The sequence below is a fragment of the Mesorhizobium sp. WSM4848 genome, from assembly GCF_055811375.1.
The window spans coordinates 1-113,046 of record NZ_JBVVPX010000017.1 but is presented as its reverse complement, the minus strand read 5'-3'; the positions used below and the strand labels follow the sequence as shown (position 1 = coordinate 113,046).

Genomic DNA, 113,046 nt, shown 5'->3' with positions numbered 1-113,046 from the left:
AGCAAGGTCTAGCAGTGCGCAACGCGCGTTGAAAGCCAAAGCGGCTCAAATTGAATTCTGCGGGCCAATACGGGAAATTGTTAAAGGATTTGAGTGCAGATCGCCTCCCAAGCGCAGAAGGAAGCATTCTTCTTCGATCTTACCCCCGATCGACATGGATTTTGTAGACATATTTTATCTCAATGATTCTTCCAGCGGATTCGTCCTTTTTGAGTTTGGCTCGAAGGTGTTTTGGTAACCTGCTAGCTCGCCTTGTCGCCCGCCACACCTCGGGGATTTTGCGCTGTCTTGGCCGCCTCTCACGTCAAGGGCTCGCTCCCACTATATTTCTTCGCCACGAGACGGGAGATCGCTTGTGAAGGTTGGATACACCGAGTTCTCATACGGATACGCGTTCACCGAGAACCTGATCAGATCCTCGGCGAGCGCGCCGACCGGCGCACCAGTGTTTCCAAACTTGGTCCAGGAAGCGCAACTAGGATACGACGTGAACATCGCCTTGCCGGGAAAGCCGCTGTTTTTCCAGTTCAAGCTACCCGAACACATGCGCAGAGGGACTGCGTTCGAGCTCACGAAGTACCACTGCCCCGGCATCGCTGTCCCGTTCTTCCGCGTTGCACTGATCCGGCGGGACCTATCGGATCAGCACAAGTGCCTTCTGGTACTTGAGAAGAAGCATCCGCGCGCAGTGTTTTACGTTGCCCCCTTTATCGAAAGTACCGATCAATTCAACCGATCCTATAACAACGCGAAGGTGCATGAGAATTCGGTATATCTGTCCCCGCGGAGCATCGGAAAACTCCCCGACGACCTTGTGCACACGATCGCATACAAGAGCGGCTTGAACACAGCCTATTTCTGCTCCGACCCCAAGCCGATCAAAGCTCTCACCTTCGAAGACGTCCAGAAGTTGACCATAGCCCGACTGGACTCGAAGGTGAGCATCTCTGAGACGGCCAGGCAGGTCAGAGAGGATGTGCTGTCGTTCGCCACACCGGCCATGCGAGATGCAGTGGGCACCGTCGATCAACGCGCCCGAGCGAGGCAGGAAGCAGCAGTCGGCGTTGCAGCTAGCAGTCCGGAGCGGCTCCAGACCGTCGCCGATATATTAGTCGCCCGAGAAGTCGCTCGAATTAGTCTGGGCCTCGACCTCATCTTCGCGCAGCCCGACTGAGCCGCCTAGCCGATAGAGCCAAGGGATATAGCCCGGCATGCATCCCGTTCGGCGACGTTCGCTGTACCACCAGGGTTCCTATCCGACGTTCGGGCGTGGACGTGAGTCAAGGCCTGCGAGGACTGCGGCCAGTGGCGGATCGCCTACAACTCCTGCCGCAACCGGCATTGCCCCAAGTGCCAGGGCGCCGCCGCGCGGACATGGCTGGCCGAGCGCGAGGCCGACCTGCTGCCGGTCGGCTACTTCCATGTCGTGTTCACGTTGCCCGCGGAAGTCGCCTATATCGCCTTCCACAACAAGGCGCTGGTCTACGACCTGCTGTTCAAGGCGGCATCGGAGACGATGCTGACCATCGCGACTGATCAAAAGCATCTCGGCGCGCGCATAGGCATCACCGCCGTGCTCCACACCTGGGCTCGGCGATGACGCATCATCCCCACTGCACATGATCGTGCCCGGCGGCGGCATCGCGCCGGACGAAAGCCGATGGATATCGTCGCGACCGGCCTTCCTGCTCCCAGTGCGCGTTCTCGGCAAGCTGTTCCGCCGGCTGTTCCTAGCCCGGCTGCTCGCGCTGCACGACGCTGGTCAGCTCGCCTTCTTCGGGTCGATGACGCACCTCACCAAGCGACACGCCTTCCTGCGCCACCTTGCTGCCGTCCGGAAGAAGCACTGGGTAGTCTATGCCAAGCGCCGTTCGCGGGACCGGAGGCGGTGCTTGCCTACCTGTCGCGCTACACGCACCGAGTGGCGATCTCGAACCGCCGCCTGATCGCCTTCGACGAGAGCCGCGTCATCTTCCGCTACAAAGACTATCGCCGCGACGGCGCGGACCGGCAGCAGGTCATGACGCTCGCGGCTGACGAGTTCATCCGCCGCTTCCTGCTCCATGTCCTGCCACGCGGCTTCCATCAACATCCGGCATTACGGCCTGCTCGCCGGCTCCGCCCGCAAGGCCAGCCTCGCGCTCGCCCGCGAACTCCCGGACGTCGCCGCGCCAGCGGGTGACGAAAAACCAGGAGAACCGGAGGACTTCCGGCCGCCATGCCCCTGCTGTGGCGGACGCATGATCGTCATCGAGGTGTTCGAACGCTGGAGGCAGCCGCGCGGACCGCCGGATGCGAGAGCGACGAACCGCGAGAAGTGTCCATGACCCGGCATGGCAAGATATGGCGCTCAGCCGCAGGCGCCCCGCCTCCGGCAACGGACCCACGCGCGCCCATGGTGATCATCGATGTCGACAGGGTCGCAACCAGCCGCGTGCCGGGCCGGCAACATCGCGCCGAGGCGCAACGAAGCGGCCTGTCCACATCCATCCCCGCCCTTCCCAGCGGCGGTCGCGCCATCGCCGACATCAGCCGAAAATCGAAATATCCATAGACATCCGCCTGTGGCCCGCGGGTTCCTTCCTCGGGGACTTTCGTACGCCTGCCGGCGCCCGAAACTCTTCACGACAGCAGACTGACCACTTTCAGCGTTCCCATCGAGAAAGCGGACGTTCAGGGCAGCCAGGCCAGCGTCTTGAGCTGGCTCTTAGCGGACCTTGGTTGCCCGAACACAACTTCATATTCGCTTCAAGAGCAGGGGGGCGACCTCCGACGTGGTGCGGTCAAGCCGACCCTTTTTCAGCTTCGCATTCTCGCTAGGTGCGACTTACCAGAGTCTATAAAAGAGAAACGTCGCGCATTAGGAAGCGATAATAAGGCCAATTGGATGAAAAATTTGTTTCGTAATACGTAACACATATTGTGCGAAGCCACAGGCCTGTGCTATCGGGGGTTGTCGCTCTACGCGACTCAACAGGCCAACCCAGGAGGTTCTGATGGCCAAGACCACGTTAAACGTTACGGTCGTCTATCCGGCTGCTGGGCGGCCGTTTCATGACCACGATGCCAGTGCAACCGAGACGCTCTTGTCGCTCTGGAACCGCGTGCTCGCTGCATTCGGGCTCAAGGAAGGCGAGGAGAACGGCAACCAGGTCACTTACCCGCTGTTTAAGGGTAAGGACCGCCTTACGGACATGTCGGTCACACTCGGCGCAATCGCCGGCAACGCTGGCGCCCTGTCGCTGCAGCTCAGCCAGCAGATCGTCCAGGGCTAGTGACCGAGCTCGCAAAACTCGCGCTCGACGAAGACTTCGAGGAATCCGTCAAGGCGGCAGACTCGAACCGGTGGAGCCTTATTAGGAAGGGTGACCTGGAAGTTTGGGTCACCCTTTTGCCAGAGGGCCATCCGACCGAGACATTCACGGCGCGACTGCTCTGGCTGAACTATCCCGGCGACCTTCCGCCGTCGGTGCAGTTTGTGGAGATCGAGACCGGCCGATTGGGTGTGCCGGCGGCATGGCCGACTGGTTCAGGGTTTCGCCCACCCAACGATATCTGCGCTAACTGGTCCAGCGAGGGCTACGACACGCATCCTGAATGGCGCACCGACAGCGCGATCCGCTTGAAGATTCGGGGTAACGCGCTGCTGATGATCGTGCGCCTCCTGAAGCAGGAACTTGATGTCAATTTCACCGGGAGGCATCGCCCATGATGACGGCACCTATTATTTGGCGGCTACCCAAGGCCGCCATGACCGCGTCAATCAGCGAGATGGCGCCGGACGGGGTCCGTGGTTGCGAGGGAGTTGCGCTGTGGCTGGGCCGCCGGTTTGCCGGCATCGTGACCGTCACACATGTCGTAGTGTTGCGCGGGCCGGGCATCACCAAACGCCCTGATCACCTGTCCATATCACCCGAGTTGCTGAACGAGGTCACGATGCTCGCCATACGCGCCGACGTCTATCTGGTCGGGCAGATTCACTCACACCCCAGCACTTGGGTGGACTTGTCGGAGGCGGACAAGCGCTACGGAATTCGCATGCCTGGCTACCTCTCGGTGGTTGCTCCTGACTTTGCTCGTCGGCCGAACACCGCGCTTGCGGAGTGCGGCGTGCATATTTTCGACCGCGGCGCCTGGCGCCGCCTCGGTGCCATCGAACGGATGTGTCGTGTGGTTGCCGGAGCTGGAGACGTTTCCGTCGAGCAGGTAGGAGACATGCGATGATTGGTGACCTTCATCGCAGCCGGATCAATGCCACTGTCCGCGGTCTTTCGGGGGTTGCGGCGCCGCCCCATAGGTTCACTGATCAGCGCGTTCTTCTGACCGGTACGCGTGAAGTCCTTGCCTCTCGCAACGGTGCCGAGATGATGCGGTCGGCCCTGCTGCTTCTGATGCGCATGACCACCGACCTGACGGTGGCCATCCCTGGCGGCTTCAACGAACTCGCGGAAGGTCTGGCCCAGGTCGCGCGGGACCATGCGTGGGAGCGCGCGCCGGCATTCGCAACCGTGCCAGTGGCCGAAGAGGGCTACGCAGCAATCCTGTCAGTCGGAGGCGAAGCGTCAGCTGCGTTGCCGTTGACGGTCATCACAAGCAATGGGTGGCTCGCTCGAGTCGGTTCGGGCTCAATGGGCATCTCGCAGCTTTGCAACCAGTGGAATCCAGTGGGCGCGCTTGCGGCCGCCTCGCTTGGAGCGGGCGAGGTCTTCAAGCGGCTGCTGCGCCTCAAGCCCGAACACGGACAGCTTCTCGATGGTATCAGCTTCTCGCTTTGGGATTACGGATTGACCAACGATCCCGGCCCTCACCTGCCGACCGAGATGGAGACGGACGTTCTCGTCGCCGGCGCTGGCGCCATTGGCAACGGTGTGATTCACCTGCTCTCGCAGTTGCAGTTGAAGGGACGGCGACGGGTCCTGGACGTGCAAACGTACGGAGATGAGAACTGGGGCACCTGCCTGCGGCTGACGCCGACCGCTGCGGCGGCCCGCGACCCGAAGGCCACCTACCTGTCGACGACCTGGGGCCAGGGGGTGGAGCCGGTTGTCGGGAGGATCGAAGACGCCGAGGCGGACGCGGACTGGCGGGCGCCAAAGGTCGTCCTCAGCGGGTTTGACAACGTCGAGGCCCGGTACGCGGTCCAGGATCTGTGGCCGGACCTCGTGATCGATGGCGCCATTGGGCCTAGGCTCGAGTGCCAGGCCAGCGCGCATCCGTGGAGCGGTGAGATCGCCTGCCTTCGCTGCATTTTCGAATTGGAGCATGGGGATCGGGCAGAGAATGTGCAACGGAGGCTCACCGGCCTCTCGGTCGCGGCACTTCGGCAAGCGAGCCGGGCTCTGTCCCGACAGGACGTCGCAGACGCTGAGCCCGAAAAGCGGGATTGGCTGCTCGGCCAGATCGGCAAGCCGATCTGCTCGGTGTTCGAGGCAGCGCGGCAGTTTGCGGGTGGCGAGATATCGGCTGGCTTTCGACCATCGGTGCCCTTCGTGGCGACCATGAGCGCATGCATGATGGTCACCGAGCTGGTTCGCTACCTCACGACAGGCGATGTTGGTGTCCAGCCGCGCTTCTTCTTCAGTGTTCTGTGGGGGCCGCAACAAGGCGCCCATTACCCTGAGGACCGTCACGACGAATGCCAATGCAGCACGCGCGCCCACCTCATTCAGCGGGTCAGGGCAGGAAGGCGGTACTAAGCCGGCGGCAGACTTGTAGTTTGCCGCTGGCGAGTGTTTCCTGACAGAAAACGATTCGACGCGGTTTTGGGCGGCAACTGTGGAGATTTCATTCTCTGATGCTCGATTGTGCACCATCTTCAACAGCATCGATCGCCTTAGCGAGCGGTACGGGAAGAACGTTGCTCAGTCGATTGCGGTTCGAATGGCGGTGCTGGCCGGCGCCCCTGCGCTGTCGCATATCCCGCGAAAGCCGCCCATCGGCCTCAAGTGGAACGGACAATCTTTCACGGTCGATCTGCGCGACAACCGCCGTCTTCGTTTTGAGCCAGCTACTCCAAGAATCCGACAAACGCCCGAAGCAGAGGACGTCACTCGCATCACAATCCTGGGAGTTGAACCTTGAAGCACCTGTCCTCGTTGCGTCGCCATGCCTGACACGAGGTATGGCTACCAGCCCGACTACGCAGTCCCGCCAGGGTCACTGATTGAAGAGCAACTGAGCGGCCTCGATATATCGGCTCGAGAACTTGCCCGTCGTTGTGGCCGTTCGCCGAAGCTCATCGCGGAGATCATCTCCGGGAAGGCTCCGATCGAACCCGAAACCGCGCTTCAACTCGAACGTGTGCTGGAAACATCGGCCGCGATCTGGCTGGGGATGGAGGCCAACTATCGCCTATTCCTCGCTCGGTCGAAGGAAGAAGCCGGTCTGGCGAAGCACATCAATTGGGCCAAGCAGTTCCCGCTGGCCGAACTCTCGAAGCGAGGCCTGCTCTCGCTCGAGAAACAACCTGCCGCTCAGGTGCGTGAGCTGCTGCGGTTCTTCGGTTGCGGAAGCGTGGAGGCGTGCCAGGAACGCTTCGACGAACTCAGCGCCGTGGCCTACCGGCACTCCCCTTCCTTCGAAAGCGCAGAGGCCTCGCTGCTGGCGTGGCTTCGTATCGGTGACCTGAGAGCCGAACAGATTGAAGCGGCGGACTTTGACAGGACTGCCTTTCTCGCAGCGCTGAAGGAGATCCGAGGATTCACAACCGAATCGATCGAAGTCTTTCTTCCGGACGTGAAGCGACTCTGTGCATCGGCCGGCGTAGTATTCGTTCTTGAGCGCTCGTTGTCAAAGGTAGCCTTGAGCGGCGTCTCGCGTTGGTTGTCCCCGCGCCGTGCGTTGATTCAACAGACGGCTCGCCATCTCTCGAATGATCATTTCTGGTTCACGTTCTTTCATGAGTGCGCTCATTTGCTCCTCCATAGTCGGAAGTCGATCTTTCTCGACGGGAAGGGACTATCGAATGTTGCCGCGGAGCTGGAAGCGCAGGCAGACGACTGGGCATCTGAGTTCCTCGTTCCCGCTCAAGCGCTAACGCGATTTATCACAAGGTTCACCTACGACGAGGACGAAGTAGTGGAGTTTGCTGCTCGTCAGGGCATCGATCCAGGGATCGTTGTCGGACAACTGCAATACCGCAAGGTCCTGAGCTTCTCTCAAATGAACCACTTGAAGCAAAGGTACGAGTGGACGAACTAGGTTTTCTGAGGGCAACGAGTTGGCGTAAACGAACTGTGTCCTCTTTGGCGCAAAGGGTACCACCTCCGCCAGTTGCTCGCATATCCGCTTCTGGGTGGCGGCAGTGTTAAGTTCAACGACCGAGATGCTGCGCATTGCTGCCGTTAGGTAGCAACCGCTAAGAGGATGGGAAGGACAAGCAGTGCGCTGGAAAGGCGTCAGGCTCTGTTCACTTGCTATGCCTAGGAATGTGCATATATTGTGCGTATGAGAGAGGTCGGAGATTTGTCATGGCCCACGCACAGCTCGCACAATCGAAAGTGGTCTCAGGTTTTGTCGACAGCCTGCAGGAGCCGCGCACACCCTATATCTCGCCGAAGCGTCTGTCGCAGGCGCTGGGCGTGAAGGTGGCCAACCTGGCGCAGTTGACCGGCGTCCACCGCAACACGCTCCGTAATCCGTCATCGGAGCGACTGCAGGGCCGGATGCGCGAGATGGTCAAGGTGATCTCTGCCGCGATGGAGCTCACCGGCGACGTCGACAAAGCGATCTACTGGTATCGCAACGAACCGATCGCCGACTATGACCATCGCACGGCGGCCGAGCTCGTCGCCGACGGCCAGGTCGAAGCAGTCCTGGCCTTCATCCGGGATCTCGAGAATGGAGCGCGCGGGTGAAAGTTACCCGCGTCGGGCCGGACGAAATCTTCCGTCGCTATCTGACACCCAAATGGGCCTTCCTGCCCACCAGTGGTGCCGGCGCGGCGGTCGACGGCGGTCGTTTCAACAGGCCAGGTGTCGAAGCGCTCTATCTTTGGACTTAGTCGTCTCGGGCACTTGGACGCGGGGCTACCGCGCGGCCGATCGCGGCGCGGCGCCATCATCGATTTCGATCGGCTGATCGAGCGGTCTTCAATATGGAGGCATATTGGTTTCGGCCCATAACAATGCTGTGGCGGCGGTGTTCGCCGGCCCTCGATAACGGCTCAAGTTTCCACGCTAAAGGAGGCGGCGAATGCGGGGCGAGTAATGCATTGCGGAGCCGTCGGCCGATAGCCTCCTGCCGTGATCCACCCGTTCACACGTTACCGCCAGTTTACGCCGAACGAACTTAGTCATGCCGCTTCCGCCTAAGGCCCTTTCCTTCTAAGTCGGCACGACCACTCGCTAGGAACGGCAAGGAGGATGCGGCTTTGTGCTTCGACACCAATACGCCAGGCACCTCAGAGGCGAGACAGCGCCCATGAAGAGTGATGCAATCTCATATCCCCCACGAGGTCTAACTCGTGAGGAAGCAGCTCGCTACATCGGTGTCGGAACAACGCTTTTTGATGAAATGGTTGCCGATGGGCGTATGCCGAAGCCCAAGCGCATCAACAGCCGCGCTGTTTGGGATCGTATGGCCCTCGACATAGCTTTCACCTCGTTGCCGGATAAAGGTAGCGGTCTTCAAGAACTACTGGAAAGAAGCAAACGGGACAGAGAAAGAAGAAAATAAATACGCTCGTTGCGTATATGCCGCAGGCGTAGTATGGAGATTGCCTGCGAAAGGCATGACATGGACGAGAATGAGAAACTGGCACAAGAAGTCAAAGCCTGGCGGGCCAAGGAAGGGCTCACTGCTGAAGCCGCGGCCAAGGTGCTGGGAATACCGAAGCGCACCTTTGAAGGCATCGAGCAAGGCAGAGGGTTCCCTTACCCGGTGCTCCTGCGCGTTGCCATGGAAAGCAAGGCCGTTTCGCATGATCCGATTCATGAGAAGGTGCATGGTGGTGGGCAACTCCAGCAGAAGCCTCGAAAGAGCGCTTGATGGCTAAACATCCTGACTACCCTGGGGCTTCTTCTCGCGTCGTCAACGGCAAGGAGTACTGGCGCTTTCGTGCAAATCGCCATGCTCGGCAGATCGCCTTGCCCGGACAGCCGGGCGACGAAGCGTTTGAAGCCTGCTACCGACGTGCCGTCGAAGGTTGCATAGGCAAGTCGGAAATCATTGACATGCCGGGACGTGTCCTGCCGCGTTCGTTTGGGCACGCAGCACGGCGACTCGAAACCACGATGGAGTGGGCTGACTTCGATCCGGCTACCCAAGCCAAGAACAGCAACTTGATAGAGCGCTTCCTGAATATGCCTGTCGACCCCGAACATGTGCTGACATGGCGCGATGTGCCGGTTGAATACATGGATGCCGACAGGCTTCGCACGATCATCGAAGGTATCTTTAAGACAAACCGCACCGTCGCCAAACACATGCTGGTAGCCGTCAAAAAGCTCCTCTGGGTGGCTATCGAAGTCGAGAAATGGATAAAGCCGCAGGATGATCCATCGTTGTCGATCCGTGTGCGCATACCAAAATCGACCAAGAACCCGGCTTGGCCAATTGCGATCCGAGATAGGTATGAAGAGAGACATCCGATCGGTACACCCGCTCGGACCTGCTATGCGCTGGGTTTCTGGCTCGGCAACCGACGAGGGGACATCGCTGATCTTGAATGGGATGATCTGGTGACTGAAGAGATCGAACTGTTCGATGGTTCCTTGGCATTGATCGAGGCGTTTGCCTTCCGACAGAAGAAGAATCGTAACCGCCATGGCGGGAGGGAGATGTTCATTCCCGTGGTGGACAAGCTGGCGGCAGCGCTTGACCCACTTGACCGCTCGAAGGGTGGAACCGTCTTGAAGAACGGCTATGGCAACCCGTTTTCAGAGAAGAGCCTGACAGGCATGATGCAGCATTGGGCCCGGCAGGCTGACATTCCTGACGGCTATACGCTTCATGGCCTGCGCCGCACCTTCGGCACCTACCTCGCCGAATGCAACATCCAGGCACGCGCTATAATGGAAGCGATGGGACATTCTTCCATGACGGTCACGGACGATTACGTGCGCGAGGCTAACAAAAAAAGAATTGCAGTCGACATTGCGATGGCGATCAACCAGCGTGAGGAAAAGCGCGATCAGATGAAGCGGCGGGCGACTTTGCGGGTCGTGCGGTGAGCCAGAACCTCGAAGCGATTTATGAAAGCGGCTTTCGTCGCTTCTTCCTCGCCGTGCGTGCCGTGGGCAAAGCGTGGGCAAAGCGTGGGCAAAAGCCGATTTTTTGCAATAAAGACAATGGTCATGGTGGGCCCGGAGGGACTCGAACCCCCAACCAAGCGGTTATGAGCCGCCGGCTCTAACCATTGAGCTACAGGCCCCACACGCGGCTGGATTAATGTTTTTCCCCGAATCGCACAAGGCTTTCCGGATGGGCTGGCCGAAATCGTCCAAATCAGCCCATATTCAAGCATTAGAGCGACGTGCGTCCACTTAGACGCGCAAAAATACGCTCTAACGCTTTGAATCTACGCATCGTGCTTCCCGAAATCGATTCCGATTCTTGGGCCAATGCGGTAGTCGACAGGCGCGACTGGATCGCAGACCGAGGAGTTTTTTTATGACCAGACATCTTTTGCCCTTGGCGCTCGCCGCCGCAATCGCTTTTCCGGCGATCGCCGGCGCGGCCGATTCGCCGCCGCCGCCCCGCATCGTCGTCACTGGCGAAGGCGAAGCGACCGCGGCCCCCGATCTGGCGCTGCTGACGCTCAGCGTCATGCGCGAGGCCAAGACCGCGCGTGCCGCGCTCGATGCCAACAACGACGCCATGGCTTCGGTGATCGCCGCAATGAAGTCGGCCGGCATCAAGGAGCGCGACCTGCAGACAGCCGGCATCCAGATCAGCCCGCGCTACAATTATACCAACAAGCCGGACGGCAGCCAGGAGGCCGAACTCATCGCCTACCAGGTGACCAACACGCTTTCGGTGCGCATCCGCGACATCGACAAGACAGGCGAGATTCTCGACAGGGCGGTATCGCTCGGCGTCAACCAGGGCGGCGGCATCTCGTTCTCCAACGAGGATCCAACGGCAACTGTCACCGAAGCCCGCAAGAAGGCGGTCGCCGACGCCATGGCCAAGGCCAAGACGCTGGCTGAAGCTGCCGGGGTCAGCATCGGGCGGGTGCTGGAAATCACCGACCAGAACGTCGCGCCGCCGCCGATACCGATGAACGCCAAGGCCTTTGATGCGGCCCGCGAATCGGGTCCGGTGCAGGCTGGCGAGAATTCCTACACGGTGCAGGTCACCGTCACTTTCGAGTTGAAGTGACCGCCACCGGAACCGGTTCGGCCTTGTTGCGGCAACATTGAAAAAACCCCGGAGGACTGGTCCTCCGGGGTTTTTTCGAGCCGCACCCTTCTTCCCAGCGGAAAGGGGCTCTACTACACCGGACTGACCTTCGCAGAAGGTCATGTCCCAGGCCGACCTTCGCAGAAGATCATACTACCAAGCGGGCCGTTGCCGATAGACAACGTGCGAACGCTTACCGGTAGAGGACCGGGCAGCCGCGCTCATTGGCGAACACGACCAGGACGCGGTCGCCATACTGGCGGCCCGCTACTTTCACGGTGCGGCGGCTGACGTCGACGATACGGGCGCGGCGCAGACCCATGCGCTCTGCCTTGCCGAGGGCACGGTAAGGCGAGCAGGACCGGCGCCAGTCGCGTTCGCGGCGGCGTTCGCGGTAGTAACTATCGTCATCGCCGCTATAGACGCCGACGCGCGGATCGTCGTTGTTGCCGAAGCCGAGATAGATGCTGTCTGCATGGGCTGTGGCGGGGATGGCGGCAAGCGTGCCGAGGCCGATAAGCGCCGAAAGGGCCGCCGTCTTGATCGTGTTGAACATGTCTTCTCTCCTTGTTCAGGGCTTCCGCCCGCCTTTGATCGAACCAATCATGTCTTGGTCGAACCGATGGCGAGGAGAATGCGCTTGCGTATCTGAACTTTTTACGAACCGGCCGTTCATTTCGGGTTCATGTTGCAGCAACAAGCAATTGCGCAGTCTTCTCGGCTTCCCGGTTCTGAACAATCCGGTCGGTTCTGAACCATTCGGGTGGAAAAACGCGCTGTCGGGCAGCCGGTTCCTGGTCCCGAAGGCCCGTCGCTAGGGCTCGTCGTCCAGCATGTGCTCGAAATACTCGTCCGGCTCGGCAAGATCGGTCTCGCTGGCGCTGACCCGGCCCCGCATGGAGATGCCGGCGTCATGCACCGTCTCGGCACTGCCTGACACCAGCCTGTGCCACCAGTAGAGATCGTGACCCTCGGCGACCAGCCGATAGGCGCAGGTTTTGGGCAGCCAACTGATGGTGCGCACATTCTGCGGCGTCAGACCGACGCAGTCCGGGACGCGCGCCAGCCGGTTGGCATAATCGGAGCAGCGACAAGTTTCGGCGTCGAACAGCCGGCAGCCGACGCTCGTCCAGTAAATCGCGCCGGTGTCTTCGTCCTCGAGCTTCGACAGGCAGCATTTGCCGCAGCCGTCGCAAAGCGATTCCCACTCGGCCGGGGTCATCGCCTCGAGCGTCTTGGTTTTCCAGAACGGCGTTTCCATCGACGGGATGTGGCCCCCGCCGGCGTCAAGGTCAAGCACCGCGGCGACGCAAACCCGGCCGGCACCATAAGCCGGCACCATAGGAATGACACGAAGTCGCCTTCAAAACGCCGGCCAATCGCCGTTCGTGGCCGTTAATGCCTGCTAACCGGAACCAATCCGGTTGATGAGCAGTTTGGGCCGGGATGGGACGCCAAAAGGAGGATTTCTAATGAAACGCCAACCACGGATTCTGGCAGGCACGGCACTTGGCCTGCTGATGGCGTCCGCGCCGTTGGGCGCATTCCCGCTGCAGGGCGGCGCCGCGTTCGGCCCACTGCAGCGTACCGCAACGCCCTTGATCCTGGCGCAATCGAATTGCCCCGAAGGCGAGTCGGCGGAAGGCTGCGCAGAGCAGGCGGAACCGGAGCAGAAGCCTCGCAAGAAGCGCGAGCGGCAGGCTGAATCGGCTCCCACGGAGCAGGCCGCGCCTTCCGGGGACGAGCAGGGCAATCAACGCAGGAAGAAGCGCGAGCAGCAACAGCAGACCGAATCAGCCCCTGCCGAACAGGCCGCCCCGGCCGAAGAGCAAAAACCGCGCAGAAAAAAGCGCGACCAACAGCAGACCGAATCAGCCCCGGCCGAACAGGCCGCCCCGGCCGAAGAGCAAAAACCGCGCAGGAAGAAGCGCGACCAACAGCAGATCGAAGCAGCGCCAACCGAACAGGCCGCGCCCGCCGAAGAGCAAAAACCGCGCAGGAAGAAGCGCGACCAGCAACAGCAGATCGAAACGGCACCTTCCGAAGAGCCTGCCGGACAGGCGGCGCAAGGCGAGAAGACCGCACCTGCAAATGACAACGAGCAGGTCAAGCCGCGCAAGAAGCGGAACCAGGATCAGCAGATCGAGGCTGCGCCAGCCGAACAGGACACGCCCGCCGGCGAGCAGGCCGAGCCGCTTCCGACCGACCAGCAAACGGCTCCCGCTGAGGGCGAAAAGCCCCGGGAGCAGGCTAAGGACCGTCGCAAGAAGCCTATCGGCGAACAGCCGGTGACGGGAGAGCAGCCGACAACCGGCGAGCAGCCCGCCGAGGACCAACAGGCCGCGCCCGCCGCAGGGGAAGGTCCGGCCCAGGGCGAGGCTCCCGTGTTCGACAGCCAGAAGGATGCCAGGCGCAAGCGCAAGGGCGGCAGGGACAACGCGCAAGAGACGGGCGGCCAGGACGCGGGTGGTCAGCCCACCCAGCAGGACGGCGAGCAGGCGGAAGCCCCGAAGCCGGCTCCGGTCGACCAGGGACCGCCGCCCACCGACGACAGGACGGCCCAGCAGGCGATCAAGCTTGAGAAGATGGTTCCGGTGACGGAGGAAAAGGGCAAACGCGTTGAGCGTGTGCCTGACGTCGAGGACATTCGCCGCCGTCCGCGTCCGCAAGGGGTCGACGTCGTCAGGGAACTCGGCGACCGCGTTATCCTCCAGTTCAACAACCAGACGATCGTGGAAAGCGACGATACGCCGCGCATGCGCCGTGGCGCGCGGAACGTCTACTATGAGGAGCTGTCGGGCGATCGCACCCGGGAAATCGTCGAGCGTGACAACGGAATCCAGATCGTCACCATCCGCAACCGCTACGGCGACGTCATCCAGCGTTCGCGCATCGCGCCCGACGGACGCGAATATGTGCTGAGCTATGTCGACGAGCGGTACTATGAGGACGATGGCTACTGGCGCGATCCAGGTGACGCCCTGCCGCCGATTCGGATCGACATTCCGCGCGAGGAGTACATTCTGGATTCCGAAGAGGTCGAGGATCCGGACGACTACTATGCCTTCCTCGAACAGCCGCCGGTGGAGAGGGTGCAGCGCCTTTACTCGATCGACGAGGTCAAGCGCTCGGCCCGTGTGCGCGACATCGCCCGCCGCATCGACCTCGACACGCTGAACTTCGAATTCGGTTCAGCCTCGATCCCCGACACCGAGGTGCAGAAACTGGAAGGCGTCGCCAGCGCCATGGAGAAGCTGCTGGAGAAGAATCCGGCGGAAACCTTCCTGATCGAAGGCCATACCGATGCCGTCGGCAAGCCGGAGGCGAACCTCGCTCTGTCCGACCGTCGCGCAGAAGCTGTCGCCGAAGCCCTGACCAATGCCTTCAGCATCCCTCCGGAAAACCTGACGACACAGGGCTATGGCGAGGAGTATCTCAAGGTCGATACGTCGGAGCCTGAGCGCGAGAACCGTCGCGTCGCCATCCGCCGCATTACCTCGCTGGTGGCGCCGGTCGCCAGCGCGAATTAACTAGCAGTTCCAGAAACCTGAACTGGTTTCTGGAATCTATGCGGGAAGACGTAGCCCACCCCGGTTTCACCGGGATGGGCAATTTCCGGCAATGAGCCGAGGTTGAAGGAGAATATAAGTCGCGATTTTAGCCAGGCATTGAATCGCGAGGTCGTCCACCCCAGATTCTGGCTAGGGCTTCCCTGCCCTGTCCCGACTCCAGCGGGACACATGAGCCCCGCCGGTACCCCCTCGCCGGCGGGGTTTTTGTTTCCGGCTTCGGTTGGGAAACGAGGCCTATGCCGGTGCCAGTCAGTAGATATTTCTCACGTTGGTTTTCGAATTCGCAAACACCTCGTCGGGCACGAAGAAGTCACCGGCGAGCGGGCCTGTCGCATCAGGCGCATAGATCGAGAAATCGCTGACGCCCTCGGCGCGCAGCACCTCCTCGTCGATGTAGAAATTGCCGGTCGCTTCGCGCGACGGCCTGAGCAGGATCGCATGCGCGGCATCGGCCATGATATCGGGCGAACGGCTCATCGCCGCCACTGTCGCCCCGCCCAGAAGATTGCGCACCGCTGCCGTATCGATCGTCGAGATCGGCCACAGCGAGTTGACGGCGATGCCGTCCCTGGCGAACTCCGCGCTCATGCCCAGCGTGCACATCGACATGCCGAATTTGGCCATCGTATAGGCGACATGGTTCTTGAACCATTTGGCCTTCATGTCGAGCGGCGGCGCCAGATTCAAGATGTGAGGATTGTCAGCCAACTTCAGGTGCGGAATGCACATTTTGGAAACCAGGAACGTGCCGCGGGTGTTGATCTGGTGCATCAGGTCGTAGCGCTTCATGTCGGTTTCCAGCGTGCCGGTGAGTTGGATGGCGCTGGCATTGTTGATGCAGATGTCGATGCCGCCGAATTTTTCGACGGTCCTGGCGACCGCCTCGGCCACCTGCTCCTCCTCGCGTATGTCGCACAGCATCGGCAATGCCTTGCCGCCGGCCTGCTCGATCTCCTCAGCCGCCGTGTAGATCGTGCCCGGCAGCTTCGGGTGCGGCTCGGCGGTCTTGGCCGCGATCGTCACATTGGCGCCGTCGCGCGCGGCGCGCAGCGCGATCGCCAGCCCGATGCCGCGCGACCCGCCGGAGATGAACAGCGTCTTTCCCTTGAGCGACATGTCTTGCGCCTCCGTTGCAAATCTGTTGGTCGCGATCCTTGCCCGCGCCGTCGCAGGATACAAGAGCGCGAGCATCGAGAGATGGTGACGCTGCGGCGCCACCACGAATCCATGGACTCAACGGCGCAGTAGTATATATTCTATAAAAAGAGGTGGAATATAGAATGGCGCTGTCGATCAAGAACACGGAAGTCGAGCAATTGGCGCGGGAACTTGCCCGCCGCCGTCGCGTGTCGGTGACGGAAGCGATCCGTCAAAGCCTCGAGCGCGAAGTTGCGCGCGAGCGGCTTGTGCCGCGCGACGGGGCCGACGACCTTTTTGAGCGCCTGATGGCAATCGCCGAAAGAGCCGCGCAGGTACCGAAACGCCAAGATGCGATGACCGAAGATGAGATCCTCGGCTATGACGAACTTGGAATCCCGACGCGATGATCATCGACTCCTCTGTCCTTGTCGCTATTTTGCGTACGGAACCAGGCTATGATCGTTTCGTGCTGGCGATTGCTCAGGCTGAGAGACGGCTGCTCGCGGCTCCGACCCTGCTTGAGACGACGACGGTGCTGGTCGGCCGCTGGCAGGACCAGATCGTCGACCGCTTCGAAGCCTTTTTGCGCACCGCTTCGATCGAGACGATTCCTTTTACGGCCGACCACGCCGCTGTGGCCCGTCAGGCCTTCCTGCGCTATGGCAAGGGCCGGCATCCGGCCGCTCTCAACTTCGGCGACTGCATCTCCTATGCCACGGCCCGTCTCGAAGCCATGCCACTGCTGTTCAAGGGCGACGATTTCCGGCTGACCGATATCGAACCGGCTGTGTAGTCCACCGTCAGACCAGCACCAGGCCTTGCCGCATGGCGATGGCGATCGCGTCGGTTCGGTTGGCCGCACCTAGCTTGATCAGGATGGCCGCGACGTGGAACTTCGCCGTGTGCACGGAAATGTTCAAGCGCCGGGCGATCACCTTGTTGGGCGCGCCTTCGGCCAAGAGCGCCAGCACTTCGCTCTCGCGCGGCGAAAGCGCCGGCCGGCCGGCGCTGTCGTCGACCGGCTCCTCGTCGGAGAGGTCGTCGTCATGGAAGGCGAAATCGTCATGCCGATCGGACAAGGGGCGGGCCTGGCCCGAGATCCGATAGCCAGCCGCCGCCAGTCGCGCGGCGGCGGCGATCAGCAGATCGTCCGCTGCCGCCGGCAGCACGGCAAACACGGTATCGGCCGGCCGCCGCCGGCTCGCTCGTTGTGACAGGAGCACCCGAGGTATCGCGGGATCGTTGGCCCCGCCTGCCAGGCCCCCACTTTCCAGGAAAACGTCATCGACGATCGCGACATCCGCTCTGTCGGCGCTATTGCTGCTGCCGGCCACAATCGGCAGCAGATCGCCGGTCCCGGCAAGGGCGGCGGACAGGTGCTCGGCGCGCACGACGTCATCGAGCGCGATCAGCACCGTCAGCCGCCGCCCCGTGATCCCGTGACTTGCCATCGATCTTCTCAGTTCAGCGGCTTTTCGCCGATGGTCAGCACGACGTCGCGCCGTTCGCCGCCGCGCACCACGCCGAGCGTCACCGACGCGCCGGCGCTGTCCGGCCCGAGCCTGCGGATCAGCTCGCGCGGGCCATGCACGGCCTCGCCGTTCCAAGACGTGATGATGTCGCCAAGATGCAGGCCGGCCGCCTTCGCCGGGCCATTGTCGTCGAGGCTCATCACCATCGCGCCCTGCGTATCGCCGTTGCGGATTGGATGCAGGCCGGCGCCGAGATAGCCGCGCGCGACATGGCCCTTCTCGCGCAGCGTCGCCACCGCCCGTTCGATCGTCTCGTAAGGTATGACCAGCGCCCGCTGGCGCGGCCCGAACAGCAGCATGCCGATCAGCGCGCCCTTGGCGTCGAGCACCGGGCCGCCCTCGAAACGGCCGCCGGCAGTGATGGCCAGATTGATGCGCCGGTCGATCATGCCGCCGCGCATCGAGCGCCACGCCGGACCGACCTCACCAACCGTTCCAAATGCAGCGAGCGACGCACCGTCGCTATTGCCGACGGCAATGGCCAGATGGCCCGGCCGCACCGTGCCTGCCTTGGCCAGCGGCGGCACGTCAGGCGCGCCGGCCGGCTTCAGAAGGGCGATTCCGGTGGATGGATCGCGGCCGACCAGCTCAGCCCCCACCTTGTCGCCTGAAGAAAGCGTCAGCTCGATCGCCTCGCCGGCCTCCACCGCCTCCTCGGCAGCGACAAAATAGCCGTCGCGCCAATGGAAGGCGGTCGCGGTGCGATGCTGATGCGTGGCGAAGCTCGCCGCAGCCGGCGCCACTGCGGCGGCGATATCGGCGATGGCGTCGGAAAATGCGCTCAGATTGAAGTCGCTCATGTCGGTCTCCTGGGTCTTTTTCGCATCGGCCCGAAAATCGGAATCGATTTTCGCAAAGCACGATGCGAGAACTCAAAGTCTTAGAGCGTACTTCGAGCGTCCATTGGATGCTCGTCGCTCTACCCCAGATATCGCTCGGCACCGCGTTGGCGGGTACTCGCCTGACGGCTAGTTGGGCGCTGGACTGGCCATCTGGTCAGGTCGCGGCCGATCCGGCCGCTCCGCACATATAGGCATCCCTTTTCTTGCTCTAAAGACACGGAGCCTGCCATGTCCCTCCCCGCCCAGCAATTGCAGTTCGACGATGCGCTGCTCGACGATTATTCGGCAACGGTCGCTGATGCCGTGGACCGCATCGGTCCTGCCGTCTGCCGCATCGAGCGCATCGGTGGCGCCGGCGGCCAAGGCTCCGGCTTCGTCCTCACGCCGGACGGCCTGGTCGTCACCAACTTCCACGTCGTCGGCGATGCCCGAACCGTCCGTGTTACGATGCCCGACGGCGTCTCCAGAGAAGGCCGTGTTCTCGGCCGCGACCCCGACACCGACATCGCGCTGGTGCGTGCCGACGGCAGCTTTGCCGATATTGCACCGCTCGGCGATTCCAAGCGCCTGCGGCGCGGCCAGATCGCCATTGCCATCGGCAACCCGCTCGGCTTCGAATGGACCGTCACATCAGGTGTCGTCTCGGCGCTCGGCCGCTCGATGCGTGCCTCCACCGGCCGGCTGATCGACGATGTCATCCAGACCGATGCAGCGCTCAACCCCGGCAATTCCGGTGGACCGCTGGTGTCGTCGGCGGGCGAGGTCATCGGCGTCAACACCGCGATGATCCATGGCGCGCAAGGCATCGCCTTCGCTGTTGCCTCCAACACCGCCAATTTCGTCATTTCCGAGATCATCCGCTTCGGCCGGGTGCGGCGCGCCTTCATCGGCGTCTCGGCCGATACGACAAACCTGCCGCGCCGCGCCGCCCTTCTGTCGCAAGTGTCGAGCAGCACGGCGGTGCGCCTGCGCAGCGTCGAGGCGAACAGCCCGGCGGCCAAGGCCGGGCTCAGGGAAGGCGACGTCATCGCCGCCATCGACGGGTGCCCGATCACCGGCGTCGACGATCTGGTGCGCCTGCTCGATGCCGAGCGCATCGGTCGCGAAACACTGTGCACGGTGGTGCGCCGCTCCGGCATTACTCAGGTCACGGTGATGCCGAAGGCGCGGGCCTGACAACTAACGCGGCGCAAACATCTGGCCAAGCAGCGAAACCAGCAGCACTGCCAGCTCGCCGGTCGGATCGAGGTCCGGATCGAAAATCGTCATGTCCATTCCAGTGCCGCGTGGATCCGCCACCAGCGCCGCGAGGATGGCGACGAGATCGTCGGGATCGATGCCGGGACTGCCTGGTGAATCCACCGCCGGCATCACGGTCTGATCGAGCGCATCGACGTCGAAATGCACCCAATGGGGCCAGCCGGTTCGCGCCAGCGTGGTCCAGGTCTTTTCCAGGACCTTTGCCACGCCAAGCTCCCGCACGGCAAAGACATCGATCAGCGTCATCGCGGTCAAATTGATGTCGGGCCAGGCGAAGTCGGGGCCGCGGTTCTCGCGTTCGCCGATCTGAATCACCTGTTCGTCCGCAACAAGCGGGCTCGCGATCTCAGGCCAGTCGGTCAGCAACGGCTCACCACGTCCGGTGGCGAGCGCAAGGTCCATGCCGGCGGCCGAGCCGAGTGAAGCATCGACGTCGTAATTGCCCGGATGGCGGAAATCGCTGTGGCCATCGACATGGACCAGTGCCAGCGGACCAGATCGCCGTGCGCCAGCCAGCGCGCCAAGCAGGACCGCGCAGTCGCCGCCGACGACCAGCGGGAACTCGCCTCGTCTCAGCGCGCCGGCAACCACTTCGGCGAGTCCGAGATTGAAGCTGCGTATTGCATTTCCGTTGCGCAGCCGGGTGCCCGGCTGTGGCTCTGTGCTATAGGCGGGCCGATCAAGATCAACCACTTTGAGGGGCGCAAGTGTCTCGATCAGGCCGGCTTCGGTCAACGCCTGCGGCGCACGCCACGTCCCCGGTAGATGACCCGGCCTCAGCGGGCGGAGGCCAAGGTTTGAGGGTGCGCGGACAAGGCAGATTTCACGCATGGAATGGGCTCAGGCTGATGAGCTCAGCTTAGACCGCAAAGACGTGGTCGGCCACGCGGCTGGAGGCTTCAGGTGATATCTACAGACAATTCCTGCCAGCCGCTATCCCGCTCAGCCCGCCGCGCCTTCTACAAACTGCTCCAGAAGCTCCGCGCTCGGCGGGATCGGCTTGATCACGTCGATCAGCACGCCATTGGGGTCTTTTGTGATGAAATGACGCTGGCCGAAGGGTTCGTCGCGCAAGGAACGCAGGATCGGCAGGCCGGCGGCCAGGATCCGTTCGTAGACCGCGTCCGGATCCTTGACCTCGAAATTGATCAACAGCCCCGACGTTCGGCCACGCCCCTCCTCAGGTATCGTCTCGTGGTCGCCTTGGACGATGCCGAGATTGACCCGGCGATCCTCGGTCGACTGCAGATGCACATACCAGTCGCTCGCAAACAGCGGCTTGAAACGGAAGTGCTTGATATAGAAGGCCTTCGTGCCGGCAACGTCGCCCGTCATAAGCACCGGGTAATAGCTTGTCGTCTTCATCTTTCCTTCTCCCATCAAATAACATACAGTCTGCATGTAAATATGTACTAACATACAGGCTGCATGTATGCAACAGGAATCCGCGCGCCGCTCCAACCGCGATCGCACCGAAGCGACGCGCGCCGACCTGATCGCCGCGGCGCGAAAACTGTTCACCGAGAAATCCTATGCGGAGACCGGCACGCCCGAGATCGTGGCTGCGGCTGGCGTGACGCGCGGCGCGCTGTATCATCACTTTGCCGACAAGCAGGCGCTGTTTGCCGCAGTGGTCGAGCAGGAGGCGGCTTCTGTGGCGGAAGAGATCGAGCGCGCCTCGCCGCCCTCGCTGTTTGCCCGCGACGCACTGATCGCCGGCTCGGATGCCTATCTTGCCGCCATGCGCGCACCTGGCCGCACCCGGCTGCTGCTGCTCGACGGACCGGCCGTGCTCGGCCGCGCCGCCATGGACGAAATCGACAACCGCCACGGCAACCGCTCGCTGCGCGAGGGTCTCGTCGCCGCGATGCGCTCGCAGTCCATGATGAGATTGCCGGTGGAGGCGCTGACCGCGCTTCTTGCCGCAGCCTTCGACCGCGCGGCGCTCGCTATCGAGGCCGGCGATTCGACCGAGGACTACCGCGCCGTTCTCATGGCGCTGTTTGATGGGCTGTCGCCTCAGGCACCTGGTTCGGTTCGAACTCGTTGAAACAGCCAAGCTGGCGCTTGAACTGGTCGATCAGCCAGGCCGCAGCCGGCTTCGGGCTGCGGTCGGGGCGGTGCATGGCATAAAGCGGCGAGCGGACTTCGCGATACGGCTCCAGATCGAGTTCCACCAGCCGGCCGTTGGCCACGTCGTCAGCAATCAACCATCGCGGCAGTCCGCCCCAGCCCAACCCTTCGCGCATCAGCGCATGCTTGGTTCGCATATCCGTAAGTCGCCAGGTGCGGTAGGCATAGACGCCGTAGTCGCGCCCTTTGGTGCGCTCGGACTGGTCGCTGACGACAAGTTGGATGTGTTCGCGCACCTCCTCCAGCGGCACCGGCTTGGGAAGCAGCGCCAGCGGATGGCTTGGCGCGGCCGCCGGCACCATCGACATGAAGCCAATGCGCACAAGATGCACGTCGACCTCGCCCAGCAGGCCGCCAATACCGAGATCGGCATGTCCATTGACGACATGATCCGGGATCAGCCCGAGGGTGCCGATATGCAGGCGCAGCATCACGGTTGGAAATTGCGCCTCGAAGGCCTTCAACACGCGCACCAGCACGGTGGAAGGCAGCGTCGCATCGACCGACAGCGCGACTTCAGCCTCCAGGCCCTGTTTGTGGCTGTCGACGCGAGAGCGGATGCGCTGCAATACGCCGACCATGCGCCGCGCATCTTCCAGCGTCGCCCGGCCGACATCGGTCAGATGCGGCTCTCGCGTGCCCTCGCGCTCGAACAGTTTCAGCCCAAGCTGAGCCTCGAGATTGGCGATAGCGTAGCTGATGACCGACTGCGCTCGGTTGAGCTTGCGGCCGGCGGCGGAGAAGCTGCCGGTGTCGGCGACGATGACAAGGATCTGAAGCTGATCGAGCGTCGGGTTTGGCTGCATCGTTCTATCCACTATTTAGATGGAACATACATAAAATATACCGGTTTTTCAAATAGGTCAGCATGTCCATATAGGTCGGAACAGTTCAGTCCAACCCTGGAGACCCGCCATGTCTATCCTTCTCGTCACATCCAGCCCGCGCGGCAATGCCTCGCACTCGACCCGTATCGCCACTGAGCTCGCCGAGAAGCTGGTTGCCGCCGATCCTTCGGCCAAGCTTGTCGTACGCGATCTCGTGGCAAACCCGCTGCCGCACATCGATCCCGATTATTCGACCGGCATCTACACACCGGTCGAGGCCCGCACCCAGCGCCAGGCCGAAGTCGTCGGTGTTTCCGACGCCGTGCTGGACGAGCTGTTTGCGGCTGACACCATCATCCTGGCCACCGGCTTCATCAATTTCGGCATTTCGTCGACGCTGAAATCCTGGGTCGACCACGTCTCCCGCTCCGGCAAGACCTTCGCTTATGGCGAGAACGGCCCAAAAGGCCTCGTCACCGGCAAGAAGGTCTACATCGTCCTGGCCTCGGGCGGCATCTATTCGGAAGGCGCTGCCGTGCAGATGGATCACGCCATCCCTTACCTGCGCAGCGTGCTTGGCTTCATCGGCATGACGGACGTCGAAGTCATCCGCATCGAAGGCGTCGGCATGGGGCCGGATGCGGTCACTGCCGCTCTGGCCAAGGCATCAGCCAGCGTGGATGCTTTGGTGACATCGACCGTAAGCGTACAGGCTGCTGCGGCGGCGTAGGCCACCAGCCGTCGGTAACTTGAAATTAAAAGGCAGGCGCCTGACAGGGCGCTTGCCTTGTTCGTTAAAAATGCGCCGGAGACCGAACGGGTGTCACCCGAACATCTTCTCGCCCTGCTCGTCGACCAACTGGATGCCCTTTTTGATCGAGATGTCGACAGCGTCGTCGAGCCCGGCAAAACGATCGGCGCGGATGAATTTGTGCTCCTTCATCACGCCGTCGATCTCCTTGGAAACCACGCCGCAGGTCTGGTATTGGCCTTCCGCCTTGTACGGCGTGGCGCTGATCAAAAATCCCTTGTGCTCGATCTGCTTTGCCGGTGCAGCACTCTTTGGCTCGCCCGCGTCACCGCCGCCGCCGAAAAGACGTTTCAGAAAAGACATGGGCGCGCCCTCCAACGGCAATCATCCTATATCACATAGCGTGGTGCAGGATGATTTCACTAGCGGTCCTTAGGCAAACGGGCAAGGCCCGCATCCGGGGCAGCCCGGGGCCTTTGACGAACAGGATGTCTGTGCCGCTTACCAGCGGCCCTTGCGCCGGTTCCAGGCATAGAGAAGATCGGCGAAGCGATCATAGGCATAGCGCGCCAGCGGCAGCACGGCGCGGTTGCCGAACAGCGTTGCAAGCCAGCCCTCGCCCGGCGTTCTCAGCCAGACGGCAATTGCGACATCGGCGCCAACCAGCAGTTTACCGTCCGCATCGGTTGCGTGCAGCCGGCGGCGGATGTCGTCCAGCGACACGCCGTATCCGGCCAGCGCCACCGGTTCGGCATTGATGTCGCGAAACGCGATCCGCCCGGCCTTGATCGCTTCGACCAGCCGCCGCTTCTGCCTGACGATGCCGGCATCGCAAACCGGACAACGGGTATTGTACCAGATGGTCAGCAGGGGCTTGGGCATGTGTCTCGAGACGCGAGCTGAAGTGCTGCGCTGACTATCCGGGAAATACCTTCGCCCCGCAACATTTCGGGCCAGCCACTTTCGGACCAGACACATTCCGCACGAGGCTGACCGGGCGCCGTCGAGCGGCGCCTGACCGTCCGATGTCCGGCAGCTTGCGCGAGCCGCGCACGCCTCAGCCGAGCGAGGCGATGATCTCGCGATAGGCCAATTCCGGGAAAGCCTTGAGCGTCCGCGTCCTCACGTTACCGCCTGTCGCCAGCATCAGCGAGAAACGAGCGAGCACCGCATCGTCGGGCGCTTCGACGACCGCCACCATATCGCATTCGCCCATGGTGAGATAAAAAGCCTTGAACGAGCCGCCCATGTCTCCAAGCAGCTTCTTGGCGGCATCGAGCCGCTTCGGCGACTCGCGTACATTTTTGGCGCCCTGCTCCGTCCAGTTGATCAGCACGATATAGGTTGTCATGCACACCTCCCTCCGGGGCCTCGGAGCACGGCGTCACCGCCGGGGCGGGCATCCGGTTTTGTCGCCCAGAAAATGCATCCGACAGCAGATTATCCTCCCACGGCAGGTGTGCTGCAAGAACAACCGCACCGTCTGGCGAGACATCCCTGTGCGACGATCGAAAAAGGGCGCCGCAGCGCCCTTTAAATTGCTTATTCGTCACCCGGCATCAGCTGTCGAGGAAACTCCGCAGCTTGCGCGAGCGGCTCGGGTGCTTGAGCTTGCGCAGCGCCTTGGCTTCGATCTGGCGGATGCGCTCGCGGGTGACCGAGAACTGCTGGCCGACTTCCTCCAGCGTGTGGTCGGTGTTCATGCCGATGCCGAAGCGCATTCTGAGCACGCGCTCTTCACGCGGGGTGAGCGAAGCAAGCACCCGCGTCGTCGTCTCGCGCAGATTGGCCTGGATCGCCGCGTCGATCGGCAGGATCGCCATCTTGTCCTCGATGAAGTCGCCGAGATGCGAATCCTCCTCGTCGCCGACCGGCGTTTCGAGCGAGATCGGCTCCTTGGCGATCTTCAGCACCTTGCGCACTTTTTCCAGCGGCATGGCGAGCTTTTCCGCCAGTTCCTCCGGCGTCGGCTCGCGGCCGATCTCGTGCAGCATCTGGCGCGAGGTGCGCACGATCTTGTTGATCGTCTCGATCATATGCACCGGAATGCGGATGGTGCGCGCCTGGTCGGCGATCGAGCGGGTAATCGCTTGCCGGATCCACCACGTCGCGTAGGTCGAGAACTTGTAGCCGCGGCGGTATTCGAATTTGTCGACCGCCTTCATCAGGCCGATATTGCCTTCCTGGATCAGGTCGAGGAACTGCAGGCCGCGATTGGTATATTTCTTGGCGATGGAAATGACGAGGCGCAGATTGGCCTCGACCATTTCCTTTTTGGCGATCGCGGCTTCGCGCTCGCCCTTCTGCACCTGGTTGACGATCTTGCGGAATTCCAGGATCGAGATCGCCGTCTCGGTGGCGAGGTTCTGGATCTCGGCACGCAGGTCGCGGATCGCATCCTTTTCGTTCTTGGTGAATTCCTTCCAGCCGCGCGACGTCAGATTGCCGATCGAGCGCACCCAGTTCGGATCGAGCTCCGAGCCCTGGTACTCCTTCAGGAATTCCTCGCGGCGCACGCCATAGCTTTCGGCCAGCCGCAACAGCTTGCCTTCGTTCTGCACCAGGCGCTTGTTGATGTCGTAGAGTTGCTCGACCAATGCCTCGATGCGCGCCGTGTTCAGGGAGAGCGACTTCACCGCCTTGATCAGCTGGTCCTTCAACTCCTTCAGCCGGCGGTCCTGGCTGGGCGACAGCGTGCCGGCGGCAGCCAGCCGGTTCTCGACCTGCTGGTCCTGCAGCTTGCGCAACTTCTTGTAGGTGTCGGCGATGACGTCGAGCGTCTCCATCACCTGCGGACGCAGCTCCGCTTCCATCGCCGCCAGCGACAGGCTGGCTTCGTCCTCGTCTTCCTCGTCGTCGTCAGTCAGACCGCGTGTGTCGCCGCCGACATTGGTGATGTCGTCCTCGTCCTCGCGCGAACGGCGCGGCTTTTCGTCGGTCTTGGCTTCCTCGATCCGCTCGACCACCGGCGCCTGCTTGGCCTCCGGCCCGGCATAGGTCGCTTCGAGGTCGATGATCTCGCGCAAGAGGATCTTCGATTCGTTGAGCTCGTCACGCCAGATGATGATGGCCTGGAAGGTCAGCGGGCTTTCGCACAGGCCCGCGATCATCGTCTCGCGGCCGGCCTCGATGCGCTTGGCAATCGCGATTTCACCCTCGCGCGACAGAAGCTCGACCGAGCCCATCTCGCGCAGATACATGCGAACTGGATCGTCGGTACGATCGGTCGGCTCTTTCTTGGTGGTCGTCGCAGCAACGGCGGTGCCGGTCTGCTCGGCCAGTTCGTTGGCGTCTTCCTCGGCGTCGGCAGCCGCATCGGCGGCTTCGGGCTCCTCGCCCTGCTCGTCGTCCTCGACCACGTTGATGCCCATGTCGGAGAGCATGGCCATCGTGTCCTCGATCTGCTCGGAGGTCACTTCCTCTGAGGGCAGCACCGAATTCAGTTCGTCCATGGTGACATAGCCGCGCTTCTTGGCGGCCTTGATCATCTTCTTGACAGCATCGTCGGAAAGGTCGAGCAGAGGGCCATCGGTGGCGCCTTCACGTTCGGTCTCGACCTCTTCCTTTTCTTTTGTCGCCATTCTTTATTTTCTCCAAGCGGCCAAGTATCTAGCCGCATAAGTATCAAAGCCGCGTAAGCTGCCGTACCGGTTAAATCAGATGCGCTCGCGCTAGAACGCGTTTCCCCGGGCCAGTAACTGCATCTCTCGTTAAGTCCAGATTAACCCTGATATCTGTGGCAGGCTGACTGCCTGTCCAGTGACCGGTACCTCACATCGCTGCATTTCCGTCGACGCCGGCGCGGGTTAACGTTTCGAATCGTCCTGATTCCGTTATTCTGCCAGAAGGTCAAGCGCCTCTCGCATGATTCGCATGAAAAAAGCGAATCAATTACCCGACTTAAAGCGCCGCGGCTGATTCGGCGCGCAAGCACGGTTCTGCACTTTCACTCTTTCGTAAGCTTCGACCTACACCCGCCCGGCCCTGCCCGAAGACACGCCGAACCCTTCAATCAGCGCTTCCGTTGCTTGCACATCACGAAATTGCGCCTGGATCTCGACGAGATGCCGGTAATTTTCGTCTGTGGGATCGCTGGCGAGCGCCGCTTCTGCCTGTTTCAGCTCCTTATGTAAGGTGCGCGCGCTGCGCTGCAAGTGGAGCGCTTGATAGGATCGCTATGCAGCCAAAAATTGATGCCTGCCAGCCAATGCTTGATATTCCTGATCTAATTCGAGTTCGGATTCGGCTCTCGCAGCTTCAATCGCATCGAGTTGGCGTTGTATCGATTCGAAACCTGCCTGGTCAAGTTCATGAGCTACCGAAAGACAATGATCGCGGAACTGTCGAACTTCGATTTCCAAAAACAGGTGCTCCAATGTCTGCTTGATGGTTTCATATGGTGGTTCGAAACGCAGCATTGGAAAAAGGGTGCGTAGCTTGTGGCCACGAGTCACCTGATATTCGTAAAAGGTACCGTGGCGATTTTCACGAGTTTTAATGATCTTTTCAGAGCCATGAATAGCCTCAAGAACGAACACAAATCGCTTGTCGATTCGCTCATACACAGCTGCCACAGTTAAATCGCTGTACTCGACGTAGAGCCTATGCAGCTCTTTAGCAAAGAGTTGAAATTCAGAGTTCGAGAATTCAAGTGCAGTGAGCTGCTCGACATAGTCCGTAAGCAACCCAGGAAACTCAACACACAATCCGAGCAGGATGCGTTGAAGCCTGTTAATCCCAAGCTTATCAAGCGAAAGCCGCGCTCTGGCGTTCACGTCAGCTGGGGGCCGATGCGTGCGGCCAAACATCTCATAGAGACGGAGCCGCAAATGCGAACGATAGTACCGCTTAACTGTCGGGTCGCCAATTTTGTCTACATCGGCGTACAAATCCATTTCGGCTTTCGCCATTTGCTCGGGGGAAATGTCGGACCCCATTTGTCTACGACGGAGAATAAAGAACTCATGTAGAGGAATGGCGGAACCAAGGTGCTTGTAAAATGCGTCTCGCCCGTCTGATTTGATGAGATCATCAGGGTCTTTTCCATCCGGCAAAGCAGCGAATTTAAGGCTATAACCAGATTTAAGTTTGGGGAAACATACGTCAATCGCACGGAGAGCAGCCCTACTGCCAGCAGCATCCCCATCAAAACACATAATTGGCTCAGGGCTTATTTTCCAAAGAAGCTCCAACTGATTTTCGGTTAAGGCGGTACCAAGAGGGGCAACCGCATTGTCGACGCCAGCCTGCGCCAAAGAAATTACATCCATATAACCTTCAACAACCACGACGGCACCACCGTTGTTGGCGGAATTTCTTGCTTTCGCAAAATTGTAAAGAAGGTTTCCCTTGTGAAAGAGTTCCGTCTCTGGTGAGTTTAGATACTTCGCCGACACCTCAGATGAAAGCGCGCGCCCTCCGAAGGCAACCACCCGCCCCCTTGTATCCTCAATTGGAAAAATGATGCGGTCGCGGAAGCGATCATAAGACACGGGAATATCGTCACCAAAAACGACCAAACCGCAGGCTTCCAGTTGAGATTTTTCGACACCTTTTCCGGCCAAATATTCCTTTAACGCGTTTCTATTGCCCGGTGCATAGCCGAGACGAAATTTTTGGATCGTAACGGACGTCAGACCGCGATCCCGCAGATAGGCACGAGCCTTGGCCCCGGAAGCGGCCTGTAGTTGCTCTTGAAAAAATCTCGTTGCCAGTTCCATCACGTCGTGGAGTGTCGCACGTTGTTTTTCGCGTTTCTCCGATTCCGGGTCGCGCGCCGGTATAGGCACGCCAGCCATGTCGGCGATCTTTTCGACCGCTTCGGGAAAGCTTATGCCGTCGAGCTCGGTCAGGAACTTAAAATGATCGCCCGAAACTGAGCAGCCGAAACAATGGTAGCGGCCCTTCCTATCTTCACAGTGGAAAGAGGGTGACTTCTCGCCGTGAAATGGACAGCAGGCCCAATAGTCGCCGCGCGAAGCATTGGTCTTCTTTCGATCCCACGCCACGCGTTGACCGATCACCGATGAAATCGGCACGCGATCGCGTATCTCATCGAGAAAGGAATCTGGAAAACGCATCACTTACTCTGGGTGGGGCCGATTGAGGACTCGGCAGCGTATCATACCTAGGACAAAAAACCTAGGAAGTTCGAGGCCCGATTATAGATGTCGGGCTGAACTTGGCCACGCCTGTTTTTCGATGAAAGAGAGGATATCGAGGAAAAGAATGATTTTGGCCATGTACGGGATTGCATTTGGCGGAAGGCGGCCGTTGCAGGCCGCCTTCCTGTGGCGCTAGTCGAGATAGGTCAGTGCGCGGCAATCGCGCCGAAGATGATGCCGGACACGACGCTGACCAAGAGATAGTCGTTGCCGACGCGGATCCATTCCTGGCCACGGCCTGGACGACGCAGGCCATGGTGGCGATAGTCGCGGACCGGCTGGTGGCGCCTCCAGCTCGAATATCTCTGGCCGTTGCGCCAATGGTTCCTCTTGACGACGACTTTCTTCTTCACCACGACGCGCTTCTTCACGTGCCTGTCCGGCTTCTTCCAGTCGACCTGGCTGTAGGTCGACTGCGGTGCATTCGGCGCGTTCAGCGGCGCTGCCTGGCCCTGCAGGGACGTCGCAGCCAGCATCGATACGGCGACTGCGGAAAGAATGATACGTCTCATGACGGGGTACTCCTTGGTTGTCGATGCCCAAGCAATAGTGCCCGAAGAATGAACCGAAACTGAACACGCGGATTACGTTTTTGTAATGATTTCAAATATTTAAAATAGCTAATTCTCCCAGCTCAAACCTGATCTGAAGCGGTCGTCGACACTTGGGCGCGCGACCATCAGGAAGTGGCCGGCGATGCAACCATTCTGCGATCCATCCATTTCCGACACGCCCTGTCGCGCAACAGCCGGCCGAATTGGGCAAAATTTATTATCCGGCTAAAAGTATTCGGAGTAGTATCGACCTTTGCAATGTCTTTGATTCGCCCCCTCTTTTGCCTCTTTGCCGTCACGGCGCCCATATCGCTGGTGCCCATATCGCTGGCGTCTGTCGGAATGCGAGCCTGACATGAGCGGTTCGGTCGTTTTGCTGCATCTTGCCGGCGCGGTGGCGCTGATGCTGTTTGCCACCCGCTTGGTGAAGACAGGTGTCGAGCGCGCCTATGGCGATGTGCTGCGCCACAAGCTGCGCGCGACCATGCGCAATCCTTTCATGGCGGTTCTGGCCGGCTGCGGCCTGGCGATCGCCCTGCAAAGCTCCACCGCCGTCACCTTGCTGGTCGGCTCGTTCGCCGGCGCCGGCATCGTCAGCGGCATATCAGGCCAGCTTGCCGTGCGCGGCGCCGAGATCGGCTCGGCGCTGGTGGTCAAGCTGCTCACCTTCGACCTGTCGCTGCTGGTGCCGGTCTGTCTTGTCGCCGGCACGGTCATGTTCATGGCCACCGAGCGGCGCGACTGGCGCCAGTTCGGCCGCATCCTGGTCGGCATCGGCCTGCTGGTGTTGTCGCTGGAAATGATCGGCCAGGCCTCGGAGCCGCTGCGCCAGAGCACTTTGATGCCGGTTATCGTCGACTACTTCTCCAGCGACCCGGTCACCGCCTATCTGCTGGCGGCGCTGGTCACCTGGCTGTTTCATTCCTCGATCGCCGCGGTCCTTTTGATGGTGACGCTCGCCGACCGCGGCTTCATCCCGCCCGAACTCGGCATCGTGCTGGTGCTCGGCGTCAATCTGGGTTCGTCGATCATCGCGCCGCTGCTCACCCGAAACGCGGAGCCGGGCGTGCGTGTCGTACCGATCGGCAATCTTCTGATGCGCGGCATGGGCTCGCTGGCCATGCTGATCCTGTTCCTGTGGTTGAAGCCGCCGGTCGCCTTTCTCGGCGCCACAGTGCCCGACCAGATCGTCAACGCGCACATCCTCTTCAACATCCTGATCCTGGTTGCCGGCCTGCCACTGGCCGGCCTCGTCTACCGCGTTTCGGAAAAGATCGTGGCGCTCGGCACCAAACCGGTACCGGCAGAAGCTCTCGACGTCGTCGAGTTGTCCGCGCTCAACGACAGCGCCCTCGATGTGCCGAGCCAGGCGCTGGCCAACGCCACCCGTGAGGTGGTGCGGGTCTGCGAGACGGTCGAGATCATGCTGAAGCGCATCATCGAGCTCTATGAGAGCGCCGACGCCGACAAGATCAAGGCGCTGGCCGCGCTCGACGACCGCGTCGACAAGAAACATGCGTCGATAAAGCTCTATCTAGCCAAGGTCACCAGGAACCCGCTGAGCGAGGACGAGGCGCTGCGCTGCCAGGAGTTGATCGGCGCCTGCGTCAAGCTCGAACAGGTCGGCGACATCATCGTGCGCAACATGCTGGCGCATGTCAGGAAGAAGCTCGAGCGCGGGCTGGAGTTCACGCCCGAGGGTTGGCGCGAGCTTAGCGCCTTCCACGCTTCGGTGCTCGCCAACGCGCGGCTTGCCTTCAACGTGCTGGTCTCGCGTGATCCGGAGACTGCCCGCCAGCTGGTGTTGGAAAAGGATCGGCTGCGCGACCGCGAGAAGGAGACCAGCGCCAGCCATTTCGTGCGGCTGCGCGACGGCACCGCCAAGAGCGTCGAGACCAGTTCTATCCATCTCGACACTATCCGCGACCTGAAGCAGATCAACTCGCTGCTCGCCTCGATAGCCTACCCCGTGCTCGAGGAACGCGGCCTGCTCACCGGCTCGCGGTTGAAGGCCGGGTGATTCCGGAGCCTTGTCCTTCTCCCCTGTGGGAGAAGAAAAACCGCCGCGCCAGTCCGATCAAGAAAACCTGAAGGGGCGTCGACAATTTCTGGATTGCCCGCCGCTCTCGTTCGTGATTTGAGGCCATCTCATTCAAGGATCGCCTTCCAGCGCCATGCTTCCCCTCATAGCCCTGTTCATCGCTGCGTTCGCATTCGGCACCACCGAGTTCGTCATCGCCGGCGTGCTGCCGCAGGTGGCGGATGGCCTTGGCGTCTCCATCCCAACCGCTGGCTACCTCGTCTCCGGCTACGCCGCCGGCATCGCGATCGGCGGACCGCTGCTGACGCTCGCCACCAACACGCTTTCCCGCAAGGCCTTGCTGCTCGGCCTTGCCGCAGCCTTCACCATCGGCCAGGCCGCCTGCGCGCTGGCACCCGACTTCGCCTCCATGTTGCTGTTGCGGATTGCGGTGGCCGTGGCGCACGGCGCCTATTTCGGCGTCGCTATGGTGGTGGCGGTCGGCCTGGTCCGCCAGGATCAGCGTGGAATGGCCGTGGCGCTCATCCTGTCGGGCCTCACGGTTTCCAATGTCATCGGCGTGCCGGCCGGCACGGCGATCGGCAACATTTGGGGGTGGCGCGCGACGTTCTGGGTGATGTGCGCGCTTGGTGTGTTTTCCATGGCCGCCATGGCCACTCTCCTGCCGCGCAAGACGGGATCGTCGCGCCAGTCAGTCAGTTTCGGCAGCGAGGTTCGCGTGCTCGCACGCCAGCAGGTCTCGACGTCGCTGATCCTCATGCTGATGCTGATGATCGGCCAGTTCAGCCTCTTCACCTACATCACGCCGACGCTGCTTGAAGTTACCGGCCTCGACGAGGACCTGGTGCCCTGGGTGCTGCTGCTCAACGGTGTCGGGCGACGATCGGCGTCTTTCTTGGCGGTCGGCTCGCCGACTGGAAACTGAGGCCCTCGCTCATCACCATGCTTTTCATGCAGGCGGTGACGCTTGCCGTCATTTACGCCGTCAGCCCGTACCCGGTGCCGATGGTCGTTGCGATCACTATCTGGGGTGGTCTGAGCTTTGCCATCGGCACCCCGATCCAGACTCGTATCCTGACCTGGACGGCGGACGCCTCCAATCTCGCCTCATCGCTCATCCCGGCCGGCTTCAATGTCGGCATCGCGCTGGCCGCCTCGCTCGGCGCCGCCATGCTCAATGCCGGTTATGGCTATCGCGGCCTGCCGGTGGTTGGCGCCATAGCCATGCTGGTCGCCGTGGCGGTCGCGCTTGCCTCGCATGCCCAGGAGTGGCGCAGCCGTGCGAAACCACCTCTGCCGGCCGCTGCCGAATAGTCGGCAGGCGCTACAGGTCGATGCGATAGCGCAGGCTTTCGGCGCCGCCATAGGCAGCGTCCTCGAAGAATCGCCCGACGAGCCGGCCGCCATTGGCCAGGACCACCTTCTGCGAGGCGAGATTACCCGGCTTGGCGGTGATCTCGACGAAGGGCAGGCCGAGCGCCCTCGCCTCGCCGAGCATCAGCCCCACCGCCTCTGTCGCATAGCCGCGCCGCCGCTTCCATGGCACTACGGCATAGCCGATGTGGCCGAGCACATGTGGCGGCAGCTCGGCGGTGCCGCGCTGCCAGCGAAGGCCGATCGAGCCGGCGACTTCGCCGTCCCAGATCCAGCGCCGGAAACCCGGCAGGCGCGGCACTTTCGTCCCATCAGGCAAGGTGATCGGACCACCCTTGGCATCGGGGTCGTCGAGATCGGCGAGGAAGGCGGTCGGATCCTGTTCGATGGCCGCAAGCTGCTCGCGCGTCGCCTGCATCAGCCGCACATTGTCCGGCGACCAGCCGCGCTCGAGGGCGGCCTTGTACGACGGCAGATGTTCAAGCGCCGGTTTGACGAGTTCAATCATGACGTGCGATCGCTCCGCTGCCGCCCTCAGATTCCGAAGTTGATCTTCAGGGGCGGCTTTCTAAAATCAAACGTCTTCGATTGGGTCCACCTGCTTTGGAGTGAACACTATGGCCGACCACAGGCCCGAGAAGTCGGCGAAGGCCGCCGCCGAGCGGGTCGCGGCAACCAAACCGCGCAAGGCGACGCCGAAGCCGCAGTCCGGCAAGGAAGCGAAGCCGACACTCCTCGCAGGCGGCAACCCCCAGATCGCCAAGGCCGAAGGCGACGCCCCGGTGCAAGCCTACATCGCGGCCATGCCGGGCTGGAAAAGCGACATCGGACGGCGCCTCGACGCAATCATCGTGCGCACCGTCCCCGGCGTGCACAAGGCAGTCAAATGGAACTCGCCGTTTTACGGCATCGAGGGCCAGGGCTGGTTCCTGTCGTTCCATGTCTTCACCCGCTACGTCAAAGTGACGTTCTTCCGGGGCACGTCACTGCGTCCTGTTCCTCCCGGCCAGTCCAAGCACAAGGACGTGCGCTACCTCGACATTTATGAGGACCAGCTCGACGAAGCTCAGTTTGCCGCCTGGGTGAAGCAAGCCAGCCAATTGCCAGGCGAGCGACTGTGAGATGCATCTCGAATTAGCGAAGGGCGTCTGCCATCGGAAAGGTGCAACATCGCCGTGATCCCTGATGGTTCTGCCCCGGCTCGCGAGTGCTCTGCGAGCCCATGTCGCCGGTGCGGTGCCGACAACGTTCAACAAGCGCTGCCAAATCGTGCTCCATTTTCGTGTGATCGTCGTTGCAAATCGGGTCTGGAGTGACGAAGATTTCTCCTCGGTGTCGAGAGTCTGTTGCCCGCGCCGGAACGGCAAACGGATCGTCGGATCGATGCCGTCGTGAGACGCCGGACGCCGACTTGCACAAAGCCACTGGGACCAACCATGACCAAAGCGACAACAGCCATGAAGAAGAGCGGCTCGACGGAGGGAAAAGGAGGAGACACTCCCTCTCAGTTGATAGATGCGAGAATCAACGAACTGAGCGATTGGCGGGGCGAGATGCTCGCTCGGATCCGAACCCTCATCAAACAGGCCGATCCCGAAGTGGTCGAGGAGTGGAAGTGGCGAGGGGTTCCGGTGTGGGAACACGCCGGAATTATCTGCACCGGTGAGACGTACAAGAATGTCGTCAAGATGACTTTCGCCAAGGGCGCCTCGCTGGCGGACCCTTCTGGCCTCTTCAACTCCAGCCTCGAAGGCAACACCAGGCGCGCCATCGATATCCATGAGGGCGACACGATCGATGACGAGGCACTTAAGGCGCTGATTCGCGCCGCCGTGGCACTAAACCTGTCGGTGCGAGCCCGCTCTCAGAAAACAAAGCGCGTTTGAGGATCATCCGCAAGGCTGGCGCCTCGCGCTCACCCCTTCGAGCCTTTTCGAGTATCGCCGCAGCGGGGAAAATCCCTACTGCAGCAGTCCCTTGACGATGCCGCTCGCCTTGGAGAAATCCATCTGGCCCGCGTATTTCTCCTTGAGCACGGCCATAACCTTGCCCATGTCCTTGACGCCGCTGGCGCCGGTCTCGGCGATGGCGGCGCGGATCGCTGTTTCGGTCTCGGCCTGGCCCAGTTGCGTCGGCAGGAAATCGCGGATGATGGCCATCTCGTCGCGCTCCTGCGCGGCAAGCTCCGGCCGTTTGCCGTCGTCGAAAGCCTTGGCCGACTCTTCGCGCTGCTTCACCATTTTGGCCAGTATCTGCAGGATCTCGTCGTCGCTGGCCGGCTCCTTGCCGGCGCCGCGATTGGCGATGTCGCGGTCGTGAATGGCCGCCTGGATTAGCCGCAATGTCGGCAGCCGACGCTTGTCCTGCGCCTTCATCGCGTTCTTCAGGGATTCGGCGATTTTGCCGCGCATGATGCTTTCTCCTTCGAATGCGACGGACAATAGCCGTGCCGAATGCCCAAGGCAAATTCGACGCGCCCGGCAAACCGCTGATATTGTTCGACGAAATAAATCCAGGCTCGTACGGCGTGGCATCATTGACCGCTCTGGCGCCTTCCCCTATGTACTGGGCCTTGCATGAACTGGATTTTTGTTGCGCGTCGCCCAAAAGTGCGTAGCGGTTTTGGGACAACGACGTGCACATACGAAAAGCTTGCGCGCGCTGGCTACGAAATCGCCGCTGCGCGCGGTTTGCTGCGCAGAATGGTTCGCCGGACCGATTGAAGGGCGCAGCTTTTTAGGAGTGCCGCCATGGCAACGATAACCGCCGCGTCGACCCCCGCTTGGGCCACCGAAAAGCCGACCGCCCTGCTGGTGCTGGCCGACGGCACCGTCATCGAGGGCAGCGGCCTTGGCGCCACCGGCTCCGCCGTCGCCGAAGTCTGCTTCAATACCGCGCTGACAGGCTATCAGGAGATTCTCACCGACCCGTCCTATGCCGGCCAGATCGTCACCTTCACCTTTCCGCATATCGGCAATATCGGCACCAATGACGAGGACATCGAGGATCTCAACCCGGTCGCGCGGGCCGGCGCCGTCGGCGCCGTGTTCAAGGCCGACGTCACCAATCCGTCCAGCTATCGCGCCGCTTCTGGTCTTGACCAATGGCTGAAGAAACGAGGCATCGTGGCGCTTTCGGGCATCGACACCCGCGCGCTGACCGCGCTGATCCGTGAAAAAGGCATGCCCAACGCCGTCATCGCGCACGCGCCCGACGGCATCTTCGACATCGACGATTTGAAGCGCCGCGCCGCCGCGTGGTCCGGCCTGATCGGGCTTGACTTGGCCAAGGACGTCACTTCCGGCCAGTCCTCGGTCTGGCGCGAGACGCCCTGGGTCTGGGACGAGGGCTTTGGCGAACAGACCGATCCGTCCATGCATGTCGTCGCCATCGACTACGGCGTCAAGCGCAACATATTGCGCCTGCTTGCCGGCCTGGGCGCCAAGGTCACCGTGGTGCCGGCCAACACCGGCGCCGAGGAGATCCTCGCCATGCGGCCCGACGGCGTCTTTCTCTCCAACGGTCCCGGTGATCCGGAAGCCACCGGTGACTATGCCGTTCCGGTCATCCAGGACCTGCTGAAGACCGATATCCCGGTCTTCGGCATCTGCCTCGGCCACCAGATGCTGGCGCTGGCGCTGGGCGGCAAGACCGCCAAAATGCATCAAGGCCATCACGGCGCCAATCATCCGGTCAAGGATCACACCACCGGCAAGGTCGAGATCGTCTCGATGAATCACGGCTTTGCCGTCGACGCCAACTCGTTGCCCACGGGCGTCGAAGAAACCCATGTCTCGCTGTTCGACGGCTCGAACTGCGGCATCACGCTGACCGGCAGGCCGGTGTTCTCGGTCCAGCACCATCCCGAAGCCTCGCCCGGCCCGCAGGATTCGCACTATCTGTTCCGCCGCTTCGTCAATCTCATCCGCGAAAAGCGCGGCGAGCCGGCGCTGGCGGAGCGATAACTGTCTATAAGCGAGAAGTCTCGGCAATAATATCGCTTAACTTTCTGCGATAAATCTGCGATATCATCACCGTGAAGACGATCATCCTCTCGGTGTCGGCGGCTCGCGATCTCGACAACCTGCCGGCAGATGTCCGCGAGCAGGTCTCCGAAGGTCTGATCTCCTATGCCGTCAGCGGGCGGGGAGATATCAAGCGCCTTGCCGGCAGGGACGGCTACAGACTGCGGATCGGTCGCTACCGGATCATATTCGATGAAGACCGCACGACAATCCTCGCGATCTACATCGGCAAACGCGAAACGACAACCTACCGTCGGTCATAGCAGGACAGGACACCATGAATGCCCCCCAAATCATAAAGACCCCAACCGGCGAAGAACTGGTCGTTATCCCAAAGGCGGACTACGAGGCTCTGTTGCACGCAGCCGAAGAGGCTCTTGAAGACGCTGCAGATGTGGCGATTTACGACGAGCGAAAGGCTGATCTCAAAACGGAAAAACCCCTGCCTGCGGACGTGACCATGGAAATTTTGCAGGGCTCCAGCCGGCTCAAGGCGCTGCGCAACTGGCGGCGGCTGACGCAGGCCGAATTGGCGACCACGATCGGTGTCAGCCAGGGTTTCCTGTCGGATCTTGAGTCCAATCGCCGTAAGCCATCGGCGCAGACCAGGGCGATGCTGGCGAAGGCACTGGATATTCCGGGGCAATGGATTGAACCCTAGGGCATGCCCGCAATGCATGGTTTTGCGATAACGACATGCATCAAAACGACAAACTTAAGGCGCGCCCCATGAATCCGTTCAAACGCGACGCGGCTTAGGCCACCGTCGCGGTCCTGACGTCTTTCACCGCGGCCGGTCTTTCGACCCTGAGCACGAATGCGATCAGCGACAGAGCGAGAAAGATGCCGCCGAGCACAAAGGGCGCGCCGCCGAACGTCACCGGCGCGCTCGGCCCGGTGAACCAGGCGAAGATTCCTGTATAAAGCAGTGGCGTGATGATGCTGGTGATCGAAAACACGCTGGTCATCGCACCTTGCAATTCGCCTTGCGCGGAGGGCGGCACCTTGGCCGCCGCCAGGCTCCGCAGCGGCGGGTCGGCCAGCGCCTCGAGGCAGGTCGCCACGATCACCGCATAGATCATCCAGCCCTTCCACGCCGCGGCATAGCCGAAGGCGGCGAGCGCGGTAAAAGCAAGGCCGATGGCGGCGGTCCGCCATTCGCCGAGCCGTGGGATGACGCGCGGCAGGACAAAACCCATCACCAATGCCCCGCCAAGGCCGAAGACGCCGAGTGAGAAGCCGATCTGCTGCTCGCTCCAGCCGTAGCGGTAACTGCCGACGAACGACCACACGGCAGGGTACATCATGTGACCGAGCGTCATCAGGAAAAACACCAGCCCGATCCAGCCGATCCCCTTGTAATTGCGCATCTGCTTCAGGGCGCCGAGAGGATTGGCGCGGCGCCATTCGAAGCGGCGCCGGTGATGCTGCTCCAGTGTTTCCGGCAGGAAGAACCAGCCGACGATGAAGTTGATTAGAGCAAGAACCGCCGCGCCCCAGAACATCACGCGCGGCCCGAATTCGCCAAGCAACCCGCCCAGCACCGGGCCGATGACGAAACCGACGCCGAAGGCGATGCCAAGCAGGCCGAAATTCTTCGCCCTGTTCTCGTCGGTGCTGACATCGGCGATGAAGGCGGAGGCAGTCGAGTAGCTGGCGCCGCTGATGCCCGCCAGCACCCGGCCGATGAACAGGACCCAATACGACCAGGCCACCGCGCAGATCAGATTGTCGACGGCGAAGGTCAGCACCGAGGCCAGCAGGATCGGGCGGCGCCCGAAGCGGTCGCTGAGATTGCCGACCAGCGGCGCGAACAGGAGCTGCATGGCCGCATAGACGAAGAACAGCCAGCCGCCTTCGATCGCCGCTTCGCTGACACCAACGCCGGTAAGCTCCTGTAGATAGGCCGGCAGCACCGGCATGATGATGCCGATGCCGGTGATGTCGAGCAGCAGCGTGGTGAAAACAAGCGCAAGGCCCCGCCTGGCGGTTTTGGCTTCGATCATGACGGTATCGACTCCTGGAGCCGCCTCGCAGCGAATGCGGAAGGGCCTTTTATAGGCGAGTCACACACAGAACAATAAGGGAACAGGCCAGGAATTTTCATCCTGACATCAACTGTCGAGGTGAGCGCGGCTGCATCGCCGCCGCTTTCAACGCCATTTCAACGAGAGTCCAAACACCTCAGATCGGAGTGTTGAACGTATCGCAATCCGACAGCTTGCCGCTCTTGTAGCCACGCGCCAGCCAGGTTTGACGCTGCTGCGAGGTGCCATGGTTGAAGCTTTCCGGCACGACATAGCCCTGCATCTTCTTCTGCATCGTGTCGTCGCCGATCTGTTGGGCAGCGTTCAGCGCCTCGTCCACGTCGCCCTGTTCCAGAATGCCTTTCTGCCCGGTGAAATGCGCCCAGACGCCGGCGAAGCAATCCGCCTGGAGCTCGACCTGCACCGACATTTGGTTGGCCTCGGCCTCGCCCATCTGCTGCCGCATCTGATTGAACTTGGGCAGGATGCCGGTGAGGTTCTGGACATGGTGGCCGACCTCATGCGCGATCACATAGGCCTGGGCAAAATCGCCCGAAGCGCCGAATTGCTGGTCGAGCTGCTGGAAGAAGGTGGTGTCGAGATAGACCTTGCGGTCGCCGGGGCAGTAGAACGGGCCGGCCGCGGAAGAGGCAAAGCCGCAAGCCGAACGGATTTGCCCGCTGAACAGGACCAGCTTGGGGTCTTCGTAGGTCAGGCCCTCGGCCTGGAAAATGCCGGTCCAGGTGTCCTCGGTCTCGGCCAGGACGGTCGAAACGAACTGCTTCATCTCGTCGGAGGCGGGCGCACCGGTGCCCTCCCCGCTGTTGTCGGTGATCTGACCGCCGCCACCCGGCACCAAGCCGCCGCCGGCCAGGATCTGCAGGGGGTCGATACCGATGGCCTTCAGCCCGAAATAGAGGACCACGAGAATGATGATTGTCGACAGCGACATTCCGCCGCCGGAGCGGCCGCCGATCGGGATGCGGAGACGGCCGGGCCCGCCGCGCGGCAGGTTGAATCCGCCGCCCTGGCCGCGTTGGTCCTCGACGTTGTCACTTTGACGACGACCTTTCCAGAGCATGGCAATTCCCCGCGATGCACGTATCAGTATCTTGCCGATCTCATGGCCCGATCCGACCCAACAAACAATTATCCCAATGGTTGCGCCAAGTCACAGTATTTTTCGCATGAGGGGCCGCCAGGCTCTGGGGGTCAGTCCCTACACGATACCGGCGGCTGAGAGCCCTGCAGGCGCTTTTTTTGGTCTTGGACTTGGCGGTCACGCTCAGATCTTCTGCTTTGTGCCCGCGCTCTTGCCGTCCGAGCTTTTCGAGCGCTCCTCGAATCGGGCCCCGCCCTTCTTGAGCGGGCGTCCAGTATCCGCTTCGGTCTTGCGTTCGTCCTTCGCCGCAGCCTGCTTCAATCCCTTGGCCGCTTGCTTGCCCTTCGCTGTCGGTGCCTGTTCAACGCCCATGATATCCTCCTCGGTCTCGCGCCAATTGCTGGCACGATCTCAAACGCAGCGGCAACGCGGCGGTTCCGGCAGGACTGTCGGCCGCGTCAGCATCTTGGCCACCGTCGGCTGGGCGACGCCGAGCCGCGCCGCGATGTCGACCGGGCGGGTCTCGTTGCCGTTCTCGATCAGGTCGGCGATAAGCTCGACATAATCGTCGACCAGCGCACTGCGCTGCACTTCGCCGCGTCGGCTGAGCGTTTTCTCGGCCATGCATTGCGTGAGCTCGTGCGGCTAGCGCGACAATTCGGCCAATCGCGCTATCTTCTCACGCGACATGACCAGAATTGCCGAAGCCCGAAAATTCTACGCGCGACTGATGGCTGCCAATGCAGGTTCGGCCGATCCGCGTCTCGAGGACGTGTTCGCCGCGGTGCCGCGCGAAGCCTTTCTCGGGCCCGGGCCGTGGACGGTCGTCGCCGGCAACGGCAAGGTAGAAACGCCGAGCGCCGATCCTGTTCACATCTATCAGAACGTGCTGGTGTCACTCGACGCCGATAGGGGCATCAACAATGGCGAGCCGTTCCTGCATGCCGTGTGGAAGGCGCTGAAGCCCGGCGGCCGCATGGTCTTTCCGTGGCGTCCGGCCGAGCGCATTGGCCTCGCGGTGATAGTGACACGCACGGATAAGGGGTTTGCCTGCGATCCGTTCATGCGGTCATGGTTTATCCCTTGCATCGGCGCCTCGGCGGCCTCGACGAAAGTCGACCGCGACAAGGCGGCACGCAGCCGCAAGATCTGGCTGACGGCCGACAAGGCACCGGACCGCACCGCCACCGCCGTCATCGGTGACGTCTGGTTCTCGTCGCAAAGTGTGGGCGGCAGGCGGTCGCAATGACGTAGCCGCGGCGAGGCGTCCCGTGCTTGCCGCTCGACATGCGCCGGAGCCCAGAAATTGTCCGGCCCTGTCGGACGGGCTTCCGCCCGCACGTCCTTTGGCCGAAATCCGGCCGCAACCGCTCGGATGATGAAAAGGGAGAATCCAATGAGGAAGATCATCACTGCGACATTCGTCAGCCTCGACGGCGTCATGCAGGCGCCCGGTGGGCCGGAAGAAGACCCGGTCGGCGGCTTCGAATTCGGCGGCTGGACGTTCCATTACTGGGACGACGTCGGGGGCGCCTTTATTGGTGAGACCTTCGCAAAACCCTTCGCGCTGCTCCTTGGCCGCAAGACCTATGACATCTTCGCCGCGCATTGGCCGTACCAGAAAGACGATCCGATCGCCGACCGTTTCAACGCCGTCACCAAATATGTGGCCACCCACCGGCCCGACACGCTGTCGTGGCAAAACAGCCAATCGCTCGGCGACGACGTCGTGGCCACTCTGCGCCGGCTCAAGCAGGAGGACGGCCCCGACCTGCTCATCCAGGGTTCGAGCGAGTTGATCCAGACCTTGCTCGCCAACGACCTGATCGACGAGATCAACCTGCTGACCTTCCCGCTGGTGCTGGGCAAAGGCAAGCGGCTGTTTGGCAGCGGCGCAATCCCGGCGGCTTTGAAGCTGAACCGCTCACAAACATCGACCACCGGCGTCATCATAGCGACCTATGAACGCGCCGGTGAGATCAAGACTGGATCCTTCGCCCAACAACAGCCTTCAGAGGCCGAAATCGAGAGGCGCAAGAACTGGAAATAGGCGACCGCGCATTGCGTTAACAGGGGATGGCCGGGCACCGGCCGTCCCTTTGCAATTTTGCCGATCACGCCGCCTGTTGCCGCCGCGCCAGCCCGTCGCGGATGCAAGCGGCAAATTCCCGCGCCGCCGGCCCGACACCATGCTTCGGCAGGTGCAGATTGATCGAGAAATTCGGCAAGGCTGGAAGCTCCGGATCGGCGGCCAGAATATCAAGGTCGGCCGGCACGGTGGAGGCCAGCCAGGTGGTGACGGCCAGGTCCGAACGCACCGTCGCCGTCGTTGCGTCGAGGTTGCCGTTCTCGAACACGGTCCGCCATTCCAGCCCATGCTCGTTGAGCGCCGCCAGCACCGCCGGGCGGAAGGCGCAGGTGTCGGCCACCATCGAAACCGGCAAAGGCCGCTTGCGCCGGGCTATGCCGCCTTTGGCGCCGACCCAGACCAGCCGGTCGATGGCGAGACATTCGCCGGCGGACGGACCGACCGGTTCCTCGATTACGGCAAGGTCTATCGTGCCAGCTGCCAGGGCCGCCGTAAGCTCCGGCGACGAGGCGCAGACCAGCGAAATCTCGACCTGCGAATAGGTCTCGGCATAGGTCTTCAGCACTGGCGCAAGCATTGTGCCGACAAGGTCGTATGGCACGCCCAACCGCACCTCACCCGCGACCGCGCTGGTCGCCATCTCGGCCCAGATCTCGTCATTCAGGGAGAGCAGGCGCTTGCCCTTACCGAACAGTCGCTCCCCGGAACGGCTCAGTCTCAGGCCGCGCCGGTCGCGCTCGAATAGGCTGCAGCCGAGAACCTCCTCCAGCCGCTTGATCTGCTGGCTGACGGCGCCCTGCGTCAGGTGCAGCGCGTTCGCCGCCGCCGTCATGCTGGCCGTGTCGGCGACGGTGACGAAGGTCCGGATCAGGGCCGTGTCGAGATTGCGGGGCATGGCTTGTATTATACTCTCTAATGCCAAATATGACAAACATTGCATTTACTGATGCACGCTCGTGCTTAGCATGCTGGTTCCCAACAGAGGAAACGGCATGTTTGAGACCATCTTTCCGCTCTTCCTGTTTGCGCTGGTCTCGACTTCCACGCCCGGCATGGCCACGACCTTGTCGACGGCGTCCGGGGCACAGTTCGGCTTTCGCCGCTCTGTTCCGCTGATGGCCGGAAGCGCGGCCGGCCTGGCCACGGTGGCCGCGGCAGGTGCGGCCGGGCTCGCCGGCCTATTGGCGGCGGCTCCGTCCCTGCAGCTGGCGATGAAGATAGCCGGATCGCTCTATCTGATCTGGCTCGCCGTCAAGATCGGCCGCAGCGGCCCACCCAATCTGGACGTGGCCATGGCCAAGCCGAACAGCTTTTTCGGTGGCGCCGGTCTGCAATGGATGAATCCAAAGGGTTGGGCGATGGGATTGGGGGCGGCGGCATCTTTTGCCACACTCGCCAACGGACCGCTGCAGCTTGCCCTGCTGCTCGGCGCGGTCTTCGGCCTGGCAGCCGCGCTGTCACTGTCGGCGTGGTGCGCAGCCGGCACGCTGCTCGCCCGGTTGCTTAGAACCGAGCGGCAGTGGCGCGTGCTCAACGCAGTGCTTGGCCTGCTGCTGGCCGCCTCGATCATTCCGATGTGGCAGCCAGCATAGATGCGCGATGTTCAGGCGCGTCGCCCTGCAGCGTTTCGAGGACATGGTCGGCAAGGAGCTGGCTGCAAGGCTGCGCACGGCGCTGGATGACATCGCCGCGTTGGTATACCGCCGGCAGCGCCATCAGCCTAAGGCCGCATTCGCTAGGAGTCTGTTCGAAAACTCGCTCTGCCGAGGCGGATGGCGTGGTTTTCCGAGAACCGGAGCGCAGCGGACATTTGGGTCCGTGAGCACCGGAAGCGGAGAAAACCGCGTCAGGCGTCCGGCAGAGTAGAGTTTGCAACCAGAGTCCCAGACTTTATTCGGCCGGCATGGCCACCGCCCGGGCGGCCCGGTGGCCGGCCAGCATGACGAAAAGACCCAGGATCGGGAACACTGCTGCGACCAGGCCGAGATCGGCTGGCGCGCCATAGCGCAGCACCGCGCCGCCGACGACGGCGCCCAACGCCACGCCGAGATAGAGCGCCGACCCGTTGAGCGACAGCACGATGGGCGCTGCGTCGGGCGCCAGCCTGATGATGCGGCTGGCCTGCGCCGGCGGGAAGGCCCAGCCGACGATGCCCCACGGCACCGTCATGGCCATCAGCGCCGGTCCGGCGATGCTGTGCGGCAGGAAGGCCGGGATGACCGAAAGCATGACCAGCATGACCGCACTCAGCGCCAGCGACCAGCTGACGGTGCGCGTCGCACCGAAGCGGTCGGCAGCCTGCCCGCCGGCGATGTTGCCGATGACGGCGCCAACGCCGAAGGCAAGCAGCATTCCGGGCAGCGCGATCGGGCTCAAGCCGCCGCCTTCGATGGCTAGCGGCGCGACAAAGGCAAAGACCGTGAAGGCGCCGGTGAGCGCCAGCAGCGTGGTCAGCAGGATCGATGGCACGCCGGGGCGAAGGGTTGCGGCCAGCCGCTGCCTGAGCGGCAGTTTGGTGCCGATGATGCCGCGCGGCAGCCGGTACCACAGGATTGCGCCGGCCAGTGCACCGAGCCCGGCGATGGCAAAGAACGTGCCGCGCCAGCCGGCAACCGTCGCGACAAGCGCGCCGAGCGGTGCGCCGACCGCCACCGCCACCGTAGTGCCGCCGACAACGACGGCAATGGCGCGGGCGCGGTGATGATCATCGACAAGCGCCACGGCCGTCCCCTGCGCAGTCGCCGCAAACAGGCCGGACGACAGCGCCATGACGATGCGCGCGATCAGCAGCAGTTCGAAAGAGGAACTCAGCGCCGCCGCCAGATTGCCCAGCACGAAGAACACCAGCGTCCACAAGATGACGCGCCGCCGGTCCCATTCGCCGGTGAGCGTCGCCAGGATCGGCGTGCCGAGCGCATAGGCGAGCGCGAAGGCGGTGATCAGCGTCCCTGCGAGTGGAACGGAGATGCCGGCATCCCCCGCGATGTCGGGCAACAGGCTGGAGATGACGAATCCTTCGGTCGCGATCGTAAACGACCCGAGCGCAAGCCAGAAGAGGCGCTTGTCCATAGTGAATTCCTTAGTTCAAAAGTTATTGAACAATTGTACATAATGAGGCATGGTGTCAATGAGGCCACCCGAAAATAGCCGAACCCTGCTGACAGCTCTATGTCAGGACAAGGGGGGCTGGAGATAGAAACTGCTTGCATCCACCAAGAGGAGATGCGTTGAAATCGACCCTGATTGCGCTTAGTTCTCCGGCATGACGCTGCCCCACCCCACCGCCGACCAGATCAGCCTGCCGAACGTGCTTGCCGTGCTCGGCGACCCCACGCGGCTGGCCATCGTGCGCTATCTCGCCAGCAAGGAAGGCGTGCCGCTGAATTGCAGCCAGTTCCTCGATCTCGGCTCAAAGACCAATCTCAGTTACCACCTGGCCAAATTGCGCGAGGCCGGCGTCACCCGCACCGAGGTCGTCGGCACCAGCCGGCTGATCACGCTGCGCCGCGACGATCTCAATGCCCGCTTTCCGGGCCTGCTCGATAGCGTCATTGCCGCTGCCGTCGACGACCCAGCTCTGCCCGCGGTCGGCGCGAACGAGATCGAAGTCCGCGCTTAGCCTTGCAGGACTTGGGTTCCTCGCCCCCGCATAGCGGGGGAGAGGGGGCCGCGAAGCGGTCGGAGAGGGGGCCTCCGAAGTCGTACACCAGGGGAAAGTTGTCTAAAGCATTCGAAATCAGGTCGGCGCAGTCCCCCTCTCCGTCTCGGCTTCGCCGAGCCACCTCTCCCCCACTTTCGTGGGGGCGAGGAACCCAAGTCCTGTAGAGTCCGCCGTCTCCCTGCCAGTCATTCGTCAACTCACGGAGCTTCCCATGCGCATTGCCGTTCTCGCCGATATCCACGGCAACATCCTCGCCCTGGACGCCGTGCTCGACGATCTGCGGCAGCGCGGCGGCGCCGATCTTGTAGTCAATCTCGGTGATTGCGTCTCCGGCCCGCTCTGGCCGCGCGAAACCATGGAGCGGCTTGAAGCGCTCGCCCTGCCGACGGTGCGCGGCAACCACGACCGCCGCGTCGCCCGCGACACCGCCGATGCCATGTGGCCGTCCGACCGATATGCGCAGGAACGGCTGACATCGGCCCAGCGCGAGGCACTGTTGACCTTGCCGCTCACGCTGGAGATCGCCCCAGCCGTGACCGCCTTTCATGCCCGACCCGACCATGACGAAAAATACCTGACCGATACGATAGAAGATGGCCGGCTGGTGCGCGCGCCGCTGGCCGCCATCAAGCGGCGGCTGGCCGCGCACGATCCCGCTTGCCGCATCGTGCTGTGTGGCCACAGCCACCGCAGCGAACTGATCCGTGTCCCCGACGGCCCGGTGGTCTTCAATCCGGGCAGCATCGGCTGCCCCGCTTATGGCGACGACACGCCACCGGCGCATGTCTCCGAGCAAGGCTCTCCGCACGCACGCTACGGTATTGTCGAATTGGGTGAGCCGGGCCGCCCCGACCGCTTCGAAGCCATCGCCGTCGACTATGACCATGAGGCGGCGGCGCGGCAGGCCGAACAGGCGGGACGGCCGGAATGGGCCTACGCGCTGCGCACCGGATTTATGTCCGACTGAACGCAACGCGTTCATGCCGCCCGGCTGAGCTTGCGCATGGCGCGGACCGAACACCATTCCCCAGCCGCATTTTCCGGCTTACATAGCGTCATGTCGTCGCTTATAAATTCGTCCTGGAATGCGGTGGCGATTCGGTGCGTGGCCGCGCCTTCGGAAATGCTTCTATCGCCCACGGCCAAAATGATGAGGCGCACAGTTACGCTCCGGACGACGCTGCTGATTGCCGCCCCTCTCCTGCTGACGGCGCTGCTGCCGGCCAGGGCCGAGGAGGCGCCTTTCGTCTCCATCGTGACCGACCTCGCTCCGGGCGATCTCCTGAACGTCCGCGCCACGGCATCGGCGATGGGCAAGATCAAGGCTCGGCTGCCGAATGGCACGAGCGTCAACAATCTCGGCTGCAACGACGTCAATGGCCATCGTTGGTGCAAGGTCGCAGAAATTGACAACCCGCAACTGGCGGGATGGGCTCCCGCGCGCTACCTGAACCCCGAGAATCCGGCGGCCGTTACGGACATCGAAACGACCGGCGAAAATATGACCGCGGCAGCCGGCGACTCGAACCTGGCAATCGCAGATCAGCCACCGCCGGACCTGACGGCGCGCCTGGACGCGACCGGTCGCGAACCCACGATGACTACCGTCGAGGCAATCGGCAGGGCGGCCATCGAGGATGCTTACCGCCTGGCGCTTGCTGCCAGCGAAAATCCTTCGGCCGGCGAGACGCAGGCGCCCGCGGCAGCGGACAAGCGCATCCGCAATCGCGCCGCCAATGCGGCGCCTCCGGCCAACGCGCAAACCGTTGCGCGGCTGCAGCCGCCAGGCAGGCCCGCGCCGGCTCTGGGTGCCCGCAACGAAATTCCTTGCGCGCGCCATGTCGGCCAGCCGATGACCAGCTGCAAGGCAGGCGTTGTCCACACGGGCGACAAAGCCGAGGTCACCGTGACCTGGCCCGATGGCGGCACCCGCGTCATCCGATTCCAGGCCGGTCGGCCCGCTGGCTCGAACGCGTCAGGCGAATTCCGCTACACCCGCGAGGGCAGCCTGAACATCATCCGTGTCGGCGTTTCCGAACGCTTCGAGATTACTGACGCCCTGGCGCTGGGGATTCGTGGCTAAGGGGAATAAGGCAGTAGGGCAGTAGGGCAATATGTTTAAAGGGGGCTCGACCTACTGCCCTACTCGCATTTTAGGGGGTTACATCCGGCAAAACTCTTCCCTATAAGGCCCTCCTAGCCTGATACCAGAATCGCGAGCACAACCGGCCGGGTCTTCCCGTCCGGTTTTTCGTGCAAGCCGCCTGCCAAACGGACCCTCGATATGCCAAGACGCACCGACATCAAGTCGATCCTGATCATCGGGGCCGGCCCCATTGTCATCGGTCAGGCCTGCGAGTTCGACTATTCCGGCACCCAGGCCTGCAAGGCGCTCAAGGAAGAGGGCTTTCGCGTCATCCTGGTCAATTCCAACCCGGCCACCATCATGACCGACCCGGAACTGGCCGACGCCACCTATATCGAGCCAATCACGCCGGAAGTGGTGGCCAAGATCATCGCCAAGGAGCGGCCGGACGCGCTGCTGCCGACCATGGGCGGCCAGACCGCGCTCAACACCGCCCTATCGCTGCGCCGCATGGGCGTGCTCGAGCGCTACAATGTCGAGATGATCGGCGCCGACGCCACCGCAATAGACAAGGCCGAGGACCGGGCGCTGTTTCGCGAGGCGATGAAGAAGATCGGCCTGGAAACGCCAAAATCGATGCTGGCCAACGCCACCGACGTCAAGAACGCCGACCGCAAGACGCACGAGGCCGAACGCGCCGCGCTGAAGGCCGAGAAGCCCGAAAACCTCGATGCTGCGCTCGACGCGCTTGAAACGCGCTGGAACCTCGGCGAGGGCGACCGCAAGCAGCGCTACATCAGCCATGGCATGGCGATCGCCGCACAGGCGCTCGATCATGTCGGCCTGCCCGCCATCATCCGCCCATCCTTCACCATGGGCGGCACCGGCGGCGGCATCGCCTACAACCGCGCCGAATTCTACGAGATCGTCCAGTCCGGCCTCGACGCCTCGCCGACCACCGAAGTGCTGATCGAGGAAAGCGTGCTCGGCTGGAAGGAGTACGAGATGGAGGTTGTCCGCGACAAGGCGGACAACTGCATCATCGTCTGCTCGATCGAGAACATCGACCCGATGGGCGTGCACACCGGCGACTCGATCACCGTCGCCCCTGCCCTGACCTTGACCGACAAGGAATACCAGATGATGCGCAACGCCTCGATCGCGGTGCTGCGCGAGATCGGCGTCGAGACCGGCGGCTCCAACGTTCAGTTCGCCGTCAACCCGGCCGACGGGCGTCTGGTGGTGATCGAGATGAACCCGCGCGTCTCGCGCTCGTCGGCTCTCGCCTCCAAGGCGACCGGATTTCCCATCGCCAAGATCGCGGCAAAGCTCGCCGTCGGCTACACGCTGGACGAGCTTGATAACGACATCACCGGCGGCGCGACGCCGGCCTCGTTCGAGCCGTCGATCGATTACGTCGTCACCAAAATCCCGCGCTTTGCCTTCGAGAAATTCCCTGGCGCCGAGCCGGTGCTGACCACGGCGATGAAGTCGGTCGGCGAGGTCATGGCCATCGGTCGCACTTTTCAGGAATCGCTGCAGAAGGCGCTGCGTGGGCTTGAAACCGGCCTGACGGGTCTGGACGAGATTGAGATCCCCGGCATCGCGCACGGCGCGGCCAGCCACGCTGACGACCGCAACGCCATTCGCGCTGCCCTCGGCACGCCGACGCCCGACCGGCTGCGCATGGTGGCGCAAGCGATCCGCATGGGCACCACGCTGGAAGACGTGCACGCCATGTGCAAGATCGACCCGTGGTTCCTCGAACAGATCGCCGGCATCCTCAACATGGAAGCCCGCATTCGCGAGCACGGCATTCCCGAAGACGCCGCCAATCTGCGCATGCTGAAGGCGATGGGTTTTTCGGATGCCCGCCTCGCGTCCCTGGTCAGGAAAGACGTCGAAGAGGTTCAAAGGATACGCGAAAAGCTCGACGTTCATCCGGTTTACAAGCGCATCGATACTTGCGCCGCCGAGTTCGCCTCGCCGACCGCCTACATGTACTCGACCTATGAGGTGCCGTTCGCCGGCGCGCTCGCCAATGAGGCGCAAGTCTCGTCGCGAAAAAAAGTCGTCATCCTCGGCGGCGGCCCGAACCGCATCGGCCAGGGCATCGAGTTCGACTATTGCTGCTGCCACGCCGCCTTTGCGCTGCGCGACGCCGGCTTCGAGGCGATCATGGTCAACTGCAACCCCGAAACCGTGTCGACCGACTACGACACCTCGGACCGGCTCTATTTCGAGCCGCTGACGCCGGAGGACGTGCTGGAAATCCTGCGCGCCGAACAGGCGTCGGGCGAGCTGGTCGGCGTCATCGTCCAATTCGGCGGCCAGACGCCGCTGAAGCTGGCGGATGCGCTGGAGAAGGCCGGCATCCCGATCCTCGGCACTTCGCCCGACATGATCGATCTGGCCGAAGACCGCGACCGTTTCCAGAAGCTGCTGCACAAGCTCGGCCTCAGCCAGCCGAAGAACGGCATCGCCTATTCGGTCGAGCAGGCCCGCCTCGTCGCCGGCGAGTTGGGCTTCCCGCTGGTGGTGCGCCCGTCCTATGTGCTCGGCGGCCGCGCCATGCAGATCATCCACGACGAGAGCATGCTGCAATCCTACCTGCTCGACACGGTGCCCGGCCTGGTGCCGGAGGACATCAAGCAGAAATACCCCAACGACAAGACAGGCCAGATCAACACGCTCTTGGGCAAGAACCCGCTGCTGTTCGACACCTATCTCAGTGGCGCCATCGAGGTCGATGTCGACTGCCTGTGCGACGGCAAGTCGACCTTCGTCTCCGGCATCCTGGAGCACATTGAGGAGGCCGGCATCCATTCGGGCGACAGCGCCTGCTCGCTGCCGGTGCACTCGCTGCCCTCGGAGCTCGTCGACGAGCTGGAGCGCCAGACGGCCGCACTTGCCCGCGCGCTCAATGTCGGCGGCCTGATGAACGTGCAGTACGCGATCAAGGACGGCACCGTTTACGTGCTCGAGGTCAACCCTCGCGCGTCGCGCACGGTGCCCTTCGTCGCCAAGACCATCGGCCGCCCCATCGCGAAAATTGCCGCCCGCGTCATGGCCGGCGAGAGCCTGGAAGACGCCTTCGCCCATTACGGCGCCATGCCCGACCCAAAAAATCCCGGCCACATCGCGGTCAAGGAAGCAGTGTTCCCGTTCGCCCGTTTCCCCGGCGTCGACATATTGCTCGGGCCGGAAATGCGCTCGACCGGCGAGGTCATGGGCCTCGACCGCGACTTCGCGCTGGCTTTCGCCAAGAGCCAGTTAGGCGCGGGTGTTGATCTCCCCCGCGCGGGCACGCTGTTCGTCTCGGTGCGCGACGAGGACAAGAAGGGCATCCTGCCGGCGGTCAAGCGCCTCGCCGGCCAGGGTTTTAAGGTAATGGCCACCTCGGGCACCGCCCGCTTCCTCGCCGAGAACGGCGTTGTGGCGGAGAAAATAAACAAGGTGCTGGAAGGCCGCCCGCACATCGAGGACGCCATCCGCAACCGCCAGGTGCAGATCGTCTTCAACACCACGGACGGCCAGAAGGCGGTGTCGGACTCGAAATCGCTGCGCCGCGCCACGCTGATGCAGAAGGTGCCGTATTACACGACGCTCTCGGGGGCTGCGGCAGTGGCGGAGGCGATCGCGGCGCTAAGGGCGGGGAACCTGGAAGTGCGCCCGCTGCAAGAATATTTTGCCTGAAGCGATTAGCTGATCTCCCCCCAAGTGGGGGAGATGGCCGGCAGGCCAGAGGGGGGCGCTGTCCCGCCAACGCTGCGATCTCTACAGCACCCTGATCCGTCCAGGGCACGCTGTGCCGACGCCGCTCAGTTGAGAAACCCAATAAACCGCCCCGCGAACAGCACCGACGTCCATAGCACCAGCGACAGCACCGCCAGCACAGGAGCCACCCCGCCGGCCGGCCCGTCACCGCCTTTTGCGCGGCGCATGAAGGTGAGAAAATTGGCGCCGGCGAGGAGTATGAGCGTCATCTTGGTGAGGAAAATCGGCATCGCCGCATACTCCCTCGCCCTGATTGAAAAGAGCAGCGACCCCGTGACAAGCGCGCCGGCGAACGCGGCAAAAGCGGTGCGGCGCAGCAGCGCCACGAATGCCGCCTGCGGCAGCGAGCGGAAGGCGCCGAGGACCCTGAGGTCCATAAGCCAGACGCTGGTCAGGAGCGCGCCGATCGACATGATGTGCAGCGCATTGACTATGGGATAGGCGGCGAATGAGGCCTTCAGTCCCCGCACGAAGGCGAGTTGCTCGATGCCGGCGAGAAACTCGTCCATTCAGGCCGGAGGCACGCGGTCGGGATAGACATCATAGGTCTTGCCGCCGACGATGACGCGCACCGCTTTCATGCGCTTTTCCTGCTCGTCGAGCGAGCGGTTGCCTATCGCGGTCACCTCATCACCGACCTTGGCAACCTCCTCCGTGAAGCCGGCGGCAATGGTTCGCGACGGCGGCGCCATCTCCACCCGCCAGACCTCTCCGTCTGCGTCGACATCCAGCGTGGCGTGCGGATTGCCGATATAGATGGCCGTGATCTTGCCCCGGAGTTCGAAAAAACCGTCCTGGGTCCACGACCAGCCGTGATGGGCATAGGCTGCGGTGGCTGCGGCAAGGATCACTGCTGCTGTCAGCGTGACGTTCCGAATCCCGTTGAAAGGTGACTGCATCGCTCGTCTCCTCGGCTCATCCCGTCAGTATTCGAGAGTAGGTCACGGCGCGGCAACGTCAAATCCCATCGGTGCGAAGGCTCTGGCACGGCGATCGATTGCCAAGGTCGGCGCCGCCCCTCAACCCTCGGGTTCCTCGCCCCCGCTAGAGCGGGGGAGAGGTGGCCGCGAAGCGGTCGGAGAGGGGGCTTCGTAGGGCGAATGCGTTGTAGAAGACTTGGTCACCGTCACGGCAGTCCCCCTCTCCGTCTCGGCTGCGCCGAGCCACCTCTCCCCACATTCGTGGGGGGCGAGGAACCCAAGTCCTGCTCGCGGGGCAGTATGGGCAGCGCCAGCGCTTGAAGCGATTGCCCTGCGGAATGAACGGTCCGGTCTTGCTTATGACATCCATGCGCGCCATGTTCGGCCCCACCCGCTGCCCTTCTTCTCCATTGAACGAAGGTCGGAGACTCACATCTGAACGAGGCAAATGATGAGCAGTATGAGAGACCGTCAGGAAGGCTTCGAAAAGAAGTTTGCGATGGACGAGGACACGAAGTTCAGGGCCATGGCGCGCCGCAACAAGCTGCTCGGCCTATGGGCCGCCGAAAAGCTCGGCAAATCCGGTGAGGACGCCGACGCCTATGCGAAAGAGGTGGTGCGCGCAGACTTCGAAGAGGCCGGGGACGACGACGTGTTGCGCAAGCTACGCGCCGATTTCGACGCGGCGGGCGTCGCCCAGTCGGATGTTCAGATTCGCGGCGTCATGAACGACCTGCTGGCGACGGCGGTCGAGCAGATCAAAGACACCTGATAGCAGTTCCAGCTTAAAGCGCGTCGCGACGCGCTTTAAGCTCTCTTTTATTCGTTTCCCAAAACCGCTGCGCATCTCGGGTCAGGCCCGAGGGCATGCTTTTGGGCGACATGCATTAGCTGTGGGCGGCCACCAGATCCTTTATGCGCTCTTCGTGCATCCGCAGCGTCGGTAGTGTCTTCTTGGCGAATTCCTTCAGCGCCGGGTCTTCGCCCGACTGCGCATAGGTGGAAAACAGCGCCAACGCCTGCTTGTGCGCCTCCGTCTGCAGGACGATGTATTTCGTCTGGAAGGCATCGCCGTCGAGCTTCTTGAGCTCGTCCAGCATCGCCTGATCCTTCGACAACAAAGCCGAGCCGCTCGCTGTCACCGAGGCCGTGATCTGGCTCTGTTCGAGAGCTGCCTTGAAATCCTCGCCAGCCTTGGTGTGATCCTTGATCATCAGCGCGGCGAAATCCTTCACATCGGCGGCGACATTCTTTTGTTCGGCCAGCTTGCTGCTTTCAATCTCGAACCGGTTGGCGCTGGGGACGGTTCTGGAGAAGGTCTCGGTGTCGATCTTGGTCTGGCCGACAGCAGGTATATCGGCCGGCGTGGCGGATTGGGCGAAGGCCGCCGGCGCGCCGGCAAGCAAGGCGACCATGGCAAGCGTGAGATGCGTTTTCACAGGAAATCTCCGGGTTTGTGATCCTCGGAGAGTTCAACGCCACACAAGCGGCGAAGTTGCGCGACGGGGACAGGAATGAGGTGTCGGCGATCCTGCCAACACCCCGCTCGGCGCCGAAAAGGTGCTTGGCTGCCAAGGTCAGTGGCAGCACGCGCCGTCATACTGCAACTGCTCGTTCCAGTTCGGCCGGCCCTCCGGCGTAAAGTCCATCAGGTTCCACAAGGGCTCGCAAGTGCCGATGGCGCGCGGGTCCTGACCGGGTTCGGACGGCGCGAAGCCAAGCTCGGAACTCCAGAAATGGCGGATGCCGTCGGCGTCGCGATGGAATACCGACAGCATCGGCAACTGTGCGCCGTCGTCGGCCTCGGCGTGGTAGTCGCGCTTGAAGCTGTTGCCGGCCGAGGAGAGCAGCCGCATGTTCGTCCAGCCGCGATCGCGGCCAAGCATGATCAGGTTTTCAAGCGCGGTCTTGCCCACCACGGCAAAATTGAAGCCGGCGGCCCCGAGATGGCCGATGGCGCCGTCGAACTGGTCGAGCAGCGCCGTGCAGGACGGGCATGGCTGGTCGGCCCGCGCGAGCTTGGCCGTGCCGCCGCTTGTCGCCACGTCGCGCGTCTCCTGCGGATGGCGCGGAAACATCATCGAGTAGACGATCAGCGTGTCCTTGCCGGGCGAAAACAGCTCCGACAGATTTATGCGGGCCGGCTTGCCGTCGGCGTCAAGTCCATCGAACACATAATCCTGTGGCACCAGCCCGCCCGGCGGCAGTGCGCGGCGGGCGACGGCCACATCCTCCATGGCCCGGCGCAGCTCGATTTCCTTTTGCAGCAGCGTTTCGCGGGCGGCGCGGTATTCAGCGGATTCGTTGGGAAAGGTGATCATCGTCGTCTCCATCTGCCGTGCTTTTGGCGGCGCGCGCCTTAAGCGGCAGCGCACCTTGCCTCTCAAGGACGCATCGCGAAGCAGGGTTCCGACATTCTGCACGCCTAACCCGGCGAAAAGACCTTAACGGCTCCGCCTTCGCCAGCGACAGAGGCTACTGCGGCGGCACTGGGCAGTTCGTGTCGCCCTCCTCGCAGTTGAGATAGTCCTGAAAATCCTTCAGCCGGTCGTTGGTGAGGCTCTCCTTGCAGCCGGCGATAACCAGTGGATAGATGCTGCCTGCCATATCGGGCGGGCCGCCCTGGAAAGCGCATTCGGCATCGCGAAAGGCGACCCAGGCGCGCTGCGCGCCGACCAGCAGCGTCTTCGTCGCAGCGTCGTCCTTCAGCCGGCCCTCGATCTGCCTGTAGGCGTGGTTGAGCTTCTTGTCGGCTTCGGTGAACGACTTGCCGGCGCATTCGTTCATGGCCGCCTGGTCCTGTGCGTCGGCGCAATCGTCGGCACGCGCGACGCTGGCAAGAAGCGGAAGGGCGAGGATCACCAGACCGGTTTTGGCCAAGCCGGTTTTGGAAAGTAAAAGCCGCATCGTGTTTCTCCGGTTTCGGTCGAGACCCCGCCCGCGGCACGAAAGCCGCAGGATCGCAGCTTAACGCCCAAGCGGTTGCCGGCAAGATGCAGCCTGCCGCCTTGGTGGACACTTCGTTTCCGCACAATGCTCGCTGATCGGCTTCGCCAACCGCTCCTCACCCCGCCCAGTCGACTTCGAACATCCCCAGCCGCTCGTAAAGCCTGACCGCGGCAGCATTCTCAACCGTGTTGGTTTTGAGATCGACATGCGCAGCGCCCCGTGCGTGAAAGGCGGTGAAGACGTGCCACATCAGCGCTTCGGCGATGCCTCGGCCGCGCGCCTCGGGGTGGACGGCAAGGTCTTTCACGAACGCTCTCGTCCAGCACAGCGCCGCCCCCGCCAGCCGACCCTTGCTGTCGATAACCAGGAAACACAAGGCAGGGTCGAATTCCGCGTCGCTTGAAATGCGCGGCCACCATTCGTCGAACGGCCCGTCGGCGCCATCGTCGAAGACGGTGGTCAGCAGCGTATGCAACGCGAGCGCGTCGGCGGCCTTGAAGTCGCGCATGACAAAACCTTGCGGCCAGCGCGGCGGGGCGAGCGTATCGTCGAGGATCTTGCGCAGCCTAATGTCGTTCGGCGCCGGCGGGCGCGGCTCAGGCATGGCGTTCAGGCATCGGGCTGCAGACGACGCCGACTGCGGTCGCGGCCTAGGCCGGTTTGTTCCAGCATGCCCTTGCGCTTGGCGTCGTAATAATAGCCGCTCTGGTAGAGCCGATCGGCGCGCTTGGCGTTGCCGCCGGCCACCAGCCAGGCGCCGCGCAGATATTTCACCGCATATTTCAGATTGGTCTCGGCGTCGAACAACCCGCTCGCTGGCCCGTCATAGCCCATGCCGCGCGCCGTCGCATGCTTGATCTGCATCAGCCCCCAATGGCCGCGATTGTAGGCCTTGGGATTGAAGGTGCTCTCGCGCTTGACGACGCGGCGCACCAGATCGACCGGAACCTGATAGAGGACGGCATATTTCTCGATCAGCCGCTCGATCTCGCCGCGCGGTCCCGCGGAATACTCTTTGGCAGGGCTGGTCGAAAGCAGGGCGGACTGATTGTCAGGCAGGGCGTAGGCGACCTGCTGGACGCCTGCCATCATCTTGCCTGTCTCGCCGGTGACCGGCATCGCAACGGCGGCGGTCACATAGACAGGCGCTGTGCCGGCTGGCGCGGCATCGGCCGTCATGGCTGCAGGTGCAGTTGCGGCCAACGGGGTCGGGCCGGCAAAGGCCGCTGGCTGGGCAGGCGTCGCGGCGGGATCGACGGCCAGCGCCGCGGTCTGGACGGGCGTCACGCCGGACGATTCCGGCAGCACCGAAACCGTGTCGGGCAGCGCCAGCGCATAGCCGGCATCGCTACCAGCTGCGGCGGTTTCAGTCAGGGAAGGCACGGCCTTGGTCTGCGCGGTCGAAGTGCAGCCGCTGAGACCGGCCGCAGCGAGCATCACGCCGATCGCGGGAAAGATGATTTTTGCTGGCAAGCCGCGCTCGGGTCCGGTTCGTTTGTTAAGAAGTCCTTACACCAGCGGCTTTCCCTCGGCAATCCGCAGCCAGTTGGGATTTCCAATGGTTTTCGGGTGGCAACAGACCCCTGAAAATGCGATATCCGTTCTCGATATGTACTGGATTGCCATTCGTTCCTTCGGAAAGGAGCACATCATGGAAGACACCTCTCAAGCCATCGCCGGCCACGCCGTCTTCGAAACCGTGATCGGTTTCATGGGCATAGCTTGGAGCGAGACCGGGCTGACGAGGCTTTGCCTGCCCCAGCGCAGCCGCGACGCGGTGGAACGGCGGCTGCTGCGCCATGCCGGCAAAGCCGCGTCGAGCGCCCGACCGCAATGGGTTGCCGAGTTGATCGCGTCGATAAAGGCCTATGCCGCCGGCGAGGACGTCGATTTCTCCGGCGTGCCGGTCGATCTCACCGGTGTCGACGATTTCCGCCTCGCCATCTACCACGCGGCGCGCAAGCTCGCCTTCGGCGAGACCACCACCTATGGCGAACTGGCCAAGCGCGCCGGCCATGCCGGGCTGGCGCGAGAGACGGGCGCCGCACTCGGCGCCAACCCGGTGCCGCTGGTCATCCCTTGCCACCGCATTCTTGCCGCCGGCGGCAAGATCGGCGGTTTTTCAGCGCCGGGCGGCTCGACCACCAAGGAGAAGATGCTGGCGATGGAAGGCGTGCGCGTCGGTCCGCCGCCCCCGGCGCAGGTCTCTTTTGGATTTTGAGGCCGACATTCTAGTTCGGAAAGATGCGCCGGCGGAAATGCCGGTCTGTTTCCACGCGCTTGCACTTGTAGACGATGCAGGAGTTGGTATCGGCGCTCGGCACCGAAGCGCGTGCCCTGACCTCGCCCCTGACCTCGCCCATGTCGCAGAAACTCTGGCTTCGCACATAACGGTCGTAGAGCGGCAGCCCCGGCGTGCGCGTCGACTGATAACGCAGGACAGCGCCGCATCAGCGCCTTTTTCGTGCAGTCTTGTTTTTTGCGGAGAAGCGGACTATATGAGGTCCATTGATATTTCGGCCGATCGATCCGGGCCTCGCGATATTCGCGTTTGCTGACGTCTATCTCCAAAATCTCGATACAAACCGGCTGGACTTCGGTTCAGTCAAGCTAAAGCAAACGTATAAGGACTATCGAAATGGCAACAGGTACGGTCAAGTGGTTTAATTCCACCAAGGGTTTCGGCTTCATTCAGCCTGACAGCGGCGGCGCGGACGTTTTCGTCCACATCTCTGCAGTCGAGCGCGCTGGGCTGTCGACCCTGGTCGAAGGCCAGAAGATCAACTTCGAGATCGAGCAGGACCGCCGCACTGGCAAGTCGTCCGCTGGATCTCTGAGCAAGGCAGCCTGATTTTGCGAATGGCGCGCGCCGGGCGATAGCTCGGGGCGCGCGGCAAGTCACGGATGTACTGACGGTCGCGCGAGAAGCGCGCCGGAGCGAAAAAACCCGACAAGCCGAAGCAGCAGATTGCTGCCGGCCCGGCCAAAGCGCTCCCGATCAGGCTACCAAGCATGGGAAGGCGGGATTTTGTCCCGCCTTTTTGCTGTCCGGATTTTTAGACTTCAACAAATAGCGAAACCACCGGTGCGGCGTCCTTCTCCCCGCCACTATACGGGGAGAAGTGCCCGGCAGGGCGATGAGGGGCAGCGCGAAGCATCAGGATTAGCTACCCGTCGCGGAGCAAGCACGCCATTACGACAGAGGCTGGCGCCGCCCCTCATCTGGCTGCCGCCATCTTCTCCCCGTATAGTGACGGGGAGAAGGACACTTTGTCCGAAGCTTTCGCCAATCGCCAATCTTGCTCAGGAGAACCGGCGAGCAGCATCTTCGATGGATAACTACCCCAGCCACTCCATCGGCACATGCCCAGGATCAGTCTCGACCCGTTTCAGCCAGGCCGCCACCGCCGGATAGGCGTCGAGCTGAAAACCGCCCATCTCGGCCGTATGCGTATAGGCGTAGAGCGCAATGTCGGCGACGCTCAAGGCCTCGCCGGCAAAGAACGCACTGCCCGCCAGATGCTTGTTCATCACGCCGAGCGCCTTGTTGCCGCGCTCCAGCGTAACCGCCAGCCGTTCCGGCGTCGCGTCCTTGGCCCGTTCCGGAAAGGTCAGCAGCGCCTTGCGCACCGCGATATAGGGTTCGTGGCTGTATTGCTCGAAGAACAGCCATTGGTAGGCCAATGCCCGTTCGTATTTGTCGACCGGCAGCAACCGCGTGCCCTCGGCGAGATAGAGCAGAATGGCGTTGGATTCGGCAAGCCGCCGGCCGTCGTCGAGCCCGAGCAGCGGCACCATGGCGTTCGGGTTCTTGGCGACATAGTCCGGCTTGCGCGTGTCGCCGGTGTGCGAGCTGACCTCGACATTGGTGAAAGGGATGCCGAGCTTGGCCATCAACAGGCGCGGCTTGTAGCAATTGCCGCTGTCGATCATTCCATAAAGTATGGTCATTGGTGCTCCCATCGCAGCTCCCCTTCGGCGGAGGCGCCTTTACCGGCAATTATCCCGGCAGCGACGGCTTCATCCAGTGATTTGTTTTGGCGCAAGCATCAGCGCCGCTGATAGATCACCCAAACAACGGCACGACGTTGTTGGTCATGCCAAGCAGCCTGTCGATGGGCAGCGGTTCCTCGTCGAAGACCGTGCCGGCCAGCGCCGGCAGGGCAAGGTAAAAACCCTGCATCAGGTCGACGCCGCCGTCCAGCGCGACGCGCATATGTGTGGCTTGCTCGATGCCTTCGACCAGCACCTTGGCGCCGCGGTCATGCAGCGCCGAGACCAGCGGCCGGAAAAACCGTTCGGCGGCGGCATGGCGGCAGAATTCCGCGAACCAGGTGCCGTCGATCTTGACGATGTCGGGCTGGACAAGGGCGACTCGTTCTTCGGTCGAATGCCCGGTGCCAAAATCGTCGATGGCGATACGGATGCCGTCACGCCGCATCTCGCGCGCCAGGCTGACGAGCACCTTGTCTTCGGCCGCCTGCTCGGTGATCTCGCAGACCAGCATGCCGGGGTACAGGTCGAACTCGGCGAGACGCCTGGTCATCAGCCTGATTTCTGCCAGCGCCCGCCGGGGGTCATCATTGATCAGCGGATTGTAGTTGAAGAACAGGTCGAGCCCGCCGACGCCGATGTTGCGGAAATTCCTGAGATGCAGCACCCGGCACATCGTCTCGACGAACAGGCGATCCGGCACGGGGATGCCCTCGAAGAATACGCGCGGCGCGACCGGCCTGCCGGCGCGGTGCGGCTCGATCAGGCCTTCGACGGCGACGGCCTTCAAAAACCTGCCGCGCGGCGCAAAGATCGGCTGGTAGGCGCTCCTCAGCCGGAACGCGCCATAGACGCCATATTCGATCCCGACTTCGTCGGCAAAGATTGCCTCGCCGACATTGCGCCGCCTGTCGGGCCGCCCGGTCACGGCACCACCTTGCGCCCGAAAGCCCGTTTCGGCCGCGGCGAAGGCGAGACGGTCGCAGGCGCCTCGCCGGCGTCAGGCGCTGTCACCGGCATCTGCCTTTCCTTGCCGAAGACTTGGCTCTCGTTGCCGAAGACGTGAAAGCTGGTCGGTGCAAGCTCCGGGCGCGCCAGCGCGAATCCCTGCACCATCGAGGCTCCCGATTTCTCGGCCAGCTCAAGCTGCCAGCCCTCCTCGATGCCCTCGAACACGGTGCAGATGCCTTGCTGTTCGAAACTTGCCACCATGGCGGTCAGCAGCGCGAAGCCGGCGCCGGACTCCATCAGTTGCATGATCCAATGGGCATCGAATTTGACGATGTCAGGCCTGAGCTCCTTGATCCGGTTGATGTCGGACTCTTCGGCGCCGTAGTCGTCGACGGCAATGCGAAACCCGTTGGCCCTGAGCGCCTCGACGAAATTGTAGAGCGTTTCCTGCGACGCCGATTTTTGCTCGGTCACCTCGCAGACGACGCGGTTCGCATCGATCCCGGCCTCATGCAGGACCAGCCGCATGTCGCGCAGCGCCTTGTCGGCGATGCTGCGATCGGTGAACACCGACGGATCGAAGTTGATGAAGATGGATGCCTCCTGCGGCAGGCAGGCGCCGGCGTTCAAAAGATGCAGCGTCCTTGTCAGCGCCTCGATATGCAGGCGGTCGACCGTCGGACAGGCGTTGAAAAAACTCACCGGCGACTGCGGCTCGGCGTCGTGGAACGGCCGGATCAGGCCCTCGAATCCGGTGATGGACAATTTGCCGTTGCTGAAGGCAAAAATCGGCTGGAAGGCGCTTTGCAACGTATAATTGCCCCAGACACCGCTGGCGGTGCCGTCGTGGTGACGGACGATATGGGCAAGCCCGATGCTGCGCGACACGGTTCCTCCCGTTGCGAGACTGGTGGAATGGGTCGTGATCCAGCCACCCGGTGTTTTACCGCTTGTAAGTGAATTTATTGTTGCCGGATTTGCCAGGGATTTGAGGTCTGGCTCATCCGACAATGCTTGCGCTTGACGGGATGATGCGACATGAGAGACGCCGCGGTCGGACGCACCGCCTGGCCCTACAAGGAGACAACGCCGTCATGGCCTTTCTTGCCGACGCCCTTTCCCGCGTAAAGCCTTCCGCGACCATCGCAGTGACGCAGAAAGCGCGCGAGCTGAAAAATGCCGGCCGTGACGTGATCGGGCTGGGTGCCGGCGAACCGGACTTCGACACGCCGGACAACATCAAGAACGCTGCGATCGAGGCCATCCGCCGCGGCGAGACGAAATATCCTCCTGTTTCCGGCATCGTGCCGCTGCGCGAGGCGATCGCCAAAAAATTCAAGCGCGAGAACAATCTCGATTACCGGCCGGAGCAGACCATCGTCGGCACCGGCGGCAAGCAGATTCTGTTCAATGCCTTCATGGCGACGCTGAACCCCGGCGACGAGGTCATCATTCCGAGGCCGTACTGGGTCAGCTATCCCGAGATGGTAGCGATCTGCGGCGGCACCCCGGCATTTGCCGACACCTCCATCGACAACGGCTTCAAGCTGACGGCGGCGGCGTTGCAAAAGGCGATCACGCCGCGCACCAAATGGCTGTTGATGAACTCGCCGTCGAACCCGTCGGGCGCCGCCTACAGCAAGGCTGAATTGCGCGCTCTGGCCGACGTGCTGCTCGAACACCCCAATGTCTGGGTGCTGACCGACGACATGTACGAGCACCTGATCTATGGCGATTTCGTCTTCACGACCATCGCCGAGGTCGAGCCGAAGCTTTATGAGCGCACACTGACCATGAACGGCGTGTCGAAGGCCTATGCGATGACTGGCTGGCGCATCGGCTATGCGGCCGGGCCGGTAGCGCTGATCAAGGCGATGGACATGATCCAGGGCCAGCAGACCTCCGGCGCCTGCACCATTGCCCAGTGGGCATCGGTGGAGGCGCTGAACGGTCCGCAGGATTTCATTGCGAAAAACAAGGCGATTTTCCAGGCTCGGCGCGATCTCGTCGTGTCGATGCTCAATCAGGCGCGCGGCATCACATGTCCGTCTCCCGAAGGTGCTTTCTACGTCTATCCGTCCTGTTCCCAGTTGATCGGCAAGAAGACCAAAGCCGGCAAGCTGATCGACAGCGACGAAGCCTTCTGCTCGGAACTGCTCGAGGCCGAGGGCGTGGCGGTCGTGTTCGGTTCGGCATTCGGCCTCGGCCCGAACTTCCGCATCTCCTATGCCACGTCGGAGGCGTTGCTCGAAGAGGCCTGCGCGCGCATCCAGCGCTTCACCGCCTCGCTGACCTGATCAGGCGCATCTCGAACACCAAACCCGGCTCGCAACCAGGTTTAGTTTGATCAAAAGCCTCAGCCGCCATACTGCTCGTCTGTCACCGTCTCCAGCCAGTCGGCATGGACGCCGTCGAGCGCCTCCTGCATGGCGATATGGGCCATCGCCGATTTTGGACCGGCGCCGTGCCAATGCTTTTCGTCAGGCGCAAACGAGATGACGTCGCCGGCCCTGATTGCCTGTATCGGCTCGCCCCAGCTTTGCGCGAGGCCAGCGCCTGACACGACATATAGCGTCTGGCCGAGCGGATGCGTATGCCAGTGGGTACGCGCGCCGGGCTCGAAACCGACCATGACGGCGCGTAGCCGCGCCGGCGCTTCCTTCTCGATGATCGGCGTCTGCCACACGCGGCCGGTGAAGTACTTTTCCGGCGCAATGACGGTCGGCACGCTGCCGCAAGCAATGATCTTCATCGTCGCGAGTCCTCAAGCTGATGGCGGATCGGTCGGCGACGACCGCTCCTTTTTGTCGCAGGAAGGGGCACTTTCATCCGATAACCATGATGGCGCAACCGCTTTTGCGGTCGTTCGGCGACGGTTCCTGTCGCGGGATTGATGGGAAGGCCAGGCCCGCATCCGACGGCTTCGCCTGCTCAACATCCGCGACATCAGGCGATCCTCAAATCACCCGATCTGCAAATCACCGATCTGCAAATCACTTGCCCTCCAGGCGAACCCGTGGGACGATGCCTTTGGGTAGGTGGCAAACTGAAAAAAGCCCCGCCCGCGACGGTCGACAGGCCGGCCGCCGCTCCCAGGGAAACGCCTGAGTGGAGGTCTGTCATGGGAACTCGCGCCGGAGGACGACGCACGGGACCGAAATGCATCGCCATAGTCGGTCCCTTTGCAAGCGGTAAGACGACACTTCTCGAAGCCATATTGGCCCGCACGGGCGCCATTCCCCGCCAGAATCCCGTTTCCTCGGGAAACACAGTTTCCGATCATTCGCTCGAGGCACGCGCCCACGCCATGAGCGTTGAGGCGACGTTTGCCACCACCGACTTCATGGGCGAGCAACTCACTTTCGTCGATTGTCCCGGCTCCATCGAATTCTCCTTCGAGGCAGAGCCGGTTCTGGCCGCCTGCGACATCGCCGTGGTCGTCGCCGAAGCCGATGAGAAGAAGATCCCTGCCCTGCAGCTGATCATGCGCAAGCTCGACGATCTCGGCGTGCCGCGCATCATGTTCCTCAACAAGGTCGACAAGGCGATATCAGGCGTGCGCGACACGCTGAAGATGTTGCAGCCCGCGAGCTCGGTGCCTTTGCTGCTGCGCCAGATTCCGCTGCGCAAGGACGGCGTGGTGATCGGCTCGATCGATCTGGCGCTGGAGCGCGCCTACATCTATCGCGAATATGCCGAAAGCGAAGTCGCCCAGATTCCCAGCGACGACAAGGCGCGCGAGCTCGAAGCGCGTTTTTCCATGCTGGAGACGCTCGCCGACCATGATGATCAACTGATGGAGCAGCTGCTCGACGAAATCGAGCCGCCCAAGGACGCCATCTTCGACGACCTGGCCGCCGACTTGCGCGATGGTGCCGTGACGCCGGTGCTGATCGGCACCGCCGAGAAGGGCAATGGTGTGCTGCGGCTGCTGAAAACGATCCGCCACGACGCGCCTGACGTTGAAGCAACACGCAAGCGCCTCGACGCACCCGACGGCAACGCGACCGTGGTCCAGGTAATGAAGTCCATCCACACCGCGCATGGCGGCAAGCTGTCGATCTCGCGCATCCTGTCCGGCCAGCTTGCCGACGCCTCCGAGCTGTTCCTTTCGAATGGTGCGACGGCAAAGGCCTCCGGCATCTACAGAATGCTCGGCAAGGATCAGACCAAGCTCACCTCGGCCCCGGCCGGCGACACGGTCGCGCTCGGCAAGATGGACGAGGTCACGACCGGTCAGACCTTGAGCTCGGTCAAGGGCGGCATCAAGCCCTTGGTCACGCTGACGCCGCCGCAACCGGTCTTTGCTTTTGCGTTGCGACCGAAGGAACGCAAGGACGAGGTCAAGATGTCGGCGGCCATCCATCGCCTTGCCGAAGAAGATCCCTCGCTCAGCGTGCGCCACAATCAGGATTCGGCTGAAACCGTGCTGTCGGGCCATGGCGAAATGCATCTGCGTGTCGTGCGCGAGCGGCTGGAGGGCAAGAACCAGATTCCGGTCGAAGGCCATCCGCCGGCCGTGCCTTACCGCGAGACGATCCGCAAAGCAGCGCAGCAGCGTGGCCGTCACAAGAAGCAGTCGGGCGGCCATGGCCAGTTCGGCGACGTGGTGATCGAGATCAAGCCGCTGCCGCGCGGCTCCGGTTTTCAGTTCACCGACACCATCACCGGCGGCGCCGTGCCGAAAACCTATATCCAGTCGGTCGAGGCCGGCGTGCGCGATTATCTGAAATCGGGCCCGCTCGGCTTTCCAGTGGTCGACGTCGCCGTCAACCTGTCCGACGGCTCCTATCATTCTGTCGATTCGTCGGACATGGCCTTCCAGATGGCGGCAAAACTGGCGATGAAGGAAGGCATGGCCGCCTGCTCGCCGGTGCTGCTTGAACCGATCATGAAGGTGGAAATCGTCACGCCGTCCGACGCGACATCGAAAATCATCGCCCTGATCCCGCAGCGGCGCGGCCAAATCCTCGGCTACGATGCGCGGCCCGGCTGGCCGGGATGGGATGTCGTCGAGGCGACCATGCCGCAGGCCGAGATCGGCGATCTGATCATCGAGCTGCGTTCGGCCACCGCGGGCGTGGCCAGCTATCGTGCCAGCTTCGACCATATGGCCGAACTCACCGGCCGCCTTGCCGACGAGGCGTTGAACGCCAATGGCAAGGCCGCCTGACACTTGAACTTGGCGACGGTCAGGCTGCAGAACACAAGGAAACGGCGTCCGGAATGATCCGGACGCCGTTCTCTTGCGGACCGTCTTCGTGGGAGGCGAAACGGCAGGTCCGCCGCACATGCCGCCAACGCTTGACAGCCTCAGCGGAAGAATGGTTCGGACGCGGTAGCCGCCTGAGCCCGGATCGTCCGAGTGATGCCCCCATCTCCCGCACGAACCACACCGCGTCCTATGATCTGCTTAGTCGATGCTGCGCGCCTGTGACATGTTACCTGAGGTTACATGTCACTGTTACATGACAATTTCGGTCGGCTTTGCGTCGGCAGGGATCGGGATACAAAAAAGCCGGATCAACGAAGATCCGGCTGAGTTTGATTGGAAGTGCCTGTTAAGGCTAACCTCCAGAGGGGAACACTCGAGGGCGCTAATGGGAGGAGAACGCGCCCAGGAGATGATCCATATATGTGCTCATCATGCCCAAGAAACAAGCATCTATTTTGCAACACTCGCATGCAAAATGACACAGGCTGTGGTCTAACCCGTTGCTTAGCCTCGTAGGACCAGAAGAATCGTCGAAATGCGGTGTGCAGTCAGGCGAAACTCATTGCGAAATAGCCAATCAGCGCCGATTTTCGGTCCAGAACGCAGAAAACAACGAATGATGGCGAATCAGGCAGCGCGCGTTTATTTTTGCGGCAACCATGCATCGGCCCGAAAATCGCGACCAAGGAAGCCCCGATGAGGTCCCGTCAGGCGATCGCCGGCAGCGCGCTGTTCTTCATCGCAGCGCCCGGTGTGGTCGCGGGATTGCTGCCCTGGCTGTTGACCGATCGCTATCGTCTGCCATGGTCGACCCTGCCCGGCCTGGTTCCGGTCGGCTGGGTCCTGATTGGCGTCGCAACGGCCTTGCTGCTTCATGCCTTCGCCCGTTTTGCTTTCGAGGGCCTGGGCACGCCCGCTCCGGTCGCGCCAACCGAGCGACTGGTTGTCGGCGGCATCTACCGCCATGTCCGCAACCCGATGTATGTGGCTGTGCTGGCGATCATCCTTGGCCAGGCGCTGCTGTTTTCGAGCGCGGCTCTCGTCGCCTATGCCGCTATCGCCGCCGTCGCCATGGTCTCGTTCGTGAAGTTCCATGAGGAACCGACGCTTGCCCGCCGCTATGGCGCCGAGTACGAGACCTACCGCCATGCCGTTCCAGGCTGGCTGCCCCGCCTGACGCCATGGCGCGGGTGAGTCGGGAAACGGAGCTGCGCCGTTTCGGGTGTGTTGAGATTAGGTCAGGCCGAGTCGAGAATGGTGGGTTCCGAGAACCGGAACGGAGCGGACGTCGGGTCCGTGAGTACCGGAAGCGCAGGTATCGTAAGCCGGCATCACCTGAATATAACCTAGAACGACCAGCTTCGGGCCTTGGCGATGATGAAATCGCGGAAGACATGCAGCTTCGCCTGGTTCTTCATCGCATCGGGATAGGCGAAATAGGTGTCGAAGGACGGCACTTCGGTCTCCGGCAGCAACTGCACCAGCCCTGAGTCCTTGCTGACCACATAGTCGGGCAGCATGGCGATGCCGGCGCCACCCTGTACCGCGCGCTTGATCGACAATATGTCGTTGATCTGAAGCGTCGGCACCCTTTGCCCGCCTTCGAAATCGCCGACCGTTTCCAGCCAGTTCAATTCCGACAGATGCGCCGGCACCGGCACGCCGAAAGTGACGATGCGATGGCTCTTCAACTCGGCGATCGACGCCGGCTTGCCATATTTGTTGACGTAGGAAGGGGCGGCGTAGAGATGGAAATGCACGGTGAACAGGCGGCGCTGTATGAGATCGGGCTGCTGCGGCTGGCGCAGTCGGATCGCGCAGTCCGCCCGGCGCATGGTGAGGTCGAGTTCCTCGTTCGCCAGGATCAACTGCAGGCTGATCTCGGGATAGAGCTCGATGAATTCCTGCACGCGCTCGGTCAGCCAGCCGGCACCGAGCCCAACTGTGGTCGTTACCCTGAGCACGCCGGAAGGCCGATCCTTGGCCTCGGTCAGCCGCGTCTTGATCGTCTCCAGCTTCATCAGCACGTCATGCGCCGTGCGGAATAGCATCTCACCCTGCTCGGTCAGCACTAGGCCGCGGGCATGGCGATTGAACAGCGGCACGCCGACATCATGTTCGAGCGCGCTGACCTGCCGCGAGATCGCCGATTGCGACAGATGCAGTGTCTCGGCGGCATGGGTGAACGACCCAGCTTCCGCCGCAGCATGAAACACGCGTAGCTTGTCCCAGTCCAACGCCATGATGCCCCTCGCTCTGTTTTCTGGCGTCTGAATGAAAAATCAGGCTTTTGCGCGGCTTTCTCGGCCGCTTCCTTACTCCGCCGCTTCGCGGTGAACTTCGATCCCGGCGAGGTACTTTTCCGCCTCGAGCGCGGCCATGCAGCCGAGCCCCGCCGCCGTCACTGCCTGGCGGTAGATGTCGTCGGTGACGTCGCCGGCGGCGAACACACCCGGCACGTCGGTGCAGGTCGAATCCGGCGCCGTCCACAGATAGCCGTTCGGCTTCTGCTTCAGCTTGCCGGCGAACAGCTCGACCGCCGGCGCATGGCCGATCGCGACGAACACGCCGTCGACCGTCAGATGCATCTCCTGGGCGGTCACAACATTGCGCAGCTTCAGTCCTTCCACCGACGGCGGCAGCGGCATCTTGCCGGACTGACCGGTGATCTCGTCGACGACGGTGTCCCAGATGACGCGGACATTGTCCTTCTTGAACAGCCGCTCGCTGAGGATGCGCTCGGCGCGGAAGTCGCTGCGCCGGTGGATGACCGTCACGCTCTTGGCCAGATTGGAAAGGTAAAGCGCCTCCTCCACCGCCGAATTACCGCCGCCGATCACCGCGACATCCTTGCCGCGATAGAAGAAGCCGTCGCAGGTGGCGCAGGCCGATACACCGAAGCCCATGAAAGTCTGTTCACTCGGGATGCCCAGCCATTTCGCCTGCGCACCGGTGGCGATGATCAGTGCGTCGGCGGTATAGGTGGCGCCGGAATCGCCCTTGGCACGGAACGGCCGCACGTTGAGGTCGACCTCGGTGATGATGTCGTTGATGACGTCGGTACCGACATGCTCGGCCTGTTTCAGCATTTGCTCCATCAGCCACGGACCCTGGATCGGATCGGCGAAGCCCGGATAGTTTTCGACATCGGTGGTGATCATCAACTGGCCGCCCTGCTGCAGGCCGGCGACCAGCATCGGCTTCAGCATGGCGCGGGCGGCATAGATTGCCGCCGTATAGCCGGCGGGACCGGAGCCGATGATGAGAACGGGTGCGTGCTTGGACGTCATATCAGGGCTTTCACAACAACCGGACGCCAATGAAGCGTCCGGCACAGGGATCGATTTCGGCCCTAATCTAGGTGTTGCAGACGGCGCCAGCAAGACGACCTGGCCTTCGTCCCCGGAAAGCTTCGGCACAATCAGACGATCCATGAACATCCTGACGCACGATTGCCCGAAAATCACCGGGGATGGAATGGACACCAAAGTGGTTTAATTACAAAATCACGAAAGATTCTTGCGTGAAGCGCCGAAGGTATCCATGCCGCTCAAAGCCGATCTCGATGCCATCGACTGGAAGATCCTGCGCGAGCTTCAGCACGACGGGCGCATGACCAATGTCGAATTGTCCGGCCGCGTCGGCATTTCGGCGCCGCCATGCCTGCGTCGCGTCAGGCGCCTGGAAGAGATCGGCATCATCCGCGGCTATCGCGCCTTGCTCAATGCGCCGGCGCTCGGCCTGGACGTCGTTGCCTTTTGCCTCATCGGCCTACATCACCAGGCCGACGCGGAGCTGAAAACCTTCGCGGAACGCACCCGCGGCTGGCCGATCGTTCGCGATGCCTGGATGGTGTCGGGCGAATCCGACTTTTTGCTGCATTGCGTGGCGAGCGACCTCGGCGCCTTTCAGACCTTCGTCATCGAGGAACTGGCCTCGGCGCCGAATGTCGACACGGTGCGGACGGCACTGACCATCCGTCGCGTCAAGGACGAGGGCCTAGTGGCTTTCAGCGAAGTGAGACCTTAATCCCGGCCGAGCTCGGCGATGGCGTCGCAGAGTTTGCTGTGATCGTTATCGGTCGTCAGGTTGCGCGTCCTGAACATGCCTTCGCCGGAAGTCCGATTGGATCTGCCGTTCACCAGCCAACCCTCGCAGAGCCCGGCTCGCCGCCCGGCTTCCATGTCATCGGCCTTGTCGCCGACGATGATCGATCGGCTGATATCCACGCGCAGCAGATCGCGGGCGCGCAGAAGCATGCCCGGGTTGGGCTTGCGCATCGGATGATCACCTGCCGCCAATTCGCCCGTCCCGCTCGAATGGTAGGCGCAGGCGAGCACCAGATCGATCCGGCAATTCTGCACTTCGAGAAGCGCCAGCAGCCGGGCATTGACCGCTGCGAACTCCGGCCAGCCGAAATAGCCGCGGGCTATGCCTGACTGGTTGGAGACCACGATCGCAGGAACGCCTGCGATGTTAGCCGTTCGGATCACTGGCAGCATCTGCGGCCGCAGCACGATGTCAGCCGGATCGCTGGGATAGCCGCTATCGACATTGATGGTGCCGTCGCGGTCGAGGAACAACGCCGGCGTGCCAGCTGGAAAAACCGGGCTACCGATCCGCTCGACCCACAGGCCCGGCGCTTCGAGCGGGTAATGATCAGACTTCAGGACCGGGCCGGTGTCAGCCATCACAGAGGCGCGCTTCGACCATTTCGCACAGATGATGATAGAGGCACAGATGCCCCTGCTGGATGATCGGTGTCGAGGTCGAGGGCACGTTGAGCAGGATGTCGGAGAGCGGCTTGAGCTTGCCGCCGCTGTCACCGGTCAGGCTGATTACCGTCATGTCCATCATGCGCGCCTGTTCGGCGGCGGCGAGGATGCTGGCCGAGTTGCCGCTGGTCGAGATGGCGAGCAGCACAGCACCCGCGGCGCCATGCGCCTCGACCTGGCGTGAAAACACCGTGTCGAAGCCGTAATCATTGCCCCAGGCGGTCAGCACCGCCGCATTGGCCGGCAGCGCGATGACGTTGTAGGCCTTACGCTCCTTCAGGAAGCGGCCGACCAGTTCGCCGGCGATGTGAATGGCGTCGCTGGCCGAGCCGCCATTGCCGCAGATCAGCAGCGCCTTGCCCTGCGAAAGCGCGGTGACGACGGCGGTAACCGCCCGCTCCATCTCACCGGTGAGGTCGCGCTCGACCATCGCGGTGATCGCGGCCGCCGAGCGGACCAGGTAGTCGTTCAGTTCGGACATGAAAACCTCAGTTTGTGCTGCCGGCGCGCAGCTTGCCGATGGTGCCGGTGGTGCTCTTGCCGGCGACGAGATCGACCAGCACGATGCGGCCTCCCGCCTTTTGCACGATTTCGGCGCCGACCACCTGATCGATCGTATAGTCGGCGCCCTTGACCAGTATGTCGGGCTTCAGCGCCTCGATCAGCGCGAGCGGCGTGTCCTCCTCGAAGACGACGACGGCATCGACCGAGGCAAGTGCGGCCAGCACGCAGGCGCGATCATGCTCGTCGTTGACCGGGCGTCCCGGCCCTTTCAGCCGGCGCACCGAGGCATCGCTGTTGAGGCCGAGAACCAGCCGGTCGCACTGGCTGCGCGCCGCATGCAAAAGGCTGACATGGCCGGCGTGAAGGATATCGAAGCAGCCATTGGTGAAACCGACGCTCAGGCCTTCGTCCTTCCACGTCGCCACCAGCCGTGCGGCGGCAGCAGCATCGAGAATTGCATCCTTGTGGGCAATCGGTCCATGCGAGCGAAACAGCGCGCCGGTGAGTTCTTCGACCGTCAGCCGTGCGGTGCCGCGCTTTCCCACCACCACGCCAGCCGCCGCGTTGGCGATGGCCGCGGCAATGACGCGGTCGGCGCCCGCAGCCAGAGCCAACGCAAACGTAGCGATGACAGTGTCGCCGGCGCCGGAAACGTCGAACACCTCCCGCGCCTGCGTGGCAATGTGGCGGGCAACGTCGGCGTCGACGACGCTCATGCCTTTTTCGCTGCGCGTCGCGACGACGAAATCGAAGCCATGTGCCGAGATCAGCTCACGCGCCGCGGCGACGATCTCGTCATCGGCAAACACCGCGCGTCCGACCGCCTCGCCAAGTTCCTTGCGATTGGGCGTGATCGCCGTCGCCTTGGAATAGCAAGCATAGTCGTGGCCCTTGGGATCGACCAGCACCGGCTTTCCCGCCTCGCGGCAGATCGAGATCAGCTCGTCGGCGACGCCGTCGAGCAACATGCCCTTGCCGTAGTCGGACAGAATGACGATGTCGGCTTGCGCCAGCCCGGCGCGGAAAAGCCGGAGCAGCGTCGCCCGCTCCGCGTCGCCCAGCGGCTTGATCTCCTCTTCGTCGAAGCGCAGCACCTGCTGGTTGAGCGCGCTGAAGCGGCTTTTCGACGAGGTCATCCGGTTGGAGTCCTGCGCGAGACCACCAGTGTCGACGCCAAGCTCGGCGAGCATGCGCATGAGATTGTCGCCGGCCGGATCGGCGCCGATCACCGAAACCGGTATCGCGGCAGCGCCGAGCGAGACGATGTTGGCGACGACATTGCCGGCGCCACCCATCGCCGAGGTTTCGCCACGCCCGCGCAGCACCGGAATGGGCGCTTCAGGCGAAATCCGCTCGATGACGCCGTTGACGAAACGGTCGAGGATGAAGTCGCCGACCACCAGCACGGTGACGTTGCCGAACCGCGAGATGGCGCGGTGAAGCGGTTCGGGAGAAGGCAGGTATTGCTCGCTCATGTCATCTTCGACGTGCAATGAGAGCCGGTCCCGATGCTGTGAAACCGCTGGACTGGCAGGGCTGGTCGTTCATGGCGAAGCCGATATACCGCAATTCGGCTCAGCGCAACGGCAGGCTCCGAACCGACCACAGCCAACGCCGGTTGGCGGATCAACTTTTTCTGCGGGAGCGGGCGCTCCCACCGCCGATTTCGTTAACTGTCAGCGCTGAAGAAAGCGCGCCGGCGCTGTGGCCAGCCTCTGTGTACAGATCGGAAACGGTCATTGGCCCTGCCCTCCGTGCCTGCTTTATCGACAGGCCTGCCAGCCTCCCTTATAAGGGGCGGAATCGGCAAGCAAACCGCAGGTCAGGGTTATCAGCATGATCATCGTCACGGGCGGCGCCGGCATGATCGGCTCAAACATAGTCGCCGCGCTCAATGCCGAAGGGATGAGCGACATTCTCGTCGTCGACGACGTGACCGACGGCCACAAGATCGCCAATCTCGCCGACCTGCAGATCGCCGATTATCTCGACAAGGACGATTTCCTGCCGCGGATAGAGGCCGGGGACCTCGGCCGCATCGAGGCCGTCTTCCACCAGGGCGCCTGCTCGACCACCACCGAGTGGAACGGCAAGTTCATGATGGAGGTGAACTACGCCTATTCGAAGCGGCTGCTGCATGCCTGCCTGGCCTTGCGGCTGCCTTTCCTCTATGCCTCCTCGGCTTCCGTCTACGGCGGCAGCGCCGAGTTTCGCGAGGAGCCGGAATGCGAGCGCCCGCTCAATGTCTATGCCTACTCAAAGAAGCTGTTCGACGACTATATCCGCCGCACCGTCTTCGATACCGATCATTCGCCGGTGGCCGGCCTGCGCTATTTCAACGTCTATGGACCGCGCGAGGCGCACAAGGGCGCCATGGCCTCGGTCGCCTACCATCTGTTCAACCAAGTCGAGCAAGGCCACAACCCAAAGCTGTTCGGCGCCTATGACGGTTTTGGGCCTGGCGAGCAGAGCCGCGACTTCATCCATGTCGGCGACGTCGCCGATATCAATCTATGGTTGTGGAAACGTGGCTCGAGCGGCATCTTCAACTGCGGCACCGGCCGAGCCCAGCCGTTCCGCGCCATTGCCGAAACGGTGATCGGCGCGCTGGGCAAAGGCGAGATCGAGTTCATCGACTTCCCCGATCACCTGAAGGGCAGCTACCAGAGTTTTACGCAAGCTGATATGTCCCGGTTGCGCGCCGCCGGTTACAATGGTCAGTTTCGCACAGTGGAAACCGGCGTCAGAGACTATGTCGAATGGCTGAAAGCCCAACGATCCTGGTGATCGGTCCACGCTGGGTGGGCGACATGGTGATGGCGCAGTGCCTGTTCTCGGCGCTGAGAGAGCTTCACCCAAACGCCGCGATCGACGTGCTGGCCCCGGCATGGGCGGCGCCACTGGTCAAGCGGATGCCCGAAACACGCCGACAGGTCGATCTGCCGCTGAAATCCGGCGCGCTGCAATTCCGCATGCGAAGGCGCTTCGGCCGCCTGCTGCGCGGCCACTACGACATCGCCTATGTCATGCCTGGAAGCTGGAAGTCGGCGCTGGTCCCGTTCTTTGCCCGCATTCCGCGCCGTGTCGGCTACCTCAAGGAAATGCGCTACGGGCTGCTGACCGATATCGTACCCTTGCCCGACGATGCGAAACGGCGCACGGCGCAGGCTTATTTCGGCCTCGCGCAAGGCGGCACGTTCCATGCTCCCAAGCTCGCCGTCGACACAAAGAACCAGGTGGCATTGCTGGGCCGCTTCGGGCTGGAGGCGGAAAAATTCGTCGCGCTGATGCCGGGCGCCGAGTTCGGCCCCGCCAAACGCTGGCCGAGCGAACGCTATGCCGGCCTTGCCCGCGACATGAGGGAAAAAGGTTTTGCGGTCGCGCTGTTCGGGTCGAAGAACGACGCCGACGTAACGGCGGAAATCGCCACGCTTGCACCTGATGTTGTCGACCTCGCCGGCCAGACGCGGCTGGAGGACGCCATCGACCTGATCGCCGCGGCCAGGCTTGCGGTGTCGAACGACAGTGGGCTGATGCATGTTGCGGCCGCGGTCGGCACGCCGATCGTAGCCGTCTACGGCTCGACCTCGCCGCAGAATACGCCGCCGCTCGCCGAGCAGCGCGAACTGGTCTGGCTCGGCCTGTCCTGTTCGCCCTGCCATCGGAAAATCTGCCCGCTCGGCCACCTCAACTGCCTGAACACGCTTGAGGTGGCACAGGTCGCGGCAGCGGCGGAACGGCTGCTGGAAATGCCGGCCGCCGCATGAGGGTGCTCATCGTCAAGACATCCTCGATGGGCGACGTCATCCACAGCTTTCCGGCCGTCGAGGATGCCCGCCGCAAGCGGCCGGACGTGTCGTTCGACTGGTGTGTGGAAGAGGCTTTTGCCGGCATCGTGGCGTTGCATCCGTCGATCGCAACCGTCCACAGCGTGGCAATCCGGCGCTGGCGCACTAGCCTGCTTGGCCGCAGCACATGGCGCCAGGCGGCGAGATTGCGCCGCGCTTTGCGTGATTGCCGCTACGACCTCGTCATCGATGCGCAAGGATTGCTGAAGTCGGCCCTGGTAGCAAAATTGGCTGCGGCACCGATCGCCGGCTTCGACCGGTCGAGCGGTCGCGAGCCTTCGGCGACTTTGTTCTATGTCCGCCGCTATGCTGTGCCGCGTGATCTGCACGCGATAGAACGCACAAGGCGGCTGTTCGGGCTGGCGCTCGGCTATGAACCGGATTTTTCCAGGCTCGAGTCCGGCATCGTGCCGCCGGCCGGCGGTTCGACCTTTGTCGGCGAAAAAACTGCCTTCCTGCTGCACGGCACCAGCCGCGAGAACAAGAAATGGCCGGTCGGCAACTGGATCGAGACTGCCCGGCTTCTCGTGGAAAGAGGAATGACGCCGGCCACCACCTGGTCGAACGACAGGGAAAAGGCGGTTGCCGAGGCGATCGCCCAAGCCATTCCACAGACCGTGCTGGTGCCGAAATCACCGCTTGCCGAGATCGCCGCGATCATCGGCCGGTCGGTGCTGATCATCGGCGCCGATACCGGCCTTACCCACCTTGCCAGTGCCTTCGGCCTGCCGACCGTCGCGGTGTTTGTGGCGACAGAACCCGGCCTGACCGGCCCGCGCGGGCCGTTCTCGTCGACGCTGCTGGCCAAACCCGGCAGTCGTATCGCGCCGCAGGAGGTTTTGGCAGAGGCAGAGAGGCTGCTTGAAAGCCAAGCGCATAGTCAGGCCGGTGCCGGCGAGAATTGATTTGTTCAATCAATTCAATCGGAAAGGTCGGCGCCGCCCCTCATGCGCCTGCCGGCACCTTCTCCCCGTATAGTGACGGGGAGAAGGGGCTGAACGCGAACCTCGGCGCCCGTTCTGCAACGCTGGTGATTAAGCGAAACCCTCTATGACGGCGTCCTTCTCCCCGTCACTATACGGGGAGAAGATGGCGGCAGCCAGATGAGGGGCAGCGCCATTCCTGGATTGGAATAGCGACGTTCAGCACCTCAGATGAACTGCACCTGGACGATCTCATAACCCCGTGCACCGCCTGGCGCGTTGACCTCGATGGCATCGCCGACTTCCTTGCCGATCAGCGCCCGCGCGATCGGTGAGGAGATCGAGATGCGGCCGGACTTCACGTCCGCTTCCTGGTCGCCGACGATCTGGTAGGTCTTCTTCTCTTCCGTGTCCTCGTCGACCAGCACCACGGTCGCGCCGAACTTGACCTTTTCGCCGCTGAGCTTGGTGATGTCGATCACCTCGGCGCGGGCGATAAAATCCTCGAGCTCGTTGACGCGGCCCTCATTGAGGCTCTGCGCCTCTTTCGCCGCGTGGTATTCCGCGTTTTCAGAAAGATCGCCGTGCGAGCGCGCTTCGGAGATTGCTTCGATGATGCGCGGCCGCTCTTCCTGCTGGCGCCAGCGCAGTTCTTCCTTCAATGACGCGAACCCCTCGCCTGTCATCGGGACCTTGTTCATGATGCCTGACCTTTCCTGCCGCCGCCCCCGTGTTCCGGGAGCGACCTTGTCGATGGGTACAAAAAGAAAACGGTCCGGCAGCCTCGGGCTAACGGAACCGTATCACCGCTATTTCCTTCAATATAGCAATCTTCGCGGGTTTTTCACGCCAAAAAATCGGTTTTGAAAAATTCGCCCGCCATTTGCGGAAATGCCGTCACGGCAGCCCGGCTGGCCGGGCGAGCCGCAATAAAAACCGGCTGCGATTGCTCACAGCCGGTGTGGTTCGGGCTTCGAATCAGCCCTTCATGAAACGGTCTATCTGCTCGGACAGCATGCCGTATTCACGAGATCCCTTGCCGGTGCGCTTTTCGATCTCGCGGAGCTGTTCCCGGGCGCCGGCGAGATCGCCGATCTGCAGATGCGCCTCGCCGAGATATTCACGTACCAGCGTGTAATCAGGATCGATGCGCAGCGCTTCCTCATAATAGCCGAGACCGACGGCGATGCGTCCGGAATGGCGGTGCGAATAGCCGAGGTAGTTGAGGATGCGAGGGTCTTGCTTGTCCGCAGCCAGGCTGAGCACGGCAATCGCCTCGTCATAACGTCGGGCCATCGCCAGCGCGCGGCCGGCTTCATAGATGTTGTCGTCGTCCAGCATGCCTTGCTTGGGCGCAACGCATTTCTTCAGCTTCTTGTCCCAGACCATGCCTTTCTTGCACTGCGTGGTCTGGCCACCACCGTTTCCACCGCCTCCACCGCCTCCACCGCCTCCACCTTCACCGGCCGAAAACGCCGGGACAGCAAACAGCGGCAGGGCGGCAACCGCCAGAACCTGGATCAGCAATCGTCTGCGCATCGAACTCTCCTTGAAGCATGACAATGCAAGACTAACGCCGGGCAAAAGCCGTTTCATCCCGGAAAAAAGTCATGGCCAGTGAAAGCTTTTTCAACGATCCGCGCCAGTCGGAAAATAGAAGCGCCGAACAAAACGTGACGAGCGCTGCAAATCCGCTATCATCCAGCAAACGCCAACGGAGTATGCGGAGACGGCCAGTGCAGCGGCGCCTTGAAAAAGAGTGGGAGCTTTCGATCGGTCCCGACACCGTGCGCCTGTTCATCCTCAAGGCGAAGGCGTTGAGCGCCGCCGTCAACGAAGATTATGCCGATGGCGCCGAGCACGAGGTAGAACTCGATGGCGAGGCGCATGACAACCATCATCATGACGGTCTCGTCGAGGAACGTTCCGAAGACCTCACCGAAGAAGAGCTGCGCGAACTGATCAACGACCTCAATGTCGACGAGGCGGCCGAACTCGTCGCACTCGCCTGGGTTGGCCGCGGCGACTATGACGCTTCGGAATGGGCCGACGCGCTGGCGGCCGCGCGCGAGCGCGCCAACAAGCGCACGGCGAAATACCTGCTCGGCATGCCGCTGCTGGCGGACTGGCTGGAGGAAGGGCTGGAAGCGATCGGTGCGTAACACCGCGGTTACCGTTTGTGATCGGCCAAAACTCTCGTTCAGGCAACTTCCCCATTCCCCCGCCGTTAAGGGCGAATGGCGGCGCTGTCCCCTCCTACATCGATCAGATTGACCGGATTGATCAGATTGGCGCTGACTTTGGCGGCGGCGATGCTGTCCGCAGGAGCGGCCCTGGCTCAAGCTCCGGAATTGCCCGATAACGTGCCCGTCCCGGAGCTCAATCAGTCGCAATCAGCGCAAGAAGCCGCACCTGCCGACGTGCCGATCCCCGAGCCGCGCCCTGCCAATGCGCCGGAGCCCGATCAACCCGCGACCGACACGCTGAACCAGCAGAAGTCGGACCAGCATCAGGAAGCCCGGCCGGAGCCGCCGGCGGTCGCTCCGACGCCGACCGAAAAGCCCGCCGAGGCGGAACCACCGGCCGCCGCGCCAAAACCACCGGAGAAGCCGGCGCAAGCGCCGGAGAAAAAAATCCCTCCCGACCCGCGCTCGGCCGCTGTGCCGCAGGAGAAAATGCCGGACGAGGAACTGGCCTGCCGCAGGCGGCTGATGTCGATGGGCGTCGGCTTCGAGGAGCGCAAGGCCGAGCACGATGCGGCGATCGGCTGCTCGATCCCCTATCCGATCGTGCTGAAGACGCTGGGCAAGTCATTGGATATCAACCCCGAAACCGAGCTGAACTGCCAGATGGCCGAGGCCGCCGTGCGCTTCGCGACCGATATCGTCCAGCCGGCGGCCAAGGCCGAGCTCGGCGCCGAACTGAAATCGGTCGGCCAGGCATCCGCTTTCGTCTGCCGACACCGCAATGGCGGCGGGAAATTGTCGGAGCACGCCTTCGGCAACGCGCTCGACATCGCCAGCTTCACGCTTTCGGACGGCAGGAGGATCGACATCCGCCCGGCGCCGCCGGAAAAGGAGGCGAAATTCCTGAACGCAATACGCAAGGCAGCCTGCGGACCGTTCAAGACCGTGCTTGGCCCGGGCAGCGATGCCGATCATTCGCTGCATCTCCATCTCGATCTTGCACCGCGCCGCAACGGCGGCACCTTTTGCCAGTGATATGGTTCCGGACCGACGCGCCGCAATTTGGCCGCAGCCGTAAACGCAGCCGCTGATTTTTCCTTTACTGTTGACGGGTAAGCTCCGTTTCATCTGATCATGACCCCGAAAAGTGGGATGCGGTTTTCGGAGAAAGATCATGATCAAACGATGACATAGAGCCTGATCGGCTCGGGGACCGGGAACCTGCCAATGGCCGGGATATTTCGCGCTGCGTCTGTCGCCGTGCGGCAAGTGAGACGCGCGTGCATGATTGCCGGCGGGCTTGCCATCGCAGCGATCTCGGCCTGCACCACCGGCAGCGTGCTTTCGCTGGAACCGGCCGTCGATGTCGGCAGCCAGACATCAGCTGTCCCAAAGTACGCTGGAATGCAGCGCCTCGTCCCGTCCAACCCTTACATGACCGCCGCCTATCCGCGCATGGACGAGCCGATGGCGCCGACCGAACAGATGCCGGCCAGCGAGGTCGAGTGCCGCCAGGATTTGAAGCGCCTGGGCGTCGTCTACACCGACCTTGCGCCGATCCGCGAAGGCCAGTGCGGCATCGACTATCCGGTCAAGATCTCGGCCATCGGCAGCATCCGGATGCAGCCGGCCGCGACGCTGACCTGCGACATGGCCGCCACCTTCGCCGGCTGGGCCAGGAATGAACTGGTCCCGTCCGCCCGCTGGCGTTATTTCTCCGGCGTCAGGACCATTCGCCAGGGCTCGAGCTATTCCTGCCGCAGGATCGCCGGCGAAGGCACGCTGTCGGAGCACGGCAAGGGCAACGCCCTCGATGTCATGAGCATCGAGCTCGGCAATGGCAAGGAGATCGACGTGCGCAAGCCCGGCCTGTTCGCCTTCCGCACCCGCGGCTTCCTCAACACCGTGCGCGCCGACGGCTGCCAGTATTTCACCACTGTGCTCGGCCCCGGCTACAATTACGACCACCGCAACCATTTCCATTTCGACATCAAGAACCGCAAGAACGGCTACCGCGCCTGCCGCTAGACGGCAGTTTTCCAGCTGCCGAAGCCGTTATCGCTTCGCCATCGTTGTTACCTGCTGTGCGGGATCTTTCGGAACGCTGGAGGGACAGTACCCCCCCTCTGTCCTGCCGGACAGCCCTGCCCGCAAGGGGGGAGATTGGATGCCGCGAATGCTTTCGCCAATCTCCGACCTTGAAGAAGAGACGCCGAGGCGGAAACTGCCGATCTCCCCCCTTGCGGGGGAGATGTCCGGCAGGACAGAGGGGGGTGCGAAGGAACTCGACGGAGGGTGCTCAGTTCTGGGTCGCCGCGCCTTGCGAGGGTGTCATTGTCATGGATCCTCGGGTCTTCGCAACGTCGCTTCGCTCCTGCTCCGCCCGAGAATGACGAAGGCGTGGTAAGCTCTGGCCAGGTAGACTGGGCATTTAGCTTTCGCATGAGCCGACGAAGTCTTCGACGACGCGCAACGATCTGGCTGGTGGCGTTCTGTGCCGGCTATCTCGTGCTCGCCTATTTGGCCGCGCCGGAATTCTGGAGCCTGCGCGACCGCAATTTCCGCACGCAGCGCTTCGAGATGGTGACGCACACGCCGCAAGGCATTGCGGGCGATCCGATCAATGTCGGCCTCGTCGGCACCAAAAAAGAGCTGGTCCATGCCTTCGCCGTCGCCGGATGGGACACGGCCGACGCCCTCACGCTGGAGACCGCGATCGAGATCGGCGAAAGCGTGCTGTTCGATCGGCCCTATCCCGACGCGCCGGTCAGCCGGCTGGTTTTCGAAGGCCGTGCACAGGATCTGGCCTTCGAGAAGCCGGTCGGCGACAGTGCCGACCGGCGTCATCACGTCCGCTTCTGGCAGACCGATGCGACCGGAGACGATGGCCGGCCGCTCTGGCTGGGTGCGGCAAGTTTCGATCGCGGCGTCGGCCTCAGCCACGACACCGGCCAGGTCACCCACCATATCGGTCCCGACATCGACGCCGAGCGCGACTTCCTGGTCGGCGACCTGTCTGCCGCAGGCATGCTGATCTCGACCAGCGAGATATCAGGCATCGGTGCGACAAAGACCGGGCGCAATGGCGGCGGCGATCCCTATTTCACCGATGGCAAGGCAGTGGTGGGCGTGCTGCGGCAGCTGCCGTAGCGAAGACGAACGGCCGGCCGCCGGCTCATCGTCGCCGTGATCGAGCATTTTTCGTCGCCGCCATGGGATGCCGTATGAGATGGTCGCGCCCGCCGGCATGAAAAATGACGGCCGTCTATTTTCGAAGACCGGGCCGCAATGCTATTGACCCCGCATGCTTTACGCTGAAATCGCTATCGTGGTCGTCCTCATCTGCGTGAACGGCCTTCTGGCAATGTCCGAGCTTGCCATTGTCTCGTCACGGCCGGCCCGTCTCAAGGCGATGATCGACCGCGGCGTCAAGGGCGCCGGCCGCGCATTGGCGCTCGGCGCCAATCCCGGCAAATTCCTGTCGTCGGTGCAGATCGGCATCACCCTGGTCGGCGTTCTGTCCGGCGCTTTTTCCGGCGCCACGCTTGGCGATCGGCTGTCCGTGTTCCTGGCATCAACCGGTATTCGGGAAAGTCTTGCCGATCCGATCGGCGTCGGCATCGTCGTCGCCCTCATCACCTACTTCTCGCTGATCATCGGCGAACTGGTGCCCAAGCAGATCGCGTTGCGCGATCCCGAACGCGTCGCCGCCAGGGTTGCTCCGGCGATGACCATCCTCGCCACCGTCTCGGCGCCGCTGGTCTTCCTGCTCGACATTTCCGGCCGCGCCATGCTTTGGCTGCTTGGTCAACGAGGTGAAAGCGAGGAGAAGGTCACCGACGAGGAGATCAAGATGCTGGTCGCCGAGGCCGAGCATCACGGCACCATCGAATCCGACGAGCGGCGCATGATCGCCGGCGTCATGCGGCTCGGCGACCGCGCCGTCCGCGCGGTGATGACGCCGCGCACCGAGGTCGACTGGATCAACCTGCAGTCCGACGACGCGGCGATCCGAAAACTCTTGATGGAGACCCAGCATTCGCGCCTGCCGGCCGGCGATGGCAGTGTCGATGCCATGATCGGCGTCGTCCAGACCCGCGACGTGCTGGCCGCGATGCTCGGCGGTCGCGCGCTCGACCCGCGCCGGCACGTGCGCACCGCTCCCATCGTCCATGACCAGGCCGACGCGCTGGATGTCCTTTCGACGCTCAAGGAGTCCAACGTGCCGATGGCGCTGGTCCATGACGAATACGGCCATTTCGAAGGCATCGTCACCCCGGCTGACATACTGGAAGCCATCACCGGCGTCTTCCGGGCGGACCTCGACGCCGGCGACGAGGAAAACGCCGTCAAGCGTGACGACGGCTCATGGCTTCTCGCCGGCTACATGCAGGCCGACGAGATGGCGGACGTTCTCGGCATCGACCTGCCCGAGAACCGCGACTACGAGACCGTCGCCGGTTACGTGCTGGCGCATCTGCACCATCTGCCGACGACCGGCGAATGCGTCGATGCGCAGGGCTGGCGCTTCGAAGTCGTCGATCTCGACGGCCGCCGCATCGACAAGCTCATCGCCACGCGCCTGCCCGGGGGCCATCGCGAAATCGCGCGGTAGCAGTCAACACAATGTGCCGCGCCGTTGTCGAGGTCCACTTTGACCCTGGGACCCTGAGCGGCCGTCCCGAGACGGAATGGCATCTTGGGAGCGGACGTCACCGAAACGGGACAAAAACCCGCTGCGGCCGCTGAACCGCGAAGGTTTGGATGCCTGATGAGCGACGGCGCAGCCTCAGTTCCAAGTGTGGAGGCAGGCCCTCCAAGATCCATCGCCTTGGCGTCTGAAGATCGTGACGATAGTTCCCTCATAGCGCTGCGTTTCACCGCCTTCGCCCAAAGCGTTAGCCGACCATTTCCCTGTTGCATAGGCAATGTCGCCGACAGCCAGCGCATCGATCATCTCGATGCGATGATCCTTGACTCCAGCTGAGATCAATCCATTCCAGAACTCTTTGATTGCGCTCGTTCCCCTGACGACTGCGTGAGTGGATGGCAACACGATCGCGTCCTGTGTATACAGTGCAGCTACTGCGTCAGCATTGCCGCTGTTGAAGGCCGAATTCCAGCCATCATTTGCCCGCTGAATTTCGTCGCTGATACCTTGTTTATCGCCTTCCCAATCAATTCGCGGCCCGAAGGCCTTCATTCGTTGTTGCGAGCGTCTGTGCTGCTTGCAGGTCAGGCAACGTCAGGCCCTCAGTAAACCCGGAATAAATCAGTGCGAGCCGCTCGCGCGCGCCAGGCGCGGGACAGTCGGCTCGCACGAGGCTCAGTGCAGCACGCAGTTCCCAAAAACGCGCTCCCTGAGCCCGGGCCGTCGCCAGTGCGTCCAAGAGGCGGTCCCTCGAATCTGCGGTTTTGTCCTCCCCAAGTTGCAGCAGTACCTCCCCCTGCAGACGCAGTATCTCGGCCGCAAACCAACGCTCTTTAGTGCGCTCAATCCCTGCTTGCGCTGCTTCGAGCAGAAGGAGTGCAGCATCGTGATCGCCGGCTCTGACCTCGATTTGCGCCTGAAGGGCGATGAAATAAGGAACCATGAATTCTGCGCCAGTCGCGCGCCACTCAGTGAGACCTCGTTGGAGTTCCAGGCGGCCACGATCGAAATCGCCCGCATCGGCGATCGCCCAGGCGCTCAAGATTGTGGCGCCGGCGAGCCACAAGCGGAATCCGGCTTCGCTGGCGATGCGGGTCAATTCTGAACACTGTTCCTGGACGCCCTCGTGATCGCCAATGATCTGGCGGATAACGCCGCCGAAGAATAGCGGCAGCGCGAGGCTGTTGCGATGATCCACACGATGCGCTTCAGCAACCGCCTCGTCGTTGGCCGCCAGAGCCTGATCGGGAAACCCGAGCGGCATTAATGTGCGGGCGAGATAGACCAGGCACACGACCCGCGGATCGAAGGCGTAAACAAACGCCGGCGATCTGTGCGCTCGGGGGTCGTAAAGGGCAAGCGCCTCCTCCAGATGGATCCGGGCGCGGGTGAACTCGCCGGCAGGAAACGCACTGACACCGGCTGCCCGATGAGCAAAAAAGGAGAGCCCGCTATCGTTGTCCGCTTCCGCCAATTCAAGCAGGCGATCCGCGACGCTACGTGCCTCAGTAAATTCGGCAGCATAGATGTGGTAAAGGGATAGGCCGTAAAGCACCGGAAAGAGCTGATGCGTCTCGCCCAACTCTTCACAGAGTTCGCGCGCCCGACCATAGGCCTCTGCTGTTGGAGGTGCGGCGAAGCCATGTGCCGCAACATGCGTGCTGCCAAGCGCCAGCTGAATTGAAAGTTCCCGGCGCGAACGCTCTTCGGATGGGGGTAGCGCCGAAAGCCCGCTCAGGGCGTTGTCGAATCGGGCGAGCGCCTCCGTCAGGACCGAGCGCGAAAGCGCTCGGCGCCCGGCCAGTTCATTGTACTCGACAGCCTTCTCCAAAAGGCCCGCCTGACCAAAGTGGTGAGCAAGCAATTCGGGTTCCGTGGCTACGATTTCGGGGAAGCGCTCCTCGAGAATTAAGGCGATCCGAGCATGCAGCTGCTGACGGCGGCTGTGCAGCAGACTGCTGTACGCCGCATCCTGCACAAGTGCATGTTTGAAGGCATAGCTCGCTTGACTGTCACTGCCACGGCGGAAAACAAGGCCCGACGTGACTAACTGATTCGTTGCGCGCTCAAGTTCCAATTCAGGAAGGCCCGTGGCTGCGGCAAGCAGCTCGTGGGTGAACTCGCGCCCGATCACTGCTGCGACCTGCGCCACGTCCCTGATAGAATCCAAACGGTCGAGGCGGGCCATCAGCGAGTCGTGGAGCGTCGCTGGAACCGCCAGCGGAGGTAGCGGGCCAGCCAGAACCAGCTCTCCATCGCGCATTTGAAGCAGGCCTGATTCAAGGACGACCTTGGTCAGTTCTTCGACAAATAGCGGAACGCCCTCGGTCTTGGACAGAATCTGGTCCAGCACTGCGGCCGGCAACTGCTTGCCCCCTGTCATCGCCGCAATGATAGAGGCCGCCTGGGCGCGGCTGAGCCGATTGAGCGTCAAAAATGTCGCATGCGGGAGACCACTCCAGCGGACTGCGCCTTCCGGTCGCGAAGTTGCAATCAGCAGTACAGGTAGTTGCTGAATCCGGCCTGCGATTTGGTCGAATAGCTCGGCCGAGGTCGGATCTAGAAAATGCGCGTCCTCAAGCAGCATCAGCACTGGTTGGTTGCGGGCAAGAGCCTCTAGTTGCTCGATCAGCAACTCGAACGTGCGCGTCTTCTGTTTTTGCGCCATAAGATCGACCTTGGGATAGCGCCCCTCAGTCGGGATGGACAGCAATGCGGCGATCAGCGGTATTGCCTCGTTTGGGTACTTGGTCGAACCGGCGAGAAGTTGCTCGAGAGAGTCAAGCTGACGGTCGGGCGGGTCGGTCCGCCTTATGTCCCCGGCTCGGAGTAACTGATCCGTGACAGGATAAAGGGCGGTTTCTACGTGATAGGGGGAGCAGTAGTACCGCAGTCGCGTGTGTGCCTCGTCTTTCAAGTGCTCCCGCAGCTCTTGCAGAATACGGGACTTGCCAATGCCAGCCTCGCCGAACAGCTCGACTACTTGTCCTTCACCGGACGCCGCGAGCCGCCACCGGTCGAGCAGCAAGGCGATATCGTGTTCGCGCCCGGCAAGCGGCGCAGATTCGTCTGCATGAAGTGCTTCGAACCGACTCTCTGCGCGGCCCTCTCCAATCACTTTGAATGCGCTGACGGGCGTGTCGAACCCTGCTAGCTTCTGCGGCCGAATGCTGGTCACCTCGAACAGGTTTCCGATAAGTCGATAGGTAAGCTCAGAGATGACTACCGTTCCCGGCTCCGCGATGGCCTGGAGCCGCGCGGCAAGATTGGGGGTTTCTCCCACGACCGCGTTCTCCTGCGCTGACCCGATGCCAATGAGGTCACCTACGACCACCACCCCGGTTGCGATCCCAACCCGAACTGAGAGTTGCTGACCGCCCTTGACGGACAGATCGTTGACAGCGCTCACTACGGCAAGCGCCGCACGGACGGCGCGTTCGGCTTCGTCTTCGTGCGCCTGCGGCCAACCGAAATAGGCCAACGCACCGTCGCCCATGAGCTTCGCGACGTGCCCCTCGAAGCGAAGGACTTCGCCAGCCGTGGTATTCTGGAACTGCCTCAGGAGATCGCGCATCTCCTCGGGGTCAAGCCGCGTCGCGAGCGCCGTAGAACCGACGAGATCCACAAACATGACCGTCAGTTGCCGCCGTTCCGCCTCCCGGGGGCGTCCAGGTTCGCCGAACCGCTCAACCGAAGCCGACATCAGAATTGGTGAGGCCGAAGCCGGCTTCGCCGACACTATCTCCGGCCGGCCTTCCATCGCGGCAATCGCCTCAAGTATTCGCTTGCGGTGGCCAAGCGCGCCAACCCCAATTTCTTTCAGGTCTTCGGCGGTGAGGCGGGGCAGGATTTCGGCATCGATTGCGTTGTCGTCGAAAACCGGAACATATTGCTCCAGGCCCAAGCTCTTGAGCCAAACTGCAACGTTCATTTGGCCTCTCAGGGCCATCGACGCCTCCTTCGGCGGGGAACGAGTTTATCATAATGACATTGCGATAACACGCTCCTTCGTGCATCCACGACGCTGGCGCGACGTGCACGAGCCTCTCGCAGCGGTGCCCTCCGCCTTGGCGCTTCGCGCCGCGCTGGACCTTGGCATCTTCGCCCGGCTCGGTGGCAGCGTGGTGACTGCTGACAGCCTTGGGCTCAAAGTAGCCCGATCGTCTGTCGCGACTCCTCTACGCGCTCGCCAGCATCGGTCTCCTCGAAGTTAGGCGCTGGCGACGGCACGGGGGCATCTGCGAGCATAGCCGGGCGCTTTAGGGAAGCCCCGGAATGCTGCCGCCGGATAAGGTCATGGCGGACCGGCCGCGAGCGCAGTACAGCGCGCTTCCATATCGGCGCGAGCGGTTGCTCAAGGTCGCTGCGTGCGGTCAATAAAGTCAGTCATCAACGCGGCTGCCGCCGCGGCGTGGGTTTCGAGCAGGAAGTGGCCGCCGTCGAAGATGTGCGCTTCCATACGTGGCAGGTCTTGCATCCACGACAGTGTTTCGGCGATGTCGAAGAATGGATCGTGGCGGCCCCACAGCATGAGCGCCGGCGGTTGTCGCGTTTCGATATAGTCGGCGATGAGACTGAAGCGAGCGGCATGGTTGGCGTAGTCGGCGAGGAGCGCGCGTTGTGTTTCCATGCCGCCGGGCTGATTCATCACCCTCCAGTCCTCGGTCCAGGGTTCGCCTTTGATCCGGGCGGCGGCATCCTCCGGCAAGCCGCCCAAATATTGCTTGCGGGTGCCTTCCAGGGTCAAAAACGCGGTAGCCTCCCTTTCGTTCTCTTCCGTCGGATTTGACCAGAATTCGAACGTGGCTTGCCATTGCGGCCCGAACCCTGTGCGGTGTGCGTTGGCGCTCTGAATGATGAGGCCGCAGACGAGGTCCGGGGTTTGCATGGCGAGCTCAAGACCTACAGGCGCGCCCCAATCGTGCAGGTAGATGAAGCGCCGATCGATCGCGAGATGCCTTAGGAGCTCTTTGATTGCGCCGCTGAACGCTTCGAACGAGGGCGCGGGCAACGGCGCCGATTGGCCGTAGCCAGGCAAGTCGGGGGCGACGACGAAGGCGACTTGCGCAAGGCCGGGAATGATGCCCTGAAAAGTGCGCGACGAGCTCGGGAAGCCGTGCAGGAGCAGCAGCGCGGGATTGGACGCATCACCCGCGGTGATGAAGGAAAGCTCGGTCCCGCCGGACAGGCGCAGCCGCTGTTTTTTGGGGGACGTCATGCCTGCACTCCTCGCACTGGTCCGGGATGGGCTCGATCAGGGTGCATCTCCTGTGTTTCCTTGATGAACTCGAGCATCAGGGAGAGCGCTGGTTCGGCGTGCGTCTCAAGCAGGAAATGCCCGCCGTCGAAAACATGCGCTTCCATGCGCGGCAGATCCTGCATCCAGGACAGCGTTTCGGCGATATCGAAATAGGGGTCGTGACGGCCCCACAGCATGAGCGCCGGCGGTTGCCATTGCGTCAAATAGGCGGCGATCGTATCGAAACGCGCGGCATGGCTTTGGTAGTCGCCGATAAGCGCGCGGTGGGTCTCCATGCGGCCGGGAAGATTCATCACCCGCCAGTCCTCGGCCCAGGGTTCGCCCCTGATCCTGGCGGCGACATCCTCTGGCAGGCCGCCGGTATATTGCTCGCGCGTGAATTCGAAGGTCAGGTCGGGGGTCGCGGCCGCTTCGTTCTCTCTTGTCGGTTCTGACCAGAATTTTAGCACGGCATCCCAAACGGGACCAAAGCCGGTTCGATGCGCGTTTGCGTTCTGGATGATGAGACCCGAAACCAGCTCGGGCGCCTGCGTGGCAATCTGCAGACCCACGGCGGCGCCCCAGTCATGAATGTGGATGAAGCGGCGCCCGATCGCGAGGTGGGTCAGCAATTCGGAAATCGCCTCGCTGATCGCGGCGAAGGAGGGTGTCGGCGGGACACCGGACTGGCCATGGCCCGGGAGGTCGGGCGCGATCACATAGGCTGCGTCCGCCAGACCAGGAATCACATCGCGGAATGCACGTGCGGAGCTGGGAAACCCATGCAGGAGGAGCAAAGCCGGGTTGGATGGATCGCCCGCAGTGACGTAGGCAAGCTCGGTTCCACCGGAGAGACGCATTTGGCGGGGGGCAGGCAGTCTCATGTCAGGATTCCTTTTTGCCGTCCGGAGATGGAGTTAAGTCCAAACCAGTGGCGCGAGTTCCGCATGTCGCCGACAGCCTTGGCCGGCGAGACGCGGGGGGTATTGCGGCCGAAAACGTTCGCTGCAAGCGGCTGGAAACCCGTGATCCGTTTCGGCCGTCGCTACTCGGCCGAGGATCAGCGGCCGGCTGGTGTTGCGACAACGCGCTCTATCGCCGTCGCCAGGGAGATCGTGCCGCGCCGCTGCTCGCTGCTGTCCTGTCGCGTTAACAGGCCGTTGGCGATTCCCTCATACATACCGAGCAGCGCGTCTGCCACCTCGCCCGGCACGCCTTCCTCGGCAAGCAGTGCGGCGCGTTGCTTCGGCGCAACAAGCACAGGCGTTACCGGCCGGCCGAGAACGTCGGCGAAGGCCGATGCCACGTCGCCGGCGCTCCAGTCTTCCGGTCCGCCCAGCTCCACGATCCGCTTGCCCGTCCATTCCTCGCACAGCACGGTCGCTGCCGCGCGCCCGACATCGATCGTGCTCACCATCGGGATTTTCTGCGCGGGCTCGATAAAGGTCGGCAGTATGCCTTGCGACAGGACCGGTTGCGCCACCTCGCTCCAGGTTTCGACAAAATACCCCGACCGCAGGAAAGCGGTGGCCGGTGCCACGCCGTCGAGCAGCGCCTCGAACCGGTTGAGGGTGGCGATGACGCCGGTGCCGGAGGCATGCTGCGCTCCGATGGACGACAGGACGACGGCCTTTGGCAGACCTGCACGCCGTGCCGCATCGGCAAGCGCGGCGCCGGTTTCTTCCGTGCGCTGATAAGGATCACCGCTCACCGGCGGCGGGTTGAGCAGGAACGCGGCCCGCGCGGCCGTCAGCGCATCGGCCATGGCGCCGGCATCGTCGACGCTGGCGACCGCCACTTCGGCGCCGAGGGCGGTCCATTTCTCACTCTGTTCCTTGCGACGCAGGACGACACGCACGGCTTCGCCGCCTGCGATCAGGGCGCGCGACCTCGCCGCCGGCCCGTCCGTTTGCTCCAAGCACGACATACATCACTTCTTCTCCTTCAGTTCGCTTGACCGTCATCTCGCTTGAGGGGAAACAATAGGCGCAGGCTTTTCATGCGTCCAATGCATGGTGTATATAGTCGCCATGCGCGAAGTGGATTTACGCCGGATCGACCTGAACCTGCTGGTGGCGCTCGAAGCGCTGCTGGACGAGAAGAACGTCACCCGTGCCGCAAGCCGGCTTGGCATGAGCCAGCCCGCCGCGAGCCGGGCGCTCGGCCGATTGCGCGCGCTGTTTTCAGACGCGCTGCTGGTCGATGGTCCGGGCGGCTACGTCCTCAGCGCCCGTGCCGAAGAGGTGCGCCCCGTGCTGCGCGGCATCTTGGCGGGTGTGAGGGAGATGGTGGCGGCGAACGCGTTCGCTCCCGCCACGGCCACCGGCCGGATCCGGCTGCTGATGCCCGATCTCCAGGCCGCTGTGCTCGCGCCGCATCTGCTTGCCCGCCTTGGACGCGAGGCGCCGTCCCTCGATCTCGATATTGTCGCGCCGGGCACGGACGCGGTCGAAGCGCTGGAGCAGGGTATCGCCGATGCGATGGTGGCGCTGGTCGACGAAGCCCCGGCCGGCATCCGTCGGCGCGGTCTTTATGACGAGAAGCTCGTGACGCTGATGCGTGCGGAGCACCCAGCGCTCGCCCGAAAGCTGACGCTCGACGCTTTTCTGGAGCTTGAGCATATCGTGGTGAGCGTCACCGGCGTCGGGCCTGCGCCTGTCGACGAGGTGCTTGCCCGCATCGGGCGAACGCGGCGGGTGAAGCTGCGCGTGCAAAACTTCTTCGCGGCGGTCGAGATCGCCGCTCGCTCCGACCTCGTCATGACCCTGCCGTCGAGCCTGGCGCGAGCGGCCGCCAACATGAAGCGCTTCGTATCGTTGCCGCCGCCCCTCGATCTTGGCAGCTTCACGATGAGCCTCGTCTGGCACGCGCGCCAGCAGGACGCGCCCAGGCACAGATGGCTAAGGCGCGCCATTGTCGCGGCGGCGGCGGATATGTCATCGGCGATTGACGTTGGAAACTGAGGCCGCAAAGCGGCTCTCTGGAGCACAACGCCATGACGGCCATTGGAGGGTCAGCAATCACATCAACGGCAGGAAGATGTCAGTGATGGGCTCGTGCTCGGGAACCATCGGAAATCTGCCAGCTTGCCAGCCAGCTCGCTCGGCTGTTCTTGCTGAACACCCCCGTCCACATCGATGCGGAGCCGTTGGCGGTGAAGCACCGCTACTCCGGCCGGTGGTTCAGACCGGCAGGCGGAACTGTTTGCGCAAGCTCTTGTCGAACATCTCTGCGGGGGCGAAGCGGCGCAGAATGCTGACCTGGCGCGCTGCCTTGCCGGCGGTATAGCGACGCCGCGGGCGGACATCGGTCGCCGCCTTGACCACCACATCCGCCACCACTTCCGGCGGATCGGCTTTAGGCATCACATCGCCCAGCAGCGCCTTGAACCCGGCGCGCGCCCGATCGTATTCTTTCAACACCGAATCCGGCTCAATCCCGTTCTGGTCGAAAACGGTACGCACGAATGCCGGCTCGATGACCGAGACGCGAATATCGAAAGCACGAACCTCGTGATCAAGCGATTCCGAATAGCCCTCAAGCGCGTGCTTGACCGCAGAGTAATGAGCTGAGTATGGCGCCGGCACCAATCCCAGAATCGAGCCGATATTGATGATGCGCCCTGCGCCGCGCCGCCGCATCGACGGCAACACCGCATTGATCATGCGGATGACGCCGAACAGATTGACGTCGAACAGCGCCTGCACCTGTGCGACCGAGGATTCCTCGGCACCGCCAAGCAAACCGACGCCGGCATTGTTGACTAGGAGGTCGATCCGCCCGGTCTGCGCCAGCACGGTCGAAACGAGGGCGCCGACAGAAGCGCCATCGGTCACGTCGCAAACCAGCATGGTCACCCCGTCGGGGCCGTTGCCGACAGGGCGGCGACTTGTCCCGAAGACGGTGAATCCTGCCCGCGCCAGCGCCTCGGCGCTGGCGTGGCCGATGCCCGAGGACGCTCCGGTCACAACAGCGGTTTTTTCGGAATTCGCATTCATTTCGTGCTCCAAATCGTGAGGGCCAGACTTCTTCTCGCCGGTTGAATTATGATCATAATATCATATTATGCTCATAATGCAATAGCATAAGGGAATGGCAGTCATGCGCAACGAAAAGGGCCGAAAGAACGCGTCGCGTGTCCCGGTCATGGAAGTTGCTGACCCATCTGCGTCAGGACGAAGTGGCGTCCTGACGTGTAGGTTGGGAACAATCGCCACTACAGAATTTGCAGGGCGAGTGATCAGCCCGCCGGCTGGCCGCTGGTCGTCGAAGGGATGCGGGCGACGACCTTGATCTCGAAATCGAAGCCGGCAAGCCAGTTGACGCCCACTGCCGTCCAGTTCGGATAGGGCTGTCCACCGATCTCTTCCGCCCGGACGGCCAGCACCGTTTCGATCTGTTGGTCCGAGTTGGTGTGGAAGGTGGTGACGTCGACAACGTCGTCGAAGCTGCACCCGGCGGCGGCCAGGACCGCGCGCAGATTGGCAAAGGCCCGCCGAACCTGATCCTCGAATGCGGGCTCGGGCGAGCCGTCCTCACGGCTGCCGACCTGACCCGAGACGAAGAGAAGATCGCCGGAGCGAATGGCCGCGGAATATCGATGAATATCGTACAACGCGTGGCGTTTGGCCGGATAGATGGCGTCACGTGCAGGCATTTCGTGTTCCTTTCTGTCTTGATAACGGGAGCGGACCGGCAGCCGCCGGAGCCGCCGAGTTGATACAGGCAGGAGATAAGGCAATCGCATTGCGCGCATTAGCCATTGAAATCGGCATGATATGATGCAAAATCCCCATCAATGCCCCGCCCGTCGCTCAACGATCTCACCGCCTTCGTCGCCGTTGCCACGCACCGCAGCTTCCGCCGCGCAGCCGACGAGATCGGCACGGCCCCTTCCACATTGAGCCACGCGATGCGTGCGCTCGAGGAGCGCATGGGCGTGCGCCTGCTCAACCGCACCACACGCAGCGTCTCGCCGACGGAAGCCGGGTTCCGGTTGCTCGGCCGCCTTCAGCCGGCGCTCGCCTCGCTGGACGAGGCGCTCGACAGCGTCGCCGGGTTCCGGGGCAATGTCGCGGGCACGGTCCGCATCAACGCACCGCGACTGGTGGCCGGGCTTCTCGTTCGCGGGGTTCTTCCGCGGATGGCGGAGAGCCATCCGGACGTGACCGTGGACATCGTCGTCGAGGGGCGGCTCATCGACGTCGTATCCAGCGGGTTCGATGCCGGCGTGCGCCTCCTTGGATCGGTCCCCAAGGACATGATCGCCGTGCCGCTTGCACGCCGGTTGAGGTTCATCTGTGTCGCATCGCCCGCCTACCTCGATCGTTTTGGCGACCCGGGAACCCCCGAGGAATTGCAACGCCACCATTGCATCGGCCACCGTATGCCGAGCGGCAAGCTTTACCGATGGGAGTTCGAACGCGCCGGCCAGGAACTCGTGATCGAGGCAAACGGCCCCATCGTTCTCGACGACGAGGAGCTGATGGTCGAAGCCGCAATTGAGGATCTGGGCGTCGCCTACGTGGCCGATTGGGCCGCCGAGGCGGCCTTGTCCGACGGCCGGCTGCGCAAGGTCCTGACCGCGTGGATGCCCGCTCCGGAAAAAGTTGCGGTTTACTATCCCGGACATCGAGCCGTACCGCCCGCACTGCGCGCCTTTCTCGATGTCGTCAAAGAGCTGCCTTGCGGGAGGTCCTCATGAGAAGTCTTCGATCGACGTTGAGACGGATTCAAATCATGGCCCACCGTCCCTGCGGGCAAACCGTCAGCCGAATACAAGCTCCGGCAGAACCGCTTCCCAGACATCTCGGTGAAGGTGCACCCGGAACTCTTCCTCATTATCGGACTTGCGCCAGCGCACGATGGCGCCGACCTCGCCGCGCAGGAAGCTGAGGCCTTCGGACGGCGACCAGCTTCTGGCCATGCGTCCGAGGGCCTGCCCTTGTTTGTCCTGTATCATCCAGAGCAGGCCATCGCGCACGATCTGGACGGGATCTCCTACCTTCGCCGCCGAGATGGCGGCGAGCGAGGGATGGCCCGGCCTGAGACGCCCTGCCCATGACAGGTCCACTGTCCTAAGGTTCGGCACCTGGTACAGCGCGGTCGCAAGAGCGACGCCGTCGGCGACAGCCGGCGCGGCTCGGCGCAGCACATGCTCTTCGTCCTGCTGGACGAACGGATGCTGACCTTGAGCAATGATCGCGAGGCTGCGTCGCGCCCGGGTCATGGCGACATAGAACAGGCGGCGCGGCGCATCAGGGTCCTCGCCTTTGGAAGGCTTGTCCCAACCGCCATTCAGGATGACGACATCCTCGAATTCCAGGCCTTTCGATCGATGCGCCGTCAGCAGCAGCAGCGCACGCTGATCGCTGCGGGCATCATAGGCCCACTCAGCGAACCACTCGACAAGGTCCGGCACGGGCATGGTCTTGTTCGCAAGCTCCTTTGCAAGCGCGGCGATGCCTTCGGCGATCAGGTCCGTCCAGCGGTTGGACGGTATCGCGTTCAGCATATCCACCAGATCACGGACGGCCAGCAGACGGGTATTGTCGCGGCGCAGTGTGTCGATGAACTGCTGCATCTCGCGCAGGCGCCAGATGCTAGGCAGGCTCTCGTTTGCCATCTCCACTGGGATGCCAAGCGTTTCGGCATAAGCCCGCACCGAAGCCAGCCGCCGCCAGTCGCGCGCGATGATCGCGGCGCGCGACCAGCTCCACTCCGGATCAAGGCGCGAAAGCCGGACGAGTTCATCCACCGCGGCCATGGCCTGCGCCACGTCACCGGCCCGGCAGTCCAGCACATGCACTCGCCCTTGCGCAACCGGATCGAGCGCCGCCATGTCTCCGCCGGGCGGCGCTACGCTGCGCTTGCGATCTATGACAATGTCGTGTCCCGCTTTCATGCGGTCAGCGGCGGGCGCAATGACTGTGTTGGCCGCCGCAATGATATGTCCCGTCGAACGGTAATTCTCGACCAGAAATTGCGGTCGTGCACGATAGTCGGCCTCGAACTGCCGGATGAAGCGGATGGACGCACCGGCGAAGGCGTAGATGTTCTGATCGTCATCGCCCACCGCAAAAAGGCTGAGCCGAAGCTCCGGATCGTCCAGGGAGCGGCCCGCAACGGCCGAGATCAGCGCGTATTCCTCAGGGCCGATGTCCTGATACTCGTCCACCAGAATCCAGCGATAACCCTGGATCAGGGTATCGCGTTGTGCCTCCGCCTCGGGCTTGCTGAGCCCTTCGCCGTTCAACTGACGCACGGCCTCCATGACGATCCCGTCGAAGTCGTGCGTCGTCTCGTTCGCACTTCCGGCAAAGCTCGCCCCCACCAGCCGCATGGCGAGGGCGTGGCATGTGGATATGGTCACCGCATTCGCGTCATCGCCGATCAGGTGGCGGAGCCGAATGCGTATCTCGGCGGCGGCATGACGGTTGTAAGTCAGCACGAGGATGCCGCGCGGATCCTCGCGACGGACCCGGATGAGATAGGCGATGCGGTGCACCAGAACGCGCGTCTTGCCCGAACCCGGTCCTGCCAGGACCAGGACGCTGGTCTTTTCGCGGTCATCGGCGACGATCTCTTGCTGAACTGGGTTCTTCAGTGCCTCAACGATCGCTTTCCAGGAGGTGCCGGTGGTTTGACGCCGGATCTCGCCGCCCTTGCCGGGCATCCAGCGGCGCAGGAAGGCGTCGCGCTCGAGCACGAAGTAGTCCTCGGACAGCCGCAGCGCCTGATCCATCGCGGCAAGGCCCTTTTCGGCATAGGCCGCCATCACATGGGTCTGGATCGTCTGCTCGGCGTAGTGTTCCTCGAGGGCTACAAAATCCTTCGCGGTGAACTGGCCGCCCGAAGGGTTCAGATGGACCGTCATCGCCGGCCGAAAGATCGTCAGCCCCTTGCCTAGCGTCACCACCTCCTGCTCGTGCAGCCACAGAAGTGCGCGGTCCATCAGCTTGGTCATGTCCTGAATGCCGCCGCCGCGCAGCAGGGCGTCTCCGGTCAGGGTGGCGAGCAGATCGCCCATCGTGGTTTGGACCTGGATGTCCTTGCCGCGGCTGCCAATCGGCAGCTCGCCCAAAAGATGCCCCAGCAACAGTTCGGCGCCCTGCTGCCGCAGGCTTGCCGTCTGTTCCAGTGCCTGCCAGGTCCGTTGCAGTGTCACCATCAATGTGTTGCGCGAAGCCTTGCGCAGCCGCAGATTGCCCTTGCCACCATCCTGATCGCGCCCGTCACGGCCCATGCTGCGCAGCAGCTTTTCCACGATGTCTGGTCGCACTGCGCTGTGCCCCTGATTGCGGAGCGCCTGACAGGTTTCGGCCAGATGCAGGGGAATGCCTCCGGCACCCTCTGCATCGGGGGCGGCCTCGCGCATCAGGGTGATCAGCGCGGTTTCAAGCCGTGCGGCGTGTCCCAGCCGCTGCTGCGAATGCCCCTCGACGGCGACGTGGACAAAGACTGTGACCGTCACGTCATTGCGGGCCACCCCGAGCGCCTCGAGATCGGCCATTGCCTTGATCAGCATGCCGCCTGTCAATCCGCTGATCCCGGCCAGCTCATCGGTGGAAATCCCCTGATCGGGGGGCGCGTTCATCAGGTGGCGGGTGATATCCAGAAGCTGCTTGCGACGGGTGCCGGTGATCACGGCCTTGGCCAGGATCGCCTCGACTTCTTCCAGATTGCGGATTCTAAGGGATGAGGGAAAGACCTGCACTCGGTTTTCGTCGCGGCTCAGGAGCGTGGCCTCTTCCAGCCAGGACACAGCGGTTTTCACTCTCGTGTCGTTGGTGGCGCTGTCGCGCTCGAACTCCTGATCGCGTTCGGCTCGCACGACTTCGCCTGGGGTGGCGACCACGGTGCCGGTCTTCTTCGTCCGGTCGTCCAGCCGCCGCAGAGCCTTAAGGATGGCACCGATTTCGTGCCGGGCCAGGCGCGAGCGCGCCGAAAGCGAGAACTGGCGCTCGACATCCTCGCCGGCGAACAGCAGGACGCAATTGGCATGCGCGCGATCGCGGCCCGCTCGGCCGGCTTCCTGCAGGTAATTCTCCAATGATCCGGGAATATCGGCATGCACCACCAGCCGGATATCGGGCTTGTCGATCCCCATGCCGAAAGCGTTGGTCGCGGCGATGATGCGCAGTTCGCCGATACGGAAGCGTTCCTGAATGTCGCGCTTTTCCTCGGGCGTCAGACCGGCGTGAAACCGTCCCGCCGACAGACCCTGCTGTTTGAGGAAATCGGCGACGCGTTGCGTCTCGCTGCGGGTGGCACAGTAGACCACCGCGCCCGAAGCGCCGTCCTGTGGCAGCTTGGCCTCGATGACGTCGAGGATATCGGCCAGCTTGGTGCCGGGCTGCGTCGGCCGGACCTCGAAGCTGAGATTGGTGCGCACCGCGCCGCCGTCCAGCAGCATCAGTTCGCGCTCCAGACGTGATTGGAAATGGTCGCGGATGTCGCGCACCACTTCGGGCTTGGCGGTGGCGGTCAGACAAAGCACCGGGGCAGCAGCTTCATCCCCTGCGGATTCCTTGATGAAGCGGCTGATATAGCGGTAGTCGGGCCGAAAATCGTGGCCCCATTTCGACACGCAATGCGCCTCGTCCAGCACCCAGAGTCCGATTTCACGTTGTGCCAGAACCGAGCGGACCGAGTTGCTGCGCAATTGCTCGGGCGAGATCAGCAGCATTGCCGCCTCGCCCATACGCACTCGGTCCAGCGCATCCTGCCGCTCGGGCATCGACAGCATTCCGTTGACGGTGACGGCCGAGGAAATGCCCGCCCGCGCCATGCCCTGCACCTGATCGGCCATCAGCGCGACCAGCGGCGAGATCACCACTGTCAGCGCCCCAGTCTTGTCGAACTTCGACAGGGCGGGGATCTGGTAGCAGATCGATTTGCCGGTGCCGGTCGGCAGGATCCCGAGGACGCTCGCCCCGCGCATCGCCTCATCGACGATTCGCTCCTGCAGGGGGCGGCCCATATCGTCCACGGGCTGCGCGCGGAAGGCATTGAACCCGAACCAGCGCGACAGCGCGCGGACCGGGTCGTTTTTCTCGCCGCACCAGGCGCAATCCGGGCTTTCGCAATTGGTATCGCGCAGGTGCCGCACGATCAGTGCAGCCTCGCGGAATTGCGCCCGCACCCAGGGCGGCATGACGGAATCCCCGCCCGCGACCAGGATCCAGGACAAGGCATAGGCCATGGGCCATCCGAGCTGCGGGTTCGAAAGGCGGCTCAGCGTCTGCTCGACCCGCCTCCCGCAGGCACGCCCCGCCAGCAGCCGGGAAATCGCTTCTCTCGCCGCAAGAGGACCCGGCGCAGGAGCTCCCCGAACCTCCTGGAACACTGCGTCGAACCCACCTGGGTTTTCCATTCTCGTCGTAAGGAAATGAAAGGCTGCTACGGCATCGGGCTGGTCGGCATTCTGCTGCGTCAAAGCCGCCAGTTGATTGCGCAGCACCTGAAACACCAGTCGCGCATCCATTTCCGGATCGTTGACGTGGCCCGCTTGCAGGCGCCCGTCATGGTAGTGCTTGACTAGGTGGTGGTAGGGATTGCGCGGAAATGCGAGCGGATTGAGCCATAGGGTGTCGATCGGCGATCGAAAAATATTCGCCAGACCAGGCCGCAATGCGACCAGATGAGGCAAGTCATGTCGAATGATGTTGTGGCCGAGCAGATGCTCGGCCGCAGCTGACTCTGCTTCCAGACGGTCAAGGGCCGCTTCGAGATCGCGTTTCTTTGCGAGGATTGAGGGACGAGCGTCATCACGCACCGCCGCAAAAGCGAAAATGGTAGCGGTTGCGGGATCCACTTCCAGATCGACCGAAACGCAACGCTCCAAAAAGGGTTGGAAAGGCTCAGTCATAAGCAACGCTGTACTCACGGGATGAAACGGTCGGCGATCATGGTCGCGCTCGACGAAAGGTCAACGTTCAACTTGAGCCACAAAGACGTTGCCCGACAGCCACCTATCCAGTTCAGTTCAATAACGCGACTCCTAACTGCGCAGGTTATCGACTAATCCTGATTGTGCCTCACAGAGTGTAATGTGCGCAGCGGCAGCCATCCGAGACGCAATATCGGCCAAATGCCGCAAGCTAGGGCTATAGCACACGGTGCTTTGATGCCTGGAGGTGCCGCGGATTTTCGTACGCCTGCCGACAGCCGGCTGCGCAAGGTCCTGACCGCGTGGATGCCCGCTCCGGAAGAAGTTGCGGTTTACTATCCCGGACATCGAGCCGTACCGCCCGGATTGCGGGCGTGCGCCAACGAACCTCAGTGCGGACGAATCCTACAGTGGGCCGATGACCAGTTTCGATCGGTCAGGCTGAAGCAGGCGATGACGCAAGTGGGGCCGAAGGCTGCCAGTCGGCTTTGCGCAGCCAAGGTGGAATAGCAGATATTCGCCTGGATGAGGCGGCCGCCCGGATCTCACCCAAGTCGGGCGAGCTGGAAGAAAAAGCCCCGAGAAACGATAGAGAGAGGGCGGCGGCACTCGTTCAACGAGCGCTGCTAATTCGGAATGGGCAGCGATTGACGCTTCGCCTCATCCGAGCCGGCTTTGCGAAGTCCTTCGATATAAATTGCCCGGTCCCCGGACGGACGAGCGGATGGTGCTTCTCAACCCAATCGGGCTCGCTCGCGAAGGTGTCGCTGTCCTACGCTTCGACTTCACGGGCATGGGATCGAGCGAGAGCGAATTCGCCCCGACGAATTTCTCCTCGAATGTCGCCGGCCTCCTTTCGGCCGTCTACTATCTGAGCGATCATTACCGCACACGGTCCTTGCTGATCGGCTATTCGATCGGAGGTGCGGCAGTCCGCGATGGCCAAGGATGTTCCCGAGGTGCGCGCCATCGCCACGATCGGGGCGCCAGCCGATGCCGTTCATGTATTGAAGAATTTCGGAACGAGCCTCAAGGAGATCGAAGGAGCGGAAGCGGACATTTGAACGTAGGCTCGATCAATCCATGTTGATCCGCGGACCTGTCGCCCCGTTCAGCAATCGCTTCAAGTGGAAGCTCGCAAGCTGGTCCTCTGCGCGCCTGCCTACCTCAGCAGCGAATGAGGTGACCGCACTAGGGTCGCCGGCTTCCAGCTTGGCGAAGGCCGCGAGGTAATCCTTCGTCGCGAGGTCATCGCATTGTTCAGGCCGCAGTGGCTCGAAAGCGCGCAGCGACTCCGTTCGTCCTCTCAACACGAGGTCACCCACCGGCCGCCCTCGAAAATTCGCAACTTGCCTGGCGACGCTCTCGCTCACGCAAATACGGGTGCCTAGTTGCTTGTTGGCGGCTTCCAGCCGCGCCGCGATGTTGATGGTGTCGCCATAGGCGGAGTAGTCGAAGAAGCGGGCGCCGCCGAAATTGCCGACGATCGCCGGCCCGGCGTGGACGCCGATGCGGGTGGGGCCGAGCGCCACGCCCCTGGCGCGCCAGCCGGCGCGGAAGTCTTCCGAAAAGTCGTCGAGGTCAAGCGCGCAGGCGACGGCGCGGGCGGCATGGTCGGGCTGCTCGCCCGGCGCGCCGAAGAGCACATGCAGTGCGTCCCCGACGATCTTGGCCACCGTGCCCTCGTGGTGGAAAACGATGTCGGTCATGCCGGCGAGGTACGCGTTGAGGAGTTCGCCCAGTACCGCCGGGTCGAGCGTCTCCGCCATCGCAGTGAAGCCGGCGATGTCGGTGAACAGCGACGCCACCTCGCGTCGCTGCCCGGCAAGCTCGCCAGCGTCGCCGGCGAGCCGCTCAGCTAGGTTGGGCGAGAAGTAGCGCGACAGCGAGGCGTGCGCGCGCTCGGCCGCCACCTGCTTGCCCCGCGCCTCGCGCAGAAGGGCAAGGTGCCTTAGCGTCTTGGAGATAGTCGTCTCCAGGTCGGCGAAATCGATCGGCTTCATCAGGAAATCGAAGGCGCCGCGGTTCATTGCCGTGCGGAGGTTGGCCATGTCGCCGTAGGCCGACACGATGATGGTCGACAGCCGCTCCTCGGCGTCCTGGAGCTTCGCAAGCAGCGACAGCCCGTCCATGCGCGGCATGTTGATGTCGGTAACGACCATTTCGATGTCAGGATTGGCGGCGATCACTTCGAGCGCCTCGACGCCGTCGCGGGCGAAGATAAAGCTAACGGCGCCGTCGCGGATCTGGCGGCGGAACTTCTGCAGGACCAGCGGCTCCAGATCCGGCTCGTCATCCACGACAAGGATTAGCGCTGTCACGCCGCGAGCCCGACGCGAGCGTCGATCTCGCCGCGCAGTGCGACGAAATCGAGCGGCTTCGTTAATAGCGCCTCGGCGCCGTTTTCCAGCGCCTTCCTCTTGGTCTCTGCGTCGCCATAGGCGGTGATCATGATCACGGGCACATCGGGACGCAACGCCTTTGCTTTCGGCAGAAGCTCCAGGCCGCTCATGCTCGGCATGTTGATGTCCGACAGGATGAGGATCAGCGAGGCGCTTTCCGCCGCCTCGATAAGCGCCAGCGCCTGCGGCGCCGAAAGCGCGAACGCCATCTCGAAGCGCCCGGTTCTAAGATCTCGCCGGAACTGCTGCCGGAACAGCAGCTCTACGTCGGGCTCGTCGTCGACGACCAGGATCAGCAGGCTCAAGCGTTGCCTCCGGTTTTGGCGAGCGTCGCCGCACCTCGCGGTAAAACGATGCGGAACTCGGTGAAGGTGTCCGGCTCGGTCTCCACCTCTATCGTGCCGGCGTGCTGTTTCACGATGATGTCGTAGCTCAAGGACAGGCCAAGCCCCGTGCCCTCGCCCGCCGGCTTGGTGGTGAAGAACGGGTTGAACATTTTTTCCTTCACGTCCGGCGGGATGCCGGTGCCGTTGTCGCGGATCCTGATCTCGACCGCATCGCCCAGGCTTTTCGTCGATGCCTCCAACACCGGCTCGTAGCCGGTTTCGCCTTCGGCCGCCCGCCGTTTCGTCGTCGCGTAAAAGCCGTTGGAGATCAGGTTCAACAGCACGCGGGTGATCTCCTGCGGAAAAAGATCGACCTCGCCGGCGCCTGGATCAAAATTCCTTTCCAACATGATGTTGAAGCCTTTCCCCTCGGCGCGGGCGCCATGATAGGCGAGGTTCAAGCTTTCCTCCACGACCGCATTGATGTCGACCGGACGGTGCTCGCCCGAGCCCGAGCGCGAGTGGAGCAGCATGTTCCTAACGATCGAGTCGGCGCGCTTGCCGTGCTGCACCACCTTGTCGAGATTGCCCTTCAGCATATCCGACAAGTCGTCGATCTCCGCGCGGGTCTTGTCGTCAAGCGCCGCGCCTTGCAGCGCTTCGCGCAGCTCCACGATCAGGTCGCCGGACAGCGAGGAAAAATTGTTGACGAAGTTGAGCGGGTTCTTGATCTCGTGAGCTATTCCCGCGGTCAGCTGGCCGAGCGAGGCGAGCTTTTCGGTCTGCACGAGCCGATCCTGGGCCTTGCGCAGGTCGTCCAGCGAGCGCGACAATTCCTCAGTGCGCGCCTGCACCTGATCGAACAGCCTGACGTTCTCGATCGCGATCACGGCTTGGTCGGCGAACGTCTGCACAAGTTCGCCTTGGCGCGAAGTGAATGAATTCGGCTCCATCTTCCCGAGGAAGAACACGCCCTCGACCTTGCCTTCTCTGAGCATCGGAACACCCATCAGCGCCCTTGTGTCGGTGATTGCCCGGAATTCCTGCAGATTGAAATCCGGATCCTCCTCCACGTCGGGTATGTACTCGATACTACCCGAGAGTGCTACGCGTCCCGAAAGCCACCGGCGGTCGATTGCGATCGGATGATCCATCGTCCAATCGGTTTTTCTTTCGGAGATAGTGGCGCGGCCACGCAGCATGTTGCCGTAACGAAGGAAGATTCCGCCATAGCTTGCTCCGCACAGCTTGGCGGCCGATTCGACCAGAGCGTTCAACACGGTGGGCAGGTCGAAAGCCGCGCGGCTGATCACCTTCAGCACATCCGCCGTCGCCGTCTGCTGCCTCAGCGCCTCGCTGACATCTGCGGTACGTGCCTGCACCTCGTCGAACAGGCGCACGTTCTGGATGGCGATCACCGCCTGGTCGGCGAAGGTTTTGACCAGTTCGATTTCCCTCTCGTTAAAGGGCCGCACCTCGGTGCGGATCATGGCAAAGGTGCCAAGGAGTTCGCCTTCACGAAGCAGCGGCACTGCAAGGACGGTACGCATGCCGCCGACCGCGGCAATCGCCGAATGTGTATATTCGGGATCCACGGTGACATCTTCGACCTGGATGACGCGCAGTTCTTCGGCAGCGCGCCCAACAGCCGATCCGCGGCCGGGTTCCGTCTGGTGCGTTTCGCCATACTCCCTGAAGCCCGGGGGAAATCCGGTGATGGCCGCATATTCGAACCTGCCATCGATAATTCGTTCGAGGCAACCCTTGTCCGCGCGACACAGCCGGACTGCCGATTCCACGAGAGTGTCCAGCACCGTCTGCAGGTCGAAGGCGGATGCGCTGATGACTTTCAGCACATCTGCGGTCGCCGTCTGCTGCTGCAGCGCCTCGCCGAGTTCGGCCGTGCGCGCCTGCACCTCGTCGAACAGGCGGACATTCTCGATGGCGATGACCGCTTGGTCGGCGAAGGTCTTCAGAAGTTCGACTGGCTTGGCGGCAAGAAGGCCCGTCTCGGCGCGCCCGACTGCTATGCAACCGATGGGCAGGCCGTCACGCAGCATCGGCACGGCGACAGCGCTGCGCAGGCCCGACAAAGCCGCCGCGGCGCGACGCGTGAATTCACTATCCACGGTGAGGTCCGGGATCTGCGCCACCTCAAGATAGAGAATCGCCCGTTCGGCGGCACTGCCGCGAGTAGGTGCCACGGGAAAGGTGTTGCGTATGATCTCAACGCTTTCTTCGGTGATGCCGTGATGCGCGACGAAATGCAGAAGCTGGCCATCATACCTGTAGACAAGGCAGAACTGCGCTTCGCACAGACGGGCGGCACTTTGCGCGATCATGTTGAACACCGGCTGCACATCAGTGGGCGAGCGGCTTATGACGCCAAGCACATCGCTGGTCGCCGTCTGGTACTCTAGCGCCTCGGTGGCCTCCCGCGTCCGCTGCTGCACTTCCTCGAACAGGCGGACGTTCTCGATCGCGATGACGGCCTGGTCGGCGAAAGTCTGGACGAGTTCGATCTGGCGCTCGGAAAACGGGCCTGGCTTTGCACGCGCCATCGAGAAGACACCAATCGGGATCCCTTCGCGCAACAACGGCACCGATAACCCAGCTGCGAACTTTCCTATTTTTGGCACATCTGGAGTACCATACTCCAAGTCCAGGGTCACGTCGGGGACATGAACGACCGCCCTTTCCAATGCGGCGCGACCAACCCAGGAATCACGGCCAACCCGATTGGGATGGGCTTCCTCATGGGCTCTCAACTCAGGCGAGTCCCCATGCGAAGCGGATATGTGGTAAACGTCGTCGTCGAGCATATATATGCCACCCAATTCGGCCCCGCATAACTTCACGGCGGATTCTATCAGCGTCTGAAGCACCGCCTTGAGATCGAATGTCGAGGCACTGATAACCTTGAGCACGTCCGCCGTCGCGGTCTGCTGTTCCAACGCTTCGGTGAGTTCTGCCGTGCGTGCCTGAACCTGCTTGAACAGCCGGGCGTTCTCGATCGCGATCACCGCCTGGCTGGCGAAGCTGGTGACCAGCGCGATCTGCTTGTCGGTGAAGGGCCGCACCTCCTGGCGGTGCAGCGTGATCGCGCCGATCACGACATCGTCCTTGACCAGCGGAACGGAGAGCATGGTGCGCGCCTTGAACAGCGCGACCACGCGCGTTCTCAGCGGATCACCTTCGGCAAAGGCCGGATCGTTCGTGACGTCGTCGATATGGGCGTAGCGCCTGGTCGCGAGCGCCTGGCCCAGCGCGGTGTTCGGGCCGGGCTGCATCAGGCTCCCGCCCTTCTTGAATTCTTCCCACTCCTCGGTCGCGCCGTAGGCGGCGACATAGCGGAAGCCATCGCCCTCCCGGAGCGCAAGATTGCCGAAGCTGGCGTCGCAGATACGAGCGGCATTTTCCAGGATTACCTCGAAAACCGGCTCAAGCTCGACGATCGACCGGCTGATGACGTCGAGCACCTCCGAGGTCGCGGTCTGCTGCCGCAAGGCCTCGCTGAGCTCGGCCGTGCGCGCCTGTACTTCCTCGAACAGCCGCACATTCGAGATGGCGATGACGGCCTGGTCGGCGAACGTCTTGAGCAGCGCGATCTGCTTGTCGCTGAAGGGCCGCATCTCGATGCGCCGGATCATCAGCGCTCCGACCGCCTCCCCGTCACGCAGCAGTGGGCTCGCAAGGATGGTGCGGAAGCCGAGCCGGTGGGCCATTGCCCTGCCCGTTGCAAAGTCTACACCCGCCTCGGTCAGGTCATGAACATGGACCGGTGCCCGGTCGAGCACCGCGCGACCGGTGACGACGTCGCGGGCGACAGGCAGCCCGGCGTCGTCGACCGGGATCGGCCCATGATGCGCCCCGACCGCCAAACGATCGCCCTGCCGCAGATAGATCGTCGCGTCATGGGCATCGCAGAGACGCGCCGCGCTTTCCGCGACGGCGTCCAGAACCGGTTGGATGTCAGTCGGGGACGCCGCGATGACGCGCAGGATGGAGCCGGTCGCGGTCTCCCGCTCCAACGATTCGGTCACCTCGCGGTTGCGCGCCTGGACCTCGTCAAACAGGCGCACGTTTTCGATCGCGATGACCGCCTGGTCGGCGAAACTCTCCACAAGTTCGATCTGGCGTTGTGAGAACGGCCCCACGGTTCGCCTCGCCATGCCGAAGACACCGATCACCTCTTGGCCTCGCTTGAGGGGGACCGAAAGGGCCGCGCGGAAATCGCCCATGGTCGCCGCTTCCGGCCTTTTGTATTCCGTATCTTTGGACACGTCGGGCACATGAACGGTTGCCCCTTCGAGGGCGGCTCGACCTTGAAATGTCCCACGCCCGATCGGGTGTGGATGGCTCTTCTCATAAGCGCGAAGTTCATCGGTCCAACCGGTCCCGGTCATGACCCGTAGCCAATCGCCATCGCGCAGTGAGATCGCGCCCATATCACCGCCGGCTAGGCGGATCGCCGAATCAAGTAGCGTCTGCAGTACGGGTTCAAGGTCGAAGGCCGACCGGCTGATTACCTTGAGCACGTCCGCCGTCGCGGTCTGCTGAGCCAGCGCTTCGCTGAGTTCGGCCGTCCGCGCCTGCACTTCTTCGAACAGCCGCACGTTCGAGATGGCGATCACGGCCTGGTCGGCGAAGGTCTTCAGAAGCTCGATCTGCCTGTCGCTGAACGGTCTCACCTCTCTTCGCCGCAGGCTAATGGCACCGATCGCTCTTCCATCGCCCACGAGGGGTGTCGCCAGAATAGTGCGAAAGCCGTACTGAATGGCCATTTCCCGGCCTGCCGCGAATTCGGCCCCGGCTTCGGATAGGTCTTCGACCTGCACGGTCCTCGCATCGATCACCGACCGCGCCATTACCCGGTCGCGCTCCAGCGGCCACGGCGCCTCGTCGACCGCAATCGGGCCCGAATGCGCACCGAGATGGAGCATATTGTCCTTCTTGAGCCGGATGATCACGTCGTAGGCGTCGCAAAGACGGGCGGCGCTCGCCGCCACGGCGTCGAGAACCGGCTTGATATCGGTCGGCGACGAGGCGATGACGCGAAGCAGCTCGCCGGTCGCCGTCTCGCGTTCGAGCGCTTCGTTGAGCTCCCGCGTGACAAGCCCAATCCTAGCTTCGAGTTCGCCGTGTGATTCCCGCATTTGCAGGTTCTAGCCCTCGGTCGCAGCGCTGCCCACTAAGTCGAGATGCGAACCATAGGCAGAATAAAGCCAAAAATACTAGGTCACCGACGGTCGATCGATGCGTCCCCCGTTCGCAGCGAGGAAGATCGGTAGCCCGACTCTCGACGTGTTTTTCCACCAGTAGAGCGCTTCGCCAGAAATCAGAATCGTTAGGTAGCACTTCCTGCCAAGGGCCTGCGCGGGCTTGATCGCGACCTTCCTGCATCTACGGTGCAATGTCAGGTGCAACGGCGATGTCCAGGGTGGTCGCCGGCAAGGTCTGCTATCGGGCCGCAGCAAAGAATCACCTCAACGGCCGATATGCGGCGCAAAGCGGCATTGATGTGCCGGGCGCGGGGGTCGGCACGGTTCAATTCACAGCCGCTGATCTTGACGCCGTCCGACCTTATGCGAAGCTGATATGGTCATTCGATCTGGGGGCAGTGAATGTCGTCATCGCATTATACGCATGGATCAAGTGAAGCTGAGCAGCAACGGCTGACGGCTTTAAACAAGCGTCTTAATCAACGATGTCTCGACGCTGCACAGCTGGTTGTCGGCGAGCGGGTCGTCGATTTCGGTGCTGGGTTAGGGCAGTTTTCGAGAATGATGGCGCGGGCCACCGGTGTTCCGGTCTTGGCTTTGGAGCGAAGCCCGGAGCAGATAGCGGAGGCGCTACGACAGGCCGACGCCGATGGGGATTTGGCATTTCTGGAGATGAGGCAGGGTGACGTGCTTGCTCCACTTCTTACCGACAACGAGCTTGGACAGTTCGACGTTGCTCATGCGCGGTTCGTTCTCGAGCACCTACCTGACCCGTTGCTGCTTGTTCGCAACATGGCCGGCGCAGTGCGACCGGGCGGACGGGTGATATTGTCAGATGACGACTATGATGGGCTGCGGCTCTGGCCCGAGCCACCGGGATTTGCCTCACTATGGCATGCCTATCAGCGAACCTACGACCGACACGGCAATGATCCAATCATCGGACGCCGCCTTGTTCAATTGTTGCATCAGGCCGACTTGCGTCCACGACGTATCACATTTGTCTTTTTTGGCGGATGCGCCGGCGAGCCTGACTTTGAGGCAGTGGTCCGGAACATTGCGAGCATCATCGATGAAGCGATGGACGATATCGTCGCTATCGGATTGCCTCGCCAATCCGTCACTGCGACGCTCGACGCCCTGATTGATTGGAGCAAGGAGCCGGACTCGGCCGTCTGGTTTGGAATGTCTTGGGCTGAAGCCGTTCGACCGGTCTAGTCGATGGGCTCTTGTGGTTCGTTTTGCCGTAACCAAGAGGTAGATTTCTGAACAGCGCGTCCGCTTTCGGTTGCCTCTGCCCTCGGGCGGAACGACTGAGATGGCGGCGCATTGCAGCCATCTCATCGCGGGAGACCAGGTCGGCCATTCTATTTCGTACGGTCTTGATTGGACAATTCGGCGATGTGGTCAGCTAGATAGGAAGCATCTCTTCCCATGAAGGCAAGAATGGCCGAACGGAACGTGTGCATCCAGTGAAGACCGAGAAAGTAGACGCCTCTGCAGGCGGTCACGCCGCGCCTTTGAAGAGGAGCCCCATTGGCATCGATAACCGGGAGGTGCACCCACTCAAAACCGAAGCGATGTCCACTCGCCCAGATTATGGTGCGTACATTCTCCCTGTGCAGATTTAGCGTTCGAATGCCATCAAGATAGAGAGGCGGCAATTGAGGAAGAACGTCTTTCGGCTCTAGAACTGAGTGCATATCCGGTGTCGCGGCCAAGGCGTCCGCGGCCTCAATGAAGCTTGCATGCCCACGGTCAGCTGCTGCGAGGATCTTCGCCGCATCGTCGGCAAACCCGAGCGCGCCGTCAACGGCGCCTTGCAGGCGCCCCAGGAGTACTACGCCTGCGTTGCCAAGATGACGGGGAGCGAGCTCGTATCCGCCGTCTATTCCGGTCATGATTGTCGTCGGTGGGAAACGTCGGTCTGGAAAAGTTTCGATCTCGACATCGAAGCGGCCGAGTTCCTCGTACCACCAGATGACATCCTGCCCGCGATAACGCCGGGGCACTCGGACATGGCGGCTGATCGCCAGGAACACTTGGCGGCCGCCGCGCAGCAATTCGTCGGCAATCTGGGTGCCCGAATTTCCGCTACCGACGACCAGGACCGCGCCCTTCGGAAGCTCTTCCGGGCTGCGGTAGTGAGCGGCATCAATTTGATAGATCGACGCGGGAATCGTGCGGCTGAAATCAGGGATCAGAGCGTGCTGAAAAGGACCGGTGGCGATCACCACGTGTCGTGCTTCGATCGTTCCATCGGAGGTCTCGACAGAATAGCTGTCGTCGTCGCTTTGCCGAAGCCGGGTGACCTCGACGCCGGTTCGGACCGGTGCGCCGATCTCCTGAGCGTAATCGAGCACGAAGCGCAAAACGTCCGCCTTATGCGAAAATCCTTTCGGGTCCGATCCGCTATAGGCTTTGCCTGGCAGCTCAAGCCACCTGTTCGGGAGTTGGAAGCGCAACGAATTCCATCGCTCGCTTCGCCAGCGTTCGGCCATCCGTCGCCGTTCAAGGACAATATGCTCGCGGCCGCGCTGACTCAAATGGTAGCTCATGGCGAGGCCGGCTTGGCCGCCACCGATGATCACCGTGTCGTGCCTCTCCCTCACGGAGCCGACCCTCGCGCGAAGTCTCATCCTAGGCACCACTGTAAGGGCTGTCAAAGCGTCGACAAACCAGACCGCAATCGTCGGCGTCGCTAAGGTTCTGCGTGGCTCGAGAGCGGCGGCGAGCCCTGTATGGAAATGTCTGCTTTCTAGTTCATGACAACGGTAGTCTCTACGGCCGAGATGAGGCGCAAAGCTGCCTGTGGCCTGTGTATTAGCGATGTCCGCTTTTGGCGAATGGACGGGACAGTAGGAATGACTGCCATCAGGCGCATTGCCGCCGACAGCCTTGGGGCTGGTGGACTTTCGTACGCCTGCCGGAGCCCGAAACTCTTCACGACAGTGGAACGGCCGCTTCCTAGATGGCGCTGAAAGCCGACCTTTGTATTCAGCATAGTGGGCCGACTGCAAAGGGACGACGAACGGAGCGACGGCCCTACTTCACCGTGATGGCAATACCGCTGAGATCGGCGTTGACTTGCAGGCCTACCTGCTTGCCTGAGAGTTCGAGTTGGGCGCCCTTGTCATTGGTCATGACGATCACCTGGGCCCCTTTGCCGAGCGCGCCGCCACCGCCTGCCGCACCGTAGACCCCCGTCACATCTTGGACGCGGCGAATGTTGCGCACGGTACCATGGAAATAGGTCTTAGAAGCCCCGAAGGCGAGGCCGCCCGAGATACCGCCGACAGAGATGGGATAGCGGCGACCATGGAAGGTCAGCGTGCCCTCGCCTCCAGAGCCACCCACAAAGAAGGCAGCCTTGTAGACTGAGAAGCGGATCGTACCGCTGTCGGCATGCGCGGAGCCGGCAAAGCTGATTCCTGCTACAGCGATAACCGCAGCCGCGACTGAACGAAATCTGAACGAAATCTTCATGATGCGAGTCTCCTCAAGATCGAGGCTTACCCAGCCAGGAGGGCACGTCAGCGTCATGCCAAAGTCACAGCTGAACAGTCTCGCCCGTCATTAGTTCCAAGCACGCGGCCTGAATCCGGCTGCGAGAAGGCCGCCACGAAACGGGGCGGGTGGCAACATAGTCTCGGTGGCAGGGCCGGGGGCAGCCAACGCTCGGCTGACTCAGGATTGCCTGCACGAAATCTAGAGCCACGAAAGCGAGGGGATGCGCAAAGCTGTACACATTTAACAACCCACAACCTTTGACCGCGTTGCTGAGATGTGCTCGGAGGCTCGTCGCGACGCCACGTACAGCTCGGTCAAAGGAGATGTCTGCTTCCGGGCAACGTCAAGATCGACTTCTACGGCCGACATTGCGCGAAGCGGCCATCCATGGCTCCGCTACGAGAGTCTGCTTCGGGTCGAGGGTGCGTTTCCGAAACGGCTCTGTAGCGGCAGAACCGGACGTTCAAAGACCCTGCTAAAAAGTAGCGGGCTTGTTTCGGGCGGTTAAGGCCAGGAGCGCCTCCGAAAGACGTTTCTTTGCCCGTTCGACCCCGTTCTCGTCGATCGCTTCGACATCGAGGAACAGGTCGAGGCCAGTCGCGTGCTCGCTGATGACCTGAGGGCGCTGTGCCAGTTCACCAAGGAGGCCCTCGACTTCATAGGGGACAACCTCCCGACTGATCCCCTTCATGGCGATCGGCGCCAACGGACGCGCTCGGACAAGGTCGCGCACGAGCGCATAGGTCTCATAGCTAAGACAGATGCCGCCAGGTTCGGCAATCGCTTGCAGGCGGGCCGCTAGGTTCGCTTCGGCCCCGATGATCGTGTAGTCCATCCGATCATCGGAGCCGAAGTTGCCGACATTGCAATAGCCCGTGTTGATGCCCATGCGAGCTCGGAACGGCTGCTCAATTCCTCGATCACGCCACAACCTGTTCAGCTGCTCTAGCCGGCGCTGCATGTCGACAGCCATGCGCAAGCAGGCCCTCGCGTCCTCCTCGACACCCTTTGTCTCGGGGTCTCCGAAGAACACAAGAAGTGCGTCGCCGATGAACTTGTCGACCGTAGCCTCGTGCTTGAGCGCGATCATTGACATCTCGGTGAAGTACTCGTTGAGGAGTGCCGTGAGGTCCTCAGGCTGGAGCCGTTCCGCGATCGCAGTGAAATCTTTGATATCTGAGAAAAAGATTGTGAGCTTCTTGCGCTCGGTCGCGATAGTCACGTCCTTTTGGCCGCTGAAGATGCTTTTATAAATTTGAGGCGAGAGATATTTGGCGATCTTCAATGAAATTGCGGCCAGAAAGTCGTTTGCCTCGGCGAGTTCCGTGTTCATGCCGTGAACCAAGGCGGACTGCCGACGCTGCAGGAAAATGAACGTCAGACCCGCCGCAGCTGCGAAGCCGAAATACAGAAGCAGATACTTGAAAGAGAGGACGTTCGCCCCGATCGGCTGGGCGACCGATATCTCCTGGATACCTCGGACATCCCCCACCTTCCAGTCTGTCTTGGGGCTGTCCGGGTGCGAGTTATGGCAGTTGACGCAGACCTGTCCCATTACTACGGGAGCCGCCGCGCGAACGTGTCGGTCAAGCAGCGAACCCGAGGCTTCGATGATGGGCTCACTTGGATTGGCGCGAAAGGCAGAGATTGCATTGCGCTCGAATGTGTCTAGCTGGTGGGGCTCGCGGCCTTTGAAAGGTAGGTCCGAGACGAAGCGATATTTGACGGACCCGTCGTGAGCGCTGATGCGCTTGCCGAGTTCGATTGAGAGGGTTGCTGGGATAGGGATCGCACCTGGCACGTCCCTGTAATTGTGCGTCGCGGTCACGGCGCGGTCTGCTTTCAGGACCCGTCCCACGACGTCGCTGCCGTAGAATCCGCGCATGTCGTCGATGATCCGGCTGATTTCGCTGGCTTGCGTGCGCAGCATGCGTTCCGACAGATCTCGGAGGTCGAGCCAGGCTGCGACGGGCAGACCTATAAGGCCGACGACCACTGCCGCAACCAGGAGCGGTCCCATGGTGCGTTGCTCACGCGCAATCTGTTCACCCAATCCCGCCATTGTCCAGGTTACCGCCCACCCGTAATCCAATACCTGAACCATACCTTCATTCGCGGCTCGCTACCAGCGCCAGTGGCTCGGTGAGAACACGATGGGGCCGCAGAACGAACCCGCTGCGCGGGAGGGCGCCTGCGGTTGAGGTAGAGATCAGGAACCGGTCGTCGCGCCTGCATTGAGCG

At 62.5% G+C, this 113,046-nt stretch carries 105 protein-coding genes, 1 tRNA gene and 7 pseudogenes; 55 read left to right on the top strand and 58 right to left on the bottom strand.

Going from position 1 to position 113,046, the window contains the following annotated elements; translation table 11 throughout:
- Positions 1-355 precede the first annotated feature (355 nt).
- The 14 genes and pseudogenes from AC0L16_RS17485 (at position 356) to AC0L16_RS17420 (ending at position 10,172) form a co-directional block, all read left to right on the top strand.
- Entirely contained in the window at positions 356-1,174 is an 819-nt protein-coding gene (locus tag AC0L16_RS17485; protein WP_065011833.1) for a hypothetical protein, read from the top strand.
- A 138-nt stretch (positions 1,175-1,312) separates the two neighbouring features.
- Positions 1,313-1,600 (top strand): IS91 family transposase, encoded by a 288-nt coding sequence (locus AC0L16_RS17480; protein ID WP_473622204.1) that lies wholly within the window; start codon positions 1,313-1,315, stop codon positions 1,598-1,600.
- Between the two features lie 19 nt (positions 1,601-1,619).
- Positions 1,620-2,182, top strand: a pseudogene (locus tag AC0L16_RS17475) (IS91 family transposase).
- 814 nt (positions 2,183-2,996) lie between these two features.
- On the top strand, positions 2,997-3,275 hold the full coding sequence (locus tag AC0L16_RS17470) for a hypothetical protein (protein ID WP_127864422.1): 279 nt from the start codon (positions 2,997-2,999) through the stop codon (positions 3,273-3,275).
- Positions 3,275-3,712 carry a hypothetical protein gene (locus tag AC0L16_RS17465; RefSeq protein WP_065011836.1) on the top strand — a complete coding sequence of 146 codons (438 nt, stop codon included), beginning with the start codon at positions 3,275-3,277 and terminating at the stop codon, positions 3,710-3,712. The genes AC0L16_RS17470 and AC0L16_RS17465 overlap by 1 nt, the downstream gene beginning before the upstream one ends.
- A complete protein-coding gene (locus AC0L16_RS17460; protein ID WP_473622181.1) occupies positions 3,709-4,224 on the top strand; it encodes an MPN domain-containing protein in 516 nt (171 codons plus the stop codon). The genes AC0L16_RS17465 and AC0L16_RS17460 overlap by 4 nt, the downstream gene beginning before the upstream one ends.
- Positions 4,225-4,364: 140 nt before the next feature.
- Positions 4,365-5,696, top strand: coding sequence for a hypothetical protein (locus AC0L16_RS17455; protein ID WP_473622180.1), 1,332 nt, complete (start codon positions 4,365-4,367; stop codon positions 5,694-5,696).
- Positions 5,697-5,775: 79 nt separating this feature from the next.
- Positions 5,776-6,081 carry a hypothetical protein gene (locus AC0L16_RS17450; protein WP_156768556.1) on the top strand — a complete coding sequence of 102 codons (306 nt, stop codon included), beginning with the start codon at positions 5,776-5,778 and terminating at the stop codon, positions 6,079-6,081.
- Positions 6,082-6,105: 24 nt separating this feature from the next.
- A complete protein-coding gene (locus AC0L16_RS17445; protein ID WP_473622178.1) occupies positions 6,106-7,200 on the top strand; it encodes a HigA family addiction module antitoxin in 1,095 nt (364 codons plus the stop codon).
- Between the two features lie 269 nt (positions 7,201-7,469).
- Positions 7,470-7,856 carry a hypothetical protein gene (locus tag AC0L16_RS17440; RefSeq protein ID WP_473622177.1) on the top strand — a complete coding sequence of 129 codons (387 nt, stop codon included), beginning with the start codon at positions 7,470-7,472 and terminating at the stop codon, positions 7,854-7,856.
- Positions 7,853-8,002, top strand: a complete 150-nt coding sequence (locus tag AC0L16_RS17435; protein ID WP_156768557.1) for an RES domain-containing protein — start codon at positions 7,853-7,855, stop codon at positions 8,000-8,002. The genes AC0L16_RS17440 and AC0L16_RS17435 overlap by 4 nt, the downstream gene beginning before the upstream one ends.
- A 419-nt stretch (positions 8,003-8,421) precedes the next feature.
- Positions 8,422-8,676, top strand: coding sequence for a helix-turn-helix transcriptional regulator (locus AC0L16_RS17430; RefSeq protein ID WP_473622176.1), 255 nt, complete (start codon positions 8,422-8,424; stop codon positions 8,674-8,676).
- A 60-nt stretch (positions 8,677-8,736) separates the two neighbouring features.
- Positions 8,737-8,988: a helix-turn-helix domain-containing protein gene (locus AC0L16_RS17425; RefSeq protein WP_473622175.1), complete on the top strand. Its 252-nt coding sequence runs from the start codon at positions 8,737-8,739 to the stop codon at positions 8,986-8,988.
- Positions 8,988-10,172 carry a tyrosine-type recombinase/integrase gene (locus tag AC0L16_RS17420; protein WP_473622174.1) on the top strand — a complete coding sequence of 395 codons (1,185 nt, stop codon included), beginning with the start codon at positions 8,988-8,990 and terminating at the stop codon, positions 10,170-10,172. The genes AC0L16_RS17425 and AC0L16_RS17420 overlap by 1 nt, the downstream gene beginning before the upstream one ends.
- Positions 10,173-10,296: 124 nt before the next feature.
- On the opposite strand, the gene AC0L16_RS17415 is transcribed toward AC0L16_RS17420, so the two are convergent.
- Positions 10,297-10,372, bottom strand: a tRNA-Ile gene (locus tag AC0L16_RS17415).
- A gap of 239 nt (positions 10,373-10,611) precedes the next feature.
- On the opposite strand from AC0L16_RS17415, the gene AC0L16_RS17410 reads away from it, so the two are divergent.
- Positions 10,612-11,322, top strand: a complete 711-nt coding sequence (locus AC0L16_RS17410; protein ID WP_473622173.1) for an SIMPL domain-containing protein — start codon at positions 10,612-10,614, stop codon at positions 11,320-11,322.
- Positions 11,323-11,536: 214 nt separating this feature from the next.
- Here AC0L16_RS17410 and AC0L16_RS17405 read toward each other — a convergent pair whose 3' ends face one another.
- A complete protein-coding gene (locus tag AC0L16_RS17405; RefSeq protein ID WP_473622172.1) occupies positions 11,537-11,899 on the bottom strand; it encodes a hypothetical protein in 363 nt (120 codons plus the stop codon).
- 258 nt (positions 11,900-12,157) lie between these two features.
- A complete protein-coding gene (locus AC0L16_RS17400) occupies positions 12,158-12,604 on the bottom strand; it encodes a YcgN family cysteine cluster protein (RefSeq protein ID WP_473622203.1) in 447 nt (148 codons plus the stop codon).
- A gap of 211 nt (positions 12,605-12,815) precedes the next feature.
- On the opposite strand from AC0L16_RS17400, the gene AC0L16_RS17395 reads away from it, so the two are divergent.
- Positions 12,816-14,873, top strand: a complete 2,058-nt coding sequence (locus tag AC0L16_RS17395) for an OmpA family protein (protein WP_473622170.1) — start codon at positions 12,816-12,818, stop codon at positions 14,871-14,873.
- Between the two features lie 291 nt (positions 14,874-15,164).
- On the opposite strand, the gene AC0L16_RS17390 is transcribed toward AC0L16_RS17395, so the two are convergent.
- Positions 15,165-16,031 (bottom strand): SDR family oxidoreductase, encoded by an 867-nt coding sequence (locus tag AC0L16_RS17390; protein WP_473622169.1) that lies wholly within the window; start codon positions 16,029-16,031, stop codon positions 15,165-15,167.
- Positions 16,032-16,195: 164 nt separating this feature from the next.
- Between AC0L16_RS17390 and AC0L16_RS17385 the strand changes: the two genes are divergently transcribed.
- Both AC0L16_RS17385 and AC0L16_RS17380 read left to right on the top strand, forming a co-directional pair.
- Positions 16,196-16,462: a type II toxin-antitoxin system VapB family antitoxin gene (locus AC0L16_RS17385; protein ID WP_473622168.1), complete on the top strand. Its 267-nt coding sequence runs from the start codon at positions 16,196-16,198 to the stop codon at positions 16,460-16,462.
- A complete protein-coding gene (locus tag AC0L16_RS17380; protein WP_473622166.1) occupies positions 16,459-16,848 on the top strand; it encodes a type II toxin-antitoxin system VapC family toxin in 390 nt (129 codons plus the stop codon). The genes AC0L16_RS17385 and AC0L16_RS17380 overlap by 4 nt, the downstream gene beginning before the upstream one ends.
- Before the next feature lie 7 nt (positions 16,849-16,855).
- Here AC0L16_RS17380 and AC0L16_RS17375 read toward each other — a convergent pair whose 3' ends face one another.
- Together AC0L16_RS17375 and AC0L16_RS17370 are read right to left on the bottom strand one after the other, a co-directional pair.
- On the bottom strand, positions 16,856-17,506 hold the full coding sequence (locus AC0L16_RS17375; RefSeq protein ID WP_473622165.1) for a helix-turn-helix transcriptional regulator: 651 nt from the start codon (positions 17,504-17,506) through the stop codon (positions 16,856-16,858).
- Positions 17,507-17,514: 8 nt separating this feature from the next.
- On the bottom strand, positions 17,515-18,387 hold the full coding sequence (locus AC0L16_RS17370) for a S1C family serine protease (protein ID WP_473622164.1): 873 nt from the start codon (positions 18,385-18,387) through the stop codon (positions 17,515-17,517).
- A gap of 270 nt (positions 18,388-18,657) precedes the next feature.
- On the opposite strand from AC0L16_RS17370, the gene AC0L16_RS17365 reads away from it, so the two are divergent.
- The gene (locus AC0L16_RS17365) at positions 18,658-19,605 is read left to right on the top strand and encodes a S1C family serine protease (protein ID WP_473622162.1); all 948 of its coding nucleotides are present in this window, start codon (positions 18,658-18,660) and stop codon (positions 19,603-19,605) included.
- 3 nt (positions 19,606-19,608) lie between these two features.
- On the opposite strand, the gene AC0L16_RS17360 is transcribed toward AC0L16_RS17365, so the two are convergent.
- Together AC0L16_RS17360 and AC0L16_RS17355 are read right to left on the bottom strand one after the other, a co-directional pair.
- Positions 19,609-20,520 (bottom strand): arginase family protein, encoded by a 912-nt coding sequence (locus tag AC0L16_RS17360; RefSeq protein WP_473622161.1) that lies wholly within the window; start codon positions 20,518-20,520, stop codon positions 19,609-19,611.
- 111 nt (positions 20,521-20,631) lie between these two features.
- Positions 20,632-21,054, bottom strand: coding sequence for a VOC family protein (locus tag AC0L16_RS17355; protein ID WP_473622160.1), 423 nt, complete (start codon positions 21,052-21,054; stop codon positions 20,632-20,634).
- A 67-nt stretch (positions 21,055-21,121) separates the two neighbouring features.
- Here AC0L16_RS17355 and AC0L16_RS17350 point away from each other — a divergent pair, with 67 nt between their 5' ends.
- Positions 21,122-21,739: a TetR/AcrR family transcriptional regulator gene (locus AC0L16_RS17350; protein WP_473622159.1), complete on the top strand. Its 618-nt coding sequence runs from the start codon at positions 21,122-21,124 to the stop codon at positions 21,737-21,739.
- Here the strand turns inward: AC0L16_RS17350 and AC0L16_RS17345 are convergent.
- On the bottom strand, positions 21,681-22,628 hold the full coding sequence (locus AC0L16_RS17345) for a LysR family transcriptional regulator (protein ID WP_473622158.1): 948 nt from the start codon (positions 22,626-22,628) through the stop codon (positions 21,681-21,683). The two genes, AC0L16_RS17350 and AC0L16_RS17345, sit on opposite strands and share 59 nt — an antisense overlap.
- Positions 22,629-22,737: 109 nt before the next feature.
- Between AC0L16_RS17345 and AC0L16_RS17340 the strand changes: the two genes are divergently transcribed.
- On the top strand, positions 22,738-23,379 hold the full coding sequence (locus tag AC0L16_RS17340; RefSeq protein WP_473622157.1) for an FMN-dependent NADH-azoreductase: 642 nt from the start codon (positions 22,738-22,740) through the stop codon (positions 23,377-23,379).
- Between the two features lie 93 nt (positions 23,380-23,472).
- Here the strand turns inward: AC0L16_RS17340 and AC0L16_RS17335 are convergent, their stop codons facing one another.
- The 7 genes and pseudogenes from AC0L16_RS17335 to AC0L16_RS17305 all read right to left on the bottom strand — a co-directional run bounded on the left by AC0L16_RS17335 (position 23,473) and on the right by AC0L16_RS17305 (position 30,076).
- A complete protein-coding gene (locus tag AC0L16_RS17335) occupies positions 23,473-23,763 on the bottom strand; it encodes an HlyU family transcriptional regulator (protein ID WP_023799746.1) in 291 nt (96 codons plus the stop codon).
- A 138-nt stretch (positions 23,764-23,901) separates the two neighbouring features.
- Positions 23,902-24,282, bottom strand: coding sequence for a thiol-disulfide oxidoreductase DCC family protein (locus AC0L16_RS17330; RefSeq protein WP_473622156.1), 381 nt, complete (start codon positions 24,280-24,282; stop codon positions 23,902-23,904).
- Between the two features lie 175 nt (positions 24,283-24,457).
- Positions 24,458-24,751 (bottom strand): GYD domain-containing protein, encoded by a 294-nt coding sequence (locus tag AC0L16_RS17325; protein WP_077379810.1) that lies wholly within the window; start codon positions 24,749-24,751, stop codon positions 24,458-24,460.
- A gap of 208 nt (positions 24,752-24,959) precedes the next feature.
- On the bottom strand, positions 24,960-26,981 hold the full coding sequence (rpoD, locus tag AC0L16_RS17320) for an RNA polymerase sigma factor RpoD (RefSeq protein WP_473622155.1): 2,022 nt from the start codon (positions 26,979-26,981) through the stop codon (positions 24,960-24,962).
- A gap of 387 nt (positions 26,982-27,368) precedes the next feature.
- Positions 27,369-27,566: pseudogene (locus AC0L16_RS17315) on the bottom strand (DNA primase); the annotation flags it as partial.
- Between the two features lie 9 nt (positions 27,567-27,575).
- On the bottom strand, positions 27,576-29,480 hold the full coding sequence (dnaG, locus tag AC0L16_RS17310; RefSeq protein ID WP_473622154.1) for a DNA primase: 1,905 nt from the start codon (positions 29,478-29,480) through the stop codon (positions 27,576-27,578).
- A gap of 230 nt (positions 29,481-29,710) precedes the next feature.
- The gene (locus tag AC0L16_RS17305) at positions 29,711-30,076 is read right to left on the bottom strand and encodes an RcnB family protein (protein WP_473622152.1); all 366 of its coding nucleotides are present in this window, start codon (positions 30,074-30,076) and stop codon (positions 29,711-29,713) included.
- 397 nt (positions 30,077-30,473) lie between these two features.
- On the opposite strand from AC0L16_RS17305, the gene AC0L16_RS17300 reads away from it, so the two are divergent.
- Both AC0L16_RS17300 and AC0L16_RS17295 read left to right on the top strand, forming a co-directional pair.
- Entirely contained in the window at positions 30,474-32,138 is a 1,665-nt protein-coding gene (locus AC0L16_RS17300) for a Na/Pi cotransporter family protein (RefSeq protein WP_473622151.1), read from the top strand.
- A 154-nt stretch (positions 32,139-32,292) separates the two neighbouring features.
- Positions 32,293-33,473, top strand: a pseudogene (locus tag AC0L16_RS17295) (MFS transporter).
- A 10-nt stretch (positions 33,474-33,483) separates the two neighbouring features.
- Here the strand turns inward: AC0L16_RS17295 and AC0L16_RS17290 are convergent.
- Entirely contained in the window at positions 33,484-34,041 is a 558-nt protein-coding gene (locus tag AC0L16_RS17290) for a GNAT family N-acetyltransferase (protein ID WP_473622149.1), read from the bottom strand.
- A gap of 109 nt (positions 34,042-34,150) precedes the next feature.
- On the opposite strand from AC0L16_RS17290, the gene AC0L16_RS17285 reads away from it, so the two are divergent.
- Positions 34,151-34,654 (top strand): DUF1801 domain-containing protein, encoded by a 504-nt coding sequence (locus AC0L16_RS17285; RefSeq protein ID WP_473622148.1) that lies wholly within the window; start codon positions 34,151-34,153, stop codon positions 34,652-34,654.
- A 315-nt stretch (positions 34,655-34,969) separates the two neighbouring features.
- On the top strand, positions 34,970-35,419 hold the full coding sequence (locus AC0L16_RS17280; protein ID WP_473622146.1) for a DUF1801 domain-containing protein: 450 nt from the start codon (positions 34,970-34,972) through the stop codon (positions 35,417-35,419).
- Positions 35,420-35,494: 75 nt separating this feature from the next.
- Here the strand turns inward: AC0L16_RS17280 and AC0L16_RS17275 are convergent, their stop codons facing one another.
- The gene (locus tag AC0L16_RS17275; protein ID WP_473622145.1) at positions 35,495-35,944 is read right to left on the bottom strand and encodes a GatB/YqeY domain-containing protein; all 450 of its coding nucleotides are present in this window, start codon (positions 35,942-35,944) and stop codon (positions 35,495-35,497) included.
- A 339-nt stretch (positions 35,945-36,283) separates the two neighbouring features.
- Between AC0L16_RS17275 and carA the strand changes: the two genes are divergently transcribed.
- From carA to AC0L16_RS17260, 3 genes are all read left to right on the top strand, one after another.
- Complete coding sequence (gene carA, locus AC0L16_RS17270; protein WP_473622143.1) at positions 36,284-37,498, top strand: glutamine-hydrolyzing carbamoyl-phosphate synthase small subunit; 1,215 nt, start codon at positions 36,284-36,286, stop codon at positions 37,496-37,498.
- Positions 37,499-37,569: 71 nt separating this feature from the next.
- Positions 37,570-37,821 carry a type II toxin-antitoxin system RelE family toxin gene (locus tag AC0L16_RS17265; RefSeq protein WP_473622142.1) on the top strand — a complete coding sequence of 84 codons (252 nt, stop codon included), beginning with the start codon at positions 37,570-37,572 and terminating at the stop codon, positions 37,819-37,821.
- A gap of 14 nt (positions 37,822-37,835) precedes the next feature.
- Positions 37,836-38,219: a helix-turn-helix domain-containing protein gene (locus AC0L16_RS17260; protein ID WP_473622140.1), complete on the top strand. Its 384-nt coding sequence runs from the start codon at positions 37,836-37,838 to the stop codon at positions 38,217-38,219.
- A 94-nt stretch (positions 38,220-38,313) separates the two neighbouring features.
- Here AC0L16_RS17260 and AC0L16_RS17255 read toward each other — a convergent pair whose 3' ends face one another.
- The 4 genes and pseudogenes from AC0L16_RS17255 to AC0L16_RS17240 form a co-directional block, all read right to left on the bottom strand.
- Positions 38,314-39,564: a TCR/Tet family MFS transporter gene (locus AC0L16_RS17255; RefSeq protein WP_473622139.1), complete on the bottom strand. Its 1,251-nt coding sequence runs from the start codon at positions 39,562-39,564 to the stop codon at positions 38,314-38,316.
- A gap of 178 nt (positions 39,565-39,742) precedes the next feature.
- A complete protein-coding gene (ypfJ, locus tag AC0L16_RS17250; RefSeq protein ID WP_473622137.1) occupies positions 39,743-40,666 on the bottom strand; it encodes a KPN_02809 family neutral zinc metallopeptidase in 924 nt (307 codons plus the stop codon).
- Positions 40,667-40,870: 204 nt separating this feature from the next.
- On the bottom strand, positions 40,871-41,059 hold the full coding sequence (locus AC0L16_RS17245) for a hypothetical protein (protein ID WP_023799765.1): 189 nt from the start codon (positions 41,057-41,059) through the stop codon (positions 40,871-40,873).
- Between the two features lie 81 nt (positions 41,060-41,140).
- Positions 41,141-41,281 (bottom strand): annotated as a pseudogene (locus AC0L16_RS17240) (manganese-binding transcriptional regulator MntR); the annotation flags it as partial.
- A gap of 94 nt (positions 41,282-41,375) precedes the next feature.
- On the opposite strand from AC0L16_RS17240, the gene AC0L16_RS17235 reads away from it, so the two are divergent.
- Complete coding sequence (locus AC0L16_RS17235) at positions 41,376-41,936, top strand: hypothetical protein (protein ID WP_473622136.1); 561 nt, start codon at positions 41,376-41,378, stop codon at positions 41,934-41,936.
- Positions 41,937-42,083: 147 nt separating this feature from the next.
- Positions 42,084-42,737, top strand: coding sequence for a dihydrofolate reductase family protein (locus AC0L16_RS17230; RefSeq protein ID WP_473622134.1), 654 nt, complete (start codon positions 42,084-42,086; stop codon positions 42,735-42,737).
- A 64-nt stretch (positions 42,738-42,801) separates the two neighbouring features.
- On the opposite strand, the gene AC0L16_RS17225 is transcribed toward AC0L16_RS17230, so the two are convergent.
- Positions 42,802-43,671, bottom strand: a complete 870-nt coding sequence (locus AC0L16_RS17225) for a LysR family transcriptional regulator (protein WP_473622133.1) — start codon at positions 43,669-43,671, stop codon at positions 42,802-42,804.
- A gap of 97 nt (positions 43,672-43,768) precedes the next feature.
- Here AC0L16_RS17225 and AC0L16_RS17220 point away from each other — a divergent pair, with 97 nt between their 5' ends.
- Positions 43,769-44,368, top strand: coding sequence for a LysE family translocator (locus AC0L16_RS17220; protein WP_473622132.1), 600 nt, complete (start codon positions 43,769-43,771; stop codon positions 44,366-44,368).
- 298 nt (positions 44,369-44,666) lie between these two features.
- Here AC0L16_RS17220 and AC0L16_RS17215 read toward each other — a convergent pair whose 3' ends face one another.
- Positions 44,667-45,845 (bottom strand): MFS transporter, encoded by a 1,179-nt coding sequence (locus AC0L16_RS17215; protein WP_473622130.1) that lies wholly within the window; start codon positions 45,843-45,845, stop codon positions 44,667-44,669.
- Between the two features lie 193 nt (positions 45,846-46,038).
- Here AC0L16_RS17215 and AC0L16_RS17210 point away from each other — a divergent pair, with 193 nt between their 5' ends.
- The gene (locus tag AC0L16_RS17210) at positions 46,039-46,395 is read left to right on the top strand and encodes an ArsR/SmtB family transcription factor (protein ID WP_473622129.1); all 357 of its coding nucleotides are present in this window, start codon (positions 46,039-46,041) and stop codon (positions 46,393-46,395) included.
- 253 nt (positions 46,396-46,648) lie between these two features.
- A complete protein-coding gene (locus AC0L16_RS17205) occupies positions 46,649-47,404 on the top strand; it encodes a metallophosphoesterase family protein (protein WP_473622128.1) in 756 nt (251 codons plus the stop codon).
- Positions 47,405-47,415: 11 nt separating this feature from the next.
- Here AC0L16_RS17205 and AC0L16_RS17200 read toward each other — a convergent pair whose 3' ends face one another.
- On the bottom strand, positions 47,416-47,598 hold the full coding sequence (locus AC0L16_RS17200) for a hypothetical protein (RefSeq protein ID WP_473622126.1): 183 nt from the start codon (positions 47,596-47,598) through the stop codon (positions 47,416-47,418).
- Here AC0L16_RS17200 and AC0L16_RS17195 point away from each other — a divergent pair.
- Entirely contained in the window at positions 47,588-48,520 is a 933-nt protein-coding gene (locus tag AC0L16_RS17195; protein WP_473622125.1) for an SH3 domain-containing protein, read from the top strand. The genes AC0L16_RS17200 and AC0L16_RS17195 overlap by 11 nt on opposite strands.
- Before the next feature lie 201 nt (positions 48,521-48,721).
- A complete protein-coding gene (gene carB / locus AC0L16_RS17190) occupies positions 48,722-52,219 on the top strand; it encodes a carbamoyl-phosphate synthase large subunit (RefSeq protein WP_473622123.1) in 3,498 nt (1,165 codons plus the stop codon).
- A 125-nt stretch (positions 52,220-52,344) separates the two neighbouring features.
- Here the strand turns inward: carB and AC0L16_RS17185 are convergent, their stop codons facing one another.
- Entirely contained in the window at positions 52,345-52,809 is a 465-nt protein-coding gene (locus AC0L16_RS17185) for a DUF6644 family protein (protein ID WP_473622122.1), read from the bottom strand.
- Positions 52,810-53,199 carry a DUF6152 family protein gene (locus AC0L16_RS17180; RefSeq protein WP_473622121.1) on the bottom strand — a complete coding sequence of 130 codons (390 nt, stop codon included), beginning with the start codon at positions 53,197-53,199 and terminating at the stop codon, positions 52,810-52,812.
- Positions 53,200-53,671: 472 nt separating this feature from the next.
- On the opposite strand from AC0L16_RS17180, the gene AC0L16_RS17175 reads away from it, so the two are divergent.
- Positions 53,672-53,992 (top strand): DUF1476 domain-containing protein, encoded by a 321-nt coding sequence (locus tag AC0L16_RS17175; RefSeq protein WP_473622119.1) that lies wholly within the window; start codon positions 53,672-53,674, stop codon positions 53,990-53,992.
- 115 nt (positions 53,993-54,107) lie between these two features.
- On the opposite strand, the gene AC0L16_RS17170 is transcribed toward AC0L16_RS17175, so the two are convergent.
- The 5 genes from AC0L16_RS17170 to AC0L16_RS17150 form a co-directional block, all read right to left on the bottom strand.
- A complete protein-coding gene (locus tag AC0L16_RS17170; protein WP_473622118.1) occupies positions 54,108-54,659 on the bottom strand; it encodes a DUF4142 domain-containing protein in 552 nt (183 codons plus the stop codon).
- A 138-nt stretch (positions 54,660-54,797) separates the two neighbouring features.
- Positions 54,798-55,541 carry a DUF899 family protein gene (locus AC0L16_RS17165; protein WP_473622117.1) on the bottom strand — a complete coding sequence of 248 codons (744 nt, stop codon included), beginning with the start codon at positions 55,539-55,541 and terminating at the stop codon, positions 54,798-54,800.
- Positions 55,542-55,695: 154 nt separating this feature from the next.
- The gene (locus tag AC0L16_RS17160) at positions 55,696-56,127 is read right to left on the bottom strand and encodes a lysozyme inhibitor LprI family protein (RefSeq protein ID WP_473622115.1); all 432 of its coding nucleotides are present in this window, start codon (positions 56,125-56,127) and stop codon (positions 55,696-55,698) included.
- Between the two features lie 157 nt (positions 56,128-56,284).
- Entirely contained in the window at positions 56,285-56,773 is a 489-nt protein-coding gene (locus tag AC0L16_RS17155; protein WP_473622114.1) for a GNAT family N-acetyltransferase, read from the bottom strand.
- 5 nt (positions 56,774-56,778) lie between these two features.
- Entirely contained in the window at positions 56,779-57,642 is an 864-nt protein-coding gene (locus AC0L16_RS17150) for a transglycosylase SLT domain-containing protein (protein ID WP_473622112.1), read from the bottom strand.
- 178 nt (positions 57,643-57,820) lie between these two features.
- On the opposite strand from AC0L16_RS17150, the gene AC0L16_RS17145 reads away from it, so the two are divergent.
- Positions 57,821-58,390: a methylated-DNA--[protein]-cysteine S-methyltransferase gene (locus AC0L16_RS17145; RefSeq protein ID WP_473622111.1), complete on the top strand. Its 570-nt coding sequence runs from the start codon at positions 57,821-57,823 to the stop codon at positions 58,388-58,390.
- 10 nt (positions 58,391-58,400) lie between these two features.
- Here the strand turns inward: AC0L16_RS17145 and AC0L16_RS17140 are convergent.
- Positions 58,401-58,610, bottom strand: a pseudogene (locus AC0L16_RS17140) (hypothetical protein); the annotation flags it as partial.
- Positions 58,611-58,807: 197 nt separating this feature from the next.
- Here AC0L16_RS17140 and AC0L16_RS17135 point away from each other — a divergent pair.
- Positions 58,808-59,020 carry a cold-shock protein gene (locus tag AC0L16_RS17135; RefSeq protein ID WP_023678332.1) on the top strand — a complete coding sequence of 71 codons (213 nt, stop codon included), beginning with the start codon at positions 58,808-58,810 and terminating at the stop codon, positions 59,018-59,020.
- Between the two features lie 488 nt (positions 59,021-59,508).
- Here the strand turns inward: AC0L16_RS17135 and AC0L16_RS17130 are convergent, their stop codons facing one another.
- The 3 genes from AC0L16_RS17130 to AC0L16_RS17120 form a co-directional block, all read right to left on the bottom strand.
- Positions 59,509-60,120 (bottom strand): glutathione S-transferase family protein, encoded by a 612-nt coding sequence (locus tag AC0L16_RS17130; RefSeq protein ID WP_473622110.1) that lies wholly within the window; start codon positions 60,118-60,120, stop codon positions 59,509-59,511.
- A 115-nt stretch (positions 60,121-60,235) separates the two neighbouring features.
- Entirely contained in the window at positions 60,236-61,090 is an 855-nt protein-coding gene (locus tag AC0L16_RS17125) for an EAL domain-containing protein (protein ID WP_473622109.1), read from the bottom strand.
- On the bottom strand, positions 61,087-62,001 hold the full coding sequence (locus AC0L16_RS17120; protein WP_473622108.1) for an EAL domain-containing protein: 915 nt from the start codon (positions 61,999-62,001) through the stop codon (positions 61,087-61,089). The genes AC0L16_RS17125 and AC0L16_RS17120 overlap by 4 nt, the downstream gene beginning before the upstream one ends.
- Before the next feature lie 206 nt (positions 62,002-62,207).
- Between AC0L16_RS17120 and AC0L16_RS17115 the strand changes: the two genes are divergently transcribed.
- Positions 62,208-63,410 (top strand): pyridoxal phosphate-dependent aminotransferase, encoded by a 1,203-nt coding sequence (locus AC0L16_RS17115; protein WP_473622107.1) that lies wholly within the window; start codon positions 62,208-62,210, stop codon positions 63,408-63,410.
- 59 nt (positions 63,411-63,469) lie between these two features.
- Here the strand turns inward: AC0L16_RS17115 and AC0L16_RS17110 are convergent, their stop codons facing one another.
- On the bottom strand, positions 63,470-63,865 hold the full coding sequence (locus AC0L16_RS17110) for a (R)-mandelonitrile lyase (RefSeq protein WP_292548406.1): 396 nt from the start codon (positions 63,863-63,865) through the stop codon (positions 63,470-63,472).
- Between the two features lie 369 nt (positions 63,866-64,234).
- Between AC0L16_RS17110 and AC0L16_RS17105 the strand changes: the two genes are divergently transcribed.
- Positions 64,235-66,286 (top strand): elongation factor G, encoded by a 2,052-nt coding sequence (locus AC0L16_RS17105; protein WP_473622106.1) that lies wholly within the window; start codon positions 64,235-64,237, stop codon positions 66,284-66,286.
- A 738-nt stretch (positions 66,287-67,024) separates the two neighbouring features.
- Entirely contained in the window at positions 67,025-67,522 is a 498-nt protein-coding gene (locus AC0L16_RS17100) for a methyltransferase family protein (RefSeq protein ID WP_473622105.1), read from the top strand.
- Between the two features lie 152 nt (positions 67,523-67,674).
- Here AC0L16_RS17100 and AC0L16_RS17095 read toward each other — a convergent pair whose 3' ends face one another.
- Together AC0L16_RS17095 and trxB are read right to left on the bottom strand one after the other, a co-directional pair.
- On the bottom strand, positions 67,675-68,571 hold the full coding sequence (locus AC0L16_RS17095) for a LysR family transcriptional regulator (RefSeq protein ID WP_077379869.1): 897 nt from the start codon (positions 68,569-68,571) through the stop codon (positions 67,675-67,677).
- Between the two features lie 72 nt (positions 68,572-68,643).
- Positions 68,644-69,618, bottom strand: coding sequence for a thioredoxin-disulfide reductase (gene trxB / locus AC0L16_RS17090; protein WP_473622103.1), 975 nt, complete (start codon positions 69,616-69,618; stop codon positions 68,644-68,646).
- A gap of 253 nt (positions 69,619-69,871) precedes the next feature.
- On the opposite strand from trxB, the gene AC0L16_RS17085 reads away from it, so the two are divergent.
- A complete protein-coding gene (locus AC0L16_RS17085; protein WP_473622102.1) occupies positions 69,872-70,357 on the top strand; it encodes an Lrp/AsnC family transcriptional regulator in 486 nt (161 codons plus the stop codon).
- Here the strand turns inward: AC0L16_RS17085 and AC0L16_RS17080 are convergent.
- From AC0L16_RS17080 to rfaE1, 3 genes are read right to left on the bottom strand one after another with little or no spacing between them, the layout of a single operon-like run.
- Positions 70,354-71,019, bottom strand: a complete 666-nt coding sequence (locus AC0L16_RS17080; protein ID WP_473622101.1) for a D-glycero-alpha-D-manno-heptose-1,7-bisphosphate 7-phosphatase — start codon at positions 71,017-71,019, stop codon at positions 70,354-70,356. The two genes, AC0L16_RS17085 and AC0L16_RS17080, sit on opposite strands and share 4 nt — an antisense overlap.
- Positions 71,012-71,584, bottom strand: coding sequence for a D-sedoheptulose-7-phosphate isomerase (locus tag AC0L16_RS17075; protein ID WP_473622099.1), 573 nt, complete (start codon positions 71,582-71,584; stop codon positions 71,012-71,014). The genes AC0L16_RS17080 and AC0L16_RS17075 overlap by 8 nt, the downstream gene beginning before the upstream one ends.
- A gap of 7 nt (positions 71,585-71,591) precedes the next feature.
- Entirely contained in the window at positions 71,592-73,082 is a 1,491-nt protein-coding gene (rfaE1, locus tag AC0L16_RS17070; protein ID WP_473622098.1) for a D-glycero-beta-D-manno-heptose-7-phosphate kinase, read from the bottom strand.
- Between the two features lie 361 nt (positions 73,083-73,443).
- On the opposite strand from rfaE1, the gene rfaD reads away from it, so the two are divergent.
- Genes rfaD through waaC form a run of 3 tightly spaced genes read left to right on the top strand, consistent with a single transcriptional unit; the run spans position 73,444 to position 76,360 of the window.
- The gene (gene rfaD, locus AC0L16_RS17065; protein ID WP_473622097.1) at positions 73,444-74,394 is read left to right on the top strand and encodes an ADP-glyceromanno-heptose 6-epimerase; all 951 of its coding nucleotides are present in this window, start codon (positions 73,444-73,446) and stop codon (positions 74,392-74,394) included.
- Entirely contained in the window at positions 74,367-75,374 is a 1,008-nt protein-coding gene (gene waaF / locus AC0L16_RS17060; protein ID WP_473622096.1) for a lipopolysaccharide heptosyltransferase II, read from the top strand. The genes rfaD and waaF overlap by 28 nt, the downstream gene beginning before the upstream one ends.
- A complete protein-coding gene (gene waaC, locus AC0L16_RS17055; RefSeq protein WP_473622094.1) occupies positions 75,371-76,360 on the top strand; it encodes a lipopolysaccharide heptosyltransferase I in 990 nt (329 codons plus the stop codon). The genes waaF and waaC overlap by 4 nt, the downstream gene beginning before the upstream one ends.
- A 245-nt stretch (positions 76,361-76,605) precedes the next feature.
- Here the strand turns inward: waaC and greA are convergent, their stop codons facing one another.
- Both greA and AC0L16_RS17045 read right to left on the bottom strand, forming a co-directional pair.
- Positions 76,606-77,079, bottom strand: coding sequence for a transcription elongation factor GreA (gene greA / locus AC0L16_RS17050; RefSeq protein WP_023799806.1), 474 nt, complete (start codon positions 77,077-77,079; stop codon positions 76,606-76,608).
- Positions 77,080-77,356: 277 nt separating this feature from the next.
- Positions 77,357-77,917 carry a tetratricopeptide repeat protein gene (locus AC0L16_RS17045; RefSeq protein ID WP_473622093.1) on the bottom strand — a complete coding sequence of 187 codons (561 nt, stop codon included), beginning with the start codon at positions 77,915-77,917 and terminating at the stop codon, positions 77,357-77,359.
- A gap of 197 nt (positions 77,918-78,114) precedes the next feature.
- Here AC0L16_RS17045 and AC0L16_RS17040 point away from each other — a divergent pair, with 197 nt between their 5' ends.
- The 5 genes from AC0L16_RS17040 (at position 78,115) to AC0L16_RS17020 (ending at position 83,179) form a co-directional block, all read left to right on the top strand.
- On the top strand, positions 78,115-78,540 hold the full coding sequence (locus AC0L16_RS17040; RefSeq protein ID WP_473622092.1) for a DUF3775 domain-containing protein: 426 nt from the start codon (positions 78,115-78,117) through the stop codon (positions 78,538-78,540).
- A 75-nt stretch (positions 78,541-78,615) separates the two neighbouring features.
- Complete coding sequence (locus AC0L16_RS17035) at positions 78,616-79,599, top strand: extensin-like domain-containing protein (protein WP_473622090.1); 984 nt, start codon at positions 78,616-78,618, stop codon at positions 79,597-79,599.
- 192 nt (positions 79,600-79,791) lie between these two features.
- Entirely contained in the window at positions 79,792-80,592 is an 801-nt protein-coding gene (locus tag AC0L16_RS17030; RefSeq protein ID WP_473622089.1) for an extensin-like domain-containing protein, read from the top strand.
- A 414-nt stretch (positions 80,593-81,006) separates the two neighbouring features.
- On the top strand, positions 81,007-81,714 hold the full coding sequence (locus AC0L16_RS17025; RefSeq protein WP_473622088.1) for an LssY C-terminal domain-containing protein: 708 nt from the start codon (positions 81,007-81,009) through the stop codon (positions 81,712-81,714).
- Between the two features lie 154 nt (positions 81,715-81,868).
- Entirely contained in the window at positions 81,869-83,179 is a 1,311-nt protein-coding gene (locus AC0L16_RS17020) for a hemolysin family protein (protein ID WP_473622086.1), read from the top strand.
- 174 nt (positions 83,180-83,353) lie between these two features.
- Here AC0L16_RS17020 and AC0L16_RS17015 read toward each other — a convergent pair whose 3' ends face one another.
- The 5 genes and pseudogenes from AC0L16_RS17015 to AC0L16_RS16995 form a co-directional block, all read right to left on the bottom strand.
- Positions 83,354-83,767 (bottom strand): YybH family protein, encoded by a 414-nt coding sequence (locus AC0L16_RS17015; protein WP_473622085.1) that lies wholly within the window; start codon positions 83,765-83,767, stop codon positions 83,354-83,356.
- On the bottom strand, positions 83,742-87,146 hold the full coding sequence (locus tag AC0L16_RS17010) for an adenylate/guanylate cyclase domain-containing protein (protein ID WP_473622084.1): 3,405 nt from the start codon (positions 87,144-87,146) through the stop codon (positions 83,742-83,744). The genes AC0L16_RS17015 and AC0L16_RS17010 overlap by 26 nt, the downstream gene beginning before the upstream one ends.
- 423 nt (positions 87,147-87,569) lie before the next feature.
- Positions 87,570-88,433: an alpha/beta fold hydrolase gene (locus AC0L16_RS17005; protein ID WP_473622083.1), complete on the bottom strand. Its 864-nt coding sequence runs from the start codon at positions 88,431-88,433 to the stop codon at positions 87,570-87,572.
- Complete coding sequence (locus AC0L16_RS17000; protein WP_473622081.1) at positions 88,430-89,338, bottom strand: alpha/beta fold hydrolase; 909 nt, start codon at positions 89,336-89,338, stop codon at positions 88,430-88,432. The genes AC0L16_RS17005 and AC0L16_RS17000 overlap by 4 nt, the downstream gene beginning before the upstream one ends.
- Before the next feature lie 176 nt (positions 89,339-89,514).
- Positions 89,515-90,385 (bottom strand): annotated as a pseudogene (locus AC0L16_RS16995) (NmrA family NAD(P)-binding protein).
- Positions 90,386-90,484: 99 nt separating this feature from the next.
- Here AC0L16_RS16995 and AC0L16_RS16990 point away from each other — a divergent pair.
- On the top strand, positions 90,485-91,417 hold the full coding sequence (locus AC0L16_RS16990) for a LysR family transcriptional regulator (protein ID WP_473622080.1): 933 nt from the start codon (positions 90,485-90,487) through the stop codon (positions 91,415-91,417).
- 219 nt (positions 91,418-91,636) lie between these two features.
- On the opposite strand, the gene AC0L16_RS16985 is transcribed toward AC0L16_RS16990, so the two are convergent.
- Positions 91,637-92,452, bottom strand: coding sequence for an oxidoreductase (locus tag AC0L16_RS16985; RefSeq protein WP_473622079.1), 816 nt, complete (start codon positions 92,450-92,452; stop codon positions 91,637-91,639).
- Between the two features lie 242 nt (positions 92,453-92,694).
- Positions 92,695-93,111 carry a RidA family protein gene (locus AC0L16_RS16980; protein ID WP_473622077.1) on the bottom strand — a complete coding sequence of 139 codons (417 nt, stop codon included), beginning with the start codon at positions 93,109-93,111 and terminating at the stop codon, positions 92,695-92,697.
- 141 nt (positions 93,112-93,252) lie between these two features.
- Here AC0L16_RS16980 and AC0L16_RS16975 point away from each other — a divergent pair, with 141 nt between their 5' ends.
- Complete coding sequence (locus tag AC0L16_RS16975) at positions 93,253-94,158, top strand: LysR family transcriptional regulator (RefSeq protein WP_473622076.1); 906 nt, start codon at positions 93,253-93,255, stop codon at positions 94,156-94,158.
- Between the two features lie 63 nt (positions 94,159-94,221).
- Here AC0L16_RS16975 and AC0L16_RS16970 read toward each other — a convergent pair whose 3' ends face one another.
- Positions 94,222-99,324 (bottom strand): RecQ family ATP-dependent DNA helicase, encoded by a 5,103-nt coding sequence (locus tag AC0L16_RS16970; protein ID WP_473622075.1) that lies wholly within the window; start codon positions 99,322-99,324, stop codon positions 94,222-94,224.
- Positions 99,325-100,087: 763 nt separating this feature from the next.
- On the opposite strand from AC0L16_RS16970, the pseudogene AC0L16_RS16965 reads away from it, so the two are divergent.
- Positions 100,088-100,406, top strand: a pseudogene (locus tag AC0L16_RS16965) (alpha/beta fold hydrolase); the annotation flags it as partial.
- A gap of 15 nt (positions 100,407-100,421) precedes the next feature.
- On the opposite strand, the gene AC0L16_RS16960 reads toward AC0L16_RS16965, so the two are convergent.
- From AC0L16_RS16960 to AC0L16_RS16950, 3 genes are read right to left on the bottom strand one after another with little or no spacing between them, the layout of a single operon-like run.
- On the bottom strand, positions 100,422-101,666 hold the full coding sequence (locus AC0L16_RS16960; RefSeq protein WP_473622073.1) for an adenylate/guanylate cyclase domain-containing protein: 1,245 nt from the start codon (positions 101,664-101,666) through the stop codon (positions 100,422-100,424).
- A complete protein-coding gene (locus AC0L16_RS16955) occupies positions 101,663-102,052 on the bottom strand; it encodes a response regulator (RefSeq protein ID WP_473622072.1) in 390 nt (129 codons plus the stop codon). Before AC0L16_RS16955 ends, AC0L16_RS16960 begins: the two co-directional genes overlap by 4 nt.
- Positions 102,049-107,229 carry a GAF domain-containing protein gene (locus tag AC0L16_RS16950; protein ID WP_473622071.1) on the bottom strand — a complete coding sequence of 1,727 codons (5,181 nt, stop codon included), beginning with the start codon at positions 107,227-107,229 and terminating at the stop codon, positions 102,049-102,051. Before AC0L16_RS16950 ends, AC0L16_RS16955 begins: the two co-directional genes overlap by 4 nt.
- 275 nt (positions 107,230-107,504) lie before the next feature.
- Here AC0L16_RS16950 and AC0L16_RS16945 point away from each other — a divergent pair, with 275 nt between their 5' ends.
- Positions 107,505-107,732: a hypothetical protein gene (locus AC0L16_RS16945; protein ID WP_473622069.1), complete on the top strand. Its 228-nt coding sequence runs from the start codon at positions 107,505-107,507 to the stop codon at positions 107,730-107,732.
- Positions 107,698-108,513, top strand: a complete 816-nt coding sequence (locus tag AC0L16_RS16940) for a class I SAM-dependent methyltransferase (RefSeq protein ID WP_123150947.1) — start codon at positions 107,698-107,700, stop codon at positions 108,511-108,513. Before AC0L16_RS16945 ends, AC0L16_RS16940 begins: the two co-directional genes overlap by 35 nt.
- 149 nt (positions 108,514-108,662) lie before the next feature.
- On the opposite strand, the gene AC0L16_RS16935 is transcribed toward AC0L16_RS16940, so the two are convergent.
- From AC0L16_RS16935 to AC0L16_RS16925, 3 genes are all read right to left on the bottom strand, one after another.
- Positions 108,663-109,886: a flavin-containing monooxygenase gene (locus AC0L16_RS16935; RefSeq protein WP_473622068.1), complete on the bottom strand. Its 1,224-nt coding sequence runs from the start codon at positions 109,884-109,886 to the stop codon at positions 108,663-108,665.
- Between the two features lie 454 nt (positions 109,887-110,340).
- Entirely contained in the window at positions 110,341-110,781 is a 441-nt protein-coding gene (locus AC0L16_RS16930; RefSeq protein WP_473622067.1) for a hypothetical protein, read from the bottom strand.
- Between the two features lie 499 nt (positions 110,782-111,280).
- Entirely contained in the window at positions 111,281-112,867 is a 1,587-nt protein-coding gene (locus AC0L16_RS16925) for an adenylate/guanylate cyclase domain-containing protein (protein WP_473622201.1), read from the bottom strand.
- Positions 112,868-113,046 lie beyond the last annotated feature (179 nt).

Coding starts and splice junctions, on each gene's coding strand:
- AC0L16_RS17340 (WP_473622157.1), top strand. CDS start 22,738: ATGTCTATCCTTCTCGTCACATCCAGCCCGCGCGGCAATGCCTCGCAC.
- AC0L16_RS17045 (WP_473622093.1), bottom strand. CDS start 77,917: ATGCGCAGACGATTGCTGATCCAGGTTCTGGCGGTTGCCGCCCTGCCG.
- AC0L16_RS17430 (WP_473622176.1), top strand. CDS start 8,422: ATGAAGAGTGATGCAATCTCATATCCCCCACGAGGTCTAACTCGTGAG.
- AC0L16_RS17410 (WP_473622173.1), top strand. CDS start 10,612: ATGACCAGACATCTTTTGCCCTTGGCGCTCGCCGCCGCAATCGCTTTT.
- AC0L16_RS17350 (WP_473622159.1), top strand. CDS start 21,122: ATGCAACAGGAATCCGCGCGCCGCTCCAACCGCGATCGCACCGAAGCG.
- AC0L16_RS17470 (WP_127864422.1), top strand. CDS start 2,997: ATGGCCAAGACCACGTTAAACGTTACGGTCGTCTATCCGGCTGCTGGG.
- AC0L16_RS17330 (WP_473622156.1), bottom strand. CDS start 24,282: ATGCCCAAGCCCCTGCTGACCATCTGGTACAATACCCGTTGTCCGGTT.
- AC0L16_RS17285 (WP_473622148.1), top strand. CDS start 34,151: ATGGCCGACCACAGGCCCGAGAAGTCGGCGAAGGCCGCCGCCGAGCGG.
- AC0L16_RS17035 (WP_473622090.1), top strand. CDS start 78,616: ATGGCGGCGCTGTCCCCTCCTACATCGATCAGATTGACCGGATTGATC.
- AC0L16_RS17380 (WP_473622166.1), top strand. CDS start 16,459: ATGATCATCGACTCCTCTGTCCTTGTCGCTATTTTGCGTACGGAACCA.
- AC0L16_RS17440 (WP_473622177.1), top strand. CDS start 7,470: ATGGCCCACGCACAGCTCGCACAATCGAAAGTGGTCTCAGGTTTTGTC.
- AC0L16_RS17075 (WP_473622099.1), bottom strand. CDS start 71,584: ATGTCCGAACTGAACGACTACCTGGTCCGCTCGGCGGCCGCGATCACC.
- AC0L16_RS16975 (WP_473622076.1), top strand. CDS start 93,253: ATGCCCCGCCCGTCGCTCAACGATCTCACCGCCTTCGTCGCCGTTGCC.
- carB (WP_473622123.1), top strand. CDS start 48,722: ATGCCAAGACGCACCGACATCAAGTCGATCCTGATCATCGGGGCCGGC.
- AC0L16_RS17210 (WP_473622129.1), top strand. CDS start 46,039: ATGACGCTGCCCCACCCCACCGCCGACCAGATCAGCCTGCCGAACGTG.
- trxB (WP_473622103.1), bottom strand. CDS start 69,618: ATGACGTCCAAGCACGCACCCGTTCTCATCATCGGCTCCGGTCCCGCC.
- AC0L16_RS17405 (WP_473622172.1), bottom strand. CDS start 11,899: ATGTTCAACACGATCAAGACGGCGGCCCTTTCGGCGCTTATCGGCCTC.
- AC0L16_RS17400 (WP_473622203.1), bottom strand. CDS start 12,604: ATGGAAACGCCGTTCTGGAAAACCAAGACGCTCGAGGCGATGACCCCG.
- AC0L16_RS17460 (WP_473622181.1), top strand. CDS start 3,709: ATGATGACGGCACCTATTATTTGGCGGCTACCCAAGGCCGCCATGACC.
- AC0L16_RS17345 (WP_473622158.1), bottom strand. CDS start 22,628: ATGCAGCCAAACCCGACGCTCGATCAGCTTCAGATCCTTGTCATCGTC.
- rfaD (WP_473622097.1), top strand. CDS start 73,444: ATGATCATCGTCACGGGCGGCGCCGGCATGATCGGCTCAAACATAGTC.
- AC0L16_RS17365 (WP_473622162.1), top strand. CDS start 18,658: ATGTCCCTCCCCGCCCAGCAATTGCAGTTCGACGATGCGCTGCTCGAC.
- AC0L16_RS17275 (WP_473622145.1), bottom strand. CDS start 35,944: ATGCGCGGCAAAATCGCCGAATCCCTGAAGAACGCGATGAAGGCGCAG.
- AC0L16_RS17195 (WP_473622125.1), top strand. CDS start 47,588: ATGAGGCGCACAGTTACGCTCCGGACGACGCTGCTGATTGCCGCCCCT.
- AC0L16_RS17130 (WP_473622110.1), bottom strand. CDS start 60,120: ATGACCATACTTTATGGAATGATCGACAGCGGCAATTGCTACAAGCCG.
- AC0L16_RS17085 (WP_473622102.1), top strand. CDS start 69,872: ATGCCGCTCAAAGCCGATCTCGATGCCATCGACTGGAAGATCCTGCGC.
- AC0L16_RS17395 (WP_473622170.1), top strand. CDS start 12,816: ATGAAACGCCAACCACGGATTCTGGCAGGCACGGCACTTGGCCTGCTG.
- AC0L16_RS17175 (WP_473622119.1), top strand. CDS start 53,672: ATGAGCAGTATGAGAGACCGTCAGGAAGGCTTCGAAAAGAAGTTTGCG.
- AC0L16_RS17255 (WP_473622139.1), bottom strand. CDS start 39,564: ATGATCGAAGCCAAAACCGCCAGGCGGGGCCTTGCGCTTGTTTTCACC.
- waaF (WP_473622096.1), top strand. CDS start 74,367: ATGGCTGAAAGCCCAACGATCCTGGTGATCGGTCCACGCTGGGTGGGC.
- AC0L16_RS16940 (WP_123150947.1), top strand. CDS start 107,698: ATGTCGTCATCGCATTATACGCATGGATCAAGTGAAGCTGAGCAGCAA.
- AC0L16_RS17020 (WP_473622086.1), top strand. CDS start 81,869: ATGCTTTACGCTGAAATCGCTATCGTGGTCGTCCTCATCTGCGTGAAC.
- AC0L16_RS17390 (WP_473622169.1), bottom strand. CDS start 16,031: ATGTCGCTCAAGGGAAAGACGCTGTTCATCTCCGGCGGGTCGCGCGGC.
- AC0L16_RS17355 (WP_473622160.1), bottom strand. CDS start 21,054: ATGAAGACGACAAGCTATTACCCGGTGCTTATGACGGGCGACGTTGCC.
- ypfJ (WP_473622137.1), bottom strand. CDS start 40,666: ATGCTCTGGAAAGGTCGTCGTCAAAGTGACAACGTCGAGGACCAACGC.
- AC0L16_RS16980 (WP_473622077.1), bottom strand. CDS start 93,111: ATGCCTGCACGTGACGCCATCTATCCGGCCAAACGCCACGCGTTGTAC.
- AC0L16_RS17005 (WP_473622083.1), bottom strand. CDS start 88,433: ATGACGTCCCCCAAAAAACAGCGGCTGCGCCTGTCCGGCGGGACCGAG.
- AC0L16_RS17385 (WP_473622168.1), top strand. CDS start 16,196: ATGGCGCTGTCGATCAAGAACACGGAAGTCGAGCAATTGGCGCGGGAA.
- AC0L16_RS17015 (WP_473622085.1), bottom strand. CDS start 83,767: ATGAAGGCCTTCGGGCCGCGAATTGATTGGGAAGGCGATAAACAAGGT.
- AC0L16_RS17205 (WP_473622128.1), top strand. CDS start 46,649: ATGCGCATTGCCGTTCTCGCCGATATCCACGGCAACATCCTCGCCCTG.
- AC0L16_RS17305 (WP_473622152.1), bottom strand. CDS start 30,076: ATGAGACGTATCATTCTTTCCGCAGTCGCCGTATCGATGCTGGCTGCG.
- AC0L16_RS17325 (WP_077379810.1), bottom strand. CDS start 24,751: ATGACAACCTATATCGTGCTGATCAACTGGACGGAGCAGGGCGCCAAA.
- AC0L16_RS17115 (WP_473622107.1), top strand. CDS start 62,208: ATGGCCTTTCTTGCCGACGCCCTTTCCCGCGTAAAGCCTTCCGCGACC.
- AC0L16_RS17180 (WP_473622121.1), bottom strand. CDS start 53,199: ATGCAGTCACCTTTCAACGGGATTCGGAACGTCACGCTGACAGCAGCA.
- AC0L16_RS16925 (WP_473622201.1), bottom strand. CDS start 112,867: ATGGCGGGATTGGGTGAACAGATTGCGCGTGAGCAACGCACCATGGGA.
- AC0L16_RS17225 (WP_473622133.1), bottom strand. CDS start 43,671: ATGCCCCGCAATCTCGACACGGCCCTGATCCGGACCTTCGTCACCGTC.
- AC0L16_RS16930 (WP_473622067.1), bottom strand. CDS start 110,781: ATGAAGATTTCGTTCAGATTTCGTTCAGTCGCGGCTGCGGTTATCGCT.
- AC0L16_RS17445 (WP_473622178.1), top strand. CDS start 6,106: ATGCCTGACACGAGGTATGGCTACCAGCCCGACTACGCAGTCCCGCCA.
- AC0L16_RS17165 (WP_473622117.1), bottom strand. CDS start 55,541: ATGATCACCTTTCCCAACGAATCCGCTGAATACCGCGCCGCCCGCGAA.
- dnaG (WP_473622154.1), bottom strand. CDS start 29,480: ATGCGTTTTCCAGATTCCTTTCTCGATGAGATACGCGATCGCGTGCCG.
- AC0L16_RS17375 (WP_473622165.1), bottom strand. CDS start 17,506: ATGGCAAGTCACGGGATCACGGGGCGGCGGCTGACGGTGCTGATCGCG.
- AC0L16_RS17025 (WP_473622088.1), top strand. CDS start 81,007: ATGAGCCGACGAAGTCTTCGACGACGCGCAACGATCTGGCTGGTGGCG.
- carA (WP_473622143.1), top strand. CDS start 36,284: ATGGCAACGATAACCGCCGCGTCGACCCCCGCTTGGGCCACCGAAAAG.
- AC0L16_RS17215 (WP_473622130.1), bottom strand. CDS start 45,845: ATGGACAAGCGCCTCTTCTGGCTTGCGCTCGGGTCGTTTACGATCGCG.
- AC0L16_RS17010 (WP_473622084.1), bottom strand. CDS start 87,146: ATGAACGTTGCAGTTTGGCTCAAGAGCTTGGGCCTGGAGCAATATGTT.
- AC0L16_RS17000 (WP_473622081.1), bottom strand. CDS start 89,338: ATGAGACTGCCTGCCCCCCGCCAAATGCGTCTCTCCGGTGGAACCGAG.
- AC0L16_RS17080 (WP_473622101.1), bottom strand. CDS start 71,019: ATGGCTGACACCGGCCCGGTCCTGAAGTCTGATCATTACCCGCTCGAA.
- AC0L16_RS17095 (WP_077379869.1), bottom strand. CDS start 68,571: ATGGCGTTGGACTGGGACAAGCTACGCGTGTTTCATGCTGCGGCGGAA.
- AC0L16_RS17105 (WP_473622106.1), top strand. CDS start 64,235: ATGGGAACTCGCGCCGGAGGACGACGCACGGGACCGAAATGCATCGCC.
- AC0L16_RS16945 (WP_473622069.1), top strand. CDS start 107,505: ATGTCCAGGGTGGTCGCCGGCAAGGTCTGCTATCGGGCCGCAGCAAAG.
- AC0L16_RS17030 (WP_473622089.1), top strand. CDS start 79,792: ATGGCCGGGATATTTCGCGCTGCGTCTGTCGCCGTGCGGCAAGTGAGA.
- AC0L16_RS17135 (WP_023678332.1), top strand. CDS start 58,808: ATGGCAACAGGTACGGTCAAGTGGTTTAATTCCACCAAGGGTTTCGGC.
- AC0L16_RS16970 (WP_473622075.1), bottom strand. CDS start 99,324: ATGACTGAGCCTTTCCAACCCTTTTTGGAGCGTTGCGTTTCGGTCGAT.
- AC0L16_RS17290 (WP_473622149.1), bottom strand. CDS start 34,041: ATGATTGAACTCGTCAAACCGGCGCTTGAACATCTGCCGTCGTACAAG.
- AC0L16_RS17245 (WP_023799765.1), bottom strand. CDS start 41,059: ATGGGCGTTGAACAGGCACCGACAGCGAAGGGCAAGCAAGCGGCCAAG.
- AC0L16_RS17220 (WP_473622132.1), top strand. CDS start 43,769: ATGTTTGAGACCATCTTTCCGCTCTTCCTGTTTGCGCTGGTCTCGACT.
- AC0L16_RS17230 (WP_473622134.1), top strand. CDS start 42,084: ATGAGGAAGATCATCACTGCGACATTCGTCAGCCTCGACGGCGTCATG.
- AC0L16_RS16950 (WP_473622071.1), bottom strand. CDS start 107,229: ATGCGGGAATCACACGGCGAACTCGAAGCTAGGATTGGGCTTGTCACG.
- waaC (WP_473622094.1), top strand. CDS start 75,371: ATGAGGGTGCTCATCGTCAAGACATCCTCGATGGGCGACGTCATCCAC.
- AC0L16_RS17300 (WP_473622151.1), top strand. CDS start 30,474: ATGAGCGGTTCGGTCGTTTTGCTGCATCTTGCCGGCGCGGTGGCGCTG.
- AC0L16_RS17455 (WP_473622180.1), top strand. CDS start 4,365: ATGATGCGGTCGGCCCTGCTGCTTCTGATGCGCATGACCACCGACCTG.
- AC0L16_RS17100 (WP_473622105.1), top strand. CDS start 67,025: ATGAGGTCCCGTCAGGCGATCGCCGGCAGCGCGCTGTTCTTCATCGCA.
- AC0L16_RS17155 (WP_473622114.1), bottom strand. CDS start 56,773: ATGCCTGAGCCGCGCCCGCCGGCGCCGAACGACATTAGGCTGCGCAAG.
- greA (WP_023799806.1), bottom strand. CDS start 77,079: ATGAACAAGGTCCCGATGACAGGCGAGGGGTTCGCGTCATTGAAGGAA.
- rfaE1 (WP_473622098.1), bottom strand. CDS start 73,082: ATGAGCGAGCAATACCTGCCTTCTCCCGAACCGCTTCACCGCGCCATC.
- AC0L16_RS17235 (WP_473622136.1), top strand. CDS start 41,376: ATGACCAGAATTGCCGAAGCCCGAAAATTCTACGCGCGACTGATGGCT.
- AC0L16_RS17335 (WP_023799746.1), bottom strand. CDS start 23,763: ATGTCTTTTCTGAAACGTCTTTTCGGCGGCGGCGGTGACGCGGGCGAG.
- AC0L16_RS17360 (WP_473622161.1), bottom strand. CDS start 20,520: ATGCGTGAAATCTGCCTTGTCCGCGCACCCTCAAACCTTGGCCTCCGC.
- AC0L16_RS17110 (WP_292548406.1), bottom strand. CDS start 63,865: ATGAAGATCATTGCTTGCGGCAGCGTGCCGACCGTCATTGCGCCGGAA.
- AC0L16_RS17185 (WP_473622122.1), bottom strand. CDS start 52,809: ATGGACGAGTTTCTCGCCGGCATCGAGCAACTCGCCTTCGTGCGGGGA.
- AC0L16_RS17420 (WP_473622174.1), top strand. CDS start 8,988: ATGGCTAAACATCCTGACTACCCTGGGGCTTCTTCTCGCGTCGTCAAC.
- rpoD (WP_473622155.1), bottom strand. CDS start 26,981: ATGGCGACAAAAGAAAAGGAAGAGGTCGAGACCGAACGTGAAGGCGCC.
- AC0L16_RS16990 (WP_473622080.1), top strand. CDS start 90,485: ATGCGCGAAGTGGATTTACGCCGGATCGACCTGAACCTGCTGGTGGCG.
- AC0L16_RS16985 (WP_473622079.1), bottom strand. CDS start 92,452: ATGAATGCGAATTCCGAAAAAACCGCTGTTGTGACCGGAGCGTCCTCG.
- AC0L16_RS17425 (WP_473622175.1), top strand. CDS start 8,737: ATGGACGAGAATGAGAAACTGGCACAAGAAGTCAAAGCCTGGCGGGCC.
- AC0L16_RS17280 (WP_473622146.1), top strand. CDS start 34,970: ATGACCAAAGCGACAACAGCCATGAAGAAGAGCGGCTCGACGGAGGGA.
- AC0L16_RS17160 (WP_473622115.1), bottom strand. CDS start 56,127: ATGCGGCTTTTACTTTCCAAAACCGGCTTGGCCAAAACCGGTCTGGTG.
- AC0L16_RS17370 (WP_473622164.1), bottom strand. CDS start 18,387: ATGAGCGACTTCAATCTGAGCGCATTTTCCGACGCCATCGCCGATATC.
- AC0L16_RS17260 (WP_473622140.1), top strand. CDS start 37,836: ATGAATGCCCCCCAAATCATAAAGACCCCAACCGGCGAAGAACTGGTC.
- AC0L16_RS17145 (WP_473622111.1), top strand. CDS start 57,821: ATGGAAGACACCTCTCAAGCCATCGCCGGCCACGCCGTCTTCGAAACC.